At 65.2% G+C, this 113224-nt stretch carries 105 protein-coding genes, 3 pseudogenes and 1 riboswitch (2 of these 109 cut by a window edge); of the genes and pseudogenes, 50 read left to right on the forward strand and 58 right to left on the reverse strand.

The features are described 5' to 3' along the window. On the forward strand, window positions 1–1967 hold the 3' portion of the coding sequence (locus QCE69_RS25610) for a glycosyl hydrolase 2 galactose-binding domain-containing protein (RefSeq protein ID WP_309933689.1). 499 nt of this gene lie to the left of the window's left edge; 1967 of the gene's 2466 nt are visible here — the last part of the coding sequence; its start codon lies beyond the left edge, outside the window; it ends in the stop codon at window positions 1965–1967. Here QCE69_RS25610 and QCE69_RS25615 read toward each other — a convergent pair. Genes QCE69_RS25615 through QCE69_RS25625 form a run of 3 tightly spaced genes read right to left on the reverse strand, consistent with a single transcriptional unit; the run spans window position 1962 to window position 5639 of the window. Next, the gene (locus QCE69_RS25615) at window positions 1962–2903 is read right to left on the reverse strand and encodes a Gfo/Idh/MocA family oxidoreductase (RefSeq protein WP_309933692.1); all 942 of its coding nucleotides are present in this window, start codon (window positions 2901–2903) and stop codon (window positions 1962–1964) included. The genes QCE69_RS25610 and QCE69_RS25615 overlap by 6 nt on opposite strands. Before the next feature lie 35 nt (window positions 2904–2938). Next, window positions 2939–3868, reverse strand: a complete 930-nt coding sequence (locus tag QCE69_RS25620) for a dihydrodipicolinate synthase family protein (protein WP_309933694.1) — start codon at window positions 3866–3868, stop codon at window positions 2939–2941. A gap of 37 nt (window positions 3869–3905) precedes the next feature. Continuing rightward, window positions 3906–5639 (reverse strand): IlvD/Edd family dehydratase, encoded by a 1734-nt coding sequence (locus tag QCE69_RS25625; RefSeq protein ID WP_309933695.1) that lies wholly within the window; start codon window positions 5637–5639, stop codon window positions 3906–3908. Between the two features lie 121 nt (window positions 5640–5760). Between QCE69_RS25625 and QCE69_RS25630 the strand changes: the two genes are divergently transcribed. After that, window positions 5761–6735 (forward strand): LysR family transcriptional regulator, encoded by a 975-nt coding sequence (locus QCE69_RS25630; RefSeq protein ID WP_309924290.1) that lies wholly within the window; start codon window positions 5761–5763, stop codon window positions 6733–6735. Here QCE69_RS25630 and QCE69_RS25635 read toward each other — a convergent pair. After that, window positions 6699–10241 (reverse strand): indolepyruvate ferredoxin oxidoreductase family protein, encoded by a 3543-nt coding sequence (locus tag QCE69_RS25635; RefSeq protein ID WP_309933698.1) that lies wholly within the window; start codon window positions 10239–10241, stop codon window positions 6699–6701. The genes QCE69_RS25630 and QCE69_RS25635 overlap by 37 nt on opposite strands. A gap of 103 nt (window positions 10242–10344) precedes the next feature. Here QCE69_RS25635 and QCE69_RS25640 point away from each other — a divergent pair, with 103 nt between their 5' ends. The 11 genes from QCE69_RS25640 to QCE69_RS25690 all read left to right on the forward strand — a co-directional run bounded on the left by QCE69_RS25640 (window position 10345) and on the right by QCE69_RS25690 (window position 19491). After that, on the forward strand, window positions 10345–11250 hold the full coding sequence (locus QCE69_RS25640) for a LysR family transcriptional regulator (RefSeq protein ID WP_309933700.1): 906 nt from the start codon (window positions 10345–10347) through the stop codon (window positions 11248–11250). Window positions 11251–11407: 157 nt separating this feature from the next. Beyond that, window positions 11408–12712 (forward strand): dicarboxylate/amino acid:cation symporter, encoded by a 1305-nt coding sequence (locus tag QCE69_RS25645; protein WP_309817039.1) that lies wholly within the window; start codon window positions 11408–11410, stop codon window positions 12710–12712. A gap of 13 nt (window positions 12713–12725) precedes the next feature. Further along, the gene (locus tag QCE69_RS25650) at window positions 12726–13682 is read left to right on the forward strand and encodes an amino acid ABC transporter substrate-binding protein (protein ID WP_309933702.1); all 957 of its coding nucleotides are present in this window, start codon (window positions 12726–12728) and stop codon (window positions 13680–13682) included. Window positions 13683–13911: 229 nt separating this feature from the next. Continuing rightward, entirely contained in the window at window positions 13912–14160 is a 249-nt protein-coding gene (locus QCE69_RS25655; protein WP_309933704.1) for a hypothetical protein, read from the forward strand. A gap of 26 nt (window positions 14161–14186) precedes the next feature. Then, window positions 14187–14411 carry a hypothetical protein gene (locus tag QCE69_RS25660; RefSeq protein WP_309933706.1) on the forward strand — a complete coding sequence of 75 codons (225 nt, stop codon included), beginning with the start codon at window positions 14187–14189 and terminating at the stop codon, window positions 14409–14411. Window positions 14412–14452: 41 nt separating this feature from the next. After that, window positions 14453–15445: an amidohydrolase family protein gene (locus tag QCE69_RS25665; protein WP_309924306.1), complete on the forward strand. Its 993-nt coding sequence runs from the start codon at window positions 14453–14455 to the stop codon at window positions 15443–15445. 775 nt (window positions 15446–16220) lie between these two features. After that, window positions 16221–17480: a hypothetical protein gene (locus QCE69_RS25670; RefSeq protein ID WP_309933708.1), complete on the forward strand. Its 1260-nt coding sequence runs from the start codon at window positions 16221–16223 to the stop codon at window positions 17478–17480. A 58-nt stretch (window positions 17481–17538) separates the two neighbouring features. Next, entirely contained in the window at window positions 17539–18231 is a 693-nt protein-coding gene (locus QCE69_RS25675) for an NAD(P)-binding domain-containing protein (RefSeq protein WP_309933709.1), read from the forward strand. Window positions 18232–18634: 403 nt separating this feature from the next. Next, on the forward strand, window positions 18635–18892 hold the full coding sequence (locus QCE69_RS25680; RefSeq protein WP_309924315.1) for a hypothetical protein: 258 nt from the start codon (window positions 18635–18637) through the stop codon (window positions 18890–18892). Between the two features lie 42 nt (window positions 18893–18934). Further along, the gene (locus QCE69_RS25685) at window positions 18935–19192 is read left to right on the forward strand and encodes a hypothetical protein (protein WP_309924317.1); all 258 of its coding nucleotides are present in this window, start codon (window positions 18935–18937) and stop codon (window positions 19190–19192) included. Window positions 19193–19233: 41 nt separating this feature from the next. Further along, window positions 19234–19491, forward strand: coding sequence for a hypothetical protein (locus QCE69_RS25690; RefSeq protein ID WP_309924319.1), 258 nt, complete (start codon window positions 19234–19236; stop codon window positions 19489–19491). An 82-nt stretch (window positions 19492–19573) separates the two neighbouring features. On the opposite strand, the gene QCE69_RS25695 is transcribed toward QCE69_RS25690, so the two are convergent. The 4 genes from QCE69_RS25695 to QCE69_RS25710 all read right to left on the reverse strand — a co-directional run bounded on the left by QCE69_RS25695 (window position 19574) and on the right by QCE69_RS25710 (window position 24433). Beyond that, window positions 19574–19945: a BON domain-containing protein gene (locus QCE69_RS25695; protein WP_309924322.1), complete on the reverse strand. Its 372-nt coding sequence runs from the start codon at window positions 19943–19945 to the stop codon at window positions 19574–19576. A gap of 203 nt (window positions 19946–20148) precedes the next feature. Then, window positions 20149–21696, reverse strand: a complete 1548-nt coding sequence (locus QCE69_RS25700) for a DHA2 family efflux MFS transporter permease subunit (protein WP_309924324.1) — start codon at window positions 21694–21696, stop codon at window positions 20149–20151. Between the two features lie 25 nt (window positions 21697–21721). Continuing rightward, complete coding sequence (locus QCE69_RS25705) at window positions 21722–22882, reverse strand: HlyD family efflux transporter periplasmic adaptor subunit (RefSeq protein WP_309933711.1); 1161 nt, start codon at window positions 22880–22882, stop codon at window positions 21722–21724. 30 nt (window positions 22883–22912) lie between these two features. Further along, a complete protein-coding gene (locus QCE69_RS25710; RefSeq protein WP_309933712.1) occupies window positions 22913–24433 on the reverse strand; it encodes an efflux transporter outer membrane subunit in 1521 nt (506 codons plus the stop codon). 744 nt (window positions 24434–25177) lie between these two features. On the opposite strand from QCE69_RS25710, the gene QCE69_RS25715 reads away from it, so the two are divergent. Then, on the forward strand, window positions 25178–25453 hold the full coding sequence (locus QCE69_RS25715) for a hypothetical protein (RefSeq protein WP_309924330.1): 276 nt from the start codon (window positions 25178–25180) through the stop codon (window positions 25451–25453). Between the two features lie 60 nt (window positions 25454–25513). Here QCE69_RS25715 and QCE69_RS25720 read toward each other — a convergent pair whose 3' ends face one another. Beyond that, on the reverse strand, window positions 25514–26971 hold the full coding sequence (locus QCE69_RS25720) for a PLP-dependent aminotransferase family protein (protein WP_309933713.1): 1458 nt from the start codon (window positions 26969–26971) through the stop codon (window positions 25514–25516). Between the two features lie 86 nt (window positions 26972–27057). On the opposite strand from QCE69_RS25720, the gene QCE69_RS25725 reads away from it, so the two are divergent. Continuing rightward, window positions 27058–27687 carry an FMN-binding negative transcriptional regulator gene (locus QCE69_RS25725; protein ID WP_309933714.1) on the forward strand — a complete coding sequence of 210 codons (630 nt, stop codon included), beginning with the start codon at window positions 27058–27060 and terminating at the stop codon, window positions 27685–27687. Window positions 27688–27760: 73 nt separating this feature from the next. Here QCE69_RS25725 and QCE69_RS25730 read toward each other — a convergent pair whose 3' ends face one another. After that, window positions 27761–28792, reverse strand: coding sequence for a porin (locus QCE69_RS25730; protein ID WP_309933716.1), 1032 nt, complete (start codon window positions 28790–28792; stop codon window positions 27761–27763). 233 nt (window positions 28793–29025) lie between these two features. Between QCE69_RS25730 and QCE69_RS25735 the strand changes: the two genes are divergently transcribed. Further along, window positions 29026–30327 (forward strand): aspartate aminotransferase family protein, encoded by a 1302-nt coding sequence (locus QCE69_RS25735; protein WP_309933718.1) that lies wholly within the window; start codon window positions 29026–29028, stop codon window positions 30325–30327. A 9-nt stretch (window positions 30328–30336) separates the two neighbouring features. Here QCE69_RS25735 and QCE69_RS25740 read toward each other — a convergent pair whose 3' ends face one another. The 3 genes from QCE69_RS25740 to ampC form a co-directional block, all read right to left on the reverse strand. Further along, on the reverse strand, window positions 30337–32307 hold the full coding sequence (locus tag QCE69_RS25740; RefSeq protein ID WP_309933719.1) for an aconitase family protein: 1971 nt from the start codon (window positions 32305–32307) through the stop codon (window positions 30337–30339). A gap of 93 nt (window positions 32308–32400) precedes the next feature. Continuing rightward, the gene (locus QCE69_RS25745; RefSeq protein ID WP_309933721.1) at window positions 32401–33294 is read right to left on the reverse strand and encodes a LysR substrate-binding domain-containing protein; all 894 of its coding nucleotides are present in this window, start codon (window positions 33292–33294) and stop codon (window positions 32401–32403) included. A gap of 3 nt (window positions 33295–33297) precedes the next feature. Beyond that, window positions 33298–34488 (reverse strand): class C beta-lactamase, encoded by a 1191-nt coding sequence (gene ampC / locus QCE69_RS25750; protein ID WP_404987437.1) that lies wholly within the window; start codon window positions 34486–34488, stop codon window positions 33298–33300. Between the two features lie 102 nt (window positions 34489–34590). On the opposite strand from ampC, the gene QCE69_RS25755 reads away from it, so the two are divergent. From QCE69_RS25755 to QCE69_RS25780, 6 genes are all read left to right on the forward strand, one after another. After that, the gene (locus QCE69_RS25755) at window positions 34591–35472 is read left to right on the forward strand and encodes a LysR family transcriptional regulator (protein WP_309933722.1); all 882 of its coding nucleotides are present in this window, start codon (window positions 34591–34593) and stop codon (window positions 35470–35472) included. 110 nt (window positions 35473–35582) lie between these two features. Then, a complete protein-coding gene (locus tag QCE69_RS25760) occupies window positions 35583–36092 on the forward strand; it encodes a MarR family transcriptional regulator (protein ID WP_309924349.1) in 510 nt (169 codons plus the stop codon). Between the two features lie 4 nt (window positions 36093–36096). Then, complete coding sequence (locus QCE69_RS25765; RefSeq protein ID WP_309933723.1) at window positions 36097–38199, forward strand: FUSC family protein; 2103 nt, start codon at window positions 36097–36099, stop codon at window positions 38197–38199. Between the two features lie 34 nt (window positions 38200–38233). Continuing rightward, window positions 38234–38443, forward strand: a complete 210-nt coding sequence (locus tag QCE69_RS25770; RefSeq protein WP_309817100.1) for a DUF1656 domain-containing protein — start codon at window positions 38234–38236, stop codon at window positions 38441–38443. Then, window positions 38440–39405 (forward strand): HlyD family secretion protein, encoded by a 966-nt coding sequence (locus QCE69_RS25775; protein ID WP_309924354.1) that lies wholly within the window; start codon window positions 38440–38442, stop codon window positions 39403–39405. The genes QCE69_RS25770 and QCE69_RS25775 overlap by 4 nt, the downstream gene beginning before the upstream one ends. Next, window positions 39402–40865: an efflux transporter outer membrane subunit gene (locus tag QCE69_RS25780; protein ID WP_409021233.1), complete on the forward strand. Its 1464-nt coding sequence runs from the start codon at window positions 39402–39404 to the stop codon at window positions 40863–40865. Before QCE69_RS25775 ends, QCE69_RS25780 begins: the two co-directional genes overlap by 4 nt. A 54-nt stretch (window positions 40866–40919) precedes the next feature. Here the strand turns inward: QCE69_RS25780 and QCE69_RS25785 are convergent, their stop codons facing one another. Genes QCE69_RS25785 through QCE69_RS25810 form a run of 6 tightly spaced genes read right to left on the reverse strand, consistent with a single transcriptional unit; the run spans window position 40920 to window position 46968 of the window. Then, window positions 40920–41546, reverse strand: a complete 627-nt coding sequence (locus QCE69_RS25785) for a nucleoside/nucleotide kinase family protein (protein WP_309933725.1) — start codon at window positions 41544–41546, stop codon at window positions 40920–40922. Continuing rightward, window positions 41546–42421 (reverse strand): sugar phosphate isomerase/epimerase family protein, encoded by an 876-nt coding sequence (locus QCE69_RS25790; protein ID WP_309924360.1) that lies wholly within the window; start codon window positions 42419–42421, stop codon window positions 41546–41548. Before QCE69_RS25790 ends, QCE69_RS25785 begins: the two co-directional genes overlap by 1 nt. Further along, window positions 42418–43440: an ABC transporter permease gene (locus QCE69_RS25795; protein WP_309924362.1), complete on the reverse strand. Its 1023-nt coding sequence runs from the start codon at window positions 43438–43440 to the stop codon at window positions 42418–42420. The genes QCE69_RS25790 and QCE69_RS25795 overlap by 4 nt, the downstream gene beginning before the upstream one ends. After that, window positions 43437–44450, reverse strand: coding sequence for an ABC transporter permease (locus tag QCE69_RS25800; protein WP_309924364.1), 1014 nt, complete (start codon window positions 44448–44450; stop codon window positions 43437–43439). Before QCE69_RS25800 ends, QCE69_RS25795 begins: the two co-directional genes overlap by 4 nt. Further along, window positions 44443–45954: a sugar ABC transporter ATP-binding protein gene (locus QCE69_RS25805; RefSeq protein WP_309933727.1), complete on the reverse strand. Its 1512-nt coding sequence runs from the start codon at window positions 45952–45954 to the stop codon at window positions 44443–44445. Before QCE69_RS25805 ends, QCE69_RS25800 begins: the two co-directional genes overlap by 8 nt. 21 nt (window positions 45955–45975) lie before the next feature. Further along, window positions 45976–46968, reverse strand: coding sequence for a substrate-binding domain-containing protein (locus tag QCE69_RS25810; RefSeq protein WP_309933729.1), 993 nt, complete (start codon window positions 46966–46968; stop codon window positions 45976–45978). Window positions 46969–47210: 242 nt separating this feature from the next. Here QCE69_RS25810 and QCE69_RS25815 point away from each other — a divergent pair, with 242 nt between their 5' ends. Next, complete coding sequence (locus QCE69_RS25815; RefSeq protein WP_309933731.1) at window positions 47211–48266, forward strand: substrate-binding domain-containing protein; 1056 nt, start codon at window positions 47211–47213, stop codon at window positions 48264–48266. 9 nt (window positions 48267–48275) lie between these two features. Here the strand turns inward: QCE69_RS25815 and QCE69_RS25820 are convergent, their stop codons facing one another. From QCE69_RS25820 to QCE69_RS25830, 3 genes are all read right to left on the reverse strand, one after another. Further along, the gene (locus QCE69_RS25820) at window positions 48276–49832 is read right to left on the reverse strand and encodes an AMP-binding protein (protein ID WP_309933732.1); all 1557 of its coding nucleotides are present in this window, start codon (window positions 49830–49832) and stop codon (window positions 48276–48278) included. Between the two features lie 337 nt (window positions 49833–50169). Further along, entirely contained in the window at window positions 50170–50454 is a 285-nt protein-coding gene (locus QCE69_RS25825) for a hypothetical protein (RefSeq protein ID WP_309933734.1), read from the reverse strand. A gap of 519 nt (window positions 50455–50973) precedes the next feature. Next, window positions 50974–51870: a LysR substrate-binding domain-containing protein gene (locus QCE69_RS25830; protein WP_309933736.1), complete on the reverse strand. Its 897-nt coding sequence runs from the start codon at window positions 51868–51870 to the stop codon at window positions 50974–50976. Between the two features lie 99 nt (window positions 51871–51969). On the opposite strand from QCE69_RS25830, the gene phnA reads away from it, so the two are divergent. From phnA to QCE69_RS25850, 4 genes are all read left to right on the forward strand, one after another. Then, a complete protein-coding gene (phnA, locus tag QCE69_RS25835; protein WP_309924379.1) occupies window positions 51970–53193 on the forward strand; it encodes a phosphonoacetate hydrolase in 1224 nt (407 codons plus the stop codon). Between the two features lie 47 nt (window positions 53194–53240). Next, window positions 53241–54521, forward strand: a complete 1281-nt coding sequence (locus tag QCE69_RS25840; protein WP_309933737.1) for an MFS transporter — start codon at window positions 53241–53243, stop codon at window positions 54519–54521. 217 nt (window positions 54522–54738) lie between these two features. After that, on the forward strand, window positions 54739–56193 hold the full coding sequence (locus tag QCE69_RS25845; protein WP_309933738.1) for an MFS transporter: 1455 nt from the start codon (window positions 54739–54741) through the stop codon (window positions 56191–56193). A gap of 45 nt (window positions 56194–56238) precedes the next feature. Next, window positions 56239–57129: a class I SAM-dependent methyltransferase gene (locus QCE69_RS25850; protein WP_309933739.1), complete on the forward strand. Its 891-nt coding sequence runs from the start codon at window positions 56239–56241 to the stop codon at window positions 57127–57129. A 40-nt stretch (window positions 57130–57169) separates the two neighbouring features. Here QCE69_RS25850 and QCE69_RS25855 read toward each other — a convergent pair whose 3' ends face one another. Then, window positions 57170–58327 carry a ParB/Srx family N-terminal domain-containing protein gene (locus QCE69_RS25855; protein WP_309933742.1) on the reverse strand — a complete coding sequence of 386 codons (1158 nt, stop codon included), beginning with the start codon at window positions 58325–58327 and terminating at the stop codon, window positions 57170–57172. A 215-nt stretch (window positions 58328–58542) separates the two neighbouring features. Continuing rightward, window positions 58543–58730, forward strand: a riboswitch (FMN riboswitch). A gap of 87 nt (window positions 58731–58817) precedes the next feature. On the opposite strand from QCE69_RS25855, the gene QCE69_RS25860 reads away from it, so the two are divergent. Continuing rightward, window positions 58818–59315, forward strand: coding sequence for a 6,7-dimethyl-8-ribityllumazine synthase (locus tag QCE69_RS25860; protein ID WP_309924388.1), 498 nt, complete (start codon window positions 58818–58820; stop codon window positions 59313–59315). A gap of 30 nt (window positions 59316–59345) precedes the next feature. On the opposite strand, the gene QCE69_RS25865 is transcribed toward QCE69_RS25860, so the two are convergent. Genes QCE69_RS25865 through QCE69_RS25905 form a run of 9 tightly spaced genes read right to left on the reverse strand, consistent with a single transcriptional unit; the run spans window position 59346 to window position 68567 of the window. Then, window positions 59346–60140 (reverse strand): glucose 1-dehydrogenase, encoded by a 795-nt coding sequence (locus QCE69_RS25865; RefSeq protein WP_309924391.1) that lies wholly within the window; start codon window positions 60138–60140, stop codon window positions 59346–59348. Between the two features lie 19 nt (window positions 60141–60159). Then, complete coding sequence (locus QCE69_RS25870) at window positions 60160–61620, reverse strand: FGGY family carbohydrate kinase (RefSeq protein WP_309933744.1); 1461 nt, start codon at window positions 61618–61620, stop codon at window positions 60160–60162. Between the two features lie 10 nt (window positions 61621–61630). Next, a complete protein-coding gene (locus tag QCE69_RS25875) occupies window positions 61631–62713 on the reverse strand; it encodes an ABC transporter permease (protein ID WP_309817168.1) in 1083 nt (360 codons plus the stop codon). Between the two features lie 19 nt (window positions 62714–62732). Further along, complete coding sequence (locus QCE69_RS25880; protein ID WP_309817171.1) at window positions 62733–64268, reverse strand: sugar ABC transporter ATP-binding protein; 1536 nt, start codon at window positions 64266–64268, stop codon at window positions 62733–62735. Further along, on the reverse strand, window positions 64265–64900 hold the full coding sequence (locus tag QCE69_RS25885) for a DUF2291 family protein (protein ID WP_309817174.1): 636 nt from the start codon (window positions 64898–64900) through the stop codon (window positions 64265–64267). The genes QCE69_RS25880 and QCE69_RS25885 overlap by 4 nt, the downstream gene beginning before the upstream one ends. Before the next feature lie 57 nt (window positions 64901–64957). After that, on the reverse strand, window positions 64958–65902 hold the full coding sequence (locus tag QCE69_RS25890; RefSeq protein ID WP_309817177.1) for a D-ribose ABC transporter substrate-binding protein: 945 nt from the start codon (window positions 65900–65902) through the stop codon (window positions 64958–64960). Between the two features lie 60 nt (window positions 65903–65962). Further along, a complete protein-coding gene (locus tag QCE69_RS25895; RefSeq protein WP_309933746.1) occupies window positions 65963–66760 on the reverse strand; it encodes a GolD/DthD family dehydrogenase in 798 nt (265 codons plus the stop codon). A gap of 18 nt (window positions 66761–66778) precedes the next feature. Further along, complete coding sequence (locus tag QCE69_RS25900) at window positions 66779–67723, reverse strand: transketolase C-terminal domain-containing protein (protein ID WP_309924397.1); 945 nt, start codon at window positions 67721–67723, stop codon at window positions 66779–66781. Next, the gene (locus QCE69_RS25905; RefSeq protein WP_309924399.1) at window positions 67716–68567 is read right to left on the reverse strand and encodes a transketolase; all 852 of its coding nucleotides are present in this window, start codon (window positions 68565–68567) and stop codon (window positions 67716–67718) included. Before QCE69_RS25905 ends, QCE69_RS25900 begins: the two co-directional genes overlap by 8 nt. Before the next feature lie 179 nt (window positions 68568–68746). Between QCE69_RS25905 and QCE69_RS25910 the strand changes: the two genes are divergently transcribed. After that, on the forward strand, window positions 68747–69514 hold the full coding sequence (locus QCE69_RS25910; RefSeq protein ID WP_309817190.1) for a DeoR/GlpR family DNA-binding transcription regulator: 768 nt from the start codon (window positions 68747–68749) through the stop codon (window positions 69512–69514). A gap of 4 nt (window positions 69515–69518) precedes the next feature. On the opposite strand, the gene QCE69_RS25915 is transcribed toward QCE69_RS25910, so the two are convergent. The 4 genes from QCE69_RS25915 to QCE69_RS25930 are packed head-to-tail and all read right to left on the reverse strand — an operon-like array spanning window position 69519 to window position 72356. Continuing rightward, complete coding sequence (locus QCE69_RS25915; RefSeq protein WP_309924403.1) at window positions 69519–70247, reverse strand: GGDEF domain-containing protein; 729 nt, start codon at window positions 70245–70247, stop codon at window positions 69519–69521. A gap of 2 nt (window positions 70248–70249) precedes the next feature. Further along, window positions 70250–70645, reverse strand: a complete 396-nt coding sequence (locus tag QCE69_RS25920; protein WP_309924405.1) for a DUF1987 domain-containing protein — start codon at window positions 70643–70645, stop codon at window positions 70250–70252. A gap of 19 nt (window positions 70646–70664) precedes the next feature. After that, complete coding sequence (locus QCE69_RS25925) at window positions 70665–71228, reverse strand: SiaB family protein kinase (protein ID WP_309924407.1); 564 nt, start codon at window positions 71226–71228, stop codon at window positions 70665–70667. A 12-nt stretch (window positions 71229–71240) separates the two neighbouring features. Next, window positions 71241–72356: a SpoIIE family protein phosphatase gene (locus QCE69_RS25930; RefSeq protein WP_309934192.1), complete on the reverse strand. Its 1116-nt coding sequence runs from the start codon at window positions 72354–72356 to the stop codon at window positions 71241–71243. 471 nt (window positions 72357–72827) lie between these two features. Here QCE69_RS25930 and flhD point away from each other — a divergent pair, with 471 nt between their 5' ends. The 10 genes from flhD to QCE69_RS25980 all read left to right on the forward strand — a co-directional run bounded on the left by flhD (window position 72828) and on the right by QCE69_RS25980 (window position 81011). After that, window positions 72828–73145: a flagellar transcriptional regulator FlhD gene (gene flhD, locus QCE69_RS25935; RefSeq protein ID WP_309924409.1), complete on the forward strand. Its 318-nt coding sequence runs from the start codon at window positions 72828–72830 to the stop codon at window positions 73143–73145. Between the two features lie 12 nt (window positions 73146–73157). Next, window positions 73158–73772 carry a flagellar transcriptional regulator FlhC gene (flhC, locus tag QCE69_RS25940; protein ID WP_309933749.1) on the forward strand — a complete coding sequence of 205 codons (615 nt, stop codon included), beginning with the start codon at window positions 73158–73160 and terminating at the stop codon, window positions 73770–73772. A gap of 156 nt (window positions 73773–73928) precedes the next feature. Then, on the forward strand, window positions 73929–74675 hold the full coding sequence (locus QCE69_RS25945; RefSeq protein ID WP_309933750.1) for an SDR family oxidoreductase: 747 nt from the start codon (window positions 73929–73931) through the stop codon (window positions 74673–74675). 75 nt (window positions 74676–74750) lie between these two features. Continuing rightward, window positions 74751–75665: a LysR substrate-binding domain-containing protein gene (locus QCE69_RS25950; RefSeq protein WP_309934193.1), complete on the forward strand. Its 915-nt coding sequence runs from the start codon at window positions 74751–74753 to the stop codon at window positions 75663–75665. Window positions 75666–75820: 155 nt separating this feature from the next. After that, window positions 75821–76840: a MoxR family ATPase gene (locus tag QCE69_RS25955; protein WP_309934195.1), complete on the forward strand. Its 1020-nt coding sequence runs from the start codon at window positions 75821–75823 to the stop codon at window positions 76838–76840. 15 nt (window positions 76841–76855) lie between these two features. Continuing rightward, complete coding sequence (locus tag QCE69_RS25960; RefSeq protein ID WP_309924419.1) at window positions 76856–77719, forward strand: VWA domain-containing protein; 864 nt, start codon at window positions 76856–76858, stop codon at window positions 77717–77719. Next, the gene (locus tag QCE69_RS25965; protein WP_309933751.1) at window positions 77716–78576 is read left to right on the forward strand and encodes a hypothetical protein; all 861 of its coding nucleotides are present in this window, start codon (window positions 77716–77718) and stop codon (window positions 78574–78576) included. Before QCE69_RS25960 ends, QCE69_RS25965 begins: the two co-directional genes overlap by 4 nt. Before the next feature lie 4 nt (window positions 78577–78580). Beyond that, window positions 78581–79561: a vWA domain-containing protein gene (locus QCE69_RS25970; RefSeq protein WP_309933753.1), complete on the forward strand. Its 981-nt coding sequence runs from the start codon at window positions 78581–78583 to the stop codon at window positions 79559–79561. Beyond that, window positions 79558–80106 carry an MxaL protein gene (locus tag QCE69_RS25975; RefSeq protein WP_309933754.1) on the forward strand — a complete coding sequence of 183 codons (549 nt, stop codon included), beginning with the start codon at window positions 79558–79560 and terminating at the stop codon, window positions 80104–80106. Before QCE69_RS25970 ends, QCE69_RS25975 begins: the two co-directional genes overlap by 4 nt. Further along, the gene (locus QCE69_RS25980; protein ID WP_309924425.1) at window positions 80103–81011 is read left to right on the forward strand and encodes a vWA domain-containing protein; all 909 of its coding nucleotides are present in this window, start codon (window positions 80103–80105) and stop codon (window positions 81009–81011) included. The genes QCE69_RS25975 and QCE69_RS25980 overlap by 4 nt, the downstream gene beginning before the upstream one ends. 28 nt (window positions 81012–81039) lie before the next feature. Here the strand turns inward: QCE69_RS25980 and QCE69_RS25985 are convergent, their stop codons facing one another. Further along, window positions 81040–82005: a hypothetical protein gene (locus QCE69_RS25985; RefSeq protein WP_309924427.1), complete on the reverse strand. Its 966-nt coding sequence runs from the start codon at window positions 82003–82005 to the stop codon at window positions 81040–81042. Window positions 82006–82239: 234 nt separating this feature from the next. Between QCE69_RS25985 and QCE69_RS25990 the strand changes: the two genes are divergently transcribed. Beyond that, complete coding sequence (locus QCE69_RS25990) at window positions 82240–82614, forward strand: hypothetical protein (protein WP_309924429.1); 375 nt, start codon at window positions 82240–82242, stop codon at window positions 82612–82614. Window positions 82615–82629: 15 nt separating this feature from the next. Then, complete coding sequence (locus QCE69_RS25995) at window positions 82630–82821, forward strand: helix-turn-helix transcriptional regulator (protein ID WP_309924431.1); 192 nt, start codon at window positions 82630–82632, stop codon at window positions 82819–82821. Window positions 82822–82838: 17 nt separating this feature from the next. On the opposite strand, the gene QCE69_RS26000 is transcribed toward QCE69_RS25995, so the two are convergent. Genes QCE69_RS26000 through QCE69_RS26010 form a run of 3 tightly spaced genes read right to left on the reverse strand, consistent with a single transcriptional unit; the run spans window position 82839 to window position 84175 of the window. After that, a complete protein-coding gene (locus QCE69_RS26000) occupies window positions 82839–83354 on the reverse strand; it encodes a zinc-binding dehydrogenase (RefSeq protein WP_309933756.1) in 516 nt (171 codons plus the stop codon). A gap of 57 nt (window positions 83355–83411) precedes the next feature. Further along, a complete protein-coding gene (locus QCE69_RS26005) occupies window positions 83412–83720 on the reverse strand; it encodes a putative quinol monooxygenase (protein ID WP_309924436.1) in 309 nt (102 codons plus the stop codon). 14 nt (window positions 83721–83734) lie between these two features. Beyond that, entirely contained in the window at window positions 83735–84175 is a 441-nt protein-coding gene (locus tag QCE69_RS26010; RefSeq protein ID WP_309933757.1) for a hypothetical protein, read from the reverse strand. A gap of 138 nt (window positions 84176–84313) precedes the next feature. On the opposite strand from QCE69_RS26010, the pseudogene QCE69_RS26015 reads away from it, so the two are divergent. Both QCE69_RS26015 and QCE69_RS26020 read left to right on the forward strand, forming a co-directional pair. Beyond that, window positions 84314–84622 (forward strand): annotated as a pseudogene (locus QCE69_RS26015) (SDR family NAD(P)-dependent oxidoreductase); the annotation flags it as partial. Continuing rightward, window positions 84623–84991 carry a hypothetical protein gene (locus QCE69_RS26020; protein ID WP_309933758.1) on the forward strand — a complete coding sequence of 123 codons (369 nt, stop codon included), beginning with the start codon at window positions 84623–84625 and terminating at the stop codon, window positions 84989–84991. 47 nt (window positions 84992–85038) lie between these two features. Here QCE69_RS26020 and QCE69_RS26025 read toward each other — a convergent pair whose 3' ends face one another. The 11 genes and pseudogenes from QCE69_RS26025 to QCE69_RS26075 all read right to left on the reverse strand — a co-directional run. Further along, window positions 85039–85392, reverse strand: coding sequence for a BON domain-containing protein (locus tag QCE69_RS26025; RefSeq protein WP_309933760.1), 354 nt, complete (start codon window positions 85390–85392; stop codon window positions 85039–85041). Between the two features lie 44 nt (window positions 85393–85436). Next, window positions 85437–85685, reverse strand: coding sequence for a DUF4148 domain-containing protein (locus QCE69_RS26030; RefSeq protein ID WP_309933761.1), 249 nt, complete (start codon window positions 85683–85685; stop codon window positions 85437–85439). A gap of 178 nt (window positions 85686–85863) precedes the next feature. Then, window positions 85864–86883, reverse strand: coding sequence for a GntR family transcriptional regulator (locus tag QCE69_RS26035; RefSeq protein WP_309933763.1), 1020 nt, complete (start codon window positions 86881–86883; stop codon window positions 85864–85866). A 14-nt stretch (window positions 86884–86897) separates the two neighbouring features. Beyond that, window positions 86898–87896: an alpha/beta fold hydrolase gene (locus QCE69_RS26040; protein WP_309933765.1), complete on the reverse strand. Its 999-nt coding sequence runs from the start codon at window positions 87894–87896 to the stop codon at window positions 86898–86900. 2 nt (window positions 87897–87898) lie between these two features. After that, window positions 87899–89008, reverse strand: a complete 1110-nt coding sequence (locus QCE69_RS26045; RefSeq protein WP_309933766.1) for a Zn-dependent alcohol dehydrogenase — start codon at window positions 89006–89008, stop codon at window positions 87899–87901. 7 nt (window positions 89009–89015) lie between these two features. Continuing rightward, complete coding sequence (locus QCE69_RS26050) at window positions 89016–89852, reverse strand: phytanoyl-CoA dioxygenase family protein (RefSeq protein ID WP_309924453.1); 837 nt, start codon at window positions 89850–89852, stop codon at window positions 89016–89018. Between the two features lie 26 nt (window positions 89853–89878). After that, window positions 89879–91081 carry an alpha-hydroxy acid oxidase gene (locus QCE69_RS26055; protein ID WP_309924456.1) on the reverse strand — a complete coding sequence of 401 codons (1203 nt, stop codon included), beginning with the start codon at window positions 91079–91081 and terminating at the stop codon, window positions 89879–89881. 5 nt (window positions 91082–91086) lie between these two features. Then, window positions 91087–92352: an MFS transporter gene (locus QCE69_RS26060; protein WP_309933768.1), complete on the reverse strand. Its 1266-nt coding sequence runs from the start codon at window positions 92350–92352 to the stop codon at window positions 91087–91089. A gap of 233 nt (window positions 92353–92585) precedes the next feature. Then, a complete protein-coding gene (locus tag QCE69_RS26065; RefSeq protein WP_309933770.1) occupies window positions 92586–93539 on the reverse strand; it encodes a dienelactone hydrolase in 954 nt (317 codons plus the stop codon). 166 nt (window positions 93540–93705) lie between these two features. Next, window positions 93706–94125, reverse strand: a complete 420-nt coding sequence (locus QCE69_RS26070; protein WP_309933772.1) for an SRPBCC family protein — start codon at window positions 94123–94125, stop codon at window positions 93706–93708. Window positions 94126–94134: 9 nt separating this feature from the next. After that, window positions 94135–94956: pseudogene (locus QCE69_RS26075) on the reverse strand (aldo/keto reductase); the annotation flags it as partial. 334 nt (window positions 94957–95290) lie between these two features. Between QCE69_RS26075 and QCE69_RS26080 the strand changes: the two are divergent. After that, window positions 95291–95683, forward strand: a pseudogene (locus tag QCE69_RS26080) (glycoside hydrolase domain-containing protein); the annotation flags it as partial. A 135-nt stretch (window positions 95684–95818) separates the two neighbouring features. On the opposite strand, the gene QCE69_RS26085 reads toward QCE69_RS26080, so the two are convergent. From QCE69_RS26085 to QCE69_RS26100, 4 genes are all read right to left on the reverse strand, one after another. Beyond that, window positions 95819–96607, reverse strand: coding sequence for an SDR family oxidoreductase (locus QCE69_RS26085; protein ID WP_309933773.1), 789 nt, complete (start codon window positions 96605–96607; stop codon window positions 95819–95821). A 13-nt stretch (window positions 96608–96620) separates the two neighbouring features. Further along, window positions 96621–97823, reverse strand: a complete 1203-nt coding sequence (locus QCE69_RS26090; protein ID WP_309933775.1) for an alpha-hydroxy acid oxidase — start codon at window positions 97821–97823, stop codon at window positions 96621–96623. Window positions 97824–97891: 68 nt separating this feature from the next. Then, window positions 97892–99196, reverse strand: a complete 1305-nt coding sequence (locus QCE69_RS26095; RefSeq protein ID WP_309933777.1) for an MFS transporter — start codon at window positions 99194–99196, stop codon at window positions 97892–97894. 70 nt (window positions 99197–99266) lie between these two features. After that, the gene (locus QCE69_RS26100; protein WP_309933778.1) at window positions 99267–100406 is read right to left on the reverse strand and encodes an iron-containing alcohol dehydrogenase; all 1140 of its coding nucleotides are present in this window, start codon (window positions 100404–100406) and stop codon (window positions 99267–99269) included. Between the two features lie 179 nt (window positions 100407–100585). Between QCE69_RS26100 and QCE69_RS26105 the strand changes: the two genes are divergently transcribed. Beyond that, window positions 100586–101524, forward strand: coding sequence for a LysR family transcriptional regulator (locus QCE69_RS26105; protein ID WP_309933781.1), 939 nt, complete (start codon window positions 100586–100588; stop codon window positions 101522–101524). 241 nt (window positions 101525–101765) lie between these two features. After that, on the forward strand, window positions 101766–102398 hold the full coding sequence (locus QCE69_RS26110) for a dihydrofolate reductase family protein (RefSeq protein ID WP_309933783.1): 633 nt from the start codon (window positions 101766–101768) through the stop codon (window positions 102396–102398). Between the two features lie 24 nt (window positions 102399–102422). Here the strand turns inward: QCE69_RS26110 and QCE69_RS26115 are convergent, their stop codons facing one another. From QCE69_RS26115 to QCE69_RS26125, 3 genes are all read right to left on the reverse strand, one after another. Beyond that, the gene (locus QCE69_RS26115) at window positions 102423–103757 is read right to left on the reverse strand and encodes a lipase family protein (protein ID WP_309933784.1); all 1335 of its coding nucleotides are present in this window, start codon (window positions 103755–103757) and stop codon (window positions 102423–102425) included. 34 nt (window positions 103758–103791) lie between these two features. After that, on the reverse strand, window positions 103792–106320 hold the full coding sequence (locus QCE69_RS26120) for an ATP-binding protein (RefSeq protein WP_309933786.1): 2529 nt from the start codon (window positions 106318–106320) through the stop codon (window positions 103792–103794). A 160-nt stretch (window positions 106321–106480) separates the two neighbouring features. After that, window positions 106481–106672, reverse strand: coding sequence for a hypothetical protein (locus tag QCE69_RS26125; protein ID WP_309924481.1), 192 nt, complete (start codon window positions 106670–106672; stop codon window positions 106481–106483). Window positions 106673–107122: 450 nt separating this feature from the next. Here QCE69_RS26125 and QCE69_RS26130 point away from each other — a divergent pair, with 450 nt between their 5' ends. The 4 genes from QCE69_RS26130 to QCE69_RS26145 all read left to right on the forward strand — a co-directional run. Beyond that, window positions 107123–110005: a hypothetical protein gene (locus QCE69_RS26130; protein ID WP_309933787.1), complete on the forward strand. Its 2883-nt coding sequence runs from the start codon at window positions 107123–107125 to the stop codon at window positions 110003–110005. 1008 nt (window positions 110006–111013) lie between these two features. Then, entirely contained in the window at window positions 111014–111730 is a 717-nt protein-coding gene (locus QCE69_RS26135) for an ABC transporter permease (RefSeq protein ID WP_309933788.1), read from the forward strand. Beyond that, window positions 111727–112629, forward strand: coding sequence for a glycine betaine ABC transporter substrate-binding protein (locus QCE69_RS26140; protein ID WP_309924488.1), 903 nt, complete (start codon window positions 111727–111729; stop codon window positions 112627–112629). Before QCE69_RS26135 ends, QCE69_RS26140 begins: the two co-directional genes overlap by 4 nt. Window positions 112630–112648: 19 nt before the next feature. Further along, window positions 112649–113224, forward strand: the 5' portion of a protein-coding gene (locus tag QCE69_RS26145; RefSeq protein ID WP_309924489.1) for an ABC transporter permease. The gene runs 78 nt beyond the window's last position; the window shows 576 of its 654 coding nt (coding positions 1–576); the start codon lies at window positions 112649–112651; the stop codon falls past the right edge of the window.

Here is a 113224-nt window from a genome sequence, read left to right on the forward strand (position 1 = left end):
GCTGGTGTCCGACAATCCAGCCGGCCGGACCGTGGCGCGCGGTGGAACTGATCGGCGAAGCGCAGGGCTGTATCGAGTCGATCGACATGCGTTCCCGCGTGGAAGGCAATGACGGCGTGCTCGATGTCACCGTGCGCTTCTTTCATGCGCAGGAGGCCGCGCCGGTGCGGCTCGAATGCGGCGAAGCGCATGCGGTCATGCAATGGCAGGACGCGCATACGCTGACCGGCCGCGTGCAGGTTCCGGACGTGCGCCTGTGGTATCCGCATACGCACGGCGAACCCTTCCGCTATGCCGTCAAGCTTGGCGATATCGCGCTGGGCCAGATCGGCTTTCGCACCGTGCATGTGGATCGCGGCGCGGATGGCCAGGGCTTTCAGCCGGTCGTGAATGGCGTGCCCGTGTTCGCGCGCGGCGCGTGCTGGACCTCGGCGGATATCGTCGCGCTCGACGCGCCGCATGAGAAGCTCGAAGCCCTCTTCACGCTGGTCCGCGACGCGGGCCTCAACATGATTCGCGTCAGCGGCATCACGCTGTACGAGTCGGATACGTTCTATGAACTCGCGGACCGTTACGGCGTGCTCGTCTGGCAGGACTTCGCGTTCGCCAATTTCGATTACCCCGATGACGAAGCCTTCCATCTGAGCGTGCAGCGTGAAGCCCGCCAGTTCCTCGCGCGCACGCGGCGTTTTGCTTCGCTGGCGGTGCTGTGCGGCGGAAGCGAGGTGCATCAGCAGGCCGCGATGCTCGGCCTGCCCTTCGACGCCTATCAGCAACGCCTGTTCACCGAGTGGCTGCCCGAGGCGATCGCTGCGGAGCGGCCCGATGTCGCCTATGTCGTGAACTCGCCGAGCGCCGCGCCCGGCGATACCGAGTCGATGCCCTTCGGCACGCGCGGCGGCATCACGCATTACTACGGCGTGCCCGCGTATCAACGCTCGTTCGATGACGTCCGCCGCGCACAGGTCCGCTTCGCGTCAGAGTGTCTGGCGTTCGCCAACGTGCCCGACGATGTCGCCTTGCGCGCGCTGCCGAATCCGCGCGCGCACGAGCCGCGCTGGAAAGCCGGCGTGCCGCGCGATCCGGGTTCCGCCTGGGACTTCGACGACGTGCGCGAGTACTACATGCAGTCGCTCTATCGACAGGACGTGCCGCGCTTGCGCTATGAGAATCCCGAGCGCTATCTGGAGCTGTCGCGCGCAGTGGTCGCCGATGTCATTGGCGCTGTGTTTTCCGAATGGCGCAGGCAGGGCTCGACCTGTGCGGGCGGCATCGTGTGGAATCTGCTCGATGTGAGACCCGGCGCGGGCTGGGGCGTCATCGACGTGCTGGGCGCGCCCAAGAGTGCACTGCATGGCCTCGCGCGCGTGCTTCAGCCCGTGCAGGCGCTGTTGCTCGACGAAGGGCTCGAAGGCCTCGACGTGCATCTCGTCAACGAGACGGCGCACGAGATTCGCGGGCGTGTGGAACTGGCGTGCCTGCGTGAAGGGTCGGTGAAGGTCGCGGGCGGCGCGTGCGATATCGTGCTGCCCGCGCGCAGTGTGCAGCGCATTTCATCGAACCGGCTGATCGGCGCCTTCTTCGACAGCGCGTATGCGTACCGCTTCGGCCCGCGCGCGCATGATGTCACGCACGTGATCCTGCGCGATGCCGGCACCGGCGAGACCTTGTCCGAAGCCTTCCATTTCCCGGATCCGTCGATCGGCGAGCGGCGCGACATCGGCCTCAAGGCGGGCGTGGAGAAAGACGGGGCTGGCTGGAGTCTCGTGATCGAGACCGCGCATCTGGCGCGCTGGGTGCACATCGATGACCCGGACTATCGCGCACGCATCGACTGGTTTCATCTCGCACCCGGCCAGCCGCGACGCGTTCCGCTCGTGGCACGGCACGCAAATGTGCGCGCCGCGCCGGAGGGCGATGTGTGCGCGGTCAATGCTTCGCGCAGTGCGCCTTATCGGGCGTCATGAACGCCCGAAGGCCTCGGTGCCGACGATGCGTCCGTTCAGGAACGCATCGGCAACGAGGCGCAACGGACGCACATCGACGTCGCTCGTGTTCGTCGCGATGAGTTCGTGAAAGCGCTCGTACAGCGCGGGATATTCGCGCTCCGGGCCTGCGTCGATGTCCTTGCCCGCAATGGCAAGACGCTTGCCGCCCTCACGCAGCGACAGACGGCCGCCTTCCGTTTCGATATCGATGTCCCATTCCTCGACCGGGCCATGCCGCCAGTCGAACACTGCGCGCACGGGCGCGCCGTTGCTTGCAACGCAATCGAGTTCGGCGGCGATGGGCGTCGCGGTATCGGCGGGCGTGGTCAGCGTCGCGCCGCGCAATGCGACCTCATGCGGCAGGATGCGGGTCACGATGGAGAGCGCGTTGATGCCGGGATCGAATACGCCGAGACCGCCTGGCTCCCAGATCCACTCCTGTCCCGGATGCCAGCGCCGCACGTCCTCTTTCCAGCGCACTTCCACTGACCGCAGCGCGCCCGCTTCCCGCGATGCCAGCCATGCACGCGCCGCTTCGACAGCCGGCGCTGCGCGTGAATGCCACGTCGCAAACAAGGTGCGGCCACGCGCCCGGGCGATCTCATGCAGGGCCTCGACCTCGCTCACGCTCGCGCCCGGCGGCTTCTCCAGCATCACATGCTTGCCGGCTTCGAGCGCGGCCCGCGCCTGTTCATAGCGCACTTGCGGCGGCGCGCACAGCGACACCGCGTCGATCCCTGGCTCGGCAGCCAGCAGCTCGCCGACATCCCGATAGTTGCGCACGCCATCCACGCTCGCATGACGGCTCGCGCAGGCGACGAGCTCGAACCCGGGCTGGGCGGCGATGGCCGGCAGATGCTGATCGCGCGCGATCTTGCCGATGCCCACTACGCCAAGCCGAACGACTCCTTCCATGTCCTCTCTCCTTTGCATGAAGGCGTCACGATACCCTAGCGGGCCCAGCGCAACACCAGCGGATCGAGACGGCGCGCGATGGCGATGAGTTCGTCGCGCGTTTCGCGTCCCATCGCAGGCAGCGGATGACGCGGCGCATCGCAGGCAATGACGCCGCCTTCCTTCATCAGCGCCTTGGTCGCCAGCAAGCCGGCCTGACGGTTTTCGTGATTGATGAGCGGCAGCCAGCGCTGATAGAGATCGAAGGCATCGTCGGTACGTCCTTCGCGATGCGCCTCGATGATCGGCCGGATGCCGTCCGCGAAGCCGCCGCCCGTCATCGATCCGGTCGCGCCCGCGTTAAGGTCCGCGAGCAGCGTGATGGCTTCCTCACCGTCCCACGGACCTTCGATGGCTTCGCCGCCGAGGCCGATCAGCTCGCGCAGCTTGTTCGCCGCGCCCGGCGTTTCGATCTTGAAGTACGAAACCTGCTCGATCTCGCGCGCCATGCGTGCCAGGAAGGCCGCTGAAAGCGGCGTGCCTGCGGCGGGCGCGTCCTGGATCATGATGGGGATCGTCAACGCGTCCGAGAGGCGCGCGTAGAACGTGTAGATGGCGCTCTCGGGCACCCGGAAGGTCGCGCCATGATACGGCGGCATGGCCATGATCATCGCGGCGCCCAGCTCTTGTGCGCGACGGCTGCGCTCCACGCACACGCGCGTGCCGTAGTGCGAGGTGGTGACGATCACCGGCACGCGGCCCGCCACATGTTCGAGGATCGTGTGCGTGAGGACGTCGCGCTCGTCGTCGGCCAAAGAAAACTGCTCGGAGAAGTTGGCGAGGATCGCCAGGCCGTCCGAGCCCGCGTCGATCATGAAATCCACCGCGCGCTTCTGGCTCTCCAGATCCAGTTCGCCGCTGTCGGTGAAGGTCGTCGGCACGACCGGAAAGATGCCGCGATAGCGTGGACTGACGTGACGGCTCATGCTGGCGTCCTCATGGTCTCGGGTTCTTCAAGCGCACTCAGTGCGAATGTCTCGGCACCGCCGCACCGCGCATGCCGACGAGAAAGTCGAGGTCGCAGCCCTCGTCCGCCTGCAACACGTGGTCCACATACAGCCGCTGATAACCGCCGTCGCCATGCGAACGCGGCGGCTTGCGGTCGCTCATGCGGCGCGCCAGCTCCTCTTCGCCGATGTCCAGATGCAGCGTGCCGGCGTCGCAATCGAGTTCGATCCAGTCGCCGTCGCGCACGGCCGCCAGCGGCCCGCCCGCCGCCGCTTCGGGCGCCACGTGCAGCACCACCGTGCCGTACGCCGTGCCGCTCATGCGGGCGTCGGAGATGCGCACCATGTCCTTGATGCCCTGGCGCAGCAGCTTCGGCGGCAAGCCCATGTTGCCCACTTCGGCCATGCCCGGATATCCCTTCGGCCCGCAGTTCTTCAGCACGAGCACGGAGTCCTTGTCGACATCGAGCGATTCATCGACGATGCGTTCCTTGTAGTGCTCCAGATCCTCGAACACCACGGCGCGGCCGCGATGCTTCAGCAGTTCCGGCGTGGCGGCGGAAGGCTTCAGCACCGCGCCGCGCGGCGCGAGATTGCCGCGCAGCACGCGGATGCCGCCGTCCGCGATCAGCGGATGATCCAGCGTGCGGATGACTTCGTCATTGGTGATCGGCGCGGTCTTGACGTTGTCCCACAGGGACTTGCCGTTGACGGTCAGCGCGGCCGGATGCGGAATGAGCCCGGCTTCGCCCAGCCGCCGCAGCACGGCGGGCAGCCCGCCCGCGTAATAGAACTCTTCCATCAGGAAGCGGCCCGACGGCATCAGGTCGACGATGGTCGGCGTGTCGCGGCCAATGCGCGTCCAGTCTTCGAGTTCCAGCGGCACGCCGATGCGCCCCGCAATCGCCTTCAGGTGAATCACCGCATTGGTCGACCCGCCGATTGCCGCGTTGGTGCGGATCGCGTTCTCGAAGGCCTCGCGCGTCAGGATCTTCGAGAGCGTGAGACCTTCCAGCGCCATCTCCACGATGCGGATGCCCGACATGTGGGCGAGCACGTAGCGGCGCGCATCGACGGCGGGAATCGCGGCGTTGTGCGGGAGCGAGGTGCCGAGCGCTTCGGCCATGCACGCCATGGTCGAGGCGGTGCCCATGGTGTTGCAGGTGCCCGCCGAACGCGACATGCCCGCTTCCGCCGAGAGAAACTGATGCAGGTCGATCTCGCCCGCCTTCAGCGACTCGTGCAGTTGCCACACCGCCGTCCCGGAGCCGATGTTCTTGCCATCGAGCTTGCCGTTGAGCATCGGGCCGCCGGTCACGACGATGGCCGGAACGTCGCAGCTGGCCGCGCCCATCAGCAGCGCGGGCGTGGTCTTGTCGCAGCCCGTGAGCAGCACGACGGCGTCGATGGGATTGCCGCGAATCGCTTCTTCCACGTCCATCGCGGCGAGGTTGCGCGTGAGCATCGCGGTCGGGCGCAGGTTCGATTCGCCGTTCGAGAACACCGGGAACTCCACCGGAAAGCCGCCCGCCTCGTAGACGCCGCGCTTCACGTGTTCCGCGACCTTGCGGAAGTGCGCATTGCAGGGTGTGAGTTCGGACCAGGTATTGCAGATGCCGATGATCGGCCTGCCGTCGAACTCATGGTCCGGAATGCCTTGGTTCTTCATCCAGCTTCGGTACATGAAGCCGTTCTTGTCATTGGTGCCGAACCATTGCGCGGAGCGCAGCTTGGGCTTGGGGGCGGACATGTGTCTCTTCCGTGTCAGTTCGTTATGCGCCCGAGTGTATGCCTGCGGGTGATAATCTACTAATGAAAAGATGGACTTCATCGATAACCATTCCGGCATTAGTAATAACCCGGGTTCATTCATGAATACGAGTGTCTCGAACGTCCGCAACCATCTGAAGACGCGTCAGCTGCTGCTGATCGCGGCGCTGGCGGAGGAAGGCAATGTTCATCGCGCGGCGGCGGCGCTCAACATGACGCAGCCGGCTGCATCCAAGACCCTGCGCGAACTGGAAGAAGCGCTCGGCGTCACGCTGTTCGACCGCGAACCGCGCGGCGTACGGCCCACGCTGTATGGCGAAGCGGTCATCCGCCACGCGCGCGCCGTGCTCGGCAGCCTCGATCAGGCGCAGGAAGAACTGCTTGCGTTGAAGTCGGGAAGGCTCGGTCACGTGAGCATCGGCGCGATCACGTCGCCCGGCGTGCGGCTGCTGCCCGCCGCCGTCGCGGCCGTCAAGCGCCTGCATGCGGACATTCGCGTGTCCGTCGAGATCGACGGCAGCAATGCGCTGCTCGAACGTCTCGCGCAGGACAAGCTCGACATCGTGATCGGGCGCCTCTCGGCGGAACAGGACAACGTGCAGTTGCGCTATGCGCCGCTCGCGGGCGAACCGGCGCGCGCCGTGGTGCGCGCGGAGCATCCGCTGCTGAAGAGAAAGAACCTGGCGCTCGCCGACGTGCAGCAGGCCGCGTGGCTCGTGCCGCCGGCGGGCAGCGTGCTGCGGCATCGCTTCGACCTGATGTTCCAGCGCGCCAGTCTCGCGCCGCCGTCGAACGTGGTCGAAACGGCGGCGATCCTGTTCGTCACCCAACTGCTCGAACAGAGCGACATGATCGCCGTGCTGGCGGAAGACGTGGCGCGCTATTACGCGCGTCATCGGATCGTCGAGATCCTGCCCTTGCAGATGGATTGCCGCATGGACGACTACGGCATCGTCACGCGCGCCGACCGCCTGCTCACGCCCGCCACCGAAACCATGGTGCGTGCGCTGAAGGCCGCCGCGCTCGACGTGTATGGCGCTCAGGCCGTCGCCCTGGATTCCACCGGCGCGCGATAGCTTGCAAGCAGCCGCTCGCGCTTGACCTGCACCGCCGCCATGTTGCGTTCCTTCACATGGCCGAAGCCGCGAATCTCATCTGGCAGCTTCGCGAGTTGCAGGGCCGTATCGAGGCGCGCGTCGTCGAGCGTGGCGCAGAATTCATCGGCCAGCGCCATGTAGTCCGCGATCAGACGGCGTTCAGTGCGGCGCTCCGCGGTCTTGCCGAAGACATCGAAGGGCGTGCCGCGCACGCCCTTGAGCCGCGCGAGCGCCCGGAACGCATGCAGCGTCCAGCCGCCGAAGCGCTGCTTGACGAGATGCCCGTGCTCGTCGCGTTTTGCGAACAGCGGTGGCGCGAGATGAAACGACAACGCGTAGTCGCGGCCCGGCTCGCCTTCGAACTGGTCGCGCAGCTTGTCGAGCCACGCCGGATCGGCATACAGGCGCGCCACTTCGTATTCGTCCTTGTACGCCATCAGCTTCGCGAGGTTCACCGCGACCGCGCGCGTCAGCGGCAGCTTCGCATGGCCGCCCAGGCCTTGCTCCCTGGCGCGGATACGCTCGACCACGTCGCGATAAGCGCGCGCATACGCCGCGTTCTGATACGCCGTCAGCAGGGCTTCGCGCGTGGCGATCACCTGGTCGAGCGACTCGGGCATCTTCAGCACGATGGTCTGCCGGCCTGCATCGAGCAAGCTGCCCACGCCGTGCTGCGCCACATGACGTCCCCATCCGAACGCCAGCCAGTTCTTCTCCACCGCCACGCCGTTCAGTTCGATTGCGCGCTTCAGGCTCGCCAGTTCCAGCGGCAGCCAGCCCTTCTGCCACGCGAAGCCCAGCAGCAGCGGATTTGCGTAGAGCGTGTCGCCGAGCAGCTTCAGGGCGAGCGCATTGGCGTCGATGAACGCGCAGCCCTCGCCCATGCTCTCCGACAACGCCTGTTCCGTCTGCGCGGCCGGGAAGCGCCAGTTCGCGTCGGTGATGAAGTCCGCCGTCGGCGTGGCGCCGCTGTTGATCGCCGCCTGCGTGATGCCGTGCCGCGTGCGCGACAGCACGTCCTTCGACGCCGACACCACCGCATCGCACCCGATCACGAGCCGCGCCTCGCCGGTCGCGATGCGCGTCGCGTGCAGCGCCTGCGGCGTGGGCGCGATCTGCACATGGCTCAGCACGGCGCCGCCTTTCTGCGCGAGTCCGGCCATGTCGAGCACGGTCACGCCCTTGCGTTCGAGATGCGCGGCCATGCCGATCAAGCCGCCGATCGTCACCACACCCGTCCCGCCGACGCCTGTCACGAGCACGCCATACGGCTTCGCCAGCTCGGGCAGTGTGGGCAGCGGCAGCGCGTCGAAGTCGGGTGTGGCGCCTTTTGCTGCGCGCGGCTTCCTGACCTGTGCGCCCTCGGCGGTGACGAAGCTCGGGCAGAAGCCCTTCACGCAGGAGAAGTCCTTGTTGCACGCCGACTGGTTGATCTTGCGCTTGGTGCCGAGCGCCGTGTCCAGCGGCTCGACCGAGAGACAGTTCGATTGCACCGAGCAGTCGCCGCAGCCTTCGCACACGGCGTCATTGATGAACGCGCGGCGGGCCGGATCGGGATAAGTGCCGCGCTTGCGGCGCCGGCGCTTTTCGGTGGCGCAGGTCTGATCGTAGATGAGGATCGTGGTGCCCGGCGTGTCGCGCAGCTCGCGCTGGATGCGGTCCAGTTCGTCGCGATGATGCACGCTCACGCCTTGCGGCAGCACGACCGTCGCATCGTACTTCTGCGGCTCGTCCGTCACGATGACGATCCGCTTCGCCCCTTCCGCGAACACCTGATGCGCGATCTGCGGCACCGTCAGCACGCCGTCGACGGGCTGGCCGCCGGTCATCGCCACCGCATCGTTGTAGAGAATCTTGTAGGTGATGCTCGCGTTCGCGGCAATCGCCGCGCGCACCGCCAGCAGGCCCGAATGAAAATACGTGCCGTCGCCGAGATTGACGAACACGTGCTTGTCGCCCGAGAAATGCATCTGGCCGATCCACGCCACGCCCTCGCCGCCCATCTGGCTGAAGGTTTCCGTGTTGCGGTCCATCCACATCGACATGTAATGGCAGCCAATGCCCGCCAGCGCGCGCGAACCCTCGGGCACGCGCGTCGACGTGTTGTGCGGGCAACCTGAACAGAACCACGGCTTGCGTTCGGCCTCCACGCGCGGCTTGCTTGCTTCGCGCTCCTTCGCCTCGATGGTCGCGACCCGCGCCAGCATGCGCGCGCGCACGTCGGCGGGAAGGTCGAGATGCGCAAGACGCCGCGCGACCGCCTTCGCAATCAACGCCGGCGAGAGTTCATGATGCGCCGGCAATAGCCAGTCGCCGCGCGGCACGGACCACTCGCCGCCTTCGTTGTTGCGTTCGTCGAACTTGCCGTAGATGCGCGGTCGCACATCCTCGCGCCAGTTGTAAAGCTCTTCCTTCAGCGCATATTCGAGGATCTGCCGCTTCTCTTCCACGACGAGAATCTCTTCCAGACCCGTGGCGAACGCGCGCGCGTCCTGTGCATCGAGCGGCCAGACGCAGCCCACTTTCAGCACCCGCAGGCCGATCTGCGCGCAGGTGTCATCGTCGAGACCAAGGTCGATCAGCGCCTGGCGCACATCGAGATAAGCCTTGCCCGCCGTGATGATGCCGAAGCGCGGCGTGGGCGAATCGATCACGACGCGGTTCAGCTTGTTCGCGCGCACGTAGGCGAGCGCCGCGTACCACTTTTCGTCGAGCAAGCGGGCTTCCTGCGCGAGCGGCGCATCGGGCCAGCGGATGTTGAGGCCGCCTTCCGGCATCGCGTAATCGGTGGGCGTGACGATGTGCACGCGGTCCGGATCGAGATCGATCGACGCAGTCGACTCCACCACGTCGGTCACGCATTTCATCGCCACCCACAGGCCCGAATAGCGGCTCATGGCCCAGCCGTGCAGGCCGTAGTCGAGATATTCCTGCACGTTCGACGGATACAGCACCGGCATGCCCGCCGCAATGAACGCGTGATCCGACTGATGCGCGACCGACGACGACTTCGCCGCATGATCGTCGCCCGCCAGCACCAGCACGCCGCCATGCGGGTCCGTGCCTGCCGAATTTGCGTGCTTGAAGACGTCGCCGGTGCGGTCCACGCCCGGTCCCTTGCCGTACCACATGCCGAACACGCCTTCGCGCGTGGCGCCGGGCCACAGGTTGATCTGCTGCGTGCCCCAGATTGCCGTGGCCGCGAGATCCTCATTCACGCCCGGCTGGAACACGATGTCGTGCTCCTTCAGGTGCGCCTTCGCCTTCCATAGCGACTGATCGAGCGCACCCAGCGGCGAACCGCGATAACCCGAGATGAAACCCGCCGTATTCAGCCCCGCCAGCCGGTCGCGCGCTTTCTGAAGCATCGGCAGACGGACCAGCGCCTGCGTGCCGCTCAGGTAGACGCGGCCTCGCTCCAGGGTGTATTTGTCGTCGAGTGAAACGTCGGCGGAAGCCAGCGCAGCGCGATCGGGTGCATTCATGGGGCTCGTCTCCAGATTCGGGATTTTTAGTTTTTCCCGAGTATAGGAAGGCGGTCCGCCATCGTAAAATCATGAATAAACAACTCTGGTATCTGAAAATCAGATGACGTTCGATCTCACCCTGCGGCAATTGCGCTATTTCGTGGCCGCTGCGCAAACCGGGCAATTCTCGATGGCGGCCGCCAACCAGCACGTGTCGCAATCGGCGATCACCCACGCGGTGCAAGCGCTCGAAGACGCGCTCGGCACGAAGCTGTTCGAACGCCTGCCGCAGGGCGTCGCGCTGACGCCCGACGGTCAGGACTTCCACAATCACGCGCGCCGCGTGCTCGACGCCGCCCGCGACGCCATGCACAAGCCGCCGTTCCGTTCGCACGACATGCGCGGCGTCGCGCGCATCGCGGCCTCCTACACGCTGCTCGGCTATTTCCTGCCCGAGTTGCTGGCGCGTTTTCGCGCGACCTATCCGTTCATCGAATTCGATCTCCGCGACATGGAACGGGCCGACATCGAAACCGCGGTGGCGAACGGAGAGATCGACATCGGCGTGGTGCTGCTCTCCAACCTGGAACGCGCCAGCCGCTTTCATACGCAAGTGCTGATGCGCTCGCGCCGGCAGTTGTGGGTCGCGCCTTCGCATCCGCTGGCGCAGCGGGAGGCGGTGTCGCTCAAGGACATCGCCGCGCATCCGTACATCATGATTACTGTCGACGAAGGCGAGCACTCCACGATGCGCTACTGGCGCAAGAAGCGCATCGAGCCGGCGGTGGCCTTTCGCACGAGTTCGATGGAAGCGCTGCGCGGGCTCGTGGCGCACGGCTTCGGCGTCACGGTGCTGTCCGACATGGTGTTCCGGCCGTGGTCGCTGGAAGGCAAGCGCATCGAGGCGCGGCCCGTGCACGACGTGATTCCCCACATGGAAGCCGGCATGATCTGGCGCAAGGGCGCCGCACTGAACGGCCCCGCCACCGCATTGCAGCAGTTCCTGATCCACGCGTGCGGCGGCTGAAGTCGCCCGGACTCACGCGCATTCCGCTATTTTTTCGCAAGCGACGCCATTAAAAAGCCGCAGTAGAATCTGAGCAGTGCCGGAAATCTCGCATCGCCCGTTCCATCCGAAATTTGACATGCAATCTGATTGACATGCAAACCATGGAGGTTTGGAGATGAAGAAGAGTTCGTCCGCCGTCTGGATCCTGGTCGCGATGGTTATCGGCATCGGGCTTGGCTACATGGTCTTCACCAGCTTTCCAGACAAGAAAGCCGCAACCGAGATTGCCGGTTACATCTCCCTCGTCTCCGATGTCTTCCTGCGGCTGATCAAGATGCTGATCGGTCCGCTCGTCTTCTCCACACTGGTCGTCGGCATCGCGCACATGGGCGACGCCGCCTCGGTCGGACGCGTGTTCGCCAAGGCGCTCGCGTGGTTCGTCACCGCCTCGCTGGTCTCGCTGCTGCTCGGCCTGCTGATGTCCAACCTGCTGCGGCCCGGCGATAACCTCGGTCTGCCGCTGCCCGACATCGGCGCCTCCGCCAATCTCGCCACTTCCAAGTTCACGCTGAAGGACTTCGTCGGCCACATGGTGCCGCGCTCGTTCGCCGAATCGATGGCGAACAACGAGATCCTGCAGATCGTCGTGTTCTCGATGTTCTTCGGCGTCGCGCTCGCCGCGCTCGGCGAGAAAGGCAAGGTGCTGCTGGATGCCATCGACCAGCTCTCGCACGTGATGCTCAAGATCACCGGCTACGTGATGAAGCTCGCGCCGCTCGCAGTGCTCGCCGCGATGGCCGCGACCGTCGCGGTGAACGGGCTGTCGATCCTGATGAAGTTCGCCGTCTTCATGGCCGACTTCTATCTGAGCCTGTTCATCCTGTGGGGGCTGCTCGCGCTCGCGGGCTTCTTCTTCCTCGGGCGGCGCGTATTGAAGCTGCTCTCGCTCATCAAAGAGGCGTTCATGCTGTCGTTCGCAACGGCGAGTTCGGAAGCGGCCTATCCGAAGATTCTCGACGCGCTCGACCGCTTCGGCGTGCGCCGCAAGATCTCCAGCTTCGTGATGCCGATGGGCTATTCGTTCAACCTCGACGGCTCGATGATGTATTGCACTTTCGCGTCGCTGTTCATCGCGCAGGCCTACAACATCCATCTGTCGCTGACCACGCAGCTCACCATGCTGCTGATCCTGATGCTGACGTCGAAGGGCATGGCGGGCGTGCCGCGCGCGTCGCTGGTCGTGATCGCCGCGACGCTCAATCAGTTCAACATTCCGGAAGCGGGCTTGCTCCTGATCCTGGGCGTCGATACCTTCCTCGACATGGGCCGCTCCGCGACCAATGCCGTGGGCAATTCCATCGCCAGCGCGGTGGTGGCGAAGTGGGAAGGCGAGTTGCTGTCAGAGCGGGACGCGGACGCCAACGCCGCGCGCATCGAAGCCGAACAGGACGCCTCGCTGGCGCATCCCGCACAGGTCTGAAGAGGAGCGTCTCATGAAGATGCCGCGCTTCTGGAAGTGCGCGGCGTGGGCTGCGCTCACGCTGTCCTGCGCCACGCACGCCGTCTACGCCGCCGATGACGACGTGCAGCCCGCGCGCCCCGTCAACGATCCCTACGCGCCCGCCACGCTGACCGGCACGCTCGCGAAGGTGCGCGACTCCGGCACCATCGCGATCGGTTATCGCGATGCGTCGGTGCCGTTCTCGTATCTCGACGCACGGCGCACGCCCATCGGCTATTCCATCGAACTGTGCAAGTCGCTGGTTGCGGCCATCGAAACGTCCATACACCGGACGCTCACGATTCGCTGGGTGCCGGTCACGCCGGATACGCGCATCGATGCCGTTGCCGGCGGCAAGGTGGACCTCGAATGCGGCTCGACCACCAGCAATCTCGCGCGTCAGCAGCGCGTGGCCTTTTCGCCGATCATCTTCGTCGCCGGCACCAAGGTGATGGTGAAGAAGGATGCGCCGATGAACTCGTTCCGCGATCTCGCGGGCAAGCGCGTCGCGGTGACGTCCGGCACCACCAACGAAACCGCGCTGCGCGAACTGGACAGGAAGTTCCAGCTCGGCATCCATCTCCAGGTCGTGCCGGATCATGCACAGGGCTTCGCGCAAGTGGCGGACGGCCAGGCCGATGCCTTCGCCACCGACGACGTCCTGCTCTACGGCCTGATCGCCGCGAACGCCGGCAAGGGCGGCGCGTACCGCGTGGCGGGCGATTATCTGTCGTATGAACCCTACGGCATCATGTTCCGCAAGGACGATCCGCAACTGGCACAAGTGGTGAAGGACACCTTCCAGGAACTCGCGGCCGACGGCGAGATCGAGCGCCAGTACAAGCGCTGGTTCCTGACCCGCCTGCCTTCAGGCACGAGCCTCGACATGCCGATGAGCGCGCAACTCGTGGGCATCATCGAAACGCTCGCGGGTGGCGAACGGCGGTAATCGTGCTCATGCCCTCCGGTGCTTGAATTGCCTTGACCGCTTGCCCAATATCCGCGTACGTCCGTTTCTGATGCCCCCGACGACCTAGTCATTCTTTCGCGGGTGCAAGCGCCCCCCTTGCCCCGCATCAAGGTTCGGACGATCCGAACGCATGTTTCGTTGCCCGCCCCCTGTTCCGCAAAGCACCCCGTGTCTATGTTAAAGCCTTACTCAGACACGGGGCTACGCGATGAACACCAACCAGCGCGAGGTCTCGACCGTTGCCGGATTGCTCGACGCCGCGGCGAATGCGGCGATCCGGCAAATCACGGTGACCGCCGACATCGCGGACATGCCGGGCTTCCGGCTATCCCCCGGACAAACGCTGACGGCCACCAGGGCCGAGGGGCGGCGGCTTCGACTCCATCTGGCAGCACACGGCGACGCATCGTTCCCGCAAGCAGAGGGTGGCGCATGCGCGGCGCGTGATCTCTGCTGAAAACACCGCGACAAAGGATTGAATCGATGAGCACGGTAGACACCGCGTTGCACTGGATCGGCGGCGAGTGGCTTGACTCACCGCAACATCGCGATTCAATGGACCCCGCCGCCGGTGAAGTCGTCGGCCGCTATGCCGGCGGCTCTGAATCCGGGGCACAGGCCGCCATCGATGCGGCGAGTCAGGCGTTCTCATCCTCCAACTGGAAGCGCGACTCGGCACGGCGGGCATTGTTCAAGCCTGCCGCCTAGGCCTGGCGACGTTATATCGATCAGACTCCTGGGAGGCAGTCATGAAAGGCAAGATCGTTCTCGAGGAACACTTGAGTACCGCACTGAACAACAGCCTCTGGGACAGCGCCGGCGAGGCCGCACGCAACGGCAAAGCCTGCATGAGCGACGTCAACATGCGGCTTATGGACGTCGAACGACGTCTCGAAGAAATGGACCGCAACGACATCGACATCGCCGTACTTTCGCTCACTTCGCCTGGTGCCCAGTCGATCGTCGATCTCAATCAGGCCGTTGACTTCGCGCGGCGGACTAACGACGAGATCGCCGAGCGTTTCACCTCGCGCCAACCACGCCGTCTTCGTGCGTTCGCGACCGTCGCTCTGCAGTCGCCCAAAGCGGCCGCCGATGAACTGGAGCGTGCCGTTAAACAGCTAGGCATGGTCGGCGCATTGATCAATGGCTATACGAACCTTGGCAGCGCTCATTCGGCCGAGTATCTCGACGAACCTCCACTATGGGAATTCTGGGCGCGAGTCGCCGAGCTGGGCATACCGGTTTATCTGCATCCGCGCGAGCCTTTGCCGTCGCAGCAACGCATCTACCAAGGCTATCCCGCACTGGTCGGATCGGCGTGGGGATTCGCGCATGAGACGGCGACCCATGCGATCCGCTTGATGTTGAGCGGTCTGTTCGACCGCTATCCGAAACTGAAAATCATTCTTGGTCATCTGGGCGAAGGCCTGCCTCTCATGCTGCCGCGACTCGAGCACCGCTTGCAGATGCAGCACGAGGGCGCCGGCCGCGGTGCTGCACGGAAAACCGTCGGCAAGTACATGCGCCGCAATTTTTATCTCACCACGAGCGGACACTTTCACACGGGCGCCCTGCATGCCGCTCTCGAAACAGCCGGTGCCGACCGTGTGATGTTCTCCGTCGATTACCCCTACGAAAGCATGGCGACAGGAAGCGAGTGGTTCGACAAGACCGACATGAATGAAGAGGTCCGGGAGAAGATCGGCCGGCACAACGCGATGCGTCTGCTCAACCTGTGAACGTTCGAATGCCGGTCCGGGTGAGCTGTAGCGTTTGCGAAGCGGATTCACCCTGGTCGGTCGCGGTAAGTGAACGCGATGCGCGACTACAACGAGCAACTTCATGAGCACGTCAACGAAAGCGAGTGTGACCGTCGGTCGGGACAGCTGTCTTTTGGCGATGCGACGGTCCGCGCTCGCGTGCTTTTGTCTTCTTCCATGGATAGCGCATGCGACGCAGGCTTCGGCGGACTCGTCGGGAGAGGTGCTCGCGCTCATCGAACGTTGGGTAAAAGGCTGGAACGCGCATGACGCGCGGGCGCTCGGCGAGCTGATGACTCCCGACGTCGATTCTGGGCCATGGGTGTGGACAGGTTGGCAATCAGGGAAACCGACCAGATCACTGTCGATCGGGCGGTGCCGGTTGCGGCTGAAGTGTCCGAGTCGTGCAAGGAAACGCCGACGGTTCGAATCGTTGACAAGGTGAGGTCGCTCGAACAGGAAGGCCAGTCAAGTATCTTTGACCGTCATTGAAGCGGTTACCTTGGGCGCGTGGCGTCACCTTCCAGGAACTCGCGGCCGATCCGCCTGCTTTCCGGCACCCGCCTCGACATGCCGATGAGCGCGCAACTCTTGGGCATCATCGAGACACTGGCGGGCGGCGAACGGCAGTAAGCGCCGAACGCTTTCGCCTGGCAGTTCGAACCCGCCGAACTCCGCTTTCGTGCGCCGCCCTCTAGGCGGCGCTCTCGTCTGTGACTATTTTTGACACAAATTTTCGTCACGGACCTCTCTCATGAGCGCAAGCGAGCGCAACGTCTCGACCCTGGCCGGCTTGCTCGCGGCCGTATCGAGCGCGGAAGTTCAGCACATTGCGGTCACCGCCGACATCGCAGACCTGCCGGGCTTCAGGCTGCTGCCCGGCCAGACGCTGAGCGGCGCCGGCAGCGATGTGAAGCTGCACTTCGCGAAGGGCGAGGACGGCGTGCAGCTGACCACGGACAACTGCGTCGCGCGCATCGAACTGAACGCCGATGCAGACCGGCGCGCCATTCATAACGACACGAGCGTGACGCGCCTCGGGCGCATCGACCTGCACGATCTCCGCACGCGCGGCGTGGTGCAGCTGCTCGCGCGCGACAACGTCCGCAGCGGCCATATTGCGGCGGAAAACATAGACATCATTGCGGCCGATGCACGTGCCCACGCAACCCGGCATCGCGGCTATGGCGTCGAGGTGATCCCGGGCGTCTTCACCGTCTGGAACCAGCACGACGATCATTACGTGACCATCACGGCCGACCTCACGGCCGTCAGCGCCGGGCGCGGCGGCGCGCCGGTGAACGGCAGCGGCGTCTTCGTCGGCGGCGCAGGCGATGCCGGCGGCCAGCTGATCGTCGGCCGCATGGAGACCGGCGCCATTCACAGCGACGGCGGCATCGAACATGGCACGGCGGACCGCATTGCGGGCGGCGTGTTCGTTTCATCCGGCGCCTGTGTGGAGACCGTGCACAACCGCGGACCCGTGACGACCTACGGCGCGAACGACATGGTGCTGGACAACTGGGGCACGGTCGGCTCGTGGATCGCAGAGGAAAAGGTCACGTCCTACGGCCCGAGCGCCACCGGCTTCGTCAACTTCGGCACGCTGGGTATGCTGCGGACCCACGCGACGATCGAAACCTTTGGCTTCGGCGCGCGGGGCTTCAGCGACTACGACGGCACCGTGCAACTCGCCGATATCGACCGCATCGTCACGCATGCGGATGGCGCCGTCGGCATCCAGGTGAGCCGTCCACTCGGCTTGCTGACGGTCCGGCGCGGCGTCGAGACGCATGGGGCGACGGGCGAATCGATGGTGAAGGGTGTCGTCGTCACGCTCGATGCCACCGCGCTCTGCATCCGCAACGGCGCCGCCGTGCGCAAGATCGCCGTCGATGGCGGGCTGCTCACGCACGGCCTGGGCGCCATGCCGCTCCGGCTGCACGGCAAGGTGGAGGACCTGCGCATCAGCGACGGCGCCGGAGCCATGGGCGGCGGCTTTGCAGCGACGTGAGCAAGAACAACAGCGCCCGTGCGACGCGCGCAATCAGCATGGCGAGAGGAACCCAGGCATGAAAACGGCAATCATCGGTCTCGATCAGATCGGCGCCAACCTGTCGCGCAGTCTCGCGCTCGCAGGCGAGTCCATCCTGATTGCGGATCGCGATCACAGGAAATCGCTGGCATTCGCGATGCAATGCAATGGCCGCGCGCGCGCCGTCAGTGTCAGCGAGGCGATCCGTCGTGCCGACATCGTGATTCCGTGCATCCGCTTCGGCGCCATTCAGGATCTGTTCGAGCGTTACCGCGAAGCGTTGAAGGGCAAGATCGTGGTCGATCCGTCGAATCCGATTGCGCCTGATGGCCAGGGCGGCGTCATGAAGATCGTTCCCGACGATGAATCGGCCGGCCAGATCCTCGCGGCGCTTATGCCGCCCGGCACGAAGTTCGTCAAGGCATTCGCGTCGATCCGTCCGGAGTCGATGCATGCGGCCGCCAACCGCTGGCCCGATCCCGCCGTGCTGTTCTATGCCGCCGACGACCTCGCGGCCGGCGACGCCGTCGCGTATCTGATTGCGCTGAGCGGCTTCGTGCCGCTGTGCGTGGGCGGTATCGACCAGTCGATCCGCATCGAGGCGTTCGGCGATCTGAGCGAGTCGGGGGGGCTCGGCAAGCTGGTTTCGTACTGGGAGGGCCGCGCGCTGCTGAAGGCGTCGCCGCGGCATGCGTGCACCTCTGCGATGAAGGAGGCCAAGCCGGTCTAGACAATCCGAAAAAAGCGGAAGGGACTTCACAGAGCCGAACCGCACGCCTGCACGAAGAGCGCGCCTCTTCGTGGTTTGTGCCACGTCCTCTACCTCCTCCGGAGGACTTGCCCGCTTCCCGAAGCGGGTTTTTTTTGTGCGGCTCCAGGCAACCGGACGCGCTGTTCGGCACGCGGCAACAGGTGATCGGCAGGCTGTCTCGCCGGACCCGACACCCGGCCGCGGCGCACGCGCGCTCATGCGAGGCATCAACGCAAAATGAATTCAACATTGATCAATACAATCAACGACTTACGAAAAATCTCAAACGCTGGCACCGCGCCTGGCACGGCTCTCGCAAATGATGCTGCGAGCGCAACGAGACATGCTCAACCAACCCAACCAGCCATCCAGGAGATTCATCATGTTGAAGATCGACAACCTCGCCGTCAGCAAAGAACTCGACCGTGCCGAAATGGGCGCCATCGTCGGCGGCAGCGTGTTCCAGAACAACGGCGTCAACGCCAACCTGCAAGCCGTCGGCGTGTCCTTCGCCAGCCCGCAGACCAACGTCGCGCCCGTCACGCAAGTCGATGCCTCACAGCACCTCGACCTCGACGTGAAGTCGATCACGAAGTCGGTCGGCGCACTCGGCAGCGCGCTGGGCGGCATCGCGATCTGATCCGCATCCATTCCATACCAACCGGCCATCAGGAGACCCGTCATGTTGAAGATCGACAACCTCGCCGTCCACAAGGACCTCGACCGTGCCGAAATGCGCGCCATCGCAGGTGGCTTCAGCATCATGCAGAACAACGGCATCAATGCGAACTACCAGAGCGGCGTCTCGTTCGCGAGCCCGCAAGTCAATGTGGCGCCCGTGACCCAGGTCGATGCCTCGCAATACACCAAGCTCGACCTGACGAACGTGACGAAGTCCCTCGATTCCCTCGGCAGCCTGCTGCAGGGCGTCAAGTTCTGATTCACCTGTTGAAGACCCCTCTCATCTCAAGGAGCATCATCATGTTGAAGATCGACAACCTCGCAGTCAGCAAGGACCTGGACCGTGCCGAAATGAGCGCCATCGCTGGCGGCAGCGTGTTCCAGAACAACGGCGTCAACGCCAACGCAGAAATCGGCGGCGTGTCCTTCGGCAGCGCACAGACCAACGTCGCACCGGTCACGCAAGTCGATGCGTCCAACCACACGAACCTCGACGTGAAGACCATCACGAAGTCGGTCAGTGCGGTGGGCAGCCTGATCGGCGGCATGGCGCTGTAAGCAGGACGTCACGCGGGGAGAAGGAACCAGGACGACTGCCTCCTTCTCCCCCTCTGCTTCACCGCTTCACCGCTTCATCGTGTCATTGCCCGCCTTCCTGGATCGTCAGCGAGTTCTTCACCGAGCGCACGCCGCTCACCCCCTTGGCGATCGACGTGGCCTGATCGATCTGGCTCGCATCCTGCGCATAACCCGCCAGCGTGATCGCGCCGCTCTTCGCAATCACGTTCATGCCGACTACATCCACTCCGCCCTTCTGAAGCGCCTGCGCCACCTTCCTGCTGAGCGCGCGATTGGCTTGCCGCATTGCCTTCTTCGACGTGCCGGCGCTCGCCGCGGGCGTGCCGGACTGACCCGCGGCCGCGCCGGAATCGCTGGTCTGCGACCACGCACTGACGGATGAAACGAGCACCACTGCCACGCCGGCCAGCCTGAGCATCTGAATCAGTTTCATTGTCGAGCTCCTGTCCTTGAGGCCACGCTTGAGGTCATGATTGAGGTCATGTTCGAGACCACGATGGGCCGCGCCGTTTCATCAGGGCGCGCCTCGAATCATTCTAGTCGGCGCCTTGCAGGATGAAAGTCGAACTTGCACGCCTTCTTGCCGGAAAGCGCGCTGCAAGACACGCTTTCAGGTCTGATCAAAGCACGCGCGCTTCAGTGCGCGATGACCGTCGTATCGCCGCCTTTGTCAGGCTTCGTGATCCAGATCAGCGGAATGATCGCGATCATGACGATGGCCGCGCCGTAGAACACGTCGTCGAGGCCGAGCATCGCCGATTGCGTCTGCACCGTGCTCTGGAACAGCGCGTACGACGCGCCCTGCCCGAGGCCGAGCAGCGAATGGTAGGCCTGCATCTGCGCGTTGAACAACGGGTTGTTCGGGCTGGAATGCTGGGTCAGGATGGCGTGATGCAGGATCGTGCGGTCGTTCCATACGACACTCGCCAGCGATGTGCCGATACCGCCGCCCAGCGTACGCGCGAAGGTGGAGAGGCCGGCTGCGGCCGGCACTTTTTCCGGCGGCTGTCCCGACAGGATGATGACGGTCAGCGGCGCGAAGAACAGCGCCATCGGGATGCCCTGGAGCAGCGTGGGCAGCACGATGTAGTCCTCGCTCAACTGGACATAGAAAAACGAGCGCATGTAGTACACGATGGCGAAGCCGATGAACGCGAACGTGCCGATCACGCGCGCGTCCGAGCCCGGCAGCATGCGCCCCACGAGCGGCGAGCCGATCACCGCGAAGATGCCGAGCGGCGCGGTGGCGAGGCCGGCATCCACCGCGCGGTAGCCGAGATAGTCCTGCATCCACTGCGGCAACAGGACGAGCGTGCCGAAGAAGATCGCGTAGGCAATGGAGATCGAAATCGTGCCGCCGAGGAAGTTGCGCTGCCTGAAGAGCGTCAGGTCGACGATCGGGTTGGGGTCGGTCAGCTCCCAGACCACGAACAACGAGAACCCCACCACCGCGCAGATGCACAGCACGACGATCGTGCCCGACGAGAACCAGTCGAGGTCCTGCCCCTTGTCGAGCATCACCTGCAGGGATGCGACCCACAGGATCAGCAGCACGAGTCCGACTACATCGACGGGCAGCTTGTGCACCGGCGTATCGCGGCGGCGATAGATCATCCATACCGTCGCGGCCGCGAACAGGCCGACCGGCACGTTGATGAAGAAGATCCACGACCAGCTGAAGCTGTCCGTCACCCAGCCGCCCAGCGCGGGTCCGATGATCGGGCCGGTCACGACCACCATCGAGAACAGCGAGAGCGCGAATGACGACTTCGCCTTCGGCCATGAACTGAGCAGCAGCGCCTGCGACATCGGGATCAACGGCCCGGCGACCGCGCCTTGCAGCACGCGCGCGAGCAGCAGCACCGGAAAGGTCGGCGCCATGCCGCACAACCATGACGCGAGCGTGAACAGCAGGATCGCGGTGACGAACAGGCGCACCTGTCCGACCCGCGCCGTGAGCCAGCCCGTCAGCGGAATCGAGATGGCGTTGGCCGCGGAAAACACCGTGATGACCCACGTGCCCTGGTCGCCGGACACGCCGAGGTTGCCTGAGATGGTCGGAATGGCGACGTTGGCGATCGACGAATCGAGCACCGTCATGAAGCCTGCGAGGCCCACGCTGAATGAGCCGAGCGCGAGCGTCGCACCCGTCAGCGGAGGAAGTTCCGTGGAGTCCTTGGACATGGGATCGTCGAAGCTCGGGCGGGGATTATTTGTTGTGGTCGACGATGCGCGCGATCGCGGCTTCGGCCTCTTCGCCGTAACGGGCGAAGACGTCGGTCCGGTCCGCGGCGCCGGCGGCAAGGACCGGCATCGTCGAAACTTGCGCGCCCGACGTGTTCTTCACGTCGACGTCCGCGTTCATCGAAAGCCCCACGCGCAACGGGTGCTTGCGCAACTCCTCCGCCGGAATGCCGATACGCACCGCCAGCCGCTGCACGATCTTGATCCAGTTGCCGGTCGCGTTCTGCGCGGGCAGCAGCGCGAGCGCCGAGCCGGTGCCGGGCGTGACGCCCACCACCTTGCCGTGATAGACGACCGAGGAGCCATAGACATCGGCGGTCAGATCCACGGCCTGACCCATGCGGATATGGCGCAGCTGCACTTCCTTGAAGTTGGCATCGACCCATACCTGATCGAGCGGCACGATCGACATCAGCGGCATGCCGGGCGAAACGCGCTGCCCGACCTGCACCGACCGTTGCGCGACATAGCCCGTCACCGGCGCGGGCAAGGTGGTGCGTGCATAGCCGAGCCAGGCGTCGCGCACGCGCGTGGCGCTCGACAGCACGTCGGGATGATCGGCGATCGTCGTGTTGGCCGTCAGCGCGAGATTGGCGTTCAACTGCTGCCGGGCCGCGTCGAGCGCGGCTTGCGCGGACACGACCGCCTCGCGCGCATGTGAAACGTCTTCCTGCGAAACGGCGCCGCTCGTGCCGGTATCCAGGCGCCGCCGCAGATCGGCCTGCGCCTTGGCGAGATCCGACTGGCGTTGCTCGATCTGGGCGCGATACAGGTCGTTGTCCACGTACAGGCCGCGCGTGCGGCGCACCGTCTGCCCCAGATCGGCTTCCGCCTGCTTGAGCGCGATGCGCGCATCGGCGGGATCGATCTGCACGACCGTGTCGCCCACGCTCACGAGCTGGGTGTCGTTCGCATTGACCGCGATCACCGTGCCCGAGGTCTGCGGCGTGATCTGCACGATGTTGCCGTCCACATAGGCATCGTCGGTCTCGATGTGATAACGCGCGACCAGCAGGTAATAGACGCCCCAGCCTATGCCCGCCAGCACGGCCACGGCAAGGATCAGCGTCAGCAGCCATTTGCGGCGCGCGGCTTTGACGGGCGCCGGTGACGCGGGAGAGTTCATCGATAGCTCCGGCAAGACTCGAAAATGCGGTTATTCCTGGCCCGGCCGCGGGGCAGGAATCGGTGTCGTGGGTGTCGTGGGCGTGGCGGGCGTCGTCGCCGCGAGGGCTGCGCCGGAGCCGTCGAAACCGCCGCCCATCGCCCGGATCAGCGCGATCTGCATGCTGCGGCGGCTCATCTCCAGCGTGACGACCGTGGTCGCGGCGGCGAGCCGGTTGTCGTCGGCATCGAGCAGCTGCAACTGCGCGATCAAGCCGGCCCGGTAACGCACCAGCGCAAGCTGCCAGGCCTTGGTCTGCGCGCTCAGCGCACGGCGCGCCTCCACCAGTTGCGCGTCCGTCGAACGAATCTGCGCGACCTGGGTTGCCACGTCTGAAAGCGCATTGACGAGCGTCTGGTTGTAGGACGCGACGTCATAGTCGAAGTCCGCGTAGCGGCCCTTCAACTGGGCGCGCAACGCGCCGGCGTCGAAGATCGGCAGATGGATGGCGGGCGCAAACTGGATGGCGCTGCTCTGGGCGGTCAGGAACTGCCCCCAGCCGAAGGCGTCGAGTCCGGCCACCGCGGTCAGGTTGATGTCGGGGAAGAATTCGGCCTTCGCTTCCTTCACGTTCTGCATGTCGGCATCGACCTGCCAGTACGCGGCGACGATGTCCGGACGGCGCGACAAGAGGTCGGCCGGCAGGTTGTCGGGCAGCATGATCGGCTCGCCCGTCCCGAGCGACGGCCGCGCGATGCTCAAGCCGCGATCCGGGCCCGCGCCGAGCAAGGCGGCGAGCTGATAGCGGGTCGCGATGATCTGCCCGTCGAGACTCTTGACGTTGGTGTGCGTGGTCGCCGTTTCGCCCTCGGCGGTCTGGCGCTCGACGTCGGTATCGAGTCCCGCAGTCACGCGCCGGTCCGTGATCCGTCCGATGTCCTGACGGTTCTGCACCTCGCTGTCCTGGAGGTCGTGCAACGCATAGAGGCGCGCCAGGTCGTTATAAGTGCTCGCCACCGATGCCGCGAGCGTGATGCGCGCCAGTTGAGCCTCGGCGTCCGCAACTTTTTGCTGCGACACGGCCTGGTGCAGGCGATCGCGGTTCTTGCCCCACAGATCGAGATCCCACGACGCGCTCAGGAGCGCCGTGTTCTCGCTTTGCCAGGTGCCGCCATAGGGCGGCGGATAGAGGGTGTTCAGCGTGAAGCGTTGCCGGTTCCATTGATAACTGCTGGTCACGTTCGGAGCCAGTCCGGCGCGCGCGCCGCCGACCAGCGACACTGCCTTGTCGATGCGGCTGAGCGCCTGCTCGATCGTCGGCGCGTCCTTCAGCGCTTCGTCGATCAGCTGCGGCAATTGCGGATCGCCAAACTGCATGGCCCAGTCCATCGCCGGCCACGCGCCGTGCTCGGCGGGCAGGCTCGCGCCGGTTTCGTAGTGCGATGCCGGCGCAATCTGTTTGTCGCTGCCGATGCCCATGTAATTGACGCAGCCGGCCAGGCTCAGCGCCGCGACAGACGCGGGCCAGGGGGACAGACGCCGCCGTCCGTGCTTCCTGAGAGGGTCGTTCATGTGTCCGGCTCGACTGCGCGTGATCGCTTCCTGAAGAACAAGGGCATGGGCGCGACGATTCCTTCGACGGGAAGTGACGAGCGGGTCGCGCAGCACGTATCGCTACGCCGAGTCCGCGATGCCATGACGGCGTCTGTGCAACGGGAACAGATGGATCCCCGCGCGATTCCCGCGGCCCGTGTCGACCACGCAATCCGTGTAGTCGTCGAAGTTCGTCTGGATCAGCCCACAGCCTTTCTGCGAAGTTCCGGCAAACGCCACCATCGATAATATCGACCCCGCTATGAGGATCGAAACCGTTATCGTCACTGCTCGATTCATGACAGCCACTGTTGAAGAAGTTGAAGCTCGACGACGCTCTTTCATCGGCGCGATCCCTTCGGATCTCGAAGCGTTGAACGAAACGTCCAGACGGTTCGAAGCATAGTCGCGGCATGTCGGCCGGAACAGAGCGCGGCGGATGAATCGCCGGTTCGACGCTGTCGAACGGCTGCGTGGGAGCTGTTGTCGCGATGGTTGGTCCGTGGCCGACACATTGCGGCTTGCCGTTTCATCGGCGCCGACAGTCCGGTGGCCGCCGAGATGGTTTCGCAACCGGGATCAAACCCCACTCAGGCTTTCCGCACAAGGCTCCGGCGTGATCTTCAGGTTGCGTGCGCGCTCCTGGCACACCTCTCGCATAAGCAGGTGCGAGCGCAACGATTGGTGCTCAACCAACCCACCGAACCACCCAGGAGACTGACCATGCTGAAGATCGACAACCTCGCCGTGACCAAGGACCTCGACCGTGCCGAAATGGGCGCCATCGTCGGCGGCACCATTTTCCAGAGCGGCACCATCTTCCAGAACAACGGCATCAACGCCAACGGGCAGATGGGCGGCGTGTCGTTCGCAAGCCCGCAGACCAACGTGGCTCCCGTCACGCAAGTCGATGCCTCGACCCACACCGACGTCGATCTGACCAACGTCACGAAGCAACTCACCGCCGTGGGCAGCGCGCTGGGCGGCATGAAGCTGTAAGCATCGCCGGGCAGCACACGAGGAGAAGACGCGCACGCGCGTCCTTCTCCTTTTTTCTTTTCAGGATTCGAACGCCTCCACGACGCGCCCCAGCGTCGCAATGCCCTGGCGAATCTCCTCCACGGTCAGGCTCGCGTAGCCGAGCATCAGCCCCGCGACGCGGGCCGAAGCCGCGCGACGCGCACTCGCGAACAGCGGCGACACCGGATAAACGCCGATGCCTGCTTCGTGCGCCGCGGCGACCAGCGCGGGTTCATCGTCGGGCCGCAGCGACGGCAGCCACAGCACCACATGCAGTCCCGCGGCCGTGCCTGCCACGCGCGCGTCGGCGGGCAAAGATGCGGCAATGGCGTCCAGCAGCGCCGCGCGCCGCCGCTCGTACTCGCGACGCATGCGGCGCACATGCCGTTCATATGAGCCGCTTTCGATCAACGACGCCAGCACGCGCTGTTCGAGCACCGGCGCGTGACGGTCGCTCAGACGCTTGGCCTGACGGAACGCGTTCACCAGCGCGTCGGGCAGTACCAGATAGCCGAGCCGCAAATGCGGCGACAGCGCCTTCGAGAATGTGCCGATGTAGATCACGCGGCCGCTCGAATCGATGGACTGGAGCGCATCGATCGGACGCTGGCCGTAGCGGAATTCGCCGTCGTAGTCGTCTTCGATCACCCACGCTTCATGCGCCTGCGCCCATTGAAGCAGGCCGAGCCGACGTCCCACCGGAAGCACCCCGCCGAGCGGAAACTGATGCGAAGGCGTCACGTAGACCAGCCGCGCGCCGTCCGCCGGCAGACGGCGCGTGTCGAGGCCGGAGTCGTCGACGGGCACCGGCACGAGCCGCCCGCCGGCCGCCTCGAAACTATGCCGCGCGATGAGGTAACCGGGATCCTCGAAGGCAAAGGCATCGCCGGGATCGAGCAGCAGCCGCGCGCACAAGTCGATGCCCTGTTGCGCGCCGCTCACGATCAGGATGCGTTCGGCGTCGCAGACCAGTCCGCGCGCCCGCCGCAGATACGTCTGCAATGCGCGGCGCAGCGCGGCGTCGCCTTCGGGGGGCACGTAGTAGAGGCTGTCTTGCTGGCGCAGCAATTCGGCTTGCCAGGCGCGCCGCCAGAGTTGCGCCGGAAACTCGCGCGCGGCCACCGCGCCATACAGGAAGTGGATGCCGCCCGGCGTAGGCAGCGGCAGCGGCGGCGTCGCGATGCCGGCCACGCGCCGCCCGAAGTCCGACAGCACCGGCGCGCGCACCGACGAACGCGGCGCTCCCGTCACGGCGGGCGCAACGGGCGGACTCGCGACCCGCGCCGCGCGTCCCGCCGACGTGAGCACGAAGCCTTCCGCCGCAAGCTGCTCGTAGACGGCGGTCACGGTGGTGCGCGAGACCGCGAGGTCCGCCGCCAGCGCGCGGGTCGAAGGCAGGCGGGCGCCTGCGGGCAGCGTGCCGTCGGCCATCTGGGCGCGCAGCATGTCGTAGATGCGCCGGCTGGTTCCGGCACCCGGCTCGCCAAACTGGCCCATGCGAATTCACCAAAACTGGATCTTCTCATTGTGCCTGTTTCACGCGAGAGTGTCGTCTCCGCACCCGCCCCGTTCGAGGACTCACGATGTACATTCCGCCGCACTTCGCCGTCACGCGTCCCGACGAACTGCATCGCATCATCCATGCGCATCCGCTCGGCATGCTCGTCACGCATGACGCTACCGGGCTGGACGCGAACCACATTCCCTTCGAGTTCGATCCGGACATCGGCACGCATGGACTGCTGACGGCGCACGTCGCGCGCGCCAACGACATCTGGCAGCGCTGCCCCGCCGGCACGCCGGTGATGGTCGTCTTCCGGGGCGCGCAGGCCTACATCTCGCCGAACTGGTATCCGAGCAAGCACGAGGCGCACAAGCAAGTGCCGACCTGGAACTACGAAGTGGTCCACGCGCATGGCACGCTCACGATCCGCGACGACGAACGCTTCCTGCGCGGCATCGTGGCGCGCCTGACGCGCCGTCATGAGGCGAACGAACCCGCGCCGTGGAAGATGGGCGACGCGCCGGCCGATTTCATCGAAGGCATGCTGCGCAATATTGTCGGGATCGAGATTGCGCTGACCTCGCTGGTGGGCAAGTCCAAGCTCAGTCAGAACAAGGAAGCGCGCGACCGCGAAGGCGCCGCCGATGCACTCGCCGCGCGGGAACACGACGAACTCGCCGAACAGATGCGCCGGGCTGGTCCGGCTTGAGCCGCAGCGGGGCGTTTTCAGCTCGCAAGTCGCCTTGCGCATCGGCTTGCTGCATCGCTTCTGATCGCGCGTGTCAGAAGCGCTCGATCATGCCCAGCTGCACACCGCGTATCGGCGCGCCAGGATAAGCCGCCGGCAAACCGACCACGTTCACGCCGCGCAGCGTGAAGGTCGCGTCGCTCCGATTGCGCAGCAGCGCGCCGCTCGCGTACAGCAGCAGCGCCGGCGACACATCGTATTCGCACGCGACGCTGAACTGGTCGGCATCGTTGTCGCCGCCCGAGCGGTCGCGCGCGAATGCGTAGCCCAGCGATGCACGCAAGCGCGGTGAAAACGCATAGCGCATCGATACCGATACGCCGTCGTCGTGATAGCGCGGCGTGCCGCCGTCGCCGTTGAAGTACGAGACGAAGGCCGTCGCGTGGCCGAAGCGATACGACACGCCGCCGAGATTCGAGCGCAACGCGCCGCTGCCGTTGGTCTGCTGATGCGCATACGAGACCCGGAACGGGCCGTTGCGATACGCAAAGGTTTCATACGAGCCGCCGAGGCCGTTGCCGTCGCCGGTGTCGCGCAACGCGAGCATCAGCGTGGTCGTGAAGCCGTGGAAGTCCGGCGACAGATACGCAATGCCGTTGTCCGTATAGGGCGTGATCTTCGACAGGTTGTTGAGCCCCGATGCAATCGTGCCCGCGCCGAATGCATCGAGCCCGCCCTTGAACGGGATATAGATCGGCGAATACTGGCGGCCCATGCGCAGTTCGCCCCACGGCGCGCCGACGCCGATCCACGCCTGCCGGTTGAAGATCGTGTTGGCGGTGGCGAAGGTGCCGTCGGCCGAGCTGAAGCCGCTCTCGAGATCGAACAGCAGGCGCGTGTCGCCGCCCAGCGCCTCCGAGCCGCGCACGCCGAAGCGCGAGCCGCGATATGCGCCCGAATCCATGCGCGGCGTCCATGAGGAACCGGGATCGGTGACTTCGATGCTGGTGTCGATCACGCCATAGAGCGTGACACTGCTCTGCGCGTGCACTGCGCCACAGGTGAGCAAGGTGGCGAGTGAGAGAAAGGAATGTCGGATTGCGCGGGCGGTTCGGTTCGGCACCATCGATGAAGTATTGTTATTCGATTGAAAGCGCGAATGAAAGCGCCCGCATGCGAGACGGCCGGGCGCGCCGCCCGACATCATAACCGTGGCAGAAACAATCCGTGCCTTCGTGCAAAAACCGGCAACAGATATTAGCCTCCTTTCTGGCTCACATTAGAACTATTCGATTCTCCGTCGCCGCAGCGCCCACTAGACTGCAGGTTCCTTCCTGTCATTCCGTCCGGAGACGCACCGTGTCCCTGAACCAAGACGCACACTTCTGGCGCAACGCTCAAGACCATCTGATCCGCTACGGCGCCACCTTCCAGCCGATGATCATCGAACGCGCGCAAGGCAGCTTCGTCTATGACGCCGACGGCCGCGCCATCCTGGACTTCACCTCGGGACAGATGAGTTCGGTGCTGGGCCACAGCCATCCAGAAATCGTCTCGGTGATCAACGAGTACGCGGGCAAGCTGGACCATCTCTTCAGCGGCATGCTGTCGCGGCCGGTCGTCGATCTCGCGACGCGCCTCGCCGAAGTCGCGCCAGGCGCTCTCGAACGCGCGCTGTTGCTGAGCACCGGCGCTGAATCCAACGAAGCCGCCATCCGCATGGCCAAGCTCGTGACCGGCGGCTATGAAGTGGTCGGCTTCGCGCAGTCGTGGCACGGCATGACCGGGCACGCGGCCTCCGCCACGTACAGCGCGGGCCGCAAGGGTGTGGGACCGGCCGCCGTCGGCTCGTTCGCGATTCCCGCGCCCTTCACCTACCGGCCGCAATTCGAGCGCAACGGCCATTACGATTACCTCGCGGAACTCGACTACGCGTTCGACCTCGTCGACCGCCAGTCGAGCGGCAATCTCGCTGCCTTCATCGCGGAACCCATCCTGAGTTCGGGCGGCATCATCGAGCTTCCCGAAGGCTACATGGCGGCGCTCAAGCGCAAGTGCGAGGAGCGCGGCATGCTGCTGATCCTCGACGAGGCGCAGACCGGCGTCGGCCGCACCGGCACGATGTTCGCCTGCCAGCGCGACGGCGTCACGCCCGACATCCTGACGCTCTCGAAGACGCTCGGCGCAGGCCTGCCGCTCGCGGCCGTGCTGACCACCGCCGAGATCGAGGAACGCGCGCACGAACGCGGTTATCTGTTCTATACGACGCACGTCTCCGATCCGCTGCCCGCCGCAGTCGGCTTGCGGGTGCTCGACGTGGTCGAGAACGAAGGACTGGTCGCCCGCGCGGGCAAGATGAGCGAACGGCTCAGGAGCGGCCTGCTGGATCTGATGGAGCGCTTCGACTGCATCGGCGACGTGCGCGGACGCGGCTTGCTGCTCGGCGTGGAAATCGTCAAGGACCGGCGCACCAAGGAACCCGCCGATGGCCTCGGCGCGAAGATCACGCGTGCATGCATGGAACTGGGTCTCAGCATGAATATCGTGCAGTTGCCGGGCATGGGCGGCGTGTTCCGCATCGCGCCGCCGCTGACCGTCGGCGAGGAAGAGATCGACCTCGGTCTCGACCTGCTCGGCCAGGCGATCCAGCGCTCGCTGTGAGCGTGGCGTTCAGGCGGCGTCGGCGGCGAAGCGGCTGCGCAATTCCGCGAACGACATCACGCTGCCTGCCAGCGCGCTGGCCGCGACCGTCGGCGGGCTGGCGAGCCACACCTTGCCCGGGCCCGAGCGGCCCGGGAAGTTGCGGTTGATCGCGCTGATCGTCACCTGCGCGGATTCCGTCGACGACCCCGGACCGCAGTTCGCGCAGGCCCCGCAAGCGGGCTGAAGCAGGATCGCGCCGACTTGCTCGAACGCCTCCACATAGCCTCGCGCGATGCAATAGTCGCGCACGTCCTGCGTGCCAAATTGCAGATACAGCCTGACGTGGTCGGGCACGCGCAGTCCGCGCGCCGCCGCCCAGGCGAGCACCGCGTGATAGTGATCGAAGTCTTCGCGCTTGCCCGCCGTGCAGGAGCCGCCATAAGCGATATCGATACGCGGCCGTTCACCGAGCGCCGCCAGCGCGACGCCATTGCCGGGATCGCCGGGTGCGGCGAGCATCGGCGTGAGCTGCGCGCAATCGATCTCGATGCGGCCCGCGTACTGCGCGTGCGCGTCGCTGTGCATCCACGGTTCGATGACGAACTCGATGCCGCGCCGCTCCCTGAGAAAGCGCACCGTCTCCTCGTCCGGCGCGACGATGCCCGTGAAACCACCCAGCTCGGCGGTCATGTTGGTGAGCGTGGTGCGCTCGTCGGTGGACAGGGCCGCGATGGCCGTGCCGGTGAATTCGAACACCTTGCCCACGCCCGCGCCTGAGCGGATCGCCGGGTCCGCGAGAAGATGCAGCACGATGTCCTTCGCGGTCACACCGGCGGGCACCGGTCCGCGCAGCTCGATGCGCAGCGACTCCGGCACCGTCATGCGCACCGCGCCCGTGACGAAGGCGTTCGCCATGTCCGTCGTGCCGACGCCGAACGCGACGCAGCCCAGCGCGCCGCTATGCGGCGTATGCGAATCCGTGCCGGCCACGACCTGTCCCGGCAGCGCGTAGCGTTCGGCCATCATCGCGTGCGAGATGCCTTCGGAGCCTTCTTCGACTTCGCTGGCGTTTTCGTTCAGATAGCCGTGATTGCGCACGCCGTAGTCGCTCGCGAACGCACGATGCGCCGCCGACAGTTCGCGCACGTCCGGCAGCAAGCCGTTCTGTACGTGCAGTTCGCTGCGATGCGAATACGACAGATGATCCTCGAACGCGAGCATGCTGTTCGCGTCGTGCAGCGCGAGCGGCCGGCCGAAGGTCGCGTGCAGCATGTGCGCGGCCATGCCGGTGTAGTACTCGTGGATGAAGCGCCAGTCCGCGCGCACGAAGATGCCGCTGCCCGCTTCAATCGATGCATCTGTGGCGCCGGTATTCAACGCGTGGCGCGCGAGAATTTTCTCGACAAGGGTGCGCGGCGCGGCATCGTCGGAGGGCGCGTTGATGCTCACGCGGCACATATGCGCCTGGCCGTATCGCAACAGGCCGCCGCTGCGCAGAATCGCGGCTGCGAGCGGATCGCGCCCTTCGACCAGTTCGTCTATGTCGATCGCCTCGCCACGGCGGATGCGCTCGATCAGACCGAAGTCCGTCGAGGTGAACAGGCCGAGATTGTCCGCGTTCTGCCGATAGATGCGCTCGAAGCTGCGGGCGATCACGAGCCGGATGCCCGCGTAGTGCTCCGCGAGCGGGCTGTGTTCGCGCGATGAACCCTTGCCGTAGCGGTTGCCCGCGACGGTCACCTGGAAGCCGCCGGCGCGCACGGCATCGCGGCCCAGCGGACGTCGGCCATCCACATGGAAGCCGACATACGGACACTGGCCGAGCCGTTCGTCGAAGCGCGTGAGTACGCTGATGGGCGTGATTTCGTCGGTGGAGACATCGTCGCGCAACGGGGCTGCCGCTTCCGCCGACAAGTCTTCGCCCGCCAGTTGCCGCTCGACCTTGTCCGCGTCCGCGCTCAGAAACAGAATCCGCCCGTTCAATTGCAGTGTGGCCATCGCATTCTCCCTGCCTGCCAATCTAGACCGGGACGCATGCGCGGCGGAAGTGCCGGATGGGCAGCGGGGACATCGCGGAATGCGATGTCCGGGTTAACCCTCTTGCTCCACCAACACGTCGATCAGCGCCTGCACGGCCTTCAGCCGCGAAGACTTGCGCGGCGCATGCACGCACAGCGAACGCGCGCTGGCCCAGGTCTCGTGCAGCGGCACGCGCACGAAGCTGTGCGATCCCGCGAAGGCGGACGCCGCGCTCGTCGGCACGATGCCGATGCCCAGCCCCGCCTCCACCATGCGGCACTGCGCGTCGAAGCTGTTGACGGTCACGGAGACGTTGAGCGGCGCGCGGGCGGCGTCGGCGTGTTCCTTGAGCGTCTGATCGAGCGAGCCGCCCGCCTGCAATGCCACGAGCGGAAAGCGCACCACGTCCGCGAAACTCAGGGCATCGGCTTGCGCGAGCGCGTGATCGGGCGGCAGCACGACCATCAGCGGATCGGCTGCGAAATGCCAGGTATCGAGACCCGCCGGTGCATTCGAGCGCGCCGAGATGCCGACGTCCGCGCGGTCGTCCAGGCACGCGCGGATGACTTCGTCGCTGATCTGCTCGGTCAGGGCGATATCGACGAGCGGATAGCACGCCTTGAAGCGCGTCAGGCGCTCGGGAAGAAAACCCACGATGGCCGACGCATTCGCATGCAGCCGCACCACGCCGGCCACCTGCCCGCTCAGCGACTGGATCTCGCGCGCCATGCCTTCGAGCTGACGGTGGATGGAGCGCGCGCCGGCATAGGCGTGCTGGCCTGCCTCGGTCATCTGCACGCCCGCCGGCGAGCGGATCAGCAGCGCCGCGCCGATGGCGCTCTCCAGGTCCGCGATCCGCCGGCTCAACGCCGAAGGCGCGATGTGCGCGCGGCTCGCGGCGCGCGCGATCGATCCCTCCTCGACCACGGAGATGAAGAGTTCAAGACTGTAGGGATCGATCCGCATGCGTCATCGTTTTTTGTTCTGGGGTGCGCCGGTCAGCGCCGTGATGATCGCATAGGCGGCCTTCACCCGGTCGTCGTTCGGGAGGTTGCGGTTCGCCAGCATCACGATGCCCACGCCCTCGCTCGGCACGAACGCGATATACGTGCCGAAGCCGTTCGTCGAACCGGTCTTGTTGATCCAGACTTCATCGCGCGGCGGCTGCGGCGGATCGATTGCGGTGACGGGCGTCGGGTTCAGGATCATCGCCTGGCCGTTTCCTTCCAGCAGCGCGGGCAACGCCGCCGGATACGGATACTGCTCCCAGATCAGGTCCTGCGTCATCGGACCCGCCTTGAAGTAACCCGTGTGCGTCGCGGTGACCGCGCGCTGCCATGCCGGATCGACACGTACCTGATTCATGTTGATCTGCATGAAGCGCGTCAGGTCGGCTGCCGTCGTGCGCACGCCATACGCCTCGGAAGACAGCACGCCGCCTTTCATGCGGATCGGCCGGTCGTCCTGTGCATAGCCTTGCGCATAGTCGCGCTGCTTCGCGGCGGGTACGTGCATGTAACTGTGCGTCAGGCCGAGCGCGGGAAAGAGGCGCGTCTGCATCAGCGCGTCGAAGTCCTGGTTCATGGCCTTCGCGGTAATGAGCCCCAGCGTGCCGATACCGGGATTCGAATACGTGCGCACCGTGCCGGGCGGCCGCGCCGGTCGCCACGTGCTGAAGTAGTGCAACAGCTGGGCGTTGTCGTGGATGTCGTCGGGAACCTGCAGCGGCAAGCCGCCCGGCGTGTGCGTGCCGAGATTGAGCAGCGTGACCTTGCCGAACTCGCTGCCGTTCAGGGACGGCAGATACTTGCCGACGGGATCGTTCAAAGACAAGTCGCCTTTCGTCTGGGCATACGAGGCGAGTGTCGCCGTGAAGGTCTTGCTGACGGAGCCGAGCTCGAACAGCGTATCGCGCGTGACGGGCTGCTTCGTCTCCTTCGATGCCACGCCGTAGTCGAACACATACGCCCGGCCTCCCACCACAACACCCACCGCCATGCCCGCAATGCCGTGCAGCGCCATCAGGGGCTTGATGGTTTCATCGACCGTGTGCTGGACGCTCGCCTTATCAGAACCTGCGGCGAACGCCGCACAGATTGCGCCGCCAAAAGAAAAACTGGCCAGTGCCAGACACACCATCTTGCGGATTTTAATGTTCATCGAAGCTTCTCTTAATTGCCGTGATTGAGCCGAAGCGAAATATCCGCCGTTTCAGGCTGCGCCGCAATCGACGATAATTTGCCCAAGCCAAAAGAAAAACTTATGCGAAACCTGCGTCCTTATCTTCCGCTGAATGCGTTGCGCGCCTTCGAAGCCTCGGCACGGCACCTGAGTTTCACGCGCGCCGCACAGGAACTGAGCGTCACCCAGGCCGCCGTCAGCCAGCAGGTGCGCGCACTCGAAGAACGTCTCGGCACGCCGCTCTTCAAACGCCTGCCGCGCGGTCTCGGCCTCACCGACGAAGGCCGCGCGCTGCTTCCCGTGCTGAGCGATTCGTTCGGCCGCATGGAAGCGGTGCTCAAGCAGTTCGAGGGCGGGCATTTCCACGAGGTGCTGACGGTGGGCGTGGTCGGCACGTTCGCGGTCGGCTGGCTGATGCCGCGCATGAAGGCCTTCGCGCAGACGCATCCGTTCGTCGAATTGCGGCTGCTCACGCATAACAATCTCGTCGATCCGGCATCGGAAGGACTCGACTTCGCCATTCGCTTCGGCACCGGCGCCTGGCCCGCGACGCACAGCGCCATGCTCCTCGACGCACCGCTCGCCGTGCTCTGTACGCCCGAGATCGCACGCAACCTGCGCACGCCTGCCGACCTTGCAAACCAAGTGCTGCTGCGCTCCTATCGCGCGGACGACTGGACCAGCTGGTTCGAAGCCGCCGGGCTCGACGCCTGGACCCTGAACGGCCCCGTGTTCGATTCCTCGCGCCTGATGGTCGAAGCCGCGTTGCAGGGCGCGGGCGTCGCGCTCGTGCCGTCGCGCATGTTCGAGCGCGAGTTGCGTACCGGACTGCTGGCACGGCCGTTCGACATCGAAGTGAAGACCGGCAGCTACTGGCTCACGTGGCCGCGCTCGCGGCGCCTCTCGCCGGGCATGCGGCTGTTTCGCGACTGGATCGTCGCCGAAGCAGGCGCGACGCCCTGAGCCTTTTCGACGGCCCGCTCCAGCAAGCAAGCAAGCTGAAAGAAAATTCCTCCGTTGTTTATCGTTCGATAGGAGGCTAACGAATAGAGTTCTGGCTATAATCGCGGCCCATGACCTCTCTCGACCTCCTGCGCCGCTCCGTCAGCAGCACGCTCGTGCTCGCGGCGCGACGCTGGCGCCGCACCAGTCACGGCGTGCTCGCCTCGTACGGTGTATCGGAAGCCTGCGCGGTGCCGCTCCTGACCGCCAACCGCCTCGGCGAGGCCGTCCGCCAGGTGACCCTTGCGGAACATGTCGGCATTGAAGGGCCTTCGCTGGTGCGGCTGCTCGACCAGTTGTGCGCGGCAGGCCTCGTGCGCCGCGACGAAGACCCGGAAGACCGCCGCGCCAAGACCATCACGCTGACCGACGAAGGCCGCGCCGTCACCACGCGCATGGAAGAGCGGCTGATCACGCTGCGCGCGCGGCTGCTCAAGGGCGTGAGCCGCGCCGATCTGGAAACCACGTTGCGCGTGCTCAACGCCTTCAGCGACCTGTCCGACGGCAATCTCCTCGCCGCGATGGCCGCCGTCGAACCGCAGCCCAAGCCGGCCCGGCCCGCCGCGAAACGCGGAGCCTAGCCACATGTCCTTTCCTTCCGCGCGCGAATGGCTCTTCTCCGCCAAGACCTTCGCGGCCGCGATGATCGCGCTGTACATCGGCCTCGCGCTGCAATTGCCGCGTCCCTACTGGGCGATGGCGACCGTCTATATCGTGTCGAATCCCTTCGTCGGCGCGACGCGCTCGAAGGCGCTCTACCGCGCGCTCGGCACGATGATCGGCGCGGCGGGCGCGGTGCTGATCGTGCCGCCCTTCGTGGAATCGCCGTATCTGTTCAGCGTGGTCGTCGCGCTGTGGACCGGCACCCTGCTCTATCTCTCGATGTTCGACCGCAGCGCGCGCAGCTATGTGTTCCTGCTGGCGGGCTATACCTTGCCGCTGATCGCGCTGCCCGCCGTCACGGACCCGACCATCGTCTTCGACCTGGCGATGACCCGCACCGAGGAAATCCTGCTCGGCATCGTGGTGGCGAGCGTGGTGGGCAGTGCGGTGTTTCCGAGCCGGCTCGCGCCCACGCTGGTCGAACGCACGGACGCCTGGTTCCGCGACGCCGCGTTCTATGCGAGCGAAACGCTCTCCGGCCATATCGCGGGCGCGACGCTCTCGGCGACGCGCCAGCGGCTCGCGGCCACGGTCAATGGCCTGGAACTGCTGCTGAGCCAGCTGACCTACGATCACGCGCGGCCCGACATCATCCGCCGCGCGCGCGCGTTGCAGGGCCGCATGCAGATTTTCCTGCCGCTGATTTCATCGATGGCCGATCCGCTGATCGAACTGTTCGACAAGCACCGGCAATATCCGGAAGGGCTCGAAGCGCTGCTGAAGGACGTGGCCGACTGGGTCGGCACGCCTGCGCCGCGCTCGGCGGAAGAGATCGAGCACGAAGCCGCGCCGGATGCGTTCCGCGCGCGCATCCTTGCCATGCGCCCGTCCGTCGAGGCGCTGGCCACGCTGGACGGCGCGCTGCTCTCCAACGCGCTGTGGCGGCTCGGACAGGTGATCGACGTATGGCAGGACATCCGCGCGCTGCGCGCGGCCATCCTCAACGAGACGAGCGAATGGCGTCCGCACTTCCGCCACTGGCGGCTGGGCGGCACGGCGCGCTTCTTCGACCGCGGCATGATGCTGTTCTCGACCGGCGTCGCGGTGAGCGCGATCATCGTCGCGTGCAGCCTGTGGATCGAATCCGGCTGGAACGACGGCGCCGGCGCGGTGACGCTTGCAGCCGTGGCCTGCTGCTTCTTCGCCGCGCTCGACGAACCCGCGCCGCAAGTCTTCACATTCTTCGTCGCGACCTGCATGAGCGTGGTGCTGGCGGGCCTGTACGTGTTCGCAGTGCTGCCGCACGTGCATGATTTCCCGATGCTCGTCATCATCTTCGCGGTGCCGTTCCTCATCATCGGCACGCTGATTCCGCGCCCGCGCTTCAATCTCGTGACCATGCTCGTGGCGGTGAACACGGCCACCTTCATCAGCATCCAGAGCGCCTACGAGGCGAACTTCTTCGTCTTCATCAACAGCAACCTCGCCGGCGTGGCGGGCCTGCTGTTCGCGTTCATCTGGACGCGCATGACGCGGCCGTTCGGCGCGGAACTCGCCGCCGCGCGGCTCACGCGTTCGGCGTGGGCGGATATCGTGGTGAGCGCGTCCTCGGCGGAAGTCATCGACGATCAGCGCAATCTCTACGCGCGCATGCTCGATCGCCTGATGCAACTGCTGCCGCGTCATGCATCGAGCGATTCGCAGCGCCATCCTTCCATCGAGAGCTTCCGCGATTTCCGCGTCGCGCTGAATGCCCTCGATCTGCGCCGCTCGCGCCGCAAGCTGCCGGCGGAACTCCAGCATTCCGTCGATGCCGTGCTCGACGCGCTGCGCGGTTATTTCCAGTCCTGCATCGCGCGCCGCGTGCGCCAGCCGGTGCCGCCGGAACTGATTCGCGGCATCGATTCGGCCAGCGCGCAAGTGGCTGCCCGCGCCATTGCGCAGTCGCCCGCCGCCGATGCCGTCGCCGAAAGGTGGCTGCGCGACACGCTGCATGCGCTGGTCGGCATGCGCCTGTCGCTGCATCCGCCGGAAACACAAACGGCCGCGCAGAACGGCGCCGCGCCGCGTGAGGAGCCGGCATGATTCTCGTCACCTCCTTGTCAACGGAACGCCCAACATGATCGGCGAAATCGACATCCTTGGCGTGTTCGTGCCGGCCGTGCTGGTGCTGATGTTCGTCGCCTACCTCGTGAACCTGGCGATCCGCACCGTGCTCGCGCGCGTCGGCTTCTACCGGTTCGTCTGGCATCGCTCCATTTTCGATCTCGGCATCTACGTGCTGGTGCTGGGTCTTGTCGTCATCGTTTCGCAGCGGCTCATCTCGTGAAAAAAACCTGGTTCTCCCTCGGGCAGATTCTGCTTACGCTCATCGTCGTGACCATTGCGGCCGTCGTGCTGTGGAAGCTGGTCGATTACTACATGTTCGCGCCCTGGACCCGCGACGGGCACGTGCGCGCCGACGTCATCCAGGTCGCACCGGACGTGTCCGGGCTCATCACCGAAGTGCATGTGACCGACAACCAGCAAGTGAAGAAGGGCGACGTGCTGTTCGTGATCGACCGCGCCCGCTATGCGCTGGCGCTGCGCAACGCCCAGGCCGCCGCGCAGCAGCGCCGCGCGACGCTCGATCAGGCGCGCCGCGAAGACGTGCGCAACCGCTCGCTCGGCAATCTGGTGGCGCGCGAAGTGACCGAGGAAACCCATTCGCGCGTCGAGACGGCCACGGCCGCGCTCGCGGACGCTGAAGTCGCCATCGATACGGCCCGGCTCAATCTCGACCGCACCGAAATCGTCAGCCCCGTGGACGGCTATCTGAACGACCGCGCGCCGCGCGTCGGCGAATACATCGCGGCCGGGCGTGCGGTGCTCTCCGTGGTCGACATGCATTCGTTCCGCGTGGATGGCTACTTCGAGGAAACCAAGCTGCACGGCATCGACATCGGCCAGCCGGTGGACATCAAGGTGATGGGCGAGCCCAACGTGCTGCGCGGACATGTGCAGAGCATTGTCGCGGCGATCGAGGACCGTGACCGGCAACAAAGCCCGAGCCTGCTGCCGAACGTGAACCCGGCCTTCAGCTGGGTGCGGCTCGCGCAGCGCATTCCGGTGCGCGTGACGCTCGATGAAATTCCGGCCGACTTTCGTTTGATCGCGGGCCGCACGGCGACGGTGTCGGTGCGCGGCATCGGGCCGGCGATCGGCAAGCGCGCGGCGTCGGAGACATCGCCCGCTTCCGCGCCCGCGCCGACGTCGAGCGTTGCTGCACCGGCTTCAGGTGCCTCGCAATGAACGGCGTGCGCACGATGAAGGGGCTGGCATTCGCGGCGGCGACGGCATTCGCGCTGGCCGGCTGCATGACGGTCGGACCGGACTACACGCTACCCGACAAGGCCGCCGTCAACGCGCCCTACGCGAACGCGCCGCTCGACGGCGCCGATCAGGCGCCCGTCACGCAGGGCGCGGTGCCGTCGAAATGGTGGCGGCTCTACGACGATCCGGTAGTCGATCAACTCGTCGAGCAGGCGCTCGCGTCGAATGCGGACCTGCGCGTCGCGGCGGCGAACCTCGCGCGTTCGCGTGCCGAAGTGGAATTCGCGAACCAGCAAGGCGGCTTCTCCGGCAAGTCGTCGGCGGCGTTCCAGCGCGCGCAGGAATCGGCGGAACAGTATCTGTTGACGGAGAAACTTCCGGTCGTCAACGAAGGCGCGCTCGATTTGTCCGTGTCCTACGAGCTCGACCTGTTCGGCAAGATCAGGCGCGGCATCGAAGCCGCGAACGCCGATGACGAAGCGGTCGAAGCCGCGCAGGACCTCGCGCGCATCACGGTGGTCGCCGATGTCGTGCGGGCCTATGTCGAATCGTGCTCGGCGGCAGAGGAACTGGAGATCGCGCGCAAGTCGCTGGATCTGCAGAAGCAGCGCGTGAAGCTCACGCAGCGTCTGCGCGACGCGGGCCGCGGCAACCAGTCCGAAGTCACGCGCGGTCAAACCCAGGCCGATACGCTCGCCGCCGACATTCCGCGTTTCGTCGCCCGCCGCCGGGTCGCGCAATATCGCCTGGCGATGCTGCTGGCGCGCTCCCCCGCCGATCTGCCCAAGGCCGCGCTCGCCTGCCGCAAGCTGCCGCGGCTGCGCGCGCCGATTCCGGTCGGCGATGGCGCCGCGCTGCTCAAGCGCCGTCCCGACGTGCGGCAGGCCGAACGGCAACTGGCGTCGTCGACGGCGCGCATCGGCGTGGCGACGGCGGCGCTGTATCCGTCGGTGAGTCTGGGGGCGTCGGTGGGATCGGTGGGCGTCGCGGAAGACCTGTTCGGCGCGAATACGAACCGCTGGGCGTTCGGTCCGCTGATCAGCTGGAGCTTTCCGATCAACGGCCAGCGCGCCCGCGTACTGCAGGCGGAAGCATCGAGCAGCGGTGCGCTCGCGCACTTCGACGGCGTCGTGCTGAAGGCCTTGCAGGAAACGCAGAGCAATCTCGCCACGTATGCCTCGGACACGACGCGCGCTGATGCCTTGCGCATCGCGTACCGTTCGGCCACCCAGTCCGCCGATGAAACCAACCAGCTGTATCGCGCGGGCCGAGAGTCGTTCCTCAACGACCTCGACGCCACGCGCACGCTGACCGGCGTGGCCGCGCAGGTCGCCGCAGCCGAGGGCCAAGTGGCGGTGGATCAGGTGAACCTGTTCCTCGCGCTCGGCGGCGGCTGGGAAACGGATGAAGCCGTCGCGCAGAACGGCAAGGGGAAGTAAGGGCGTTGGCGTGGTGCGGTGCGAGAAGCACAGCCCACGCTCATCTGAAGCGCGTCAGCCGGAAGCGGGCCAGTTGAACTGCACGTCGGCGCGCAAGCGGGTGGCGTCGATCAACCGGGCATTCACATCGTCGGTGTGGCTGACCCACTGTTCCGCCGCCTCCTCGCTGCGGCCGAAGCTCACGTGCCGCGCCAGCAGCCGCGAGCGCCGCAGGTTCTGATCGACGTTCACGTACCAGACTTCGTCGAGCAGCGGCTTCACGCCCTGCCAGTGACCGTGTTCGAGCAACAGGTAATTCCCTTCGGTCACGATCAGCGGCACGTCCGGCAGCACCGGAATCGCCCCGGCGATCGGTTCCTCGATCTCGCGCCGGAACGCCGGCGCATACACGACCTCATCCCGCCGCTGTTCACGCAGCCGCCGCAGCAGCGCGACATAGCCGGCGCTGTCGAAGGTGTCTTCCGCGCCCTTGCGCCCGGCGCGTCCGAGCCGTTGAAGCTCCACGCTGGCGAGATGGTAGCCGTCCATCGGCACGACGACGGCCTGGTCCGGCAAGGCATCGAGAATGGCCTGCGCCAGCGTGGACTTGCCCGCGCCCGGCGCGCCGACCAGACCGAGGATGCGGCGTCCGCCTGCATCGGCGAGACGTCGCAGGCGTTCGAGATAAATTGCGTCGATCATCAGTGATGCGCCCTGGCCTTTGCCGCGGCGTCGATGCCGCCGGCCATGAATGCGCGGGCGTGTTTCGCAAGGTCCATGCCGTCGTCCCACAGGTTGCGCCAGATCGCGAGCGCGTTCGACAACTGCTCGTTGACGACCGTCGACGAGAAACTCTCGAAGGTCACGACGCCCTGGTAGTCGATCATCGCAAGCGCGTGAAAGAACTGCGAAAAGTCGATGGTACCCGAACCGAGATAGCCGCGATTGCTCTCGCCGATATGCACATACCCGAGCCGCTTGCCGCATTGCAGGACCGGCTGCATGAAGTCCGATTCCTCGATGTTCATGTGATACGTGTCGAGATGCACGACCACATTGGGCGCATCCACTTCGTCGATGAACGCCAGCGCCTGCGAGGCCGTGTTCAGCAGATTGCTCTCGTAGCGGTTCACCACTTCGAGCCCGAGCGTCACGTTCTTTTTGAGCGCGAAATCGGCGATGCGCTTCAGTGAATCGATCGCATTGCGGCGGCCCTTCTGCGTGATCGGGGCCGAGTACTTCGCCATCGCGCCGTACAGGATGCCGCCGAAATAACCGCCGCCGAGTTCCGAAGTGATCGTGATGCCTTCCTCCAGCAACGCGACGCCGCGCGCCACGATGGCCGGGTCTTCGTTCGACACGTCCGCATCGAAGGTCAGGCCGCGCGAGCAGCCGATGCCGAGCCCATGCTCCTGCAACAGATCGCGCGTCAGCGCGAGATCCATGACCTTCGGGCCATGCAGCGACAGCTCGACCAGATCGAAACCGGCCTCCCTGGTCTGGCTGATGACCTTGCGCGTCGATTCCGGCGTCAGGTCGCCCGCCCAGACCAGTGCATGTACGCCAAGCTTGTTCATCGTGCCACTCCCTTCGATGCGGTCGCGCGTCTGCGGACCCGGGTTCTTGAAATGCCGCGGGCCCAGGCCCAGCGGACGAGCATCACTACCAGCAGGAACACGCCCCACAGCGCGGTGGCGAGGTGCTGGTTCGCGCCGAGCAAATTGAGCCCCGACGCGATCACCTGCAGGATCACCAGCGCGATGACGACCGGCGCCACGCGCCCGAAGCCGCCGAACGGATCGACGCGGCCGAGAAAGCACGCCAGCACCGAGATCAGCAGGAAGGCCTCGCCGTGACCGACGCGCACCGAATTGAACTGCGCGGCCATCACGATGCCGGCGACGCCGCACATCAGCCCCGACAGCATATAGATGCGCGTGACGGCGCGCGTCGTGGCGATGCCGGAATAGCGTGTCGCTTCGAGATTCGAGCCGATCATGCGGGTGGCGAAGCCGAGCCGCGACCGTGTCATCACGACATGCCAGACCAGCGCGCAGCCGATGAAGATCCACAGCGGAATCGGCACGCCCAGCAGCGCGCCGTTGCCCATCTCGCGCACGAACGGCGGGAAGCCCGAGATGTCGCCGCCGCGCGTGAGGAATTCGCCGAGGCCGCGCAGGAAAATCATCATCGAGAGCGAGACGAGGATCGGACTCGCGCCGGTGCGGGCGATGACCGCGCCCATCACCCAGCCGGACGCGGCGCCCGTGGCGAGCGCGGCGGCCATGCCGAGCGCCACGGCGGCGGCGCCCGCGTCCGCGCCGCCATGCGTGTGCAGCACGTAGGCCATCGCCAGGCCCGAAATGTTCGCCGTGAACGTCACCGCCAGATTGAAGCCGCCGGAGATGAGCGGCATCAGCATGGCCAGCGTGAAGAAGCCGAGTTCGGGCAACTGGAACGCCACCGAGACGAAGGTGCTCGTCGTGAAGAAGCGCTCGGAGGCGAAGCTCATCACGACGATCACGATGACCAGAAAGCCCAGCAGGCCGGCGACATCGGCGGACACGAACGCGCCGGTGGAAGCACGCGTCTTCATGGCGCCGCCTTCGCGCCCGACGACGCCAGACGCGCGCCGACCAGCTTCGTGAAGCCGCCGCTCGACAGGGTGATCGCAATCAGGATGATCGCGCCGATGATCATCTTGAACGCATACGGCGAGATGCCGAGCAGGTTCAGTCCGTTGGCGGTGATGGCGGTCAGCAGGATGCCGAGAATCGCGCCGAGGATCGTGCCGCGTCCGCCGCCCAAGCGCGCGCCGCCGAGCACCACGGCGGCCAGCACATCGAGTTCGCGGCCGTACAGCGCGTTCGGCACGACTTCCTGCACGTAGTGCGCCTGCATCAGTCCCGCGATGCCCGCCATCATGCCGAGCCAGCCGAACGCCACATAGTGCATCGCGCCGATGTTCACGCCCACGCGCCGCGCGGCCTCGGGGTTGTCGCCCATCGCGTAGAGCTGGCGGCCGGTGGTCGTGCGGCGCAGGAGCAGCCAGGTGGCCAGCACCGCCGCCGCCATCACCGCGACCGGCAGCGCGAGCGTAGCGACGCCGCTGGGCGTATCCACATGGACGATGGACACCCGCTCGACCCACCAGTCCGGCAGGTCGTAGATGGACACGCCGCCCGTCAGGAACATCAGGCCGCCGAAGAAGACGTTGAAGGTGGCGATGGTCACGACAATCGATACGATGCGAAACCGGTAGATGATGGTCGCGTTGATCGCGCCGAGCAGGAAGCCGAAGCACGCGGCAACGAGAAAGCCCAGCGCCCAGTTGCCGCCGCCGAGCCGCATGACGGTGAGCGCGGTCAGATACTGCGCCACCGATGCGCCCACCGCGAACGAAATGTCGATGCCGCCCGCGATCAGCACCACCAGCAGGCCCACGGCGAAGATGATGTTGACCGAGCTCTGGTTGAGCAGGTCAAAGAGATTGGAGAGCGTGAGGAAGGTGCTGGTCGTGAGGCTCAGGCCGATCATCATCGCGACGATGACGAGCAGCAGCAGCGCCTCGATCGATCCGATTCCGAGTCTGCGCAAGTCAGGCATGGACGTCTCGCTCGATGTGTTCCATCGTGGTCTTGCCCGGCACGTATTCCCCCGCGATGCGGCCGTCGCGCATGTGCAGGATGCGGTCGGCGTTGAAATACACCTCGGGAATCTCGTCCGAGATCAGCAGGATCGCCATGCCCTGCGCGGCCAGGTTGTGGATGATCGCGAAAATGCCGGCGCGCGCGCCCACGTCCACGCCGACCGTCGGCGAATCGAGGATCAGCAGCTTCGGATTCGTGGCGAGCCACTTCGCCAGCACGATGCGCTGCTGGTTGCCGCCCGACAGCGTGGACACCGCGTCGTCCGGCTGGCCGATCTTCACGGCGAGTTGCCCGATCCAGTCGTCGATCAGCGCGCCGCGCCGGCGGGCCGAGATCAGGCGCGCGGCATCGAGCAGACGGTCGAGCACGGCCGCGACGGTGTTGTCGCCGATCGATTGCGGCTGCACCAGCCCGAGTTGCAGCCGGTCTTCGGAGACATAGGCGATGCCGGCGCGGATCGCATCTCGGTTCGAGCGCAGCGCGATTTCCCGGCCTTCCATGTGGAGCGATCCCGCGCGCGGCCGCGTCATGCCGAACAGCGACAACGCCAGCTCGGTGCGGCCCGCGCCCAGCCGTCCGGTAATGCCGAGAATCTCGCCACGGCGGATGCTGAGCGCGATGTCGCGATACTCGCGCCCGCGCGACAGGCCCCGCACCTCCAGCACCACGGGCGCCGCCGGACGATCCGCCGCGCGCACCGCGTAATCGAAGGTGCGGCCCGTCATCAGTTCCGTGAGACGCGTCTGCGTCATGCCTTGCGTGGGAAAGGTGCCGACATACTGGCCGTCGCGCAGCACGGTCACGCGCGTGCAGACTTCGAGCACTTCCGCGAGCCGGTGGCTGACGAACACCACGGCAATGCCGTCCGCCGACAGCCGCCGCACGATCTCGAGCAGCGCGCCGGTTTCGGCGTGACTCAGCGAGGCGGTCGGTTCGTCCATGAAGACGAGGCGTGCGTCGCGCACCAGCGCGCGGGCAATGGCCACGATCTGCCGCTGCGCAATCGACAGCGCGCGCACCGACCGGCCCAGATCGAGCGTCACGCCGAGCCGCTCCAGAATGCGCCGCGCGGCCTGCTTCATCCTGCCGTAATCGACGAGACGCGGCCACCCGCCGAGGTTCTGCTCGAAGGCGATGTTCTCGGCCACCGTCATCTCCGGGAACAGCGCGAGATCCTGCCAGATCACCTGGATGCCGAGGTCACGCGCCTTCGCCGGATCGAGGCCCAGGATGGACTCGCCGTCCATCAGCATCTGCGCGCCGGCCTCGGGCTGATACACGCCGTTGATGATCTTGATGAGCGTGCTCTTGCCGCAGCCGTTCTCGCCCGCGAGGCACAGGACTTCGCCCGGCAGCACGTCGAACTGCACGGAGCGCAACGCCCGCACGCCGCCGAAATCCTTCGAGATGGCGTCGAGCTTCAGCAGGGGCGGGCGCGCGTCGGCGGCGGTCGGGTTCATGGGCGCGGCGGCTGGACCCGTTCAGAGGCCGGTCTTGGCAAGATCGTCGACGGTCTTCTCGTTCAGGTCCACGAGTTGATCGACGATCAGGTTGTGGCCGTCAGGATGCACGACGCCCAGTCCCGGAATATTCGTGCCGTCCTTCACCGGCTGGCCCTTCGCGACCATCGTGCCGAGCGTCACGAACACTTCGCCCGCCTGTTCCGGATTCCACATGTAGCCGCCGGTCAGCACGCCGTCGTGAACCAGCCGCCGCCCCTGTCCCGGCGAGAACGGCCCGAGCACCAGCACCTTGCCCTTCATCTGCTTTTCCTGCACCGCGCGCGCCGCGCCGATCGGGCCCTGGCTGCCGAACGCAAGGATCGCCTTCAGGTTGGGATGCGCGCGCATCAGGTCGAGCGCGGTCTTGCGCGACGCATCGACGTCTTCCGCCACGCCGTAACGATCGCCCACCAGCGTCATGCCCGGATAGTTCGCCTTGATGTAGGCGTTCGCCGCATCGGCCCAGGCGTTGTGCAGCGGCACCGTGAGCGAGCCGACGAACACCGCGTATTCACCCTTGCCGCCGAGCGCCTCGCCGAGACGCTTCGCATAAGCCTCGCCGAAGCCCTTCACGGACGCCAGCTCGAAGTCCCAGTCGGCGTTCTGCTGTTTCGGCGATTCATGCGTGATGACCTTGATGCCCGCCGCGCGCGCCCGTTGCAGCACCGGTTCGAGCACTTCGGCATCGTTCGGCACGACGCCGATCACATCCACCTTCTGCGCGATCAGATCTTCGATGGCCCGCACCTGGAGCGCGGGATCGGCGCTGGTCGGCCCGATCATGAAGGCCTTGACGCCGAGTTGCGCGGCGCGCTTCTTGATGCCCGCGTCCATCGCGTTGAACCACGGAATCCCGCCGATCTTCACCACCACGCCGATCACCGGCTGATCCGGCGATGCCGAGGCCGGGACGGCCGCCAGCATCAGCGCAACCGAGGCCACGCCTGCACACCATACGCGAAACAGTTTCATGGACTTGTCTCCTGCGGAGGACTTCCGCCGCATGTCAGGCGGACGCCCGGTCGGGTTGGTCGGAACTCCGCTTGCCGTGCTGCCGCGCCGCCTGCTGAAGTTTTTTGCTAAATCCATTCAGCAATTCGGGCTGAGGTATGCTGAATCTATTCAGCAAGGCGGTCGACTCGGACAAACCCTAAAGAATCCGAGTTCTGCCTTGCCCGTACCGTCCGGACAAGCACGCGCCTGGAGTCAGCCTGATGGCCAGTCACAAGCCCGCAAGAAAATCGACGATCTACGATATCGCCCGCGCCACGGGTTCATCCACCTCGACGGTCAGCATGGTGCTGAACGGCACGTGGACGCGTTATCGCATCAAGGAGGAAACCGCGCAGCGCGTGCTCGAAAGCGCGCGCAAGCTCGGCTACAACGTCAATCTGAAGGCGCGCGGCCTGAGGTTGTCACGCTCGGGGCTGGCGGGCATGGTGCTGCCGCACTATCGCAACCGCTTCTTCGCGGGGCTCGCGCAGACGTTTGAAGATCAGGCGCGCAATCGCGGCCTGTGTCCGATCGTGGTCGGCACGCAGCGCGACCCGGCCGTGGAAATCAGCGTCACCGAAACGCTGCTCGCGCAACGCGTGGAACTGCTGTTCATCGCGGGGGTGCGCAATCCGGCGCCGCTGAACGAGCGCTGCGCGGCGGCGGGCGTGCCGTCAATCAACCTCGACCTGCCGGGCGACGGCGCGCCGTCGGTCGTGTCGGACAATCGCGGCGGCGCGCGCGCGATCACCGACGTGCTGCTCGACAAACTGCTCGCGCAAGGCAAGTCGCCGCACGAGCTGGTGCTGCTCGGCGGCATTCCCGGCGAATACGCCACCGATTCACGCATCGCCGGCTTCCGCGACGCTTTCGCCGCGCGCGGCATCGAGCCCGCCGCGGATGCCGTCGATTCCTGCGGCTACAACGCCGCCGCCGCGCGCCGCGCGCTGGCGGCGCGCCAGGCGGCGCTGGGCCGGCTGCCGGCAGGATTGCTGATGAATTCGATCACCGCGTTCGAAGGGCTCGTGCAGTTCACCTCGACACTGCCTGCCGAGGCGTGGCGTTCGCTGGTGGTCGGCTGCTTTGACTGGGATCCGTTCGCAGCGCACCTTTCCTTCGACGTGACGATGCTGCGTCAGGACGTGGAAGCGATCATCGCGGAGGCGTTCGCGCTGACGGATACCTACGATCCCGCCGGCCGCTCCGTGGTGGTCGTGCCCACGCGCTTCGGGGCGATCTTTGAAGAAGCCGAACAGACCCGCGAGTTCGATCGCTAGCTCCGGCGCTCATGCACCGAGCGCGGCTTCCTGCCCCGGCATCGTGTCGTCCGGCACGGCCAGCGCCAGGCGGCCGATCGCGCCGCGATCCACCTTGCCCTGCTCGGTGAGCGGCACGCGCGGCGCCGTCATCAGGTGCACGGCCTCCGCGACCTGCCGGCCGCAGTTCAGCTCGATCGCCCGCCGGCACAACGCGAGATTCAGTGACAGGCCGGGCCACGGCATCACGAGGACGTTCCATACCTTGCTGGAAGCGGGATAGTCATTCGACACCGCCACGGCGTAGCGCACCTGATGCAACGCGCACAGCGAGGCTTCGATCTGAGCGGGTCCGAACGGCACGCCGCCCATGTCGATGACCTCCGTCGCGCGGCCGAGCACATGCAGAAAACCCTGCGCGTCGACCATGCCGACGTCGCCGGTCATGCACCAGCCGCCGCAGAACTTGAGCGCCGAGTCGACCGGCTGGTTGCGATAGCCCTGCGCCACCGAAGCCGACTTCACCTCGATGCGGCCGCTTTCGCCCGGCGCCGCCAGCAAGCCGTCGGCACGGCGCAGGCGCAGGTCGACGCCGTTGCGCACGCGCCCCGAGCTTTCCAGCGCGGCGGGATGGGGGAGATAGTCTGACGGCGTCAGCACGCTCACGAGACCGGCCTCGCTTGCGCCGTACATGTGCGTGAGCACCGGACCGAAGCGTGCGAGCGCGCGCCGCAGCAGGACGGCCGGCGCCGAACCGCCGATATGCACGATCGAGCGCAGCGAAGACAGGTCGCGGGTGCGCGCGTCCGGATGATCCATCGTCTCGAACAGTTGCGGTTCGACCAGCAGCAGGTCGGTGATGCGTTCGGCTTCGATGGTCGCGAGCGTGTCGGCGGCGTCGAAGCCGGGGCGCAGGATCACCGTGCCGCCGCCCGTCAGCGTCTGATCGACGAGCACTTGCGACAGATAGGCCAGCGCGCCGTTGACCAGCTGGCGGCGCTGCGGCGCAGGCGTGGCGCCGACCATCGCCGAATACGCGGCGAAGCTGCGCAGGCTGGCTTTCGGCACGCCGGTCGAGCCGCCCGACGACGCCACCATGGCGAGATCGCAGGGACGCGCGCGGCTCGGCAGCGGCGCGGCGGACTGCAAGGCCGCGCGAAAGTCGAGGCGCATGGAGGCCAGGCCCGTGCCGACATGCACGACCCGCACGCCCACATCTTCCGGCACGAGATGCGCGGTCTCCGCGAACGCGACGAGCAACGCGGGGCGGATGCGTTTCAGCAACGCGGCCCGATCATCGACAGAGGCGGCCGCGGGCAGGAACATCGAGGCCGCGCCGAGCAGGTTGGCCGCGTAGTGGATGGCGAGCGCGTCGGGGCAGTTCGGCGCGAACAGCGCGACCAGCGAACCACGTCCGATGCCGAAGGTTTCGAGCGCGCGCGCGTGACGGAAGATCGATGCACGCAGCGTGCGGCCGTCGATATCGGTATCGCGATAGCGCAGCACCGGCCGGCCGGCGTGCTGCAGCAACTGGTCGAGCAGGATCTCGACGTAGGAGCGGAAGGCCGCTTGATTTTGATGGTCCATGACGGTGTCTCCCTCGACGATCAATGGACGCAGTCTGCGCGGGCAAAATGAGTTGGGAATGAGCAGGCTTGCGGTGTGTAAAGGCCAAATTTTGTGCCGGCGGGCTCGCGTCACGTTCCTGGTCACGCTTCCCATACTGATGCTCTCGCCGTCGGCCGTTTTGCCCATCGATTCGCCGGCACGCCACGTGCCGCGAGCGCACAGTAAAGGGAGCACGCGATGTTTCGTTTCGCCGGGAAAGTATTCGCGCCACGCAGGAAATCGAACCAGCGCAGGCGAGCCGCTCATCCGCGTCGAATGGGTCCGCCGGCTTCCACCAGGCCGCCGAAGCGGCGTCTTACATCGAAGAGGACGATCCGCGCGACGAGTTGCGGATCGTGCATTCGCTCCAGCGCGGCGCGGACGTGCCCGAGCACATGGACGCGATATGTCGGATTGGGTCAAGGTAGCGGAGTCGGACGTCCTGCAGGAACGGGCCAAGGGAACCGACGTCGCGGATTCCGGCAGTGAGCCGGACCTCGTCGAGTTGCTGCAATTCGCCGGCGAGTTGCCGCAATTCAACGAAACGATGATGGAGGAAACCTCGCCAGGCGCAACGACTGGTCACGTGCACCGCTTTCAATCAAGCCGCTCCGACGCAGAGTATGTCCGGCAGCACCAACGGGCACTACGCACGCCGGTCCTTCAACGTGGTCCGCGACAACTTTCGTTCGGGCGGAATCAAATCGGGCAACAAGTTCCGCAGAGGCGACATGCAGAGCATTCACCGCCTGCACGCCGCCATGGCGACTGTCCCGGAGGTTCAGTCCGCCACTTACCGAAGCACGCCGACGGACTACTCTCCCGCCTTGTTCGCGCGCGCCTGCCGCGTGCCGGCGAGCGCGCAAGATCACGCGGGCCTGACGGACTATGAGAACTGCTGGGTCGTCGATCCCTGGCGGGACTCGTCTGCCCGGCACACGACTACTGCCACGCGTTCGATCAGAAAATGGCCAAATGAGCCGACCGGCACAAAGCGCTGTCCTGGAATAACGAATGGATCGAGCCCACGGATCCACACTGGCTCCTGGCCGTCATGAACGGACCCAAACACCCCGTTGCGGCACAACCCGCGTCCAGCGTGGCTCCGTTCCCGGCGTAGTTATCCGTCCGTCTCCTCGTCCCCGTTCGCCCGCAGCCAGTCGACGAAGTCGCGCATGTGAACCGGCTTGTCCGCATCCAGCGGCACCAGCGCGTGATACGTCGCGCCGTTCGACGTCAGTTCCGGAAAAGGCATGCACACGCGGCCGGACGCGCAGTCGGCGTCGAGCGTCGGCAATGGGCCGATGCCAAAACCCAGCCCGTCCACCACTGCCTGAAGCGTCACGAAGAAGTGATCGAACCGCAGCATGCGATGCGCGCGCAACGCGGCGTGACCGGCGGCATCGAGCCACGCTTCCCAGTCGCCCGGACGCGTCTCGCTGGTCAGCCAGGTCGCGGCGGCCAGCTCTTCGACACGGCTCAGACCCGTGCGCTCCAGCAGCGCCGGGCTCGCGATCACCGTCATGCGCTCCCGGAACAGCGGCCAGCTCTGGAACTGGCCGCCCGGCGGGACGTAGCGGCGGATCGCCAGATCGAAACTGCCGCGCAACGCGGGTTCGGTGGACATCGCGGTGGACACGCGCACGTCCACGTCCGGATGACGCTCAGCGAAACGCGGCAGCCGCGGAATCAGCCAGCGCATCGCCACGGTCGCCGACGCGCTCACCCGGATCACCTTCACGCGATGATCGCGGCCGTAGCGCTCGGCGGCATCGGCGATATGGTCGAACGCCGCGCTGATTTCCCGCGCGAACGCCCGCGCATGCGGCGACGCCGCCATGCTCTGCCCTTCACGCGCGAACAACGGCTGGCCGAGCCACTCCTCGAGGATCGCAATGTGCCGGCTGATCGCGCCGTGCGTCAGGTTGAGCTCGCGCGCCGCCGCCGAATAACTGCCCGCGCGCGCGGCGACTTCGAACACACGCAACGCATTGAGAGGAGGAAGCTTGGATCGCATATGTGATTTTTTCTGACAGGTATCGCGTCTTTATTTCGATTGTGTGAGCGAAACGCTCATCTTACGCTGGGAACCGACTCAACCAGACAAGGTGCGCTCATGTCCTCCCCGATCATTGTCAACTCCCGTTCCTATCAGATGCCTGCGGCGCCGACCATCGTGGTGTGCGTCGACGGCTGCGAGCAGGAATACATCAACCAGGCCATCCTCGCGGGCGCGGCGCCGTTCCTCGCGCGACTCGCCGACACCGGCACCGTGCTGACCGGCGACTGCGTGCTGCCGTCGTTCACCAACCCGAACAACCTGTCGATCGTCACCGGCGCGCCGCCTTCGGTGCACGGCATCTGCGGCAACTTCTTCTTCGACGAGGAAACCCGCACCGAAGTGCTGATGAACGACCCGAAGTACCTGCGCGCCCCGACCCTGCTCGCGGAGATGGCGCGCGCGGGACAGCGCGTGGCCGTCGTGACGGCGAAGGACAAGCTGCGCGCGCTGCTGGGTCACGGTTTGCACGGCATCTGTTTCTCGGCGGAAAAGGCCGATCAGCTCGATATCGAGGTGCACGGCGTGACCGGCATGATCGAGCGGACCGGCATGAGCTTGCCTTCGGTGTACAGCGCGGAGCTGTCGGAATTTGTGTTCGCGGCCGGGCTGTCGCTGCTCCAGCATGAGCGCCCGGATCTCATGTATCTCTCGACCACCGATTACGTGCAACACAAGCACGCGCCCGGCACGCCGGAGGCCAATGCCTTCTACGCGATGATGGACCGCTACTTCGCGCAGTACCACGACGCCGGCGCGGTGCTCGCGATCACCGCCGATCACGGCATGAACGCGAAGACCGATGCGCTCGGCCGCCCGCGCATCGTCTTCCTGCAGGACCGGCTCGATGCCCGCTTCGGCGCCGACGCCGCCCGCGTGATCCTGCCGATCACCGATCCCTACGTCGTGCATCACGGCGCGCTGGGTTCGTACGCGACCGTGTATCTCGGCGAGCGCGCGCCGCAGCGCGACGTGACGGAATTCCTGGCCGGTCTCGCGGGCGTCAGTGCGGTGCTCACGCGCGCGCAGGCCTGCGAGCGGTTCGAATTGCCGCCGGACCGCATCGGCGATCTGGTCGTGCTCGGTGAACGCCTGACCGTGCTCGGCAGCGCCGCCGACAAGCACGATCTCTCGGGTCTTACCGTGCCGTTGCGCTCGCACGGCGGGGCATCGGAGCAACAGGTGCCGATGCTCTTCAACCGCAGGCTGAGCGGTATCGATGCAAGCCGCCGGCTGCGCAACTTCGACGCCTTCGACCTCGCCCTCAATCACCTCGCCTGATATCACCCGACGAGCGCGACACAGAATCGCGCCCACCAGGAGACACCATGCCCTCTGATACGCCCGACGTTCTGGATTACCAACTATCGCGCCACGAAACGACGCGCGCGCAATATCGCTGGCGCGCGCTGATCGGCGTGACCTTCTGCTATCTGTTCTATTACACCGGGCGGCAGACGCTCGGCTTCGCGGTCGCCGGCATCCAGCACGACTTCGGGCTGTCGAAATACGAGCTCGGCTGGATCAGCGCGACCATGCTCTGGTGCTATGCGGGCGGGCAGTTCGTCAACGGCAATCTCGGCGACAAGCTCGGCGGCAAGACCATGATGATCGCGGGCGCAGTGTTGTCGCTCGCGGCGAACTGGCTGTTCAGCTTCGGCCACGGCTTCGTGTTCTTCCTGCTCGCGTGGGGCCTGAACGGCTTCTTCCAGTCGATGGGTTTCGCCCCCGGCAGCCGCCTGCTCTCGAACTGGTGGGACGACCGCCATCGCGGCTTCGTGTACGGCGTGTACGTGGGCTTCTCGGGATTCTCGTCGGTGCTCGCGTACATCCTGCCTGTGCTGATCCTGGGCACACTGCATCTCGGCTGGGTGTGGATCTTCCGGCTCGCGCCGCTCTCGATGCTGCTCGGCGCGCTCGTGCTGCTGTGCTTCGTCGCGGAGCGCCCCGAAGACAAGCACTTGCCTGCCGCAGAATCGTCCGCTGCACCCGCCTCTCCCGGCGACGACCTGAGCAGCGCGCAACGCTATCGGCTCGTGCTCGGCAACTGGAAGCTGTACATCACGGGACTCGCCATCGGTCTGCAGAACGCGGCGCGCTATGCACTCGTCGTGTGGGTGCCGGTGCATTTCCTCGGCATGGACTGGAAGACCTCGTCCTCGCTGATCGATCCGAAGTGGATCACCATCGCGTTGCCGGTCGGCATGGCGCTCGGCTCGCTGTCGAACAGCTGGATCTCCGACGTGCTGTTCCAGGGCAAGCGCTATGTGGCGATCGTCTGGTACATGGTGCTCGCCTGCGCCACCGCCATCTGCATGATGTTCGTGCCGCACGGCAGCCTGCTGGGCGTGGCGCTGCTGTTCCTGTGCGGCTTCTTCGTGTTCGGACCGGCCTCGTCGTTCTGGGCGCTGTGCCCGGATCTCTTCGGAAGGCGCGCGGCCGGCACCGCGACCGGCGTGCTCAATACGATGTCGTACGCGTTCGCGGGCATCGGCGAGCCGGCCATCGGTCACGTCATCGATGCGACCGGTCACACGACCATCATCTTTCCGATCGTTGCAGGCCTGTGCGCGGGCAGCGCATTGATGTCGATGCTGATCCGGCGCTGAGCCGGACGGTCGTCGTGGCAGGGGCGGCAGGACCGTGCACGTCCGCGCGGAACCGCAGCCGCAGGGTTAACGAGAACATCGCCGATTGCGATGCCCCCGCTGCCGAAGCAGCACTTTTCGCACGCCGCCGCCCCGTCTAGATTGGCCAGCAATGAGATGGAGGCGCGCGCGGAGTGATACGAGCCTGCGTCATCCAGAAAAACGACTGGAGACAATCATGGCCATTTCGGAAAGCGCCCCGCTACCCGAAACCCTTCATGCCGCGCCTTCTCGGGCCGTGGCTGCGGACACCGAGCCGCCCGGCCCCGGCGGCCTGATTTCAGCGCGGCTCGACCGCCTGCCCGCGACCCGCGCCGTCTGGAAGCTGATCCTGCTGCTGAGTCTCGGCTTCTTCTTCGAACTCTACGACCTGCTGTTCACCGGCTATATCGCGCCGGGCTTGGTGAAGAGCGGCCTGCTCACCCCGACCACGCCCGGCCTGTTCGGCACCTCGGGCGTCGCGAGCTTCATTGCGGCGCTGTTCTGCGGACTGTTCATCGGTACGGCGGCGTGCGGCTTTCTCGCCGACCGCTTCGGCCGCCGCGCGATCTTCACGTATTCCATGCTCTGGTACGTCGCCGCCAATACGGTCATGGCCTTCCAGGACAGCGCCGGCGGCCTCAACTTCTGGCGCTTCGTGTCCGGACTCGGCATCGGCGTCGAGCTGGTCACGATCGGCACTTATCTCTCCGAGCTCGCGCCCAAGCATCTGCGCGGCCGCGCCTTCGCTGTGTGCCAGGCGGTAGGCTTTTCAGCGGTGCCGGTCGTGGCGTTCTGCTCCTGGCTGCTCGTGCCGCGCGCGCCGTTCGGGCTCGACGGCTGGCGCTGGGTCGCGCTGCTGGGCGGCGTGAGCGCGCTGTTCGTCTGGTATTTCCGGCGCAACTTGCCGGAAAGCCCGCGCTGGCTCGCGAGCAAGGGCCGCATCGACGAGGCCGATGCCGTGCTGAAAACCCTCGAAGCCACCGTGGCGCGGCAGCACGGCGCAGCGTTGCCGCCGCCGGGCGCACCCGAGCCGGTCGCGCGCCGTGCCGGTTTCGCGGACATGTGGAGAGCGCCGTATCGCCGGCGCACGGCCATGCTGATCCTGTTCCACATCTTCCAGACAGTGGGCTTCTATGGCTTCGCCAACTGGGTGCCGACGCTGCTCGTCAAGCAGGGCATCACGGTGACGTCGAGCCTGCTGTACACCACGATCATCGGACTCGCGGCGCCGCTCGGCCCGCTGCTCGGCTATCTGATCGCGGACCGCTTCGAGCGCAAGCATGTCATCGTCGCCATGGCGGCGCTCAACATCGTGAGCGGGCTGTTGTTCAGCCAGACGTCGTCGGCGCCGTTCATCGTCGTGCTCGGCGTGTTGCTGACGCTGGCGGGCAACATCATCTCGTTCACGTATCACGCCTATCAGCAGGAGCTTTATCCGACCGCCATCCGCGCGCGCGCCGTGGGCTTCGTGTATTCATGGAGCCGGCTGTCGGCGGTGTTCAGTTCGTTCGTGATCGCGTTCACGCTGAAGGAGTTCGGCGTCACGGGCGTCTTCGTGTTCATCGCCGGGGCGATGACGCTCGTGATTCTCGCCATCGGGCTGATGGGACCGCGCACGCTCGGGAAGTCGCTGGAGAGCATTTCGCATTGAAGGGAGGCGTTGACGCGCGGTATTCGTCTCGTCTCGTGCGATCTGATGCGCTACTATCTGCGCTGGTATCCACCGTTGCGAGATCGACTGCCCATGAGCGACTCGAATCAACAGCGCATCCAGTTCGCCTGCAATATTTGCGGGACTGCCAATGAGGTGGAAAAATCACGCCTCACGCGGGAAGAGCCGAGTTGCTCGTCGTGCGGTTCGACCGTGCGGATGCGCTCGATCGTTCAGGTACTCACGACCGAACTCTTCGGCAAAAGCCTGACCATCGACGAGATATGGCCGCCGCGCCCCGACATCGTCGGCATCGGGATGAGTTGCTGGGACGTCTATGTGAACCGGCTCATGCACAAGCTTCGGTACACGAATACCTTCTACCATCAGGAGCCGTTCCTCGACATCACGAAGATCGATCCTTCAATGGAAGGAACGCTCGATTTCATCGTATCGACGGACGTCTTCGAACACGTGGCGCCGCCTGTGTCCAGGGCCTTTGAAAATGCCCGCCGCCTGTTGAAACACAACGGCGTATTCGTCATGTCGGTGCCGTTCGGTACCGGCGACGCCTCGCAACCCGACACCATCGAATGGTTTCCCAACCTGCACGACTGGCATCTCGAGAATCCGGATGGCGACAAGTGGGTCCTCCACAACACCACCGTCGATGGCAGACATGAGGTCTTCGAAGACCTGTGTTTTCACGGCGGGCCGGGCAGCACACTCGAGATGCGGCGTTTCGTACGGCACGACCTCATCAGGCAACTGGTCAACGCCGGCTTCAACGACATCACGTTCTACAGCAAGTCACACTTCGCGCATGGCATCCATTGGCCGCACAACTGGTCGGTGCCGCTCGCGGCGCGCGTGAAGAAGCGGCGGCGGTCCTTGCTGGACTGGCGCGCAGCCCCGCCAGTGGTTCGGGAAGCCTGATGCGCGGCGCCGTCCTGGCCGGACCGCGCCGCGCGCATCCTTACTTCAGCCCGTTACGCGTCTTGTAGTCGAGCGCATAGGCCAGCTTGCCCGGCTTCGAAGCACTGAGCGGCTTCAGCAAATCGCCGAACTCGCCCTTGCTGTACTTCTTGCCCGCATTGATCGCGTCGAGCCGGCCGAGGTCCTTGCCAGTCTTGCCGTCGATGACGGGATCCGTCGTCGCGACCATCTTAAGCGAAGCATTCCACACCGCGTTCAGATAGCCGCTACCGGCGGTTGCGGGATCCGGATCGGTCGCGCCGGGCGTGGTCAGCGTGTAGCCGGTCAGCGGGAAGTTCGCGCGCAGCCAGTCGGCCCAGTAGAACTCGAGGAAATCGGTGGACGGCGTGGGCTTGCCATAGCCGATGTCACGCGTGAAATACACCAGCGAGCGGTACACGTCGTTCTGCATGCCCTGCTTCAGGCCGAGACCGGTGGGCAACTGCGCCGCCGCGATGGGCGCGCCGTTGGCGTCCTTCAGGCGCGTGTAGCCGCGGTTCTGCATCTCCGACCAGAACGTCGTGCCCGAGTACGCGCTCAGGTTGTCCTTCACGATGACATGCACATGCAGCGTCGGACCGCCGTCGGGGACTTCGTAGTAGGTCGAGAGACCATGATGGCCGTCGGTCAGATACAGCGAGTCGCCGTTCGGGCCGATCACGACCGGGTTGAGGACGGTCGTGTCGCGCTGGGCGGTGTAGGTGGTCGTGCAGGTGAAGCTGGTGGAATCGGTCAGCTTCGAACTGGCCGACGAACCGTCCGTCGCCAGGCTGTCGAGACCTTCGTCGGCGCAGAAGTCATCGAACTTCTTGGTCGGATCCGCCTCGTAACGGCCGAGCTTGTAGTAGATCTGGTCGTAGCCGAGCGCGGCCTGCGTCGGATGCAGTTCGCCGAGCGTGACGTCGAGCATCTGGCCCGCGCTCGCGGCGGCCCATTGGCCGGCTTGCGGCGGCGTCGAGACTTCAGGGGACGAAGCCGAGGTTGGCGCGGAGGCTTCGGTCGGCGCGGAGGCCTCGACGGGCGACGATGCGCTGGCGGGCGCGGAAGCCGTATCGGTAGCGGCGGCCCCGTTCGCGGTCGGGGTCGTCGAATTGCCGCCGCAAGCGGCAAGCGCAATCAGCAGTGGCAGTGTGGTGCTCAGGGCGATCTTGCTATACACAGGTTGATCCCGGAGGGAGAAAGTAAGCAGGCTTGTCAGAAACCCGCGAGCTTGCCGTAGGGATGTGAAAGACGCGTGAAACCAGCCGGATTGTCGTCCGATTTGTGTGGCCGATCCGGCAAAACGAAGCCCGACAAGCCCAAGGGGCATCCGGCGCACGCACGCGGATCATGATAAGGTACGCCTCGTTTCCCGAATCTCGATTCTTTCGGGGAACACGTTCTCGGGGCGGGGTGCGATTCCCCACCGGCGGTAATCGTTTCCTGTTGCGGGAGACGTAGCCCGCGAGCGCTCACCGGTTGTTCTGCCTGTCCAATCCCATTGGACCCGGCGCACCGGCGAGGTCAGCAGACCCGGTTGGATTCCGGGGCCGACGGTATAGTCCGGATGAAAGAGAACAGGACGGCTCGCGCCGCCCTTCGTCACGCTGCGCGCGTGCGGGGGCTAACGGCTGTCCTTCGCCCTGTTCACACCAAACAGGCTGAAGTCCATGAACATGAATCACTCCATCGAAGCACAGGCTGTCTCTTCCGCAGGTTCCAACCGTCCGCGCGTCGCCTTCGTCCAGGCTTGCTGGCATCGCGACATCGTCGATCAATGCAAGACCGCCTTCATCGAGGCCATGCTCACGAAGGGCTATACGCGTGAGGACATCGATCTTCATGAAGTGGCGGGCGCCTTCGAAATCCCGCTGCACGCCAAGCATCTCGCGCAAAGCGGACGCTATGCGGGCATCGTGGCGGCGGGACTCGTGGTCGACGGCGGCATCTACCGTCACGAGTTCGTCGCGCATGCAGTCATCGACGGCCTGATGCGCGTCCAGCTCGATACCGGCACGCCGGTGTTCTCCGCGGTCCTGACTCCGCATCACTTCCATCACGGCGAAGAGCACGTCCGCTTCTTCAGCGAGCATTTCCTTGTGAAGGGCGCCGAGGCCGCGCATGCCTGCGCCGACACCATCGCCAAGCTGAGCGCGCTGCCGGTCTGAGCATCGCGCTCCTGCCGCCGGTTGGCATGCTCAGGACATGAACATGCCGCCGTCGACGTTGACGGTCTGGCCGGTGATGTACGCCGCGTCTTCCGAAGCGAGGAAGGTCACGAGTCCGGCCACGTCCGCGCCGTTGCCCGCGCGCTTCATCGGAATGTTGGCGACCCACTCCGCCATCAGTTCGCCGGGCTTGTAGTCGCCGAGCAGCTTGCCCCAGGCTTCGTCGTTGTACGACCACATGTCGGTGGTGATGATGCCCGGGCAGAACGCGTTCACGGTGATGCCGGTGGGCGCCAGTTCCTTCGCGAGACTCTGCGTGATGCCGAGCACGCCGAACTTGCTGGCCGCATAGTGCGGCGTGTACACGAAGCCCTGCCGCGCCTGCCCCGACGCCGTATTGATGAGCCTGCCGGTCTTGCCCGCCCGCAGCATGCGCGTCGCCGCTTCCTGGCAGCACAGGAACACGCCCTTGGTATTCACGGCCATGACCTTGTCCCACTCGCCTTCGGTCAGTTCCGGCAGCTTCGCGATGGTGATGACGCCCGCATTCTGCACCGACACGTCCACCTCGCCGAAGGTGGCCGCCACTTCCTCGTAGAGCGCCACGACCTGCTGCTTGTCCGTCACGTCCATCTCGACGGCCAGCGCCTCGAAGCCTGCTTCCCGCAGGTGCGCGGCGGCATCGTGCACGCTTTTCTCGTTCGCGGTCACGCAGACTTTGGCGCCTTCCCGCGCGAACCGCTCCGCGATGGCGAGTCCGATACCCCGGCTGCCGCCGGTCACGACCACGACCTTGCCTTCGAACCGCTTGGCTTGATAAGTCACGTTCCCTACTCCCAGGTTTTCAAAGTCGATTGATCCAGCGCAGCCATTGCGCATGATTGTCCGCGGCCGCCGCGACGCCGCTTCCCGGCTCCACGCGCCGCGCCACCACGCGCTTGGACTGATACGCATCCAGCGATTCCGCCAGTCCCGCCTGACATCCCGCCAGCGCCGCCGCGCCCGCCGCCGAGATCTCGCTGACGGCAAGCGTGCTGACGGGCCGGTCCAGCGTGTCGGACAGGTATTGCAACAGGAACGACCGCTGCGTCAGGCCGCCGTCGAGATACAGTTCGGCGAGCGGCACATCGGCGGCCTGTTCCATGACCGTGATGACGTCCTTGATCTGATACACGATGGATTCATACGCCGCGCGCGCCACGTGCTGCCACGACGTCGAGAAATTCAGCCCGACGATCTGCGCGCCGCCCGGATATTTCCAGTGCGGGCAGCCGATGCCCGAGAACGCCGGAATCAGGAACACGCCGCCGTTGTCGTAGTCGGTGAAGGCCTGTTCGGCGTGGGCGAAGTCGTCGAAGAGATGCAGCTTTTCCTTGAGGAACGCGGGCGTGGAACCCGCGCTGATGACGATGCCTTCCAGCGCGTAATCCACGCGCTCCCCGATGGCGAAGCACAGCGTGGACACGAGTCCGTGCTCCGGTTCGTGCGCCTTCGCGCCGACGTTCATCATGATCGACGAGCCCGTGCCCATCGTCGCCTTGGCGACGCCCGGACGCAGGCATCCTTCGCCGACAGCGGCCGCGTGCGAATCGCCGATCATCGCGAGAATCGGCAGCGGGCGGGCGAGCAGGCCGTCGAAATCGGTCGAGCCGAAGTCGGAGGCCGAGGGCCGCAGTTCCGGCAGCCGCAGTCCTTCCAGCCCGAACAGCGCGACGAGTTCGCGATCCCATTCGAGCGCGCCGAGATTGAGCAGCATCGTGCGCGACGCGTTGGTGTAATCGGTGCGATAGGCCGCGCCCTTCGTCAGCCGGTACAGCAGCCAGCTGTCCACCGTGCCGAAGAACGCCTCGCCCGCTGCGATGCGCGCGCGGACGCGTTCATCGTTCTCGTTGAGCCAGACGAGCTTGGTGCCGGAAAAATACGGATCGATCAGCAGGCCGGTCTTCCGCGCGATCAAAGGCGCGAGCCCGTCGCCCTTCATGCGTTCGCAGATGCCGAGCGAGCGCTGGCACTGCCACGACACCGCCGGCACGATGGGCTCGCCCTGCCGGTCCCAGAGCACGACCGTCTCGCGCTGGTTCGAGATGCCGATCCCGGCGATCTCACCTTGATATCCGCTCAGGCATTGGCGCACCGCCACGAGCACCGACTCATACAACGCATTCGCATCCTGCTCGACGAAACCCGTGCGCGGCGTGTCGCAAGTCACCGGCGCGAAACCGCGCGCATGCACGTGGCCTTCGTTGTCGAAGATGAGCGCCTTGGTGCCGCTCGTGCCTTGATCGATTGCGAGAATGGTCTTCATCGTCCGGGCCTCATGCGGTGAGCGACACCATGCGCGACTGGAGACGCTGCTGCAACTGGTCGACGACCACCGCGAAGATGATGACGAGGCCCTTGATGACCATCTGCCAGAAATCGCTGATGCCGCACATCACCATGCCGTCGCCGAGAATGCTGATCACGCACGCGCCCACCACCGAGCCGAACACCGTGCCGCGCCCGCCCATCAGCGCGGTGCCGCCCAGCACCACTGCCGCGATGGCGTTCAGTTCATAGGTCTGGCCGGTCAGCGGATGCGCGGTCTGCAATTGCGCCGTGATGACCAGCCCGACAATCGCCGCGCAAAAGCCCGAGAACATGTACACGAACAGCTTCACGCGATTCGTGCGGATGCCCGAGAAGCGCGCGGCCTGCTCATTGCCGCCGATCGCGTAGATGCGCCGTCCGAGCGGCGTCTTGCGGGCGATGAAGATGGTGATGGCGGCGAGCACGATCATGATCCAGACGGGCATCGAGAGGCCGAGGATCGTGCCGTTGCCGATGAACTCGAAACCCGTGTTGCCGAGCGCCGGATTGCCTTCGAGGTCGGCGAAGGTGCTGCCGTTGTTGACCAGCAGCGCCGCGCCGCGCACCACGTAGAGCATGCCGAGCGTCGCGATGAAAGGCGCGACGTTGAGCATGGTGATGAGATAGCCGTTCACGGCGCCGATCAGCGCGCCAAGCAGACAGGCGATGAGCGCGACGCCCCACGGATTGAAGAAGACCACGTGATGCCCGATCTTCACGCCTTCGAGCAGCAGATAGCCCGCCGCCATGCCGCTGATGCCGACGATCGACCCGACCGACAGATCGATCCCGCCGGTGAGGATCACGAGCGTCATGCCGATGGAAAGAATCGCGACCACGGTGACGTGCTTCGCCATGATGAGCAGGTTGCCGGTGGAGAGAAAGCTTTCCGTGGCCAGCGAGAACACGATGATGATCGCGAACAGCGCGATGAAGATGCGCAGCTTGAGCAGGTTGACCGCGATGCGCGCCGCGGCGTAGGCGCCCTGGCGATTGTGCTTCGCGTGGACCGGCGTCACCGGTGGATTGCTGCTGTTGGGTGTATTCATGGTTCGGATCTCGTTCCTTTCACACTACGGCGGTCGCGGGCGTCGAGGCGCGCACGATGCGCTCGCTGTCGAACTGCCCGCGCTCCAGCACGGCGGTCAGCCGGCCGCTCGCCATGACGAACACGCGGTTCGACACCGCCATGGCCTCGTCCAGCTCGGAGGTCGCATAGATCACGGCAATGCCGGATTGCGCGAGCAGACTGATGGTCTTGTAGACGTCTTCCTTCGCGCCCACGTCGATGCCGCGCGTCGGTTCGTCCATCAGCAGCACCTTCGGCTTCGTCAGCAGCGCCTTGCCGATCACGACCTTCTGCATGTTGCCGCCCGAGAGCGACGTGATCGGCGCATCGACGGAAGCGGCCTTGATGGCGAGCTTCTTCACGATGTCGCCCGCCGCCTCCACTTGCCGGTCGCGCGTCAGCGCACCGACGAAGCGCCGCGTGAACTTGCCGAGGCTCGACAGCGTCATGTTTTCGAGGATCGTCATCAGCTGCACCATGCCTTGCTTCTGCCGGTCTTCCGGCACCAGCGCGATGCCCGCTTCAATGCGCTTCGGAATCGGCATGTCCTCGATGGCCTTGCCCGCCAGTTCGATCTCGCCGAGCGCGAGCGGATTGGCGCCCAGCAGCGACTCCAGCAGTTCGGTGCGGCCCGCGCCCATCAATCCATAAATGCCGACCACCTCGCCCGCCTTCACCGAGAACGACACGTGATCCACCGCGTAGATGCCGTTCGAACGCTTGAGCGCGAGGTCCTTCACCTTGAGCACTTCCGCACCGATGCTGTGCTGCTCGAAGGCGAAGCGCTTCTTCGAGGAGCCGACCATCGCTTCGATGATCCACGGAATGTCGATGTTGGCGATCTCGTCCTCGGCCACGAGCCGGCCGTTGCGCAGCACCGTGATGCAGTCGCCGATGGCCATGATCTCTTCCAGCCGGTGCGAGATGTAGATGACCGTGACGCCTTCTTCCTTCAGCTGACCGATGATCTTGAAGAGAATCTCCACTTCCGTCTTCGACAGCGCGGAAGTCGGCTCGTCCATGATGAGCACCTTGATGTGCTTGGACAGCGCCTTGGCGATCTCGATCAGCTGTTGCTGGCCCACGTAGAGATCGCCCAGCCGCGTGCGCGGATCGATGGCGATATGCAGGCGGTCGAGCAGCACCTTCGCCTGATGATTCTCCCGCTTCGACACGATCACGCCCGAGCTCGTGATCTCGTTACCCGCGAAGACGTTCTCGGCCACCGTCATGTCGGGAAAGAGATTCAGCTCCTGGAAAATGATGCCGATGCCGTGCTTCTCGGCGCTGCGCACGTCGCTGATCTGCGCGAGCTGTTCGTCGATCCAGATCTCGCCCGAAGTGGGCGTCTCCGCGCCGGCCAGCAGCTTCATCAGCGTGGACTTGCCCGCGCCGTTCTCGCCGATCAGCACGTTGACCTTGCCGCGCCGCACCTTGTAATCGACGTCGATCAGCGCGGCCGTGCCGGGATACTGCTTCGAGAGACCGCGCGTCTCGATCACGTTCACCGGGTTCAGGGTTCGGGGTTCGCTCATTTCCAGACCACCGGAATCGCGCGGATCTCGCCCGCAGGCTCGCTCCAGCTGCTGTAGACGGCGGCGGCGTCCACGCTGTCGCCGGCCTTGAGCTTCAACGACTGCTGCACGCGCGCCACGACCAGCTTGTTCAGCTCCTGGCCAAACGCGGCGAAGCGGGTCTGGTCGTCGAAGTCGCTGTACTTGACGCCGGGAAAGCCGTCGCGCACGCCGGTGCCGACCACCACCGGTCCCATCTCCAGCACCACGTTCACCGGCTCGCCGCCGCCCGCCGGCGCCACTTCGACATAGGCCTTGCCGACCCGCGAAGTCGAATCGATGCGCGTCACCTTGCCCTGCACGCGCAGCCAGAAATTGCACGGAAACGCATTGCTCTGACGGAAGCCGAACTGCTTGCAGGCATCGTCGAAATTCTGGTTCAGCGCGCCGATCACCTGCGCCGCCGGCTTCGCGTTCTTGTCGGCGTAGGGAATGAGCTGGTCGCTCAGCATCTTCGCGGCGTCCGGGCCCTTGTGCTGGCCCTGGCTGCGGATTTGCGCCAGCTCGGTATCGGTCACGACGTGACACGCGGCGAGGCTCAGCACGCACAGCGTCAGCAGCGCGCGCCAGCCGGTGGAAACGGGATGAACCATGACGACCTCACTTGACAAACCCTGGCAGCGGGCCGCGCCCGCTGCCGTTCACGCACCTTACTTCGTGTAGTAGAAGTCCTTGACCTTCGATGCGTTGTCTTTCGTGATCAGGATGCCGCGCGTCAGCTGGCGCTCCGGCTCGCCGGTCTTGCCGGTGGTGATGTACTTGTCGAGCAGGTCCACGCCATGGATCGCGATGCCCTGCGCCTGCAGCATCACCGTGGCCTTCAGCTTGCCGGCGAGGACCGAATCGCGCTCGTCATTGCTGCCGTCGATACCCATCACGACGACATCCTTGTGCCCCGCCGATTCCAGCGACGCAATGGCGCCCAGCGCCACCGGCCCGTTGCCGCAGATCACGCCCTTGATGTTCGGATGCTCCTGCAGGATCGAATCCATCGCCTGCTTGCCGGGCAGCAGCGCGCCCTTGGCGTCCTGGCGCGCGACCATCTTGAGATCGGGATATTGATCCAGCACCTGATGGAAGGCTTGCGAACGCGTGACGCAGTTCTTGTCGGCGAGATTGCAGGTCAGCTCGACATACTCGCCCTTCTCGCCGATTGCCTCGACGAAGCGCTGCGCCACTTCGGTACCCGCCTGCAGGTTATTGTGACTGAGCTGCGCGATGGCGATGCCGTCCTTCGGAATCTCGCGATTGATCAGCACGACCGGCACTTTCTTGTCCGCCGCCGCGCGCACCGTGGCGACGCTTGCATTCGAATCCGCGTTGTCGAGCACAATGCCCTTCACGCCCTTGCCGATCACCAGGTTCACGAGTTCGTTCTGCTTGTTCACGTCCTCGCCGTGCGAGAGCACGATGGTGTCATAGCCGAGCTTCTTTGCCTCGGCCTCCGCGCCCTTGGCTTCGGCGGCGTAGTAGGGGTTGTCGAGCGCGTTGACGAGAATCGCGATGGTGCCCTTGCCCGCTGCATACGCACTGCCGGGCATCACGGCGGCGCACGATACGGCCACCGCGGCTGCGACTGCAAGCTTCTTCCACATGTTGTTGTCTCCGGTTTGGTTTGTCTTTCTGGAACAGCGTGGTCTTGCTCGGGTAACGACTCAGGCGATCGTGTAGCCTCCGTCGATCATGATGTCGGCGCCCGTGATCATGTCCGCGCCGTTGGACAGCAGGAAGAGAATCGCGGCCGCGATTTCGTCGGTGTACGCGAAGCGTCCGACCGGAATCAGCTTCTTCATGTTCTCGCCCTTCTCGCCTTCCCAGGCAGCGGCGCCCATCGGCGTCAGCACGACCGTGGGCGATACCGTGTTCACCGTGATGCCGCGCGGCGCCCATTCCTTCGCCAGCACCTTCGTCATGCCGATCAGTCCGGCTTTCGCCGAGGTATAGGCGCAATGCTGGTCGATGGCGACCGTCGCCGCCTGCGACGCGATGTTGACGATCTTGCCGCCATGTCCGCTCGCGAGCACGATGCGCGCGAAGTGTTTCGAACACAGGAACGGCCCGGTGAGATTCACGCCGATCTGCCGCTGCCATTCGTCGAAGGTGATGTCTTCGGCGCGCGTCAGCGTGATGCAGCCAGCGGCGTTCACCAGCAGATGCAGGTCGCCGAAATGGTCGCGCGCGGCGGCCATCGCCTGCTCGACTTCGGCTTCGTTGGCGACATCGCAGGCAAAGGCGCATGCGTTCTCAGCGCCCAGTTCCGCCAGCGCGGCCTGCACGCGCGGTTCCTCGAAGCTCGGATAAAGAATCGCCACGCGCGCGCCCTTGGCGATCAGCGCGGCGTTGGTCGCCATTGCGATGCCGCCCAGGCCGCCCGTGACCACGGCCACCTTGCCGTCGAGGCGAAAGTCGAAATCGACGCCGTGGCGCAGCGACATGTCGTATTGAATGCTCATGTACGTGTCCCCCTGTTCTTATTGCGCGCACAACGCGCGCACGGCGTCGGCGATGCCCGCCGCGTCGATGCCATAGTGCTTGCGAATGCCTTGCCGCGTGCCGTACTGCGCGAACTCGCCTTCGGTGATGCCGAGCGTGGTCAGCGGGCGGTTGAGGCGACGGCGCGCCATCAGCATCGCCACGGTGGCGCCAATGCCGCCGTGCAGCGAATGCTCTTCCACCGTGACGATGGCTTCGTGACGCTCAACGATCGCCGCGAGCGCGTCCTGATCGAGCGGCCGCAGCGAGGACAGGTTGACGAGCGTCGGATCGAGCACGCCGTCGCGGCGCAACGCCTCGCACGCATCGAGCGCTTCTCCGACCACCGAGCCGAGCGCAATGACCGCGACCTTCGAACCCTCGATCAGCACATCGGGACGGCCCGGCTCGAAGCGGTACGACGCGTCGTGCACCACGGGGAATTTTGCGTTGTCGAGGCGGATATAGACCGGCCCGTCCACCGACACCGCATGATCGATCACCTGCGCCGTTTCCATCTCGTCGCACGGCGCGAAGATCTGCACGGTGCCAAAGCCGCTCATGATGGAGATATCGTCGATCGCGTGATGGGTCGAGGCCAGTGGACCGTAGGCGACGCCCGCGTTGAGTCCGAGCATCTTGACGTTGGTCGCGCTGTAGCAGACGTCGTTCTTGACCTGCTCGTTGGCCCGGCCGACGAGAAATGGCGCGGCGTTTGCCGTGAACACGATGTGCCCGCCGAGCGCGAGGCCCGCGGCCATGCCGACCATGTTCTGCTCCGCGATGCCCACGTTGATCACGCGCTCCGGAAAGCGTTCGAGATAAGGACCGATCTTCGAGGTCGAAGTGGAATCCGCCACCACGACGATGATGTCGCGTCCCGCCGAAGTCAGCCGGTCGATTGCGCTCACCGCGCCGTCACGCAAGTCCGCGTAGTCACGCATGGTCGAGCTCCTGCAACGCCTGCTTGAGTTGATCTTCAGTGGGGAACTTGTGATGCCACGCCGGCACGTTCTCCATGAAGGAGACGCCGCGTCCCTTGATGGTGTGCGCAATCACCACCTTCGGCTTGCGATTGTCGTAGTCGAGACTTTCCAATAGTTTCCAAATGGAGTCCACCTGGTTTCCATTGACGTCGTGAACCTCGAAGCCGAACGCGCGGAATTTCTCGTCGAGCGGATCGAGATCCATGATGTTGTGGGTGAAGTCCGCCAGTTGCAGGCGGTTGCGGTCCACGATCACCACCAGGTTCGAGAGCTCGAAATGCGCCGCCGCCATCGCGGCTTCCCAGTTGGAGCCTTCCTCGAGTTCGCCGTCGCCGGTCAGCACGAACACCCGTCCCGTGCCGCCGCTGCGCGCGGCGTGGCGCTGCTTCGCCATCGCCAGGCCGGCGGCGATCGGGAAGCCATGGCCGAGGCCGCCGGTATTCACCGTGACCCACGAAGGCAGCTTCTGCCGCACCGGATGGCCCGGCAGGCGGCCATCGTCCTTCAGATAGGTCAGCAACTCGCGCTCCGGCAGCCAGCCCAGTTCCGCGAAACACGCATACAGGCCGCCCACGCCGTGCCCCTTGCTGAGAATGAACTCGTCATGCCAGCGCACGCGCTGTCCTGCCTCGACCTCATAGCGCAGCACATGAAAATACAGCGCCGCCAGGATGTCCGCCTCCGACATGTCGCCGCCCGTGTGACCGCTCTTCGCGGTGGCGTTCATCACGCAGATCTTCTTGCGGATGTCCTGTGCCCGGCGGTGTAGCGCGCCGCCGGACTGCTTGAAAGGGTTTTCCATTCCTGCTCCCAGACTTCCCGTTTGCCTGAAAGCAAGTTTCTTTTACTTTCTTTCGAAAGTCAAAGGGAAGCAAAGCAAAGAAGGGAAAACACCTAAGCGGGGCGCGTCGGCGGGCTTGATGAGGCAGAATAGCGCCTGTAGACGCGCGTGCTGGGCGACGTGTCGGCGGGAATACAAAAATGGATCAACGGACCCGAACAGAAAAAATCTTCGAACGCGTGCAGGCCGCGAAACTGGTGAAGCTGTCGGAGCTTTCCAGCGAATTCGGCGTGTCCATGCCGACGATCCGAAAGGACATCGACGAGTTGCAGCGACTCGGCCGCGTGGAACGCGTGCATGGCAGCGTGCGGCTGACGTCGACGCAACCCGAACCCGCGCATCGCGCCGACCACGCGCCCGTGCTGCCCACCAGCCCGGAAAAGGCGTTGATCGGCAGGAAGGCGGCGAGCCTGATCTCGAACGGCGACTCGCTGATTCTCGACTGCGGCGCCACCACCACCGAACTCGCGAAGAACCTGCTCGACCGGAAGAACCTGCGGATCGTGACGAATGCGCTGAACATCGCCATCCTGCTCGGCGCGGAGCCGACCAATCGCGTGATGCTCACCGGCGGCATCTTCAAGGCGGAAACGGTGGCGGTGTCGGGCGAGAAAGCGTCGGCGTTCTTCGAAGGCATGTTCGTCGACAAGCTCTTTCTCGCGGCGGGCGGCGTGTCGATGGAGTCGGGCATCTCGTATCCGGACTTCATCGACCTGCATGTGAAGCGCGCGATGATCGACGCCGCGAAGACCGTCTATCTGCTCGCGGATTCGAAGAAGTTCGGCAAGCGGGAGTTCGCCGCGTTCGGCGCGATGGAGAGCATCGATTGCCTGGTGACGGACGAAGGCCTCGGCGACGAGTTCGTCACCTGGCTGAACAGCAGCGGCACGCGCATTCTCTACGCGTGAGCGGTCACGATTGCGCAGCGAATTCCACGCGATTGCGTCCCCCGCGTTTGGCGCGATACAGCGCCTCGTCGGCAAGACCATAGGCGGTATCGAAGCCGGTTCCGGCGCGGTTATGACTGACGCCGAAGCTGACCGTGATGCGCCGGTCCAGTGACGGCACCACGCGCGCCTCGCTGATTGCCGCCCGCATGCGTTCCGCGAGCGAGGCAGCGGCGGCGTGATCGTCGCCGGGCACCAGCACGGTGAACTCCTCCCCGCCCACGCGGCCGATGAAACCGCGCTCGCCCACGATCCGGCGCAGGCAATCGACGACACCCAGAATCACGGCATCGCCGGTCGGATGACCGAAGTCGTCGTTGACGCGCTTGAACTCGTCGATGTCGAGCACGATCATCGTCGCGCTGCGCTCCTTCAGCGTGCGCGTGGCCTGCTCGATCACGGCGCTGCGATTGAGCACGCCGGTCAGCGCATCGTGCGAAGCGCGGTGCGCGAGTTGCTGGGCCAGCACCTGCATCTCGCGTTCGGCGCGGTCGCTGCGGCCGATCAGGCGGCGCGTTTCACGCATCAGGCGCTCGAAGTGATCGATCAGCGCGCCCAGCGACTGATGCAAGGCTTCGGCATCGGCACCGTCCGCTGCATGCACGCCGCGCGCTTTCTCCAGCGCGGCGGTCTCGTTCTCGAACAGGTCGGGGGCGTGGGCGGGCGTCGTGTCGCCGGAGGAGTTCGAAGTCATCCTCAGCGTCCCGGGTAAGCCACCGGACGATCGGTGAACTCGATGGCGTCGAAATCCGCCTTCAGTTCCTCGCCGAACTCGGCGATCGTCTCGTCTTCTTCGTCGTGATACCAGTTCATCAGCACGCGGCAGCCCGACTGCGCGGCCTCGTTCAGCGCATCGAACATGCTGAACAGCATCTTGGTGCTCGAACTGTTGAAGTACGTGAGCGCGACGTCGATGGTGACGGCCGCGTCCGTATTCACCGCGAGATACTTGCGCATCCGCTCGATGACGGGCGCATAGAAGGCCGCCGCGTTCTCCGGATACGACTCACCCTTCAGCAGCAACGCATGCTGATCGAAACGAAAATCGACCTCGGGCGACGTGGTCGTGGCGGCAATAAAGAAGTTATCCATGATTTCTTGCGCCTTGTGCTCAGATGATGGCCATGAGGCAAAACAGCGTGGTTCCGGGTTCGTCGGCACGCGGATGAAAAGCGAATTCGAGCGGCGCGCTGGCATCGCGCGCCATCGTGAGGAAGCCCATGCCGGCGCCCTTGCTGTCCTCCGGCGTCTCGGCGCGCAGCGATTCCTTGTAGGCTTGCTTGATCTGCTCGAGCGACATGTGACGCAAGGGCTCGAGCCTGTTGCGCAGGCTTTCCACTTCGGCGCTCGATATCGGGTTGACGCACAGCATGACGTGACGATCGCCGTCGCGCGAGATGCAGACCGCGCCCTCGCGAATGGAGCCGTCTTTCTCGCCGTCGCGCGCCAGCGCATTCGACGAGTAATGCACGATGTTCTGCGACAGCTCGACGAACGAAGAGAACAGCTTGCGCCGCGTCGGGCCGTTTACGCCGGCCACTTCCAGCTGCAGTTTGACGACCTCGCCCATCGCCGCGACGATGTTATGCGAGAAGTAGCCCTTGTGATAGAAGAGCACGTTGCGTCGCTGCGCCAGGTCGAAAAAGGCGCTGTCTTGATCGAGTAGTTGGGACATGCCTGGGAAGAGCTAGAGTCGCACACAAAAGAACGTTACGTCGTCGCGCCGGGGCTGCACGCTCTGCCAGTCCGCGAGCGTCAGACGCAGCCGTTCGCAGAGGGCCGCCGCCGGTTCGGCCCGATGTTCGCGAATCACATCGAGCGCGCGGCGCCGGCCGAAGGAAATGCTGCGCGGTCCGCCGATCTGGTCGGTCAGCCCGTCCGTGCAGATGAACAGCAGGCTGCCGGGCGGCACCGCCACCGAGTGCAGGTTCCACGCATAGTCCGCGTGGCTGTCCACGTAGCCGACGCCCATGCGGTCGGCGGCGAGCGTCTCGAATTCGGCCGCGTCCGGCCGCAGGATATGCAGTGCGATCCGCGCGCCCGCGAAATGCAGCACGTTCTCGCGCGTGTCGAACCAGAGGAACGCGGTATCGAGGCCGTCGTTCGAACGGGCTTCGCCGGGCGCGCTGTTCACCTGACCGAGCAAACCCTTGACGTTGCGGTTCACCGCCGAGAGCAACGCGGCGGAATCGCGCGGACCCATCTGTTCGAGCGCCTGCGACAGCGAAGCCGAAGCCAGCAGCGTCATGAATGCGCCGGGCACGCCGTGGCCGGTGCAATCGGCGATGGCGCCGAACCAGCCATGCGGAAACGCGGCGAAGTGGTAGAAGTCGCCGCCGACGACATCGCGCGGCTCCCACTGCAGCGCGGCGCCCGGCAAATGCATGGCCAGCGCTTCGTCGGAGGCGCGCAGCATCGCGCGCTGGATCACGCTGGCGTACTCGATGCTCTGCATGATCTGGCGGTTTTTCTCCGCCTGCATTTCCGCCACGGCGCTGACCAGTTCCAGACCGCTGCCCACGCCCGCAAAGCGCCCGCCGCGCGTCACGATGAACCCGTCCACCAAGGCTTTCTCGCCGGCTTCGACCGTCCTGAACGCAAGCGTTTCGATGCTTTCATCCGCATCGACGATCAACGGCTCCTTGTCCATGAAAGCGATGCAGCTTTTCTTGTCGTAAAGCTCGCGATGAAAAGGCTTGCTCATCTGCGACATGAAAATATCGCGGTTGATCAGTCCGATCGGGCGCAGATTTTCAATCACGGCCAGACTTCCCATATCGCGGCGCGCCGAGAAGATTTCCATCACGAGGGAATTCGAATCCTCGGCGTCCACGAATGGAACTTCCTGGGATAAATCTCCCGCGACGCGTAAATTGCGCTGGCCGGAGAAGCGGTGAAACCTTGAAAACGCAGGGTGCATCGGACGTCGAAGGTAGAGAAAACAGAGCACGCTAAGGCTTCTGTGTGAACTTTCGGTGACAAGAACACAGGTGATGCTTTCACCACACCGTGCAAACGTTTGCAGGATACGTCCCTTTGTCTGCGCCTTGCTTCTTTCCGCAGCCCGCGAAATTTGCCGCCAATTTCTTCAACAGGCAGAAATAAATCCCGATGCGCTTCTTTGCATCGAGCGGATTCTATTGATTAATACTATTCGTCTGAGTATTGAAACGGTTTCAGCGAGTGTCTAAACTGAAATTAATGATTCTTCACGGAGAAGCGTGAATGAATCGACTGGCAACAGCCCTCTTATAAATCTCAAAGGCTGAATACCATGGACAATCAGGACACACAGGAAATCATTCGCGAAATCAATCTTTCCTATCTCATTCTTGCGCAGAGGCTGTTGCGCGAAGACCGGGCCATCGGCATGTTTCGGCTCGGCCTGTCCGGAGACGTCGCGGATCTGCTGAGCGGCCTCTCGCTGCCGCAGGTCGTGAAGCTCGCATCAGCGGACCAGTTGCTGTGCGCATTCCGCTTCAACGACCGCATGCTGCTCTCGGCGCTCACGCAGGCGCCACGCCATGCCGATGTCGCCTCCACGCATGCCGCCATTCTCATGGCCGGGCAATCCGCCCGCCAGTTCGCCTGACGCGGGGACTGCATGAATACGCCAGCCAAGAAGACCGTCACCGAGGACGCCCAGGAAGTGTTTCGCGCCATCGCGCTGATTCAACTGGGCGCGCGCATGCAGGTGCTCGAAAGCGAACTCAAGCTGTCGCGCGATCGCCTGGTCCGGCTGTATCGCGAAGTGCGGGGCGCATCGCCGCCCAAGGGCATGCTGCCTTTCTCGGCGGACTGGTATATGCCCTGGCTGCCCAATATTCACGCGTCGCTGTTCTTCAATACCTACCAGTTCCTCAAGAACGATGCGAAATGCTCGCACCTCGATGCGCTCACCAAGGGGTATCGGCTGTATCTCGAACATTGCGCGCGCACCGGCACCGAACCCGTGCTCGATCTCACGCGCGCGTGGACCCTGGTGCGCTTCTTCGAAGCCGAATTGCTGCAGCTGACGCCCTGCTGCCGCTGCACGGGAAAGTACATCGCGCACAAGCACGACTTGCAGCATGGCGTCGTATGCGGCGCATGCCAGCCGCCGTCACGGGCGGGCAAGACGCGCAAGGCAGCGGCGCGCGCCGCGGAGCAGACCTTCGCCGCGGTGGCCGAAGACGAGCTTGCGGCATCGCCGGATTTCATTCCGCCGCAGGCCGCGTGAGGCTTTCCGGCGCCTTTCACGGGGCGGCGTAGATTTTCTTCTCCGCTCGCACAGATCATCTCGTTTGTCGGGGACGGACCGTTCGTCGATAGTGAAGTCACGGGCAACGCAACACAGCGAAGCCCTTCACTTCACCCACTATCGAAGGAGTCGGTCATGAAGCTCAACGACAAGGTTGCACTGATCACGGGCGGAACCTCGGGCATCGGTCTGGAAGCCGCCAAGCTGTTTCAACAGGAAGGCGCGAAGGTCATCGTGACGGGCACGCATCCGGGCCGTCTCGAAGAAGCCGCGCGGCTTCTCGGCGACTCCGCGATGACACTCAACGTCGATCTGCGCGACCCGGCTCAGCTCGACCGGGCGATCGTCGAGATCGTGGAAACGCATGGACGCATCGACGTCGTGTACGCCAACGCGGGCGCCGCCACCGCCGCGCCGCTCGAAGCCGTGACGCCCGAGCAGATCAGCGAGCAGTTCGCCCTGAACTTCAACGGCGCGTTCTTCACCATTCAAAAAGCCGTGCCGCATATGCCGAAGAGCGGTGCGATCATCGTCACCACGTCGTTCCTGAATGAAACCGGCACGCCGGGTCTGTCAGTGCTCGCGGCGACGAAAGCGGCCTTGCGCTCGCTGGTCCGCTCGGCCGGCGCCGAACTCGCACCGCGCGGCATTCGCGTCAATGCCGTGAGCCCCGGACCGATCGCCACGCCCTTTCACGGCAAGCTCGGTCTGTCGGACAAGGAACTGGCCGCCGCCGGCGAAGGCATTCAGGCCGCCGTGCCGCTGAAGCGTTTCGGCGAAGCGCGGGAAGTGGCGCAAACCGCGCTGTTCCTCGCCAGCGACGACGCCGCCTTCATCACCGGCACGGAGATGGTGGTTGACGGCGGCCTGACGCAGTTCTGACGGCGCGCGTCGCGCTCTGGCCGGGCGCAGCGCATTTCGGTAGATTGAGCGCACTTCCCCAACGCAGGAGTCATGATGCGCGCGCCCGGCAACCTGAACGCGCTGCGAGCCTTCGAAGCGGTCGCACGGCATCTGAGCTACACCGCCGCAGCCAATGAACTCAACGTGACGCCCGCGGCGGTCGGTCAGCTGATTCGCGGGCTTGAGGGCACTCTCGATGTCGAACTGTTTCATCGCTCGACATCGGGTGCGTCGCGGCTCACGCTGACCGACGCCGCCCGTGCCGCCCTGCCCGACCTGCAAGGCGGCTTCGATCTGCTTTCCAACGCGATGGAGGCGCTCAAGGCCAGCAAGTCGCGCATCGTCTTCACGGTGACCGTGCCACCCGCCTTCGCGGACAAGTGGCTGTTGTGGCGGGTCGAACGCTTTCAGCGCCGGCATCCTTATTACGATCTGCGCATCGACACGAGCGGACGTCTGACGGACTTCACCGCCGAACGTATCGATGCCGGCATCCGCTACGGCGCGGGCGTGTGGCCCGGTCTCGATGCCACTTTCCTGCTGCGCGACGAGTTCTTCCCGGTGTGCAGTCCGGCCCTGCTGCACGGCCCCCACGCGCTCAAGTCTCCGCTCGATCTGCAACATCACGCGCTGATACACGATACGTCGATGAGCGGCTTCGGCGTCTTCCCGACCTGGCGTTCGTGGCTGCTGCATGCGGGTTGCCGCGACGGCGTGGACACGCGGCGCGGCTTGCAACTCAACGACTCCGCGATGGCGCTTCAAACGGCGATGTCCGGCAATGGCGTCGCGCTCGGCAGGACCACGCTGGTCGAGCGCGATCTCGCCGAGGGCCGCCTCGTCAAGCCCTTCGATACGGTGCAGAGCTGCGAGCTGGCTTACTTCCTGGTGCATCGCAAGGGCGGCGGCGAACAGGCGCCAGTGCTCGCGTTCAAGGCCTGGCTGCTCGAAGAGGCCGGCTTGCGCTGATCCGCTTTGTCCGCGACACACTGTCATCGCGCAAGGACACTGTGCTCCCTCGTGCCGCGCCCGAGCGGCTTTGCACTGTGGGCATGTCTTATGCATCCCCTGACGCCGGCTCGATCAAGACACCCTTCATTCGAAGCAAGGCGCGGCGCGACTTCATGGCATCCGAAACCGAACTCGAAGACTGGCGCGGCGAAGCCCGCAACATGGAGGCAGCGGTCGCGAACGCCGTCGTCGGGCAGGAAGCGATCTCGCATCTGATCAACATCGCGCTGTATGCGCGGGGCCACGTGCTGCTGGAAGGCGGCGTGGGCGTCGGCAAGACCACGCTGCTGCGCGCCTTCGCCCGCGCCACCGGAGGCGACTTCGAGCGCGTGGAAGGCACCATCGACCTGATGCCGGGCGATCTCATCTATCACACCTTCGTCGATGCCGACGGCAAGCCGCGCATCGAACCCGGTCCCCTGCTGCGTCATGGAGAAGGACTCAGCACCTTCTTCTTCAACGAGATCAACCGCTCGCGTCCGCAAGTGCAGTCACTGCTGCTGCGCGCGATGGCCGAGCGCACGGTGTCCGCATTCGGCCGTGACTACCGCTTTCCGCACCTGACAGTGTTCGCGGATCGCAACAAGGTGGAGAAGGACGAGACCTTCGAGCTGGCGTCGGCGGCGCGGGACCGCTTTCTCTTCGAGCTCAACATGCCGACGCCGCAGGACGACGACGTGCGCCGCGCGCTGGTCTTCGAGCCGAAGTTCCATGACGTCGATGCCCTCATGGAAAGCGTGCCGCGCGCGGTGATCGACGCCACGCGGCTCAACGCCATCGGCGCGGCGATCCAGCGCAGCGTCACGCTGAGCCCGCGCATCGAACGCTATGTGCTCGACATCTGGCAGGCGACCGAAACGCCGCAGCGCTTCGGCATCGGGTTGCCGGACGTCGACATGGACCGCCTGATTCTCGCGGGCGCCAGTCCGCGCGGCATGAGCGCGCTGGTGCGCGCGGTGCGCGTGCGTGCGTGGCTCGAAGGACGGCTGCATGTGCTGCCCGAGGACGTTCACGCAGTGCTGCTGCCCGCGCTCGGTCACCGGGTCTTCTTCACGCCCGTCTATGAAATGCGCCGGCAGGAACTCGCCGATGCGCTGACCGCGATGATCGTCCGCACGATCGCGGTTCCCTGATCTGCACGCCTGGTCATGAAGGATCCCGTCGAATTCCACTACCGGCTGCCCGGGCGGGCGCGCGGCTTCCGGCCCGGCTCGCATCCGGGCACGAGCTTTGGCGCGGGACAGGAGTTCGCGATGCACGCGCGGCTGTTCGATCACCCCGATCCACGCCGGCTCGACCTGCGCGCCAGCCAGCGTGCCGTGCCGCAGCAATGGCTGGTGCGCCTGCATTTGCAGCGCGTCGCGGTGCCGGTGCAGGTGCTGGTCGATGTCTCCGCGTCGATGCGCTTCGGCGCGCGGCGGCCGAAGCTCGATCTCGCCGCCGAGTTCGTCGAGGCGCTGTGCTACAGCGCGTTCCGGGCCGGCGATCAGGTCGGCCTGCTCGGCTTCGACGAGAACGTGCGCGAAGACCTGTTCATGCCGGCGCGCCATGGCCGGGGCGTCGGCGATGAAATGGCGCAGCGGCTGCGCACGTGTTCCGTATCCGCGATCTCCGCGAAGCCGGCGGCGGGACTGGTGCGCGCGCTCGAACGTCTGGCGGGACGGCGCGGTCTCGTGTTCCTGGTGTCCGACTTCCACTGGCCGCTGACGGCGCTCGACGCCGCGCTCGATCGGCTGGTCCATGCCCGGCTCGTGCCGATGGTCATCTGGGACAAGGCCGAAACCGAGCCGCCGGCCAGCGGCCGGTTCCTCCAGGTGCGTGACATCGAAGACGGCAGACGCCGTGCGCTGTGGCTGCGGCGTTCGATGGCGCAGCAGTGGCGCGACAACGTTGCGAAGCGCCGCGCCGAGTTGAGCGGCGTGTTGCGCAAGCGCGGCGCGACGCCGTTCTTCATCGAGGGTGCATTCGATGCCGAAGCGCTCTCGCGTTACTTCCTGGAAACGACGGCATGAGCCGCGGCACAGGCTCGATCGGCGCGGCCGCGTTGCTGCTGTGCGCGATGCTCGCCCGCGCCGAACCGGCCGTGACCGCCGCCGTCGCGCAGCCGCGCGCGTTCGGCTATGCGCTCGGCGACGTGCTGACGCAGCGCGTGCTGCTGTCCTCCGACGGACACGCGCTCCACGGTGTGCCGCTGCCTTCGGCGGGCCGCGTGGGCGTGTGGCTCGAACGGCGTCCGGCGCACATCGAGGAAGACGCGCAGGGGCAGCCGTGGATGGTGATCGAGTATCAGGTCATCAACGCCGCGCAGACGCTCACGCAAACCGGTCTGCCGGCGCTCGAACTGAAGCCCGCCGAGGGCGCGTCGTTGAATGTGGCTGCATGGCCGATCAGCGTCGGGCCCTTGACGCCGCGCAATGCGTTCCGCAGCGGCGCGCTCGAAGCGCTGCAACCCGACCGCATCATCACGCCGACGGATGGACCGGTCGCGCGACGCCGCATGATCGCGATGCTCACGCTGTTGGCGCTGACCGTGCTGGCGTGGGCGGCTTGGTGGACATGGCGGACGCGCAAGGACGTGAGGACGCTGCCGTTCGCGCGTGCGTGGCGGGCGATACGCCGCATCGAAAACGACGGCGACGCCCCCTGGGTCCACCTTCACCGCGCCTTCGATGCCGCCGCCGCACAGGTCGTCCATACCGCGTCGCTGCCCGCGCTGTTCGCGCGCGCGCCCTATCTCGAAGCGCTTCGACCGCGCATCGAGCTTTTCTACGCGCACTCGCAGCGGCGCTTCTTCACGCCCGACGCCGCGCCGCCCGAAGACCTGCGCGACCTCGCCCGGGCGCTGCAGCGTGCGGAACAGAGGCGCTGACGCGATGCCCGTCGATTTCCTCCGGCCCTGGCTGCTCCTTCTGCTGCCGCTCGCGCTGCTGCCGTTGCTGCCGAAACCCGCCGATTCGTTCGCCTATTCGTTCGTCGACTGGCTGCCGCGCGATCCGCTCGGCTCGGCCATCGATCACGCCCGGCGCCTCTGCGCGCTGCTGGCGATGGCGGGCATCGTCATCGGGCTGGCGGGTCCGGGGCGCTCGCACGTGCAGGCGATGCGCACCAGCAGCGCCGCCGAAATCCTCATCCTGATGGACCGGAGCGCGAGCATGGACGCGGTCATGTCGAAGACGCCGGTGAGCGAGCCGAGCGGGCAGTCGAAGAATGCGGTCGCGCGCCATGCGCTCGAACACTTCGTCGCCGTGCGGCCCGACGACCGCCTCGCCTTCATGATGTTCGGCATCAGTCCGATTCTCGCCGTGCCGTTCACCGCCGATCACCGCATCATCGACGCGGCGCTCGACGGCACCGGCATCGGGCGCGGCATGCCGGATACGCGGCTGGATCGCGGCCTGATCGCGGCGATCCGGCAGTTCGACGGACGCGCGTACGCGGCCCGCCGCGCCATCGTGCTGGTCTCCGACGGCGGCGCGAATCTCGACGCCGCCGCGCGCGAGGCGATCCGCAGCGGGTTGGCGCGCAACCGTATCGCGCTGTACTTCGTGTACTTGCGCAGCGGCGTGTACAGCCCCGATCTGACCAAGCCCGCATCCGCCGACGATCACTCCGAGGAAGCGGAGCTGCATCGTTTTTTTCAGGGGCTCGCGATGCCCTACCGGCTCTATCAGGCCGAGGACGCCGCCGCCATGGCCGCCGCGATGGCCGAGATCGACAAGCAGCACAGCACGCCGCTGTCGTTCTCCGAACGGCTGCCACGGCAGGACGACAGCGCGTTCTGCTTCGCCGCCGCGTTGCTGGCGAGCGCGCTGCTGCTGGCTCTGCGCGGGGTTCAGGTGCGGAGCTGGACATGAGGCGCGGCGCGATCCATCTCGCCTTTGGGACGGTCGCCATCGTCTTCGCGGCGCTGGCCTTGTACGACTGGAGCGTGTTCCGGCACGCGCAGACCGTGACGCGCGAAGTGCATGACATGACGATCAACAAGTCAGACACGCAAGACACGCCGGAGGCAGCGGGCGAAGTGCGGCTGGCGCGTGCGGCGGCGCTTGCGAAAGCCGGACGCGTCGATGACGCCCAGCACCTGCTCGACCCGCTCGCGGCACAATCCGCCGATCGCACGCTGCAGACGGCCGCCCTTTTCAATCTCGGCAACCTGTATCTGCGCGAAGCGGCGGGCAGCGAGGCCACCGGGCCGATCCGCTCGCTGCCGCTGCTGGAACAGGCCAAGGACCGCTACCGCACGGCGCTGCGCATCACGCCCGGCGACTGGGACGCGCGCTACAACCTCGAACGCGCGCTGTGGCTCGCACCCGAGATACCCGGCGATCAGGATGAACTCGACATCAAGCATCAATCCACCGTAAGGCTGCGCGGCGCTCAAAGCGAGGATCTGCCATGAGCGCCGCCCTTGCCCTGACCCGAGCGCCGGGCGGACGACGCAACTGGGCGCTCGCCGCCGCCGCGCTGCTGCTCGCCGCCGCGGTCTGGATGCCGCCACTGATGCTGCCGAGGAATGTCGTCAGCACTATCGTCACCTTCGACATCACGCAGAGCATGGACGTGGAGGATGTCGGCATCGGCAATGCGCCCGTGAGCCGGCTCGAGTTCGCGCGCGCGGCCATGCGCGATACGCTGGAACGCCTGCCGTGCGGCTCGCGCATCGGCTGGAGCATCTTCACCGGACAAGGCACGCTGCTGCTCATGCCGCCCGTCGAGGTGTGCGGCAACTTCGACGCCTTGCAGGCTTCGCTCGACGGCATCGGCGGCGACATGCGCTGGACCAACTGGAGCCGCATCGCGGAAGGCGGCGTGTTCGCCGCCGTGCGCACGGCGAAGACCATCGGGCACGAGACGGGCGTGCTGCTCATCACCGACGGTCAGGAAGCGCCGCCGGTCCTCGCCGACGAACCCGTCCGCGACGTGCCGCGCGGGCAGGTGAAGGGCTGGCTGATCGGCGTCGGCGGGGATCAGCCCGCGCCCATTCCGCGCACGAACGCCGATGGCCGGCGCGTCGGCTACTGGCAGGCGGATCAGGTGATCCAGGTGCCCGCTCATTCGAACCCGGGCGTCAGCGCGCAGAGTCACGAGGAGCTTTCGGCCTTGCGCGGGGAGTATCTGGCGTCGGTGGCGCAACAGATCGGCTTCGATTACCGGCGCCTGCGCACGCCGCAGGATCTGTTCGCGGCCATGACCGACCGTCGCTACACCCATCGCGACAGCGTGCCGACCGACATCAACTGGCTTCCCGCCGCGCTCGCATTGATGTTGCTGACCTGGCGCTTCCTGCCGCAACGCAATGCATGAGCGGCCGACGTCACGCCGGTCACGCCCGTCACGCCGCCTTGCCGCCCACGGCCTGTTCCTGTTCGATCCAGATCTGGCTGTCGGGGAACCAGAATGCGTCGGGGCGCGGCGGCACGGCAAGAGTGATGGGCAGATCGGGATTGAAGATCTTCGACCACGCCGACAGATAGGACGGCGTCTTCACGAGGTGCCCGCAACGGGCCAGCAGCAGGCTCGACACCAGCGCTTCGCGGCCGATCGCAAGGCCCGGATAGCCGCTGAAATGTATCGCGGCATCGCCTTTCGAAAGCAGCTGCGCCGGCGCCACGCTGATCGGGCGTTTGAAGGGCCAGGCAAGAAAGAAGTCGATGAAGGCCTGCTCGTCGCTCGACACATAGAGATTCGTGAGATGCGGATTGAGCGCGAGCGTCTGTTCGACGAGCCGGCAGAAGTCGCTCCACGCCACCAGGAACGCTTCGAACTTCTTGTCCGTGCCGCGGAAGTGGACGCCGAGCGTGCTGGCGGAGATATCGAGCGTCGCGCACGCCGCCGCGACTTCTTCGCGAATCGATGCAGCCGGCCGGTAATATGAATTGAACAATTCGCTCGCACTGCGCAGGCGCAGCGCGCTTTCGTAGCGCCGCCTGAAACCCAGTTGCTCCAGATCCCGCACGACGGATGTGCGGACCCGGCGCGGCGGCATCGCGCCTGCGGACGCGCGCACGTTCTCGAACAGCGCCGCGAACCAGTCGATCCTGCCTTCCGCGTCGCCATACAGCCCGCCGCGCGCGGACACTTGCGGCGTCAGCCGCTTTTCCTCGCAATGCACGAGGATGAACAGCACCATCTGCATCACGGAGAAGAAGCCCGATGTCTCCCTGATCTCGATCGCAAACACACTGCGATTCAGCCGCTGCCGCGCATGCAGCGAAAAGCGAACCGGCGTGGCCAGCGAATGCTTGAAGCCTTCGCTGCGCCGGAACTGTCTCACGCGCTCCACCACCCTTCGCAACATGTGCGGCCCCGATTGATTTTTGTTCGCTTCGTGTTCGCTTCGATTGTGCTGACGATCAGGCGGCTGCGGTAACTTTGAGCGCCAAGCGTAGCATCGGGCGCCGCCGGCAAGAATAAATTACGCGATCGTTCTGTTGGCTAACAAACGCGGTCATGGTCATGTAAAGCACGCTTTACATGACCACAACGGTTCGCTATGCTGTAAAGCATCCTTTACACGCAGAGAGAAGCCGTCATGAACCGATATCGCAAGGAAATGACCGCAGCGATGCTGGCCTATGTGGTCTTGCTGATGGCTTCGGTGTGGTGGCTGCGCTCCGGCACGCTCGACAACCCGACGGCCCGCATCGCGGTCGCGCTGTGTCCGATGATCGCCGGCCCGTTCATCTGCTGGGTCGTCTTGCGGCAGTTGCGGCGCGTGGACGAACTGTTCCGGCGCGTCCAGCTCGAAGCGCTCGCCATCGCGTTCGCGGGCACGGCGCTTATCACCTTCAGCTATGGCTTTCTCGAAGGCGTCGGCTTTCCGAAGCTGTCCCTGTTCGTCGTGTGGCCGGTGATGGCGGTGCTGTGGATCCTGGGCAGCGTGTTCAGTGCGCGCCGCTATCGTTGAGCGGATGCGGCGCTCATGAAGAACCGCATCCGTGCGCTACGCGCCGAACGCGAGTGGTCGCAGACGGATCTCGCCGGCGCGCTCGGGGTGTCGCGCCAGACGGTCAATGCGATCGAGAACGGCAGGTACGATCCGAGCCTGCCGCTGGCGTTCGCCATCGCCCGGGTCTTCGGGCTCAGGATCGAGGAGATCTTCGAGGACGCGTGAAAAACCCTCAGCCGCGTTCAGAACTTCATCACGGCCCGGCCTACTACGTCGCCCACGCGCAGGCGGTTGATGTAGTCGTTCAGTTCCTCGAAGCCGAAGGTCTTGACCGTGTGACGGATCTTGTCCTGCGTGGCCAGCGCCATCACTTCGCCGAGATCGGTGTTGTTGCCCCAGAACGACCCATGCAAAGTCTGCTCGCGCGAGACACGCGGAAACAGCGGAATGTCGACGCGATCGCCCACCAGACCCACATCGGCATAGTGGCCGCCGATCGACAGAAGACTCATGGCCAGTTGCACCATCTCGGGGGCGCCGGCGCAGTCCATGGCGGCGTCGATGTCGTTGCGGCCCACCAGCTGATGCAATTCACGGCCGATATCGGCGGCTGGTTTGCCCTTGATATCGACGATGTCATCCGCGCCATATTCACGCGCGATGGCGAGCTTCTCCGGATTGCGCGCGAACGCAATCACCCGCGCGCCCGCGCCGAGGATCTTTGCGTACTGCACCGCATGGCATATGACGGCACGCATGCCATCGGAAGCCTGCTCGTCGCCATTCGACGAGTGTGACAGCGCGACGCCTGCGAATCAGGCGTCGCCCGGAAAGACATCCAACGCATTGACGACCACCGCCGTGCGCTCCGCTAGTTCGCCGATACGCGACAGATAGTGCTGGAAATGCGCCGTGCTCCGGTGCGAGGCGATGGCATCATGGCTCAGATAGAGTTCGTCGAGCACGAACTGGCCGGCGTTGTCGACGTCCCGCCAGAGGTCATAGCGCAGATTGCCGGCTTCCGCGCGCGATGGGCCGGTCATGCCGTGCAACAGCGCAGCGAGTTCCTCCTCTCGTCCCGGTTTCGCTTTCAGGATGGCGACGACTTTCACATTCGAGGTCACTGGAGTGGTCTCCTTCAGGTTGAGCGCGCCTGCGCGCACGAGGTTTCCGCTTCAATGTACCTGATGCGCGGCCAGAAATTCATGAACCTGCGCGACGACGGACACGCCCTCCCCAGGCCGCCGACACCCGCTTGATCGAGCCGAAGCGCGCATCGCCGATGGCGAACACGCCGTTTCACGCTGGTTTCGACCAGACACGGCTGCTGTTCGAGACCGCTGCGCGCCGCATTGCCCGTCAGCACGAAGCCCTTGTCGTCGGTGTCGACGCTGCAATCCCTGAGCCAGCGCGTATTGGGTTCGGCGCCGGTGAACAGGAACAGATGCCGGACCTTGAAGCTGTGCCCGCCCTGCGGGCCGCGCGTGTTGACGCCCGTGAGTCCGGCGCTGTCGCTGGACAGCGAGAGCACCTCGGTGTCCGAGAGGCTCGCGATGCGATCGATCAGGTACTGCGACATGTGCTCCTGGAGACTATGCCCGCGAATCAGCAGATGCACCGGCTGGGCCCGCCACGGAAGGGGCGCAACTGCTGATCGCCAGGATGAACCCGGCACGCCTCGAACACGCCGCGAAAGAACTCGCGGGGTCACGCCTCGCGCGTCGAGATCTTCGAATGCGACGTGACGGACCGCAATCAGGTCGAAGCGCTCGCGGACTTCGCATGGAGCAAGTTCAGGCAGGTGGATGTGATCGTCAACAATGCGGGTGTCGGTCCCGTGCCGTCGAGCGTGATCGACGCGCGCCCGGAAGACGTGCAGAGCGTGCTGGCGGTGAATCTTTTCGGCGTGCTGCACGGGGTCTCGGTGTTCGGGAAGCGCTTCATCGCGCAAAAGACGCCGTGCGCGATCTATAACGTCGGCTCGGAGAACGCATTCTTCAATGCGATTCCGGAAGGCGCCGGATAGGTGGCGAGCAAGCACGCCGTGCTCGCCGTGACGGTGGCGCTGCGCGAAGAAGCGCCCGACTTCATGGATGTCGCGCTCATCTGCCCGGGACTGGTCCGCTCCGAACTCGCCAGGGAAACCCAGGAAGGCATGGACACGGACAAGTACGCGGCCATCGTCATGAAACAGATCAAGGCCGGCGAGTTCTACATCATGTCCCACGCGTACAACTTCGTGCGCATCAGCGCGCGCTCGCGCGAGGTCGAGGCGGCCTTCAGGAAATATGCGCCGCGCTATGAAGGCGACATCGAGTTCGACGTGCGGACGCTCGGCGTGAAGAACGGCTGGTATCCGCGTTATCCGGATGCATCGGAGAACCTTCCTGTGTAGCAAGCAGGCGCGGCGAGGCACTCATGTCCTCGCCGCGCCGCTTCCGCTCAACCGTTGCCGCCGTGGAACAGGCCGAGCTTGTTGTTCACGGAGGTCACGCCCTTCACCGAGCGCGCGACATCGCCCGCCACGGGGATCTGGTCGCCGCTCCTTACCGAACCCGACAGCGTCACCACGCCGCTGCGCGCGCGGACGAACACGCCGGAACTGTCGAAGCCCGGCGTCTTCCCCAGCGCGCGCCGGACCGCCTTCGCCAGCGCGCGGTCGGCGCTCTTCTGATTCGTCGCATTGGTGCCCGCGGCGCCCTGATTCATGGGTGCATCCGTGGTCTGCGCCATGAGTGCCGGCGGCGCCAACAGGCAGGCGCAGGCGAGCATCATCGATACGGTTCTGACTCTCATGCCAATCTCCTTCAGGTTGAGCGCCACGCCGGTCCAGGTGTGGATCAGCGCTTCCCACTGATGCGCGCGGCTTCCTGACGCCGCTTCTCCGCGACACGCGCCTGCGCGTCCTCGATGTCGAAGGGAAACCGGTGACTCGATGCCTGCGCCGGGTGGTAGCCCACCGCAGCCAGTTCCTCGAGCTCCTTGCGGGCCTGCGCGCGCGTCATCGGCTGGTCCGGCGACTGCGCGTACGCACCGGATGTCATCAGCATAGTCATCGGAAAGCCAAACGTCAGTTGCGGGAACCCCATGGTCGCCTCCGTGCTGCTTTGGAGACGACGATACGGGCAAGCCGTGCGGGTCGCGCGATGCCGTGGGTTTGTATAACGAGCGTCGGGGTATCGGGGAAGGGCGAACTTCTGATGAATGCATTTGGCAGGCGTTCGTTAGCTCCGGCGAGACATCGGAGACGAGCACGTCCGCCGTTGGTCAAGCCGCACCGAGCGCCGTCAGATACGCAGGAAAGTCCGGCTGCTTCATGCGCCGGATGATCTCGAAACGCAGCACCCAGCGGGTATTCGCTTCGCGGATATGTTCCGTCAATGCCTGCGCTGCGCGCTCAGGCTGGCCAGCCAGTATGTCGTCCACGATCTGCAGATGCTCGGTGAACGCATCGCTGATGAGCTGATACGGGATCTCGAGGTAGGGGTCGCTCAGATAGCGTGTCGGCACGAACAGGACGTGCGTGCGTGAGAGGGCAAGCACGATCTCCTTGTTCGGGCAGTGCGACAGGAGATCGATATGCAAATCGGTTTCGGCGGTGTCCATCTCGGCACCCCCGCGATGCCCCGCCTCGATGACACCGACGAGACGTGCGCGCACCGCTTCGAGGAACTCGCGCGGCACATGCTGCGCGGCGTGCAGCAGCGCGGTCGGTTCAAGCAGGCGGCGTATCTCGAACAGGTGCTCGATGCGCTCACGCGTCACCTGCTCCGCAATCCAGTGCCCGTTGCGGTCCTGCGACAGCTGCCCGACGCTGTGCATGCGCGCCATCGCGCCGCGGGCGACGGTGCGGCTCACGGCGAAATGTTCAGCGAGCGCTTCTTCCGTGATGCGCACCGAACCGAACAGCACGCGAGTGCATAGCTCGCGCTCCAGTTCGGCGTACATGCGCTGCCATTGCGGCGCGCTCGTGATTTCCAGCTTGTCGAGCACGGCCGGCTTGCCGGCACGATCGCCCGAAGCCGCACCGGCCACGCGATAACCGCGCCCCTCGCTTTCAACGATGATCCCGTCCGCGCACAGCGCGGCCAACGCAATGCGCGCAGGCGAGCGGCTGATACAGAACGATTTCGCGACCTGCGCTTCGAGCAGCCGTTCACCCGGCGTAATGCGCCCGTCTTCGATCATCTCGCGCAACAGCCGATACGTGCGATGCTGAATGGAACCGCCCGCCTCGGACGTGGAATGCGAATTCGTCGGTGCGATGTCCTCGACCTGGGGATTCATGACACGGGCCTCTGCTAATACGCCATGAACGAAGCGATCTCCGCATTCAGCCGTGCGGCGGAAGTAGGATCGGCCTCCGAGGCCATCATATGGCCGCTCGTCGAAGGCACCCGCAGCAGTCTGGCGTTTCCGATCTGCCCGGCCGCGCGTATGCCCTCTTCCACGGGATTGTAGAGGTCCAGCGCCGGCACGCCAATCAGCGTGTGCGCCTCGATGCTCGCGAGCGCGCGTGCCGTATCCCCTTCGAAACCCGGCGTCGTGCCGACGTCGTGAGCATCGTAAGCATGCGACTGCCAGATCCAGTCGAGCGGATCGAGCCGCTGCGTGCGAAACCACGCGGCGCGCTTCTCGAACCACGCCTGCGTGCCGCCCGCCTGTGTCGCGTCTTCCTCGAAACGCTCCGGCGTGCGCATCGCCAATACATGCATGATCCCGAGCCACGCACTCCAGTCTCCGCCCGAGGTTTCGAGCGCGCGCCGGCCCGCCTGATTGACCGCCTGCGACCAGGCCGTGGTCTTCGCCATCGGCACGAGCGCGACCAGCTTCTTCATGAAGCGCGGATACGACACGCCCCATTGCAGCGCCTGCATGCCGCCCATCGATGCACCCACCACTGCGTCGAGCGTCGCGATGTTGAGGTGATCGAGCAGCGCCTTCTGGCTGCGTACCATGTCGCGAATCGTGAAACGCGGGAAGGCCGTACCGCCCTGCGTCGGTGAATTCGACGGGGAACTGGACAGGCCGTTGCCCAGCGCATCGGCGACGATCACGGTGACGCGCGCGGGATCGAACGCGCGTCCCGTACCGATCAGGAAGTCGAGCCGGTGATGCGTGCTGCCGATGGCACACACGCCCAGCACGACAGGGCGCGTACGATCATCGAGATCGCCGTGGACGACGTAGGACATCAGCAGATCGTCGATATGTTCGCCCGATTCCAGCCTGAAGCGCCCGAGCGATGCGCAGCGATGCGGCGTGTCGATCCAGCCGGGTTGCAGGTCGGGATGACTCATGATCAGAACTCGATCACCGAGCGGAGCTCGACACCTGCCGCAAGACGTCGCATCCCTTCATTGATTCCATCGAGCGTGATGCGCGAGGTCACGTATTCGTCGAGCCGCAACGTGCCGTCGAGATAGGCATTGGCGAGCATCGGGAAATCCCGTGCCGGGTTCGCGCCGCCATAGCTCGAACGCACGATGCGCTTCTCGCCCATCAGCGCGCCCCAGCGGAACGACGCTTCGTCGTCGGCGGGGAGTTTGCCGAGCCACACCACCTGACCGCCCGGACGCACGATTTCAACGCTCGCCCTGAGCGCCTGACGATTGCCCGCGGATTCGATCACGCAATCCGCGCCGCGTCCGCTCGTCAGGTCCGCGACGGCCGCCACCAGCGATTCATCGGCGCACAGTGCGTGGCTCGCCCCCAGCGCACGCGCCGTCTCGAGCCTGTCCGGCGCGCGATCGATCGCGACGATCCGCGCGGCGCCCGCGTGCCGCGCGCCCTGTATCGCGGACAGACCCACCGCCCCGCAGCCGATCACCGCAACCGTGCTGCCGGGCTCGACCTTCGCGATGTTGGTCGCTGCGCCAAAACCGGTCATGACGCCGCAGCCGATCAGACAGGCGCGGTCGAACGGCATGGCTGCGGGAACGGGCACCGCGCACTCCTGCGACACGACGCAGTATTCCGCGAAGCTGCCCATGTAGGCCAGTTGATGCACGCGCGCGCCATCGTCGAGAAAGAGACGCGGCGCGCCGTCGAAATGAAACGACTGCGCCATGTGACTGCGATACGGCTGGCACAGGATCGACTGTTGCCGCCTGCAATAGAAACACTGGCCGCAGTGCGGATTCCACGACATCACGACGTGATCGCCCTTCGCGACTCGCGTGACCGATGCGCCAGTCCACTCGACGATACCGGCCGCCTCGTGTCCGGGCACGAACGGCAGCGGCGTGCCCAGGTCGCCGCGCATCGCTTCGAGATCCGTATGACACAGGCTCGCCGCCTTCACCCGAACGACGACGTCGGTCCCGGCGAGATTGCGCAGCGACACGCGCGTGATGCGCAGCGGCTCGCCGGTGCGCTCCATGAGTGCGGCATCGAAGGTCAACGCATTCATGCGCGGTTCAGCGCTGGGCCGACGCATTCTGCGCCGCGCCCTTGTAAAGAATATTCAGGTTGCGTTCGCCGATCTGCTGATGCAGCGCGACGAATGCAGGATCGAGATCCTGTGTCGGACGCGGCTCGTGCTCGAACGTGTTGAACGTATCGACACCGCGTACGAGCGTGGCGCTGTCGGCGCCTTCGAGCTGACGCACATAGGTCGGGATGTAACGGATCGCATACCCGATGCGCCGGTTCGGCGATGCGTTCGGCGGCGAGCCGTGCACGATCCGCACGTGATGCAGGGACATCTCGCCCGGCTCGAGTTCGATCGCCACCGCCTGGGATTCGTCGACGTCCACCGCGACTTCCTGCCCGCGCGTCAGCAGATTGCTTTCGTTGAAGGTGTCGCGATGCGGAATCTGGTCGAGCAGATGCGTGCCGGGGACCACCTGCATGGCGCCGTTCGCGCGGTTGCTCTCCGACAAGGCGACCCAGGCCGTCACCACATCGGGCTTCGAGAGTCCCCAATAGGTCGAGTCCTGATGCCACGACACATACGCCGGATCATTGCCGTTCTTGATGAAAAAGCTGCTCGCCCAGACCAGCAGATCCGGTCCGTACAGATCCTCGATCGCATCGACCACCTTGTCGTTGCGCACGAGTTCGTTCAGCCACGAGAACAGCAAGTGGCTCTTCACGTTCAGCGCCTTCTTCCTGAGCGGATTGCTCGATTGCTCGAAATCTTCGAGACGTTTGCGCAACTCGAGGGCGGTCCGCTCCGACATGACGCGGATCGGCGCGACATAGCCGTACTGTCTGAAATGTTCGAGCTGATGGGGCGTCAACGACTTCAACATGATGCGAATCTCCCTGTATGAGGCCGCTAGGCGACCTGGATGCGAACCGGCGCCGTACCGTGGTTCACTGGCTTTCGCTCCCGGACGAAACCGCCCGAGCGGAGCACGGCGCCGTCCACGTGACGAACGTCCGTGACGCCCGCCAGCGCCATCGTCGTGTCCAGTTCGTCGCGGATGATTTCAAGGCAGCGCGTCACGCCGGCCTCGCCTTCCGCACCGAGCCCGTAGAGAAAGGCGCGCCCCGCGTAGACCGCCTGCGCGCCGCATGCCAGCGCCTTCAGCACGTCCTGTCCCGAGCGGATGCCGCCGTCCATGTGCAGCTCGATCTCGCCGTCCAGCACGTCGGCGATGCGCGGCATCATCGAAATGGTGGACGGCGCGCCGTCGAGCTGACGCCCGCCATGATTCGACACGATCACCGCATCGGCGCCGACATCGCGTGCGATGCGCGCATCTTCCTCGTCGAGGATGCCTTTCAGCACCAGCTTGCCGCCCCAGCGCTCCCGCACCCAGTCGATGTCCTTCCAGGTGAGCGTCGGATCGAACTGCTTCGCGGCCCAGTCCGCCATCGATGCGATTCCGGTCACGCCCGGCGCATGTCCGACGATGTTGCCGAAGCTCCTTCGCGACGTCCCGAGCATCCCCGCGCACCAGCGCGGATGGCGCGACAGATGGGCGAGATTGCGCAACGTCAGCTTCGGCGGCGCCGAGAGGCCGTTGCGTTTGTCCTTGTGACGTTGTCCCTGGATCTGGAGATCGAGGGTCAGCACGAGCGCGGAGCACTGCGCGCTTTTCGCACGAGCGATCAGATCGGCGATGAAGCCGCGGTCCTTCATCATGTAGAGCTGGAACCAGAACGGCTTCTGCGTGAACGCGGCCACGTCTTCGATCGAACACACGCTCACGGTGGACAGCGTGAACGGCACGCCGAAACGCTCTGCCGCACGCGCCGCGAGCATCTCGCCGTCGGCGTGCTGCATGCCCGCGATGCCCGTGGGCGCGAGCGCGACCGGCATCGATACGGGTTCGCCGAGCATGGTCGTCGCGAGATTGCGCCGGCTGAAATCCACGGCGACGCGCTGACGGAACTGCAGGCGGGCGAGGTCGTCGCTGTTGGCGCGATAGGTCGACTCGGTCCATGAGCCTGCATCGACATATTCGTAGAACATGCGCGGCACGCGTCGTCTGGCGGCAACGCGCAGTTCCTCGATGGTGGCGTAGTGACGCATGTCGATCAGGCCAGCTCGGGTTGAAGTTGCAGCTCGGCGGTCGGGGCCCGCACGAAGATCGCGACGAACAGCGCGCCCAACGCCGCGATGATGCCCGTCAGCACGAACGCGCTCTTGAAGCTGCCGGACGATTGCACGAGAAAGCCCGTCAGTGCCGGCGCCACGATGCCGGCCAGGTTGGCGATGAAATGCACGAAGCCGCCGACCGCGCCCACGCGGCGTTTTTCCACCGTGTCGAGCACGATCGCGAAGTAGGTGTTGAAGGACGCGTACATGAAGAACACGGCCACGGCCATCAGCGCGACGGCGCTCGTCAGCTCGCTCACCGCGCCCGTCAAGGCGATGCATACCGCGCCCGCGCCCAGACTCGTGATCAGCACGATCTTGCGCGAGAAGATCGCGCGTCCCGTCTTGCGCACGAGCCAGTCGCACGCATAGCCGCCCGCAACCAGCCCCGTCACGCCCACCGCCCACGGAATCACGCTGACGATCGACATCTTCTGGATGCTCAGGTGATGCGCCATCGTGAGATAGGACGGAAACCACGACAGGAAGAAATAGAGAATGTACGCATAGCCGAAGAACGCGAAAGCGGTGGCGAGGATGGCGGGCCGACGCAGATAGGTCGAGAGCGGCGCGGGCGCGGCGCCGTCATCGGCTGCTTCAGGAAGCTGTGCGTTCGACTGCTCCTGCCCGGCAATCGGCGTGGAGGGCTTGTCCTTCGCGAGCCATAGCCACGCAACAACCCATAGCACGCCCACTGCGCCGATGATGACGAAGGATGCACGCCAGCTCGTCGCCAGGGCGAGAAAGCCGACCACCGGACCTGCGATTGCCGCGCCGATGGATTGCCCCGAGTTCGCGAGGCCGAGCGCGCTGGCCTGTTGATCGCGCGGATACCAGTTCGACACCAGCTTGTTGATGTTGGCGCAGAAAGGTCCCTCGCCCATGCCGAAGATCACGCGCACCAGCAACAGACTCACGATGCCGACCGTCGCCGCCGTCAGTCCGCAAAACAGCGACCACACGAGCATCGACACGCTGAGTACGACCTTGGGGCCCCAGCGGTCCGCCGAGTAGCCGCCGACGAAACAGAACAGCGCATAGCCCACGAAGAAGCTCGAGAACACGATGCCGAGCTGCGCGGGGTCGAGGTTGAGCTCCTTCGAGATCAGCGGCGCGGTGATCGACAACGCCGCCCGGTCCAGGTAACTGATCATGCCTCCAGCGAACAGCAAACTGACGAGCGTCCAGCGAGCGCGTGTCTCCATCACTTTCTCCGGTGGTCTGCTTCAGGCCTCAATCGCGGCACATCCTTCAGCGGCAACCAGAATGTTCAATGGATCCACTGTACATAAAGCGTAGTGGATGCTTACGACCGATGTCAACGCGCGTCTTGCCGGTGTTAACCCTCGACCGGGGCGCGTGGGTTCGCGTGCGCGCTCAGTGGGCATATCGTGGAGTTGACCGCTATTGTCGGAGGCGCAAGCAAGGCGCCCGGGGTCTATCGGAGTTGCGTCCGGAAGAACTGCAATACAGCCTCGTTGAGTCTGGCGTGAAATGCGACGCGGTCGAATCCACCCTCGTCGACGCATAGGCGAGGAAGCCTCGCAGCCTGCTTTGGCGCACACGGTGCGAGAAACGCGAAATGGCCGGCGCCTGCGACCAGGTGGTACTCGGTCGTCCTGGGCAGCAGTTTCGAAAGCGCGGGGGTCGTCTCCGGCAACACACCATCGCCACCGTATTCCGAGGCCCATAGTTGAATGGGGGCGTTGATGTCCTGAACGGTCGTGGCCGTCGGAAAAGCGTCGAGCGGGTCCGCCAGGACGAATGTCTTGATGCGCGGATCGCGAATCCAGTGTTGCGGCGGCAGTTTCCCCTCGCGGATGGTTTTGCAAACGGGAAGCTCGTCAGGGCACGGTATGTCAGCATGCTGAAAGTCAGGCACGCCTCCAGCCAGAACAAGGCCGGTATAGCCGCCCCGGGAAAAGCCGAAGAACCCGATGCCGCGAGCGTTGATCTTCGACGCTTCCGGCGATGCATCCAGCATGTAGTCGATGAGCCGCTTGATGTCCATCGGGCGTTCGACAAACTCCGACGGCTCCGACGCGCGCGACATGTCCGATGATGTGTCGCCGGGGTGACTGATCGCCGCAACGATGAATCCTGAATCCGCGAGCTTTTCGGCAAGGTCGTGGTGACCGAGGCGCGAACCGCCGTGCCCGTGCGATATCACGACCAGAGGAAGATGGTCGCCGGCAACCGGGCAGTTCTTCGTCCCTTGCAAAAGGGTGGTTCCTACTTCGATGGGTTCGGGTTGCTCAGCACACGGCGTCCACACGGCTGCGTGGAGCGCGGGCCCGTTGGCGTCCGCCGGGATGTCGAAGAGTCTCACTCCCGCACCATGACAAGTCGAAGCCAGGAGACAAAGAGAGACCGCCGCAATCAGCGCCTTCATGAGCTTCTCCCTTCATGCCAACGTGGCCGCACCCGATGTTAGCAAGCATGGAAGACGCGGGAAACACTTCTGCTTGAAGTTCACAAAAGGCTTTCGCTCAAGCAAGCATCTGTTCAGGTTTGGATGCCACCTGCCCCGCTCACCGTCGAAGCAGGCGGCGCTCCCCTCACGTCCTCTTCGCCACTTCCGCAGCAAGCGCCTTCAGCCCATCCTCATAGATGCCCTGAAACAAGCGCGACACTTCCGCGTCGCTCACGCCCTTGGGCTGGAACCGCCCCGACCATTCAACGCGCGAACCTTTCGCGCCGAGGTCCACGACCTTGATCGTCGAAAGATAGTCAGTCACCGGAAACGGCGCCTGGAGAATCGCATAGCTATAGCTCTTGCCGGCGTGATCGAAAGCGATGAGCCGCTCGACAATCGCCTCGCCTTCCGGATTGGCGAGATGCCTCACGCGGCCGCCTTCGCTCAGTTCGCTCTTCGGTATGTAGGGCAGCCAGTCAGGCAGGGACCCGAAGCCGCCGATCAGTTGCCAGGCCTGATCGGCCGGAAGATTGATATCGATGCTCGTGGATGCTTCAGCCATGACGCCTCCTTATTTCTTGTCGATGGGCAAGGGAGCGAGCGGTGACACCAGGCCCTGCTCGCGCATCTCGCGCCAGAAATCGTCGGGAATCTTCGTCTTGAGCGCCGCTGAATTTTCGGCGATGCGTCCCGGATGACTCGCGCCCGGAATGACCGCGGCCACCGCCGGATGCGCCAGACAGAACTGCAACGCGGCTGCCTTGACCGGGATGTCGTATTGCTCGCTCAGCGTCTTGATGCGCTCCACCTTCGCGAGGATCTTCGGTTTCGCGGGGGCATACTCGCAGTGCGTGCCGCCCGCCAGCACGCCCGAACTGTACGGACCGCCGATCACGATATCCACCTTCTTCTCCTGTGCCGCCGGCATCAGGCGCTGCAGGCCGGCCTCGTGGTCCAGCAACGAATAGCGGCCCGCCACCAGCATGCCGTTCGGATGCGCGTGATCCAGTCCGAGCGTGAGTTTGATCGGTTCGACCCGGTTCACGCCCAGACCCCATCCCTTGATGACCCCTTCCTTCTGCAAACGGGACAGCGCCTTGAACGCACCGGTCCGCGCGGTCTCGAACTGTGCGAGCCACGCGTCGCCGTGGAAGTCCTGGGTGATGTCGTGAACCCAGACGAAATCGATCCGGTCGGTCTGCAAGCGCTTCAGACTGTCCTCGATGGATTTGAGCGTGCCGCTCTCCGTGTAGTCATAGACGATCTTGTTCTTGCGTCCGTACTGGAACAGCGTGCCTTTCTCGCCGAACTCCTGCGCGCCTTCCACCACTTCATCGAGGATGATGCGGCCTACCTTGGTGCTGAGCACATACGTCCATGACGGATCACTAGACCACTATTCACTTGTCAGAGTGAAGGCTTCGGCTCGGCAGCCGGACGCAGACAACATGCAGATCAACCGGGGAATGGCAGGCGCTTTATTGGCGCTGTGCGTGACATTGGCGTCTTGCGGGGGCGATTCAACTTCCCCGAGTGCCACAAGCGCGGCACACACGACGCAAAGCGCCCCGCCTCCCGCTTCAGCGCCGATTGCTTCGTTATCGCCCGTATCGGCTCCCGTGAATCTGCCGTCTCCTCCCACTTCCACCAACGCTGCCAGCATTGCCACTCCGCCCGCCGCGACCGCATCGGCATCCGTCGCCCCTGGCCCCGCGATTCCTCCGGACATGCAGCTCGCCCGATTCGTCAACCCGTTGATCGGCACGGATTACGCAACGGACAAACCCGCCGCGGTGCCCTGGGTCCATGCATGGGCCGGTGCGCCGACTCATACGCAGCAGGTCCTGCACACTGCGCTCACGACCGAGTTCGGCACCGGCGCGAGCGGGCTGCCCGGCAACGACGATCTCGGCGCGATCTCGGCCTGGTACGTCTGGGCTTCGCTCGGACTCTATCCGGAAGTGCCCGGTGTGAGCGGCGTCGTGCTGTCGAGCCCGCAGTTCGCGCAGATCGACGTGCGCGTCGGTCAGCTGGACGGCAGCCAGAAGCTGCTGCATATCACGGCGCCGGGCGCGGGCTCGGGCGATAGCGCGTCGTACTACGTGCAGTCGCTGCAACTGAACGGCGCGTCGCACGCTTCCACCTGGATGCCGCTTGATGACCGCCAATCCGGCGGGCAGCACATGGGGCACCGATGTGTCGGCGTTGCCTTCGTCTGCTCCCACGCCGGCCACTCACTAGCGGGACAAACAGCTTCAGAACGTGCCAGGATAAGCGCCGCCATCCATCAGCACGTTCTGGCCGGTGAAGTAGCCCGCATGCGCGCTGCACAGGAACGCGCACATCGCGCCGAATTCCTGCGCCGTGCCGAAACGCGCCACCGGAATGGCCTGCCGCTTCGCGTCGAGCACGGCGTCGAAGCTCTTGCCCTGCGACGTGGCCGCCGCTTCGGTGGATTGCTTCAGGCGGTCGGTATCGAACAGGCCGGGCAGCAGGTTGTTGATGGTCACGTTGTGAGCGGCAATGCGCTTCTGCCGCGCCAACCCCGCGACAAAGCCGGTCAGCCCGGAGCGCGCGCCATTGGAGAGGCCGAGCACGTCGATGGGCGCTTTCACGGCCCCTGACGTGATGTTGACGATCCGCCCGAAGCCGCGCGCGGCCATGCCGTCCACCGTGGCGCGCATCAGTTCGATGGCCGTCAGCATGTTCGCGTCGAGCGCGGCGATCCAGTCGTCGCGGGTCCACTCGCGAAAATCGCCCGGCGGCGGGCCGCCCGCGTTGTTCACCAGTATGTCGATGTGCGGCGCCGCGCCCAAGGCCTGCTCGCGTCCCGCGTCCGTCGTGATGTCGCCGGCCACGGCAATCACCTGCACGTCCGGGTTCAGCGCCCGCAGTCCGGCAGCGGTGGACTCCAGCGCCTCCTGGCCGCGCGCCGTGACCACCACGTTGACGCCTTCGGCCACCAGCGCCTCGGCGCAGCCTCGGCCCAATCCTTTGCTCGCGGCGCACACCAGCGCCCATTTACCCTCGATCTGCAAGTTCATTGCGTGTCTCCCATCAGATGACCGGTTCTTCGAATGGCGCCACGGCCTCGGCCGCGCGTGCGTGGCGAGCCTGCGTGACATGCGGCTCATGAAAGTTATGCAGCCCGATCTCGCCGATGGAACGCACGCCGGTGAGCGCCATCGTCACGTCGAGCTCGTTTCTCAGGATCTCGAGCATCCGCGAAACGCCGGGCTCGCCCATCGCGCCGAGCGCATACATGAAGGCGCGGCCGATCATCGTGCCCTTCGCGCCCAACGCCAGCGCCTTCATCACATCCTGGCCGGTGCGGATGCCGCCATCGACCCAGACTTCGGCGGCATCGCCCACCGCGTCCACCACGGCGGGCAAGGCCTCGACCGTCGATGGCGCGCCGTCCAGCTGCCGTCCGCCATGATTGCTGACGACGATGGCATCCGCGCCCAGCGAAGCCGCCATGCGCGCATCCTCGGCGCACATGATGCCCTTCAGCACGAGTTTGCCGGGCCACAGGCTGCGGAGATGCGCGATGTCGTTCCAGTTCAGGCTCGGATCGAATTGCGATGCCACCCACTTGCTGATCGCGATCACGTCGTCGCCGCCCTTGATGAAGCCGGCAAGATTGCCGAAGTTACGCCGGCCCGATGCCGCTCGCAGCGCCCAGCCCGGCTTGCGCAGGAAGTCCAGCAGGTTCGCGGCCGTCAGGCGCGGCGGTACGGTCATGCCGTTCCTGAGATCCTTGTGGCGCTGGCCGTTGATCTGCAGATCGAGCGTGACCACCAGCGCCGAGCAGCCTGCGGCCTTCGCCCGCTCGATGAGCGACTGGTTGAAGCCCCGGTCGCGCATCACGTACAGCTGGAACCAGAATGGCGCAGTCGTATGCTGCGCGACGTCCTCGATCGAACAGATGCTCACGGTCGAGAGCGTGAACGGCACGCCGAAGCGCTCCGCCGCGCGCGCACCAAGGATCTCGCCGTTGGCCCACTGCATGCCCGTCAGGCCGGTCGGCGCGATGGCCACGGGAATCGCGACCGGCTGGCCGAGCATCGTGCTTGTGGTGCTGCGCCCTTCGACGTTCACGCCCACGCGCTGCTTCAGCGTCAGCCGCGCGAACGCGCGGCTGTTCTCGCGATAGGTCGATTCCGTGTACGAGCCGCTGTCGACGTAATCGTAGAACGCCTTGGGCACCCGCTTCTTCGCGATGAGGCGAAGGTCTTCCACACACGTGACTGTCCGCATTGGAACTCAAACTCCGACAGAAGATCTTTTCAAAAGGCCCGCAGGCCGGGCATCGCGTCGCGTGCGAATCAGGAAAGCGCGCCGACGGCGCTTTGCTCGACGTCATCCGCCACCGCGACGGGCCGATGCACGAGCAGCAGATACGCGACGGCCGAGAGCAGCGCAATGACCGCGCTCACGATCAGCGATGCGACGAACGAATGCGTCCGGTCCACGACGATGCCGGTGACGATGGGCGCAGCCGAGCCGGCGAGGAAGCCGCCGAAGTTCTGGATGCCGCCGAGCGAAGCCACGGCCTGGCGCGGCGCGGCAATCGAGATCAGCGACCATGCGCCGCCCGAGGCGAGATTGATGAAGAACATCGCGCCCGAGATGTAGATCACGGCAAGCAGGGTGGAAGGCGTCAGCGCCGCCGGCACCGTGAACGCCGCCGCGCCGATCAAGCCGACGCAGATCGGCCACTTGCGGCTCGTGATGGCCTGCATGCCGCGTCGGTACAGCCGGTCTGCCGCGAAGCCGCTGCTCAGCATGCCGAGCGTGCCGAAGACATAGGGAATCGAGACGACCCAGCCTGCCTTCGCGATGCTCAGACCGCGTTCGTGTTCGAGATAGGCCGGCAGCCACGTCAGATAGAGCCACACGGTGTAAATGACGCCCATGAAGCCGAAGAAGATGCCCCACGTCGTCTTCTGCCGGAACAGGCTGCGCCACTGCGCGCCGCTGAGCGGCTGGCTGTTCGCATCGTCCTGCGAGTCCTGGTCCAGGTAGGCGGTTTCCTCCGCCGCGAGCTTCACTTCGTCGCGATTGCGATAAGCCACATACCAGCCGATCGCTACGAGAATGCCGAACACGCCCGTCGCGAAGAACATGTTGCGCCAGCCGAGCGCGAGCATCATGCCGGTGAGGATCGGCGGCGCGATGGCCGGGCCGACCGTGGTCGAGGCGACGAAGATGCCGGTGGGCGTGCCGCGGTCACGCACCGCGAACCATTCGCCGATGACCTTCGCACCGGCGGGAAACTGCGGCGCCTCGCCGACGCCCAGGCACACGCGCGCAATGAAGAACTGCTGGAGGTTGCCGACCAGTCCGCAGCATGCCTGCGCGACCGACCACAGGATCATGCCCCAGCCCAGCATGACGCGCGCACCGAAGCGGTCGAGCATCATGCCGACCGGCAGTTGCGCGAACGCATAGGCCAGCGAGAACGCCGACAGCAGCAGTCCCATCTGCGATGCGCTCATGCCCATCTCGCCGCGAATCACGCTGTTCGCGATGGACAACGCGCTGCGATCGAGATAGTTGACGCTGCCGGCCAGGGTCAGAAAGAAAATGGAAATGCGCTGGATCCGTACGATCCGTTTGCTCTTGTTCATGCCGTGTCTCCGTGCGTGTCATGCGCGGACGCCTCTTCGCCGGGCGTCCGTTCGTTGATCCGTTGCTTCGTCAGTACGACGCCTCCAGCAAGCCGAGATAATCGGCTTCCGATGCCTCGCGCGGATTGGTCTTGTGACTGTGATCCTTGAGCGCGCCCTGCACGATGCGCGGGAACATGTCGCGCGTCACGCCCAGCGCCCGGAGACCGGTCGGCAAGCCGAGGCGCGCCGTCATGTCGCGCAGCGCCGCGGATAGGTCCGCGTCGTGACGCAGGCGCATGGCGTTCGCCATGCGCGCCATCTTGTCTTCGTCGCGCATGGACGGCGCGCTGCGGTTGAACTCCACGACTGCCGGCAGGAAGATCGCGTTGAGCGTGCCGTGGTGCAGGCGCGGGTCCATGCCGCCCAGCACATGACTCAGGCTGTGCACGCAGCCCAGTCCTTTCTGGAACGCGAGTGCGCCTTCCATCGAGGCCATCATCATGTTTTCGCGCGCGGCCTGATCGGTGGGCGCGTGCGTGGCCCGCTCGATGTGCGCCCATGCGCGCCGCAAGCCGTCGAGCGCGATGCCGTCGGCCGGCGGATTGCGCAGCGGCGACATGAAGGTTTCCAGGCAATGTGCAACGGCGTCCATGCCGGTGGCGGCGGTGAGCAGCGGCGGCAGGCCGATCGTCAGGCCGGGATCGCAGATCGCGACCTTCGGCACGACATGCGGGGAGATCACGCCCACCTTGCGGCCATCGTCGAGGATCAGGATGGCGCCGCGTCCGACCTCGCTGCCGGTGCCGGCGGTGGTCGGCACCGCGATCACCGGCGCCGTTTGCGCGGTGATCCGGCTCGCGCCGCCTTCGATCACGGCGAAGCTTTGCAGCGGGCCTTCGTGCGTCGCGCAGACTGCGACGCCTTTCGCAAGATCGATCGACGAACCGCCGCCCACCGCGATGATGCCGTCGCAGTCCGATTGCCGGTACAGCGCGACCGCATCGCGCACGGCGGCTTCATTGGGATTCGGCGGGGTGGCGTCGTAGATCATGTCGCCGTCGGCGCGCTCCAGCACCTTCAGCACGATGTCGAGAATGCCGGCCGCACGGATGCCCCGGTCGGTGACGATCAACGGGCGTCGGATCGCGAGACGCTCGCATTCGCTCTTCAGCAGATTCACCGCGCCGAAGTCGAACTGGATCTGGGTTACGTAGTTGATGAGAGACATGATGGATGACCTTCGGTTATAGTTGACCGACGCTCGGCGAGCCTTTGACTCATCTGGCTCGCCGCCTCGAAATGGACAAAACGCGCTGTTTCATGGGTTCTTTTCCCGAAGTATAGAGAGCCCTGCCGAGGAGCAAAATTGAGAAGTTCTCATGCTGATATAACTCGCTCTCAAGTCACATGACGCCCACGCTCAACTCCATTGCCTCGCGCCTCCACCTCAAGCAGTTGCGGCTGCTGGTCGCGCTGAGCGACCACGGCTCGCTGCTGAAGGCGGCCAATCAGGTCGGACTGACCCAGCCGGGCGCGAGCAAGGCGCTGCAGGAGATCGAAACCACGTTCGGCACGGCGCTGTTCACGCGCACGCGGCGCGGACTCGAAGCGAATGAAGTGGGACACTGCGCGATCCGCTATGCGCGGCTGATCTACACGGACCTGTCCCACATGCGCGAGGAAATCGCGGGGATTCTGCGGGGGCATGGAGGACGCGTCGCGGTCGGCGTCATCATGGGCGCCGTGCCCTTGCTGACACGGGCCGTGTCCGCGCTCATTGCGCGTCAGCCGGAGATGTCCGTCGAGATCATCGAGGACGCCAGCGAGACGCTGCTCGGTCTCATCGACGCGGGAAGGCTGGACCTCGCGATCTGCCGGACTTCGGTGAGCCAGAATCCGGACATGTATGAAAGCCTCGTCCTGCAGGAAGAGACGCTCGCGGTGGTCGCGAACGTGCAGCATCCGTTACGCAAGGCGAAGAAGCTGACGCTCAAGGACCTGGCCGTGTACCGATGGGTCGTCTACCGCGCCAACATGCCCATGCGCGTGCTGCTGGAACGCGAATTCCAGCAGGCCGGGATCCGCTTTCCATCGAGCCTGCTGGAAACCACGTCGGCTTTCGCGACGCTGAGCCTGCTGCAGGACAATCCTTCGTTCGTTGCGCTGGTGTCCATCGATGTCGCGCAGTTCTTCGTGCGGCACGAAGCCACGCGCATCCTGCCGCTGTCGTTCGCGTCCCGCAGCGAACCCTATGAACTCGTCACGCCGCGCGGGGCGCCGCTGTCGCCCGGCGCGCGGCTGTTGCGGGACGAACTGGTCGGCAAGGCCGAGGTTCAGTCCCGCTGAAGGCGTGGTCAGAGCGGCCCTTTCGCGGGATTGCAAATGCAGGAATTGAATTGAATCGCAGGCGGCGGGTTTTATTCAGGCAAATGGATGCCTCATTCAATCAAGCGCGTGAATCACAATAATGAAATTCTCGTCATTCTTGTTTCCCTCTGAGTAACAGTACCGCGCGCCGAAGGCTCGCGAGTGCATGTCGATTTGCCGCGGCCTCGTTCGTCGTATCGGCATCACCCTGGAGAACACGATGCGCACACTCACGGTTTCGTTATTCAGCAGTCTGGACGGCGTGATGCAGGCGCCAGGCGGTCCGAACGAGGACCTCAGCGGCGGTTTTCGCCTGGGCGGCTGGATCGTTCCTTTCGCCGATCCCGCCATCGGCGAGAACTTGCAGCAATTGCTCGCGAAGCCCTTCGAACTGCTGCTCGGGCGGCGCACCTACGACATCTTCGCGTCGCATTGGCCGCATGTGGCGCCTGACGCCCCGAGTCATGCGCTCGCGGAGAAATTCAATGCAGCGGCGAAGCACGTGGCGACACATCGGCAAAGCGGGCTCGACTGGCACAACAGTCACGCGCTCGATGGCGAACTACCCGATGCGGTCCGCGCGCTCAAGACGCAAGAGGGTGCGGACCTTCTGACCTTCGGAAGCGGCGACATGGTGCGCCAGCTGCTCGCGGCCGGCCTCGTGGATGAGCTGAGCCTGCTGACCTTCCCGGTCATGCTCGGACGCGGCCGGCGCCTGTTCGACGACAACGCAGAGGCACGGGCGTTCGAGTTGACGCACATGACGCGCACACCGGGCGGCGTGGTGATCGCGCGTTATGCGCGCGCGGGCGAGGTCCGGACAGGCTCGTTCAATGAACCTGGCCGGACTTGAACCCGCACGGTCTCACGCGTTGCTTCAATTCACCCGCAACCCCTGGCCGGGGTACTGTCCAGCGGGTGCCGACTTGAGCATGGCGAAGGTCGTGCAGTCGTTACGGCCCGCGTAGGCCTGGCCTGTGTAGTACTCGAAGAAGCGCTGCGCCAGGAACTGAAAGGGATAGTTGACGGGCGCCGTGAACGCGGCAGCCGCGCTTGAATGCACCTGTTGACTCGGGAACAGGCTGACCTGGCTTTGCAGCACCTGCACACTCGCTCGTGCCTTGCAGAAAGACTGGATCATCTGGAAGCTGGCCGACGCCGGGATCAGCGTATCGCCGACGTCGTAGTACACGAGCGTCGGCACATCGGGTGCGTAAGCCGTGCCGGCCACGCTGTTGGCCGCCAACATGGCGTTCAGGGATCCCAGGCCGCTCGCGCTCAAGGTCGGCAGGAAGGCCGGATAGAGTCCGGCGGTATAGCAGGAATACGGCGCGGCGGAGGTCTCCATGCACGTGAACACGTTCGCAGCAGCGCCGCTCAAGGCGCGCTTGAAGGCTGCATAATTCACCGGATCGTGCCGTCCCATGGCGACGATCGCGGCATAAGCAAGGCGTGCCGCTGCGGTCCCATCAAGTGCGGTGATGATCGTCGCAAGATCAGAACTCGAACTCGCTCCGAGCGCGGCGCCGACCACGTTGAGCCTCGGCGCATAACTTCCGCGCAGCACCGCCGCCCAGGTCGAGGCGCCGCCGCCGCCCGAATATCCGAGCAAGCCAACAGGGCTCGTGGCTGCGAGCCCGCCTACGTTTGCCGGCGTGACTCCGGTGCAGGCGCCGTAACCTTGAGCACAGTTCAGGATGGCTTGCGCCCCGTCCAGCACTGCCGGCCCCATCTGCTGACCCACATTGAACTCGGAGTTCGGCCCCTGATGATCAGGAAAGGCTACCGCGATACCGTTATTGAGCATCGGTGCGGCCATCGCGGCGTAATCGCTGGCCAGGCTCGTGGCGTTCAGAAGCACATACGACGGCTGGGTCGTCGTGACGAGATCATCCTGCGGATACTGAACGGAAACGAGTGGCGCGCCCTTGTTCGATGTCAGGCTGCTGAGCGCACTGGCCGCAGCCGGCGGGGGCAAAACCAGGGTAGTGACGACCGTGACAGGCTTGCCGCCGTCGGTGCTTTTGTAGAGCAACTGGTAACCGGTTGAACCGCTGGGAAACCCGGCGGGCAGGTTGATCGGCTTGGCGGCCAGCGGGGTCCCGTTCGCCTGACTCATCCACTTCGGCTGCCAGGTTGCGAAGTCCATGGCGGCGTACGCAGCCGGCACGGCAAAATAGGGATCCCTGTTTAATTGCGCATTGACCGCCAAGAAGGCGGCGCGCTCACACGTTGCCCGTCAATCGTCAACTGTCAACCAGTTGCCTTACTTTCTCGGCGAGCGTTTCCAGCGCGAACGGCTTGGTGAGGACCTGCATGCCGGGGTCAAGGCGGCCATTGCCGATCACCGAATTCTCCGCATAGCCGGTGATGAACAGCACCTTCAAACCGGGCCGCGACGCGCGCGCCGCATCCGCCATCTGCCGGCCGTTCATGCCGCCCGGCAGACCCACGTCGCTGATGAGCAGGTCGATGCGCACATTCGATTGCAGCACCTTGAGACCCGCCATGCTGTCGGCCGCTTCGATCACGGTATAGCCGTGCTCTTCCAGCACGTCCGTGATGAGCATGCGAACGCTCGGTTCGTCATCGACGATCAGCACCGTCTCGCCGCTCTCCGCGCCCGAGATGGGCGCGGCGTCGTGATCGGGCAGGTCGCTCGCGACGTCGCCGTAGAAGCGCGGCAGATAGATACACACCGTCGTGCCCTGCCCCGGCTCCGAATAGATGCGCACCTGGCCGCCCGACTGCTTGGCGAAGCCATAGATCATCGACAGACCGAGTCCGGTGCCCATGCCGATGGGCTTGGTCGTGAAGAACGGATCGAAGGCCTTCGCGACGATGTCAGGCGTCATGCCGATGCCGGTGTCCGTCACGCAGAGCGACAGGAACTGTCCTTCGGGCATGTCGTGGGTGTGCGCGGCAGCATGGTCGATCCACTTGTTGGCCGTCTCCATCGTGATGGCGCCGCCGTCCGGCATCGCATCGCGCGCGTTGATGCAGAGATTGAGCAATGCGTTCTCGAGTTGCCCGGCATCGACGAGCGCGGGCCACAACCCGGCAGCGCCCACCGCTTCCACCCGGATGCCCGGTCCAACCGTGCGCTGGATCAGGTCGGTCATGCCGTTGACGAGCGCGTTGACATCGGTGGGACGCGGATCGAGCGTCTGACGTCGCGAGAACGCCAGCAGGCGGTGCGTCAGCGCGGCCGCGCGCCGCACCGCGCCCTGCGCGGCCACGACGTATTTGTCGACGTCGGCGACACGTCCCTGGCTCAGGCGAATGCTCAGCAATTGCAGCGAGCCCGATACGCCCGCCAGCAGATTATTGAAGTCGTGCGCGAGGCCGCCCGTGAGTTGACCCACGGCTTCCATCTTCTGCGCCTGACGCAGTTGTTCCTCGGCGCGCATCAGTTCGGCGGTGCGCGCGGCGACGCGCTGTTCGAGCGTTTCGTTCAACGCGCGCAACGACGCCGCCGCGCGATCGCGTTCCGCTTCCACGGCGCGGCGCTGCTCGGCGTCCAGCAGCACGCCCGGGAATCGCAGCGGCGTGCCGTCCGCGCCGTGATCGACGCGGCCATTCGCTTCGATCCAGTAATAGCGCCCGTCCGCGCGCCGCACGCGGTATTGATAGGCATAGTGACCGCCGCGCTGGAGCGCTTCGGTCAAAGCCTGCGTGAGACCGTCGCGGTCGTCGGGATGCACGTTCGCGATCACCTGCGCGAGACTCAGGCCGTCATGTCCTTGCGCGGGATCGAGACCGAATGATTGGGCGAAGGCTTCGTCGACGGTAAAGCGGTCGCTCGGCAAGTCCCAGAACCACGTGCCGATGATCGCGCCCGCCGCGAGCGCCAGTTGCACCCGCTCGATGTTCTGCCGCGCGAGCGCCTCGCTGGCGCGCAATGCGGCGTCGGCCTTCTTGCGCGCCGAGATGTCGCGAAACAGCACCGACACTTGCCGCAGGCTGGGCGGTTCGACGCGGGTCGCCGACACTTCGATATGCCGTCCCGCACTGATGAAATAGCGCTCGAAACGCGCGGGAACACCGGTACGCAACACGCCGCCATACAGTTCGATCCATTGGTCCGCATCGGCGGGATCGACTTCGCGCAAGGTCTTGCCGACGATGTCCGCAATGCCCGTGTGCCGCTGATAACCCGGGTTCGCCTCGATGTGCGTGTAGTCGCTCAACGGGCCTTGCGGACCGTCGAAGAACTCGATCGTGCAGAAGCCGTCATCGATGGCATGGAACAGCGCGCCATAGCGCACGCGATACGCCTCCGCATCCTTTGTCGCGCGCTTCAGTTCCAGCGCCGTCATGGCCTGGCGCGCCAGCATGCACAGCGCCTGCTGCTGCGTTGCATCGAGACTGCGCGGCGCATGATCCATCACGCAGAGCGTGCCGAGCGGGAGACCTTCGGCGGTGGTCAGCAGTGCGCCCGCATAGAAGCGCACGTGCGGCGCACCGGTAACGAGCGGATGAGCGGCGAAGCGCGGATCGTCGAGGACGTCGGGGATCTGGAGAAACTCGCCTTCCCGCAGCGCCTGTGCGCAGAACGGGCTTTCGAACGAAGTCGCACGCGCGCCGAGTCCGGTTTCCGCCTTGATGAACAGGCGATCCGCGGCGATGAGGTTGATCAGCGCAATGGGCGCGCGACAGATCGAGGCAGCGAGGCTGACGATCTCATCGAAGGCAGATTCACGCGGCGTGTCGAGCACGTCATGGCGCACGAGCGCGGCCATGCGTCGGGCATCAAGGTCGAGAGGGTCGGTCATCAAATGAGTTCTTGTTCCAGGCTTGATCCGGCGTCGCGCGCGGCGGCGAACGGCCGTCTAGTTTAAGGCAGTCATGGCCGTTCGCGTGCTGGAAAAGCAGGGATATTCCGCATATGGCGCGGACAAAGAGTGGACGCGATGCGCCTGTGAGGCGCTGCGTTCAATTCACGCCGGCGATCGCATCGATGTCCGGCCGCGCCGCGCTCCTGAACACCTCGATCCGGTTGCGGCCGCGCTTCTTCGCGCCATAGAGCGCGATGTCGGCGCGCGCGAGCGTTTGCGCCGCTTCGATATCCGTGCCGAGCATCGAATCGATGCCGATGCGCGCGACGATGGCGCCTGGTTCCACCACCGCGCGCAGCAGTGCCGCGAAATGCGCGAGCGTGCGGTCGCCGAGCGAGTGTCCCTAGCGATCGTTCAGAACCTTGAAGTTGTCGAGGCCGGGCAACAAGGTCGGTCAGTTGACGTGAGACGCATCGGGCGACATCTTTGCTTGCTTCCGGAGATTCCGAAATGGCGGTATCAAGCGTCAATTCACAATCGTCAGTTTCCACGCAGCAGTATGGCGGCAGCGACGACGACCCTGCCTTGCTGGAAGAGATCTCGAACTCACCACGCACCAGATGGAAAAAATCGCGGAATGCCTGGGACCATGAGTGCCCTTCATTTTGCCCGGCAGCAGCCTCGGCACGTAATGATCCGTGCACAACCTTCATCGAGACACGTCGGAAATATCTGCTCACCACCTCGAGATATTGGCTGAAGGTAACACTGGACGCGAACGGTGCTCGGATGCATCGACATGACATCCCTCCTCGCTTCCGGAGAACCCGATATGGCCGTATCAAGCGTCAATTCACAATCGTCCACTCCCGTAGAAACGTATGACGGCGACGATAACGACACCCCCGCCGCCGGCAGCGCTCCGCCGGACGGCTCGCCTGCCGCTCCGATCCGCAACGAAGCAGACGACGCTCCTGCCGGGCAGACCGGCACGCCCACGTCTTCTTCCACGCTGGCGCAAGTGCAGTCAGCCGATGCGGCCGCGCCTGGCCTGTCGTCCGCCGAAACCCAGCCATTGCTCGATCGCCTCGACAAGGACCCCGCCGTTCCCAACGACGCCGGCAACGCCAACAGCTTGGCGGCGCTCCAGGGCGAATCGCTGCGTGGCGCTCCACCCGATGCCATCTCGTTCGAACAGCAGGCCACCCAGACGAACCAGCAAATCGAGGCCCTTCCGTCCGGTCAGCGCGACTTCTATCGCGGCGCGCTCGCCGCGGGCTCGACCTACTACAACGCAGCCGCCACCGGGGATCAACGCGCGAAGATCGCGCAGTCCGTGCGAAGCGATGTCATCGATCCGGTCAGCAAGGCCTATCAGCAGGCCATGAGCGACCCCAACGCCCGCGTCCAGCAGGCCTTCGGCAAGCCCTTCGGTGCCGTCTATCTCGGCGCCGCCGGCCAGCAGCAGAGCGATCTGCTCGCCGAAAAGGGACAACAGTTCAACCAGGCCACGACCCCGGATGAACGCGCGCGCATCTTCGGACAGGCCGTTGACATCCGCCACACCATGCAGACGCAGATCGGCTCCATGATCGATCAGGAACACAGGCGCGTGCATGACCAATGGAAGCAGGCCGATCAGCAAATCGATCAGGCCATGCGCGATGCCTCATCGCTTCAGATTGCCTCGCTCGGTTCGCTTGACGACACCCGTTCCTTCCAGCGCCTCCAGTACTTCATCAACCACGGCCTGAACTCCGAGCGCAATGCGCAGCAGTTCCAGTATCGCCTGGAGCACACTCCCGACGACTTCAAGCCCCTGCACCAGTGGTCCGATGAAGCGACCGGGAAGGCTCAATGGGCCATCGATCACATCCAGAGCGATCCCTTTCGCCGTTCGGCCGAGCTCCCGCCGCTACCGCCCGACCCCACGCACACCACCGCCGAAAACCTGCGCATGGGCAACTTCGGCGCCGATCTGCTCCATCGCTACCAGACGGAGAACAGCCGCATCAACGAGGCCGGCATGCTGTATCACGCCGCCTCCCAACGCGGTCCCCTTCGCTACGAGTATCTCGATGCCCACACGCCGCCCCTGCCGCTCTGGCAGCAGCAACTCCAGGACGGCCTTGGCCGCTTCTTCGTGGGGCTCGTGCCGGGCGTGAACCTGCTCACCGACTACATCGTGCCGGCCAAGTCGCTTCCCGAAGCAGCCAGACAGGGTATCGACTTCTTCTCCGGCGTAGCGGGCGGCATGCTGGGGGAAGCGAGATTGCCGCGCTTCGGTCGCGCCGCAGAAGAACAGGTGCCGGCATCCAGGACAAAGTCCGAGGAAGCAGGCGTCGCGCAAGAAGTCAAACCTGCCGATGAAATCAAGCCCGTCACTGCGCCGGACGGTGGACCCGCCGTGCTCGCTGCGAGCACCGCAGCCGACGCGCCGGGCATTCCGCTGGTGGCGTCGGAATACGCACGACAACCCTCCGGCAAACTGGTGCCCGATGCGGACTACCGTGGCCTGTATCACGATGGAACCGGCCAGCACTTCATCCAGCAAGGCGGACAAAGTTATCCGGTGCGCTTCGACGAAACCGCCGGCAAGTGGCAAATGGAGCCGCGCGACGGTGCGCCCAATGCGCCCCACATGTCCATTGACACGAGGGGGAACTGGCAGGTCGATCTCGACCACGGTCTGGTGGGGGGAGGGAAGGGAGAGGCCCGTTGGGCATTTGAACTGTATGAACAGGGAAACACTCTTGAGGAAATATCCCGAGAACTTCACGTCCGTCCGGAGACCGCCAAAAACCTCATCAATCAATATATCGCGGAGAGCGGGGAGGTAAGGCTGGCGCGTGCATACAATCGGGGCGAAGCGCCCCGTGATGGAAAGAGGTTGTCGCTCTTGTACACGCGATTGACCAGCGGTGAGTCGCTGTCAGCTGTCGCACACGAACTGACGAGCGGTGACGAGTTCTTGGCTTATATCGGCGCGCGGCGCTATGCAAGGATCCACGGTCGTCCGATCGACCGGCTCCCACAGGAGCTACCCTGGAGAACCCGGCCAGACGGTCCGGCAGCGGCGTCCCAGCCCGCTCCTGCGGCGTCGTTGACAAGCTATCCCATGGCCTATCAGCAATACGCCGACATCATCGAAGGGAACGAACAGTTGAAGCCGGCCTGGCAGATCAGCCAGGAAACCGGCGTCCCGACAGCGTGGATCGAGCGAATCCGGTCCGGAGACGGGTACTGGTCAGAGCGGTCGCAAAAATGGGTCGCGCTCGACATGCCTTCCGAGCCCTCCGGAGCCGGCGTTAGCCCCCCGGAACCGCCGCTGAAGCGCCCAAGCGCATATGCCGGCCAATCCGACCCTCCACCCGGAACCAGCGACCCCACACAACCACCGCCGCTCAAGCGACCGCGCACGGATGGCGGTGAGCCTTCGTGGGGAAGCAAGGAGCTCAGACAGTTCTCCGAGGACTATTCGAAGCTGAAAAGTCCCGATGCAAATTCGATGGATGAATGGTTTGAAGGAAACACCCAGGCGCCGCGGAGTCTACAAGTGGAACTGACGGCACGAGGTTATCAGGACATCACGCCAGACATGGTGCGCACCTTCATGACCGGCAAGGGTCGGGAACTCACCACCACCCAACTGCAAAGAATCGCAGAATTTCTGGGCGTGTAGATACCGTTCACCCACAGTGGGTCCGGCAACACGCTGATACCGCCCGGAGAAGTCTGGCAAAGAAGACACTGGACACGAGCAGTGCTCGACGTGCGCATGACAGCACGCGCTGCCGCAGCGTGTCGAGCACAGCCCCGCTCCGGCTCACGAATTCACGCCGGTTCGACAACTGCGTCAGATGGTCCGTGGTTGCCAGCGACTGCAGCTCCGCCTCGATGCGCTTGCGCCCGGTCGCATCCATGATGAAGCCGTGTCATACGGTGCCGCGTCCGCGCCGCGTTGCGCTGCGGCCTTGCTTCGCCTTCGCGCCAGCGCGATTCCCGGTGCCGAAGATCGACGCGATATTCGAGCCGCCACTGCGTCAAACTGGCGGCGGAGGCCCGCTGCGACGCCCGGGATCCGGTTGCTCAACTCATGCGGTTCATAGCCGGTCAGCGCATGCCAGTCGGGCGGATAGTGGAGCTCGCCGGTACGGCGTTGCGGTCCCGCATGCCCGTCTCGCTGCCCGAGAGCGCAAGGCGAGTCAGCTCGCCGTCCTCCTTATCCTGCCGATCCGGCGGTGCCGCCTCTCAGCTTCATCCCACGCGGCGATCGCGTGTTCGGCTAGCCTGGCGAGATCGCGAAGGAAAGTCGTGTGGGTTGTGTCGAAGTTGCGCGGCGTTGGACCGATCAAGGCCAGCACGCAGACGGGGGGCCCAAGGCATCGGTCAGATCGCCTGACGGGCACATGGCTTGCTAAGGGCTTTCTGTTTGCCGCCTTGCGAGGAGGCTCATTGACTGCTCAAACGGAGACGCCGACACCCGACCTTCCTGTTTCAACCCTCGCCCGTCCTTGCTGAGCGGCGAGTGGCCAGCGCTTCCGGCGCGCGCATTTGCGCCACGCCTTCGCGCCCATCCTTTCCATTCCGGCTGTAACCAGCTCCCATTCGGCGCCCGCGTCTGTCGGCAGCGGCGCACGACGCAGCGTGGATCCATCGCGCTCGCCCTTCGAACAAGGAGACCTTTTCCATGTCCCGACGAACTGTCCAGATCCTCGGCAGCCTGCTGGCGGTAATCATCGTGGCCGTGCTGCTGACGCGCGCCATCGACGCCAGTACATGGCACAAATACTCCGGCGATCTCGTCTACTATACGGGCCGTCATCTGCTGCTGGTGGGCATTTCGATGGCGCTTGCCATCGTCATCGGCATTCCGGCGGGCGTGGCGCTCAGCCGCCCCGGCCTCGCGCGGCAGGCCGAAGGCTTCATGCAGATCTTCAACATCGGCAACACGGTGCCTTCGCTCGCGGTGCTCGCCATTGCGCTGGGCATCTTCGGCATCGGCGATACGCCCGCCGTCATCGCGCTGTTCCTGGCCTCGCTGCTGCCGATCACGCGCAACACCTACGAAGGCATGAAGAACGTGCCTGCCTCGCTGCTCGAAGCGGCGCGGGGCATCGGCATGACGGGCATGCAGTCGCTGATGCGCGTGGAATTGCCCAACGCGATGCCGATCATCGTGGGCGGCGTGCGCACCGCGCTCGCGATCAACGTGGGCACGGCGCCGCTCGCCTATCTGATCGGCGCGGACAGTCTCGGCACGCTGATCTTCCCCGGCATCTATCTGAACGACAACCAGATGCTGCTGCTCGGCGCCGCAGGCACCGCGATCCTCGCGCTGCTGCTCGACGCCATCGTGTCCGCGGCAAGCCGGCGCTGGACCAACGGCAGCGAGGTGACGCCATGAAGCTCTCTCGCTTCCTCCGCAAAGCGTTCGCCGCCGTTGCACTCAGCGCTTGCGCGAGCGTGCCGGCGCTGGCCGCGAATCTTGTCGTCGGCGGCAAGAACTTCACCGAGCAGTACGTCCTGGTCGAGATCACGACGCAGTATCTGCGTGCGCGCGGCTATTCGATCGACGCGCGCACCGGCCTCGGCAGCGTGCTCCTGCGCAGCGCGCAGGAAAACGGCCAGGTCGATCTCACGTGGGAATACACCGGCACGGCGGCGCTGGTCTATCACAAGCTGAAGGACAAGATGTCGCCCGACGAGATGTACCAGCGCGTCAAGGATCTCGACGCCAAGGAAGGGCTCGTGTGGCTCAACAAGTCGCCGCTCAACAACACTTACGCACTCGGCCTTCCCGCCGAAGCCGCGCGCAAGTCGGGCATCCGCACGATTTCGCAGTTGTCGGAGAAGCTCAGGAGCGACCCGAAAGGTACCCGTCACGTGTTCGGCATGGATGCGGAGTTCGCGAACCGTCCCGATGGCCTGAAGCCGCTGGAAGCCGCCTACGATCTGCACTTCAGCCGCGCCGAGACCAAGCAGATGGATTCGGGGCTGGTCTATACGGCGCTGCATAACAACCAGTTGACGATCGGTCTCGTCTACACGACCGATGGCCGCGTGAAGGGCTTCGGCATCGTGCCGCTCGAAGACGATCTCCATTTCTTCCCGCCGTACAACGCCACGCCCGTAGTGCGCGCGACCGTGCTCCAGCAGAACCCCAAGCTGGCCGAACAGCTGAACGCTCTGTCCGCCGTGCTGGACAACGACGCGATGCTGGAGATGAACAAGCAGGTCGATATCGACGGCAAGTCGGTGCAGGCGGTCGCGAGCGAGTTTCTGCGCGCGCACAAGCTGCCTTGATGAAGGAGGAACCCGAACGATGAGTCTGACCGACTATCTGAGCGCCAACTGGCCCGAGTTGCTGCAACTGACCTTGCAGCATTGCTATCTGGTGGGCTTGGCCGTGGGCTGCGCGATCCTCGCGGGCGTGCCGCTCGGCATTGTGATGAATCGCTATCCGTGGCTCGCCGGCCCGCTGCTCGGCCTCGCGACCATCATCCTGACGCTGCCGTCCATCGCGCTGTTCGGCCTGATGATCCCGGTGTTTTCGCGCTTCGGCGCAGGCATCGGCGCTGTGCCGGCGATCACCGCCGTGTTCCTGTACTCGCTGCTGCCGATCATGCGCAACACCTATCTCGCGCTGCGCAACGTGGAAGCGGGCATCAAGGAAGCGGGGATCGGCATCGGCATGACGGCGTGGCAACGGCTGCGTCTCGTGGAACTGCCGCTGGCCGTGCCGGTGATTCTCGGCGGCGTGCGCACCGCCGTGGTGATGAACATCGGCGTGATGACGATTGCCGCCGTGATCGGCGCGGGCGGGCTGGGCTCGCTGATCGTGCGCGCGATCGGCCAGAGCAGCATGATGAAACTGCTGGTGGGCGCCGTGCTCGTGAGC

This window comes from Caballeronia sp. LZ032, from assembly GCF_031451315.1.
In the GTDB taxonomy this organism is placed as follows: Bacteria; Pseudomonadota; Gammaproteobacteria; order Burkholderiales; family Burkholderiaceae; genus Caballeronia.

What these genes read in the sequence shown, in the direction of transcription:
- QCE69_RS25615 (WP_309933692.1), bottom strand. Translation starts at nt 2,903, where the DNA reads ATGGAAGGAGTCGTTCGGCTTGGCGTAGTGGGCATCGGCAAGATCGCG.
- QCE69_RS25620 (WP_309933694.1), bottom strand. Translation starts at nt 3,868, where the DNA reads ATGAGCCGTCACGTCAGTCCACGCTATCGCGGCATCTTTCCGGTCGTG.
- QCE69_RS25625 (WP_309933695.1), bottom strand. Translation starts at nt 5,639, where the DNA reads ATGTCCGCCCCCAAGCCCAAGCTGCGCTCCGCGCAATGGTTCGGCACC.
- QCE69_RS25630 (WP_309924290.1), top strand. Translation starts at nt 5,761, where the DNA reads ATGAATACGAGTGTCTCGAACGTCCGCAACCATCTGAAGACGCGTCAG.
- QCE69_RS25635 (WP_309933698.1), bottom strand. Translation starts at nt 10,241, where the DNA reads ATGAATGCACCCGATCGCGCTGCGCTGGCTTCCGCCGACGTTTCACTC.
- QCE69_RS25640 (WP_309933700.1), top strand. Translation starts at nt 10,345, where the DNA reads ATGACGTTCGATCTCACCCTGCGGCAATTGCGCTATTTCGTGGCCGCT.
- QCE69_RS25645 (WP_309817039.1), top strand. Translation starts at nt 11,408, where the DNA reads ATGAAGAAGAGTTCGTCCGCCGTCTGGATCCTGGTCGCGATGGTTATC.
- QCE69_RS25650 (WP_309933702.1), top strand. Translation starts at nt 12,726, where the DNA reads ATGAAGATGCCGCGCTTCTGGAAGTGCGCGGCGTGGGCTGCGCTCACG.
- QCE69_RS25655 (WP_309933704.1), top strand. Translation starts at nt 13,912, where the DNA reads ATGAACACCAACCAGCGCGAGGTCTCGACCGTTGCCGGATTGCTCGAC.
- QCE69_RS25660 (WP_309933706.1), top strand. Translation starts at nt 14,187, where the DNA reads ATGAGCACGGTAGACACCGCGTTGCACTGGATCGGCGGCGAGTGGCTT.
- QCE69_RS25665 (WP_309924306.1), top strand. Translation starts at nt 14,453, where the DNA reads ATGAAAGGCAAGATCGTTCTCGAGGAACACTTGAGTACCGCACTGAAC.
- QCE69_RS25670 (WP_309933708.1), top strand. Translation starts at nt 16,221, where the DNA reads ATGAGCGCAAGCGAGCGCAACGTCTCGACCCTGGCCGGCTTGCTCGCG.
- QCE69_RS25675 (WP_309933709.1), top strand. Translation starts at nt 17,539, where the DNA reads ATGAAAACGGCAATCATCGGTCTCGATCAGATCGGCGCCAACCTGTCG.
- QCE69_RS25680 (WP_309924315.1), top strand. Translation starts at nt 18,635, where the DNA reads ATGTTGAAGATCGACAACCTCGCCGTCAGCAAAGAACTCGACCGTGCC.
- QCE69_RS25685 (WP_309924317.1), top strand. Translation starts at nt 18,935, where the DNA reads ATGTTGAAGATCGACAACCTCGCCGTCCACAAGGACCTCGACCGTGCC.
- QCE69_RS25690 (WP_309924319.1), top strand. Translation starts at nt 19,234, where the DNA reads ATGTTGAAGATCGACAACCTCGCAGTCAGCAAGGACCTGGACCGTGCC.
- QCE69_RS25695 (WP_309924322.1), bottom strand. Translation starts at nt 19,945, where the DNA reads ATGAAACTGATTCAGATGCTCAGGCTGGCCGGCGTGGCAGTGGTGCTC.
- QCE69_RS25700 (WP_309924324.1), bottom strand. Translation starts at nt 21,696, where the DNA reads ATGTCCAAGGACTCCACGGAACTTCCTCCGCTGACGGGTGCGACGCTC.
- QCE69_RS25705 (WP_309933711.1), bottom strand. Translation starts at nt 22,882, where the DNA reads ATGAACTCTCCCGCGTCACCGGCGCCCGTCAAAGCCGCGCGCCGCAAA.
- QCE69_RS25710 (WP_309933712.1), bottom strand. Translation starts at nt 24,433, where the DNA reads ATGAACGACCCTCTCAGGAAGCACGGACGGCGGCGTCTGTCCCCCTGG.
- QCE69_RS25715 (WP_309924330.1), top strand. Translation starts at nt 25,178, where the DNA reads ATGCTGAAGATCGACAACCTCGCCGTGACCAAGGACCTCGACCGTGCC.
- QCE69_RS25720 (WP_309933713.1), bottom strand. Translation starts at nt 26,971, where the DNA reads ATGGGCCAGTTTGGCGAGCCGGGTGCCGGAACCAGCCGGCGCATCTAC.
- QCE69_RS25725 (WP_309933714.1), top strand. Translation starts at nt 27,058, where the DNA reads ATGTACATTCCGCCGCACTTCGCCGTCACGCGTCCCGACGAACTGCAT.
- QCE69_RS25730 (WP_309933716.1), bottom strand. Translation starts at nt 28,792, where the DNA reads ATGGTGCCGAACCGAACCGCCCGCGCAATCCGACATTCCTTTCTCTCA.
- QCE69_RS25740 (WP_309933719.1), bottom strand. Translation starts at nt 32,307, where the DNA reads ATGGCCACACTGCAATTGAACGGGCGGATTCTGTTTCTGAGCGCGGAC.
- QCE69_RS25745 (WP_309933721.1), bottom strand. Translation starts at nt 33,294, where the DNA reads ATGCGGATCGATCCCTACAGTCTTGAACTCTTCATCTCCGTGGTCGAG.
- ampC (WP_404987437.1), bottom strand. Translation starts at nt 34,488, where the DNA reads ATGAACATTAAAATCCGCAAGATGGTGTGTCTGGCACTGGCCAGTTTT.
- QCE69_RS25755 (WP_309933722.1), top strand. Translation starts at nt 34,591, where the DNA reads ATGCGAAACCTGCGTCCTTATCTTCCGCTGAATGCGTTGCGCGCCTTC.
- QCE69_RS25760 (WP_309924349.1), top strand. Translation starts at nt 35,583, where the DNA reads ATGACCTCTCTCGACCTCCTGCGCCGCTCCGTCAGCAGCACGCTCGTG.
- QCE69_RS25765 (WP_309933723.1), top strand. Translation starts at nt 36,097, where the DNA reads ATGTCCTTTCCTTCCGCGCGCGAATGGCTCTTCTCCGCCAAGACCTTC.
- QCE69_RS25770 (WP_309817100.1), top strand. Translation starts at nt 38,234, where the DNA reads ATGATCGGCGAAATCGACATCCTTGGCGTGTTCGTGCCGGCCGTGCTG.
- QCE69_RS25780 (WP_409021233.1), top strand. Translation starts at nt 39,402, where the DNA reads ATGAACGGCGTGCGCACGATGAAGGGGCTGGCATTCGCGGCGGCGACG.
- QCE69_RS25785 (WP_309933725.1), bottom strand. Translation starts at nt 41,546, where the DNA reads ATGATCGACGCAATTTATCTCGAACGCCTGCGACGTCTCGCCGATGCA.
- QCE69_RS25790 (WP_309924360.1), bottom strand. Translation starts at nt 42,421, where the DNA reads ATGAACAAGCTTGGCGTACATGCACTGGTCTGGGCGGGCGACCTGACG.
- QCE69_RS25795 (WP_309924362.1), bottom strand. Translation starts at nt 43,440, where the DNA reads ATGAAGACGCGTGCTTCCACCGGCGCGTTCGTGTCCGCCGATGTCGCC.
- QCE69_RS25800 (WP_309924364.1), bottom strand. Translation starts at nt 44,450, where the DNA reads ATGCCTGACTTGCGCAGACTCGGAATCGGATCGATCGAGGCGCTGCTG.
- QCE69_RS25805 (WP_309933727.1), bottom strand. Translation starts at nt 45,954, where the DNA reads ATGAACCCGACCGCCGCCGACGCGCGCCCGCCCCTGCTGAAGCTCGAC.
- QCE69_RS25810 (WP_309933729.1), bottom strand. Translation starts at nt 46,968, where the DNA reads ATGAAACTGTTTCGCGTATGGTGTGCAGGCGTGGCCTCGGTTGCGCTG.
- QCE69_RS25815 (WP_309933731.1), top strand. Translation starts at nt 47,211, where the DNA reads ATGGCCAGTCACAAGCCCGCAAGAAAATCGACGATCTACGATATCGCC.
- QCE69_RS25820 (WP_309933732.1), bottom strand. Translation starts at nt 49,832, where the DNA reads ATGGACCATCAAAATCAAGCGGCCTTCCGCTCCTACGTCGAGATCCTG.
- QCE69_RS25830 (WP_309933736.1), bottom strand. Translation starts at nt 51,870, where the DNA reads ATGCGATCCAAGCTTCCTCCTCTCAATGCGTTGCGTGTGTTCGAAGTC.
- phnA (WP_309924379.1), top strand. Translation starts at nt 51,970, where the DNA reads ATGTCCTCCCCGATCATTGTCAACTCCCGTTCCTATCAGATGCCTGCG.
- QCE69_RS25840 (WP_309933737.1), top strand. Translation starts at nt 53,241, where the DNA reads ATGCCCTCTGATACGCCCGACGTTCTGGATTACCAACTATCGCGCCAC.
- QCE69_RS25845 (WP_309933738.1), top strand. Translation starts at nt 54,739, where the DNA reads ATGGCCATTTCGGAAAGCGCCCCGCTACCCGAAACCCTTCATGCCGCG.
- QCE69_RS25850 (WP_309933739.1), top strand. Translation starts at nt 56,239, where the DNA reads ATGCGCTACTATCTGCGCTGGTATCCACCGTTGCGAGATCGACTGCCC.
- QCE69_RS25860 (WP_309924388.1), top strand. Translation starts at nt 58,818, where the DNA reads ATGAACATGAATCACTCCATCGAAGCACAGGCTGTCTCTTCCGCAGGT.
- QCE69_RS25870 (WP_309933744.1), bottom strand. Translation starts at nt 61,620, where the DNA reads ATGAAGACCATTCTCGCAATCGATCAAGGCACGAGCGGCACCAAGGCG.
- QCE69_RS25875 (WP_309817168.1), bottom strand. Translation starts at nt 62,713, where the DNA reads ATGAATACACCCAACAGCAGCAATCCACCGGTGACGCCGGTCCACGCG.
- QCE69_RS25880 (WP_309817171.1), bottom strand. Translation starts at nt 64,268, where the DNA reads ATGAGCGAACCCCGAACCCTGAACCCGGTGAACGTGATCGAGACGCGC.
- QCE69_RS25885 (WP_309817174.1), bottom strand. Translation starts at nt 64,900, where the DNA reads ATGGTTCATCCCGTTTCCACCGGCTGGCGCGCGCTGCTGACGCTGTGC.
- QCE69_RS25890 (WP_309817177.1), bottom strand. Translation starts at nt 65,902, where the DNA reads ATGTGGAAGAAGCTTGCAGTCGCAGCCGCGGTGGCCGTATCGTGCGCC.
- QCE69_RS25895 (WP_309933746.1), bottom strand. Translation starts at nt 66,760, where the DNA reads ATGAGCATTCAATACGACATGTCGCTGCGCCACGGCGTCGATTTCGAC.
- QCE69_RS25900 (WP_309924397.1), bottom strand. Translation starts at nt 67,723, where the DNA reads ATGCGTGACTACGCGGACTTGCGTGACGGCGCGGTGAGCGCAATCGAC.
- QCE69_RS25905 (WP_309924399.1), bottom strand. Translation starts at nt 68,567, where the DNA reads ATGGAAAACCCTTTCAAGCAGTCCGGCGGCGCGCTACACCGCCGGGCA.
- QCE69_RS25910 (WP_309817190.1), top strand. Translation starts at nt 68,747, where the DNA reads ATGGATCAACGGACCCGAACAGAAAAAATCTTCGAACGCGTGCAGGCC.
- QCE69_RS25915 (WP_309924403.1), bottom strand. Translation starts at nt 70,247, where the DNA reads ATGACTTCGAACTCCTCCGGCGACACGACGCCCGCCCACGCCCCCGAC.
- QCE69_RS25920 (WP_309924405.1), bottom strand. Translation starts at nt 70,645, where the DNA reads ATGGATAACTTCTTTATTGCCGCCACGACCACGTCGCCCGAGGTCGAT.
- QCE69_RS25925 (WP_309924407.1), bottom strand. Translation starts at nt 71,228, where the DNA reads ATGTCCCAACTACTCGATCAAGACAGCGCCTTTTTCGACCTGGCGCAG.
- QCE69_RS25930 (WP_309934192.1), bottom strand. Translation starts at nt 72,356, where the DNA reads ATGGAAATCTTCTCGGCGCGCCGCGATATGGGAAGTCTGGCCGTGATT.
- flhD (WP_309924409.1), top strand. Translation starts at nt 72,828, where the DNA reads ATGGACAATCAGGACACACAGGAAATCATTCGCGAAATCAATCTTTCC.
- flhC (WP_309933749.1), top strand. Translation starts at nt 73,158, where the DNA reads ATGAATACGCCAGCCAAGAAGACCGTCACCGAGGACGCCCAGGAAGTG.
- QCE69_RS25945 (WP_309933750.1), top strand. Translation starts at nt 73,929, where the DNA reads ATGAAGCTCAACGACAAGGTTGCACTGATCACGGGCGGAACCTCGGGC.
- QCE69_RS25950 (WP_309934193.1), top strand. Translation starts at nt 74,751, where the DNA reads ATGCGCGCGCCCGGCAACCTGAACGCGCTGCGAGCCTTCGAAGCGGTC.
- QCE69_RS25955 (WP_309934195.1), top strand. Translation starts at nt 75,821, where the DNA reads ATGGCATCCGAAACCGAACTCGAAGACTGGCGCGGCGAAGCCCGCAAC.
- QCE69_RS25960 (WP_309924419.1), top strand. Translation starts at nt 76,856, where the DNA reads ATGAAGGATCCCGTCGAATTCCACTACCGGCTGCCCGGGCGGGCGCGC.
- QCE69_RS25965 (WP_309933751.1), top strand. Translation starts at nt 77,716, where the DNA reads ATGAGCCGCGGCACAGGCTCGATCGGCGCGGCCGCGTTGCTGCTGTGC.
- QCE69_RS25970 (WP_309933753.1), top strand. Translation starts at nt 78,581, where the DNA reads ATGCCCGTCGATTTCCTCCGGCCCTGGCTGCTCCTTCTGCTGCCGCTC.
- QCE69_RS25975 (WP_309933754.1), top strand. Translation starts at nt 79,558, where the DNA reads ATGAGGCGCGGCGCGATCCATCTCGCCTTTGGGACGGTCGCCATCGTC.
- QCE69_RS25980 (WP_309924425.1), top strand. Translation starts at nt 80,103, where the DNA reads ATGAGCGCCGCCCTTGCCCTGACCCGAGCGCCGGGCGGACGACGCAAC.
- QCE69_RS25985 (WP_309924427.1), bottom strand. Translation starts at nt 82,005, where the DNA reads ATGTTGCGAAGGGTGGTGGAGCGCGTGAGACAGTTCCGGCGCAGCGAA.
- QCE69_RS25990 (WP_309924429.1), top strand. Translation starts at nt 82,240, where the DNA reads ATGAACCGATATCGCAAGGAAATGACCGCAGCGATGCTGGCCTATGTG.
- QCE69_RS25995 (WP_309924431.1), top strand. Translation starts at nt 82,630, where the DNA reads ATGAAGAACCGCATCCGTGCGCTACGCGCCGAACGCGAGTGGTCGCAG.
- QCE69_RS26000 (WP_309933756.1), bottom strand. Translation starts at nt 83,354, where the DNA reads ATGCGTGCCGTCATATGCCATGCGGTGCAGTACGCAAAGATCCTCGGC.
- QCE69_RS26010 (WP_309933757.1), bottom strand. Translation starts at nt 84,175, where the DNA reads ATGTCGCAGTACCTGATCGATCGCATCGCGAGCCTCTCGGACACCGAG.
- QCE69_RS26025 (WP_309933760.1), bottom strand. Translation starts at nt 85,392, where the DNA reads ATGAGAGTCAGAACCGTATCGATGATGCTCGCCTGCGCCTGCCTGTTG.
- QCE69_RS26030 (WP_309933761.1), bottom strand. Translation starts at nt 85,685, where the DNA reads ATGGGGTTCCCGCAACTGACGTTTGGCTTTCCGATGACTATGCTGATG.
- QCE69_RS26035 (WP_309933763.1), bottom strand. Translation starts at nt 86,883, where the DNA reads ATGAATCCCCAGGTCGAGGACATCGCACCGACGAATTCGCATTCCACG.
- QCE69_RS26040 (WP_309933765.1), bottom strand. Translation starts at nt 87,896, where the DNA reads ATGAGTCATCCCGACCTGCAACCCGGCTGGATCGACACGCCGCATCGC.
- QCE69_RS26045 (WP_309933766.1), bottom strand. Translation starts at nt 89,008, where the DNA reads ATGAATGCGTTGACCTTCGATGCCGCACTCATGGAGCGCACCGGCGAG.
- QCE69_RS26050 (WP_309924453.1), bottom strand. Translation starts at nt 89,852, where the DNA reads ATGTTGAAGTCGTTGACGCCCCATCAGCTCGAACATTTCAGACAGTAC.
- QCE69_RS26055 (WP_309924456.1), bottom strand. Translation starts at nt 91,081, where the DNA reads ATGCGTCACTACGCCACCATCGAGGAACTGCGCGTTGCCGCCAGACGA.
- QCE69_RS26060 (WP_309933768.1), bottom strand. Translation starts at nt 92,352, where the DNA reads ATGGAGACACGCGCTCGCTGGACGCTCGTCAGTTTGCTGTTCGCTGGA.
- QCE69_RS26065 (WP_309933770.1), bottom strand. Translation starts at nt 93,539, where the DNA reads ATGAAGGCGCTGATTGCGGCGGTCTCTCTTTGTCTCCTGGCTTCGACT.
- QCE69_RS26070 (WP_309933772.1), bottom strand. Translation starts at nt 94,125, where the DNA reads ATGGCTGAAGCATCCACGAGCATCGATATCAATCTTCCGGCCGATCAG.
- QCE69_RS26085 (WP_309933773.1), bottom strand. Translation starts at nt 96,607, where the DNA reads ATGAACTTGCAGATCGAGGGTAAATGGGCGCTGGTGTGCGCCGCGAGC.
- QCE69_RS26090 (WP_309933775.1), bottom strand. Translation starts at nt 97,823, where the DNA reads ATGCGGACAGTCACGTGTGTGGAAGACCTTCGCCTCATCGCGAAGAAG.
- QCE69_RS26095 (WP_309933777.1), bottom strand. Translation starts at nt 99,196, where the DNA reads ATGAACAAGAGCAAACGGATCGTACGGATCCAGCGCATTTCCATTTTC.
- QCE69_RS26100 (WP_309933778.1), bottom strand. Translation starts at nt 100,406, where the DNA reads ATGTCTCTCATCAACTACGTAACCCAGATCCAGTTCGACTTCGGCGCG.
- QCE69_RS26105 (WP_309933781.1), top strand. Translation starts at nt 100,586, where the DNA reads ATGACGCCCACGCTCAACTCCATTGCCTCGCGCCTCCACCTCAAGCAG.
- QCE69_RS26110 (WP_309933783.1), top strand. Translation starts at nt 101,766, where the DNA reads ATGCGCACACTCACGGTTTCGTTATTCAGCAGTCTGGACGGCGTGATG.
- QCE69_RS26120 (WP_309933786.1), bottom strand. Translation starts at nt 106,320, where the DNA reads ATGACCGACCCTCTCGACCTTGATGCCCGACGCATGGCCGCGCTCGTG.
- QCE69_RS26130 (WP_309933787.1), top strand. Translation starts at nt 107,123, where the DNA reads ATGACATCCCTCCTCGCTTCCGGAGAACCCGATATGGCCGTATCAAGC.
- QCE69_RS26135 (WP_309933788.1), top strand. Translation starts at nt 111,014, where the DNA reads ATGTCCCGACGAACTGTCCAGATCCTCGGCAGCCTGCTGGCGGTAATC.
- QCE69_RS26140 (WP_309924488.1), top strand. Translation starts at nt 111,727, where the DNA reads ATGAAGCTCTCTCGCTTCCTCCGCAAAGCGTTCGCCGCCGTTGCACTC.